This is a genomic window from Flavobacterium anhuiense (assembly GCF_004151235.1).
Lineage (GTDB): Bacteria > Bacteroidota > Bacteroidia > Flavobacteriales > Flavobacteriaceae > Flavobacterium > Flavobacterium anhuiense_A.
Window position 1 is genome coordinate 346,029 of record NZ_JUIV01000001.1, and the last position, 115,343, is coordinate 461,371.

A 115,343-nucleotide genomic window follows, 5' to 3' on the forward strand; every position below is an offset into this window, starting at 1 on the left:
CTTCTAAATTTGAGATTATAAAGCAAATTAACCTAGGAAGTTCAAGCGTAAATGGTTTTACAATTGATGATAAAGGACAAGTCTGGGCATCACTTATAGAAGGCGGAATTTATTTATTAGAATAATATAGAGGCATTTATCCTAACAGGTTTTCAAAACCTGTTAGGTATTATATTAGAATGGAGCTCAAGTTCTAATTCTAACTTTGTATAAATATCAATTAGAAACCTAACAGGTTTTTAAACCTGTTAGGATGATCAACCAAAAAATACAACCTTATGAAAAGTCTAAAATTACTAATCTTAATATTGCTGATTCATTCCCAAATTTTCAGTCAGCAGTCTCCAAAAAGAGAAATGCGCGCTGCTTGGATTTCTACTGTAGAAAATATCGACTGGCCTTCTAAATCTGGTTTATCAGACAAAGAAATGAAGAACGAAATGATTGCCATTTTGGATAATTTACGTTCTTATAATTTGAATACTGTCATTTTTCAAATTCGTCCAACTGCCGATGCGTATTACAAATCGACAAAAGAACCAGCATCGCATTGGATAACAGGAACTCAAGGTGTTGCTCCAGGTTTTGATCCGTTGCAGATGATGATTGATGAAGCAGGAAAACGTGGTATGAACGTGCACGTTTGGTTAAATCCGTATCGCGTTCAGAAAGATACAGCAAGAGATGTGCTTTCAAAAAATCACTTATATTTTAAGAGACCAGACCTTTTTCTGACGTACGGGAAAACCAGATATTTTAATCCAGGATTGCAGGAAACAAGAAATTTTGTTGCTTCTGTAGTGGGCGAAATCGTTAGAAATTATGATATTCAGGCCGTTCATATGGACGATTATTTTTATCCGTATAAAATTGAAGGTCAAGAATTTCCTGATGATAAAGCTTTCGCTAAAGAACCGCGCCAGTTTAAAGACAAAGACGATTGGAGAAGAGACAATGTCGATTTAATTATCAAACAAATAAGAGATACTATAATAGCCAATAAACCTGAAGTAGAATTCGGAATTTCGCCTTTTGGAGTATGGCGAAATATTGCCAAAGACTCGCAAGGTTCTAATACAAGAGCAGGTGCAACCAATTATGATGATTTATATGCGAATATTTTAAAATGGCAAAAAGAAAACTGGATTGATTATGTAACGCCTCAATTGTACTGGCACATTGGTTTTGACCGAGCCAATTTTGAAGTTTTGGCAAAATGGTGGGCAGAACATAAATATGGAGCAAATGTTTACGTTGGTCACGGCGATTACAAAATTTCTAATGCAGCTAAAGAACCAGAATGGAGAAGTCCCAATCAAATCGTGAAACAGATTGAAATGATTCGTAAAATGCCTCAAATAGATGGTTCTATGCATTTTACTGCTTCTACTTTTCTGAAAAAAGGAGATACACTTAGAAATCCTCTTCTTCAAAAAGAATACAAATACATTGCTTTAACTCCAGAAGCAAACAGAATTACGAGATTAAAACCAGAACCGCCAACAAATGCTGTGATTGCCAAAAAAGGCGATAAAGCGGTTTTAACATGGAAAGCGGCATTAAATGACAAGAAATATGTGATTTACAGATTTCCAAAAGGAAAAATAACCGATTTTTCAAATCCTCTGAATATTTATTATGTGACAACGGCTCTAAAACTAGAAGTGCCAAATGCCGGTTTGGAAAACTTCATTTATGCGCTTACCGCTTTGAGTCAAACCCAAACAGAAAGCAGTCCGATTGAATTTTCAATAAAATAAAATATAAAAAAGATGAAAAAAAGTATTCTTCTATTAGCCATATTTCTAAGTTCGCTTAGTATTGTACAAGCCCAAAAATTAGACATAATTCCAAAACCTGTATCAGTTCAGCAAAGTGCAGGGCAATTTGTTTTTCCTTCGCCATTAAAAGTTATTGTAGACAAAAAGCTAAAAAATAGCACCAGTTACATCACGGCAAGCATTTCAAAAAATACAGGAATTAACCCAATTGTTTCGATTGGAAAAAAACACGGAAAAAATAACATTTCATTTCTAGTCGATAAGAAATTAGATCTTCCGAACGAAGGTTATCAATTGGAAATAAACCAAAGCGGAATTTTCGTAAAAGGAAAAACAGAGAAAGGAGTTTTAAACGGCTTCCAAACTTTGCTTCAAATCTGTTCTGCAAAAGAAGTTAAAAAAGGAACTCTTCCGTTTGTGAAAATAGAAGATTATCCTCGTTTTGACTGGCGCGGAATGATGCTCGATTGTTCAAGACAATTTTTCGACAAACAAACTGTAAAAAATTATATCGATTGGTTGGCTGCTCATAAAATGAATGTTTTTCATTGGCATTTAACGGATGATAACGGCTGGAGAATCGAAATTAAATCGTTGCCAGATTTAACTTTAAAAGGCGCTTGGAGAGGTCCTGGCGAAGTTTTGCTTCCATCTTATGGTTCAGGAGATAAACGTTACGGAGGTTTTTATACACAAGAAGACATTAAAGAAGTGGTAGCTTATGCTGCGGATCGCGGTATTTCGGTTATGCCAGAAATTGAAATTCCGGGACATTCGCGTGCTGTAACGGCTTCGTATCCGGAAGTGGGGTGTGTGATAACGCAGGAACTTAAAAGTGTTCAAGGCGAAGTGAAAAATGTTTGGTGTGTAGGACGTGAGGAAAATTATGATCTTCTGGATTCGATTATTAGAGAAGTTTCGGGCCTTTTTCCTTTTGAATACATTCATGTGGCAGGAGACGAAGTCAATCGTGCCAATTGGGAACATTGCCCAAAATGTCAAGCTTTGATGGCAAAAGAAGGATTTACAGATAGTTTTCAGCTTCAGAATTATTTCTTTAAAAGGGTTCAAAAAATTGTAGATAAATACCATAAAAAAACAGATGGTTGGAACGAAATTCTGAAAGGCGGAGAAATTAATCCAAATACACTTATTTCTGCTTGGCAAGGAATCAGTTACGGAATTGAGTCGGCTAAAAAAGGATATAAAACCATCATGATGCCGGGACAATTTACGTATTATGATATGGCACAATCTGAAACAGAACGTGGTCATCGTTGGGCGGCAATTACGGATACAAAAAGAGCGTATTCGTTTGAACCAATTCCTGATGCAGACTTAACGCCAGAAGAACAAAAAAATATAATTGGAGTTCAAGGCGCTTTGTGGAGCGAATATTTGGATCGTCCTGCAAGAATTATGGAATACCAAAGTTATCCGAGAATCAGCGCTTTGTCTGAAATTGGCTGGTCTAAAAAAGAAGATAAAAACTGGGATGATTTTTATGGAAGATTAACCAACAGCCATTTGAAAAGATTGGCCGATATGGGAATCGCTTTCAGAGATTTTCCTCCAACAGCCATTTATAAAAACGGAACAATCACTGTAACTCCACCTTATGAAGGTGCTGTTGTACGTTTTGACAAAGATGGAAATGAGCCAACAAGACAATCGCCTTTCTATACTGGACCAATTCAGACAAAAGATTACGAAAATTATATGTTCAGAGTTTTTTATAATGAATATTCAGCAAGTCCAGCAGTAAAAGCTGAAAAACTGCCAGTTGCCAATTGGGATACATCTAAAGCTGAAGTTCTTACTATTTCTGAAAACATCTCGGAACATGTAGATAAAAAAGGAATCTGGTATTTGACTTTCAATCCAACAGATGATGGAGCAAATGGAACAATCAAAAATGTTTCACTGTTTGAAAATGATAAATTAGTGCAGGCTTACGCAGATGAAAAAGCATTAAAATCAAAACCTCGTTTGAGATTTTTGATTGATAATTACAGTGAAAAAAATACGTACAGATTAGATTTTACAGTTGAAAATAAAGAAGATAAAAAGTCTGCAGCAAACGTAAAATTCACTTGTTCGCCTTATCAGGAACCAGAAGTGAAAGTAACTTCGTCGATGGCAGAAAATCCGAAGTTTCCAATTGCGAATCTGCAAGATTACAATGAAGAATCCTATTTGCGTACCGATGTTGCCTGCAAAGACGGGGATTGGATTCTGTATACTTTTACGAATCCTGTAACTTCTTCTAAAATTGATGTTTTAACTGGAATTCCGCATCATCCGAGATTTATAATAAATAACGGTTTTGTAGAGTTTTCATATAATGGAACTGATTTTATAAAAGGCGATAATTTTGATTATGGAAACGCATCAATTTATCCGAAACAGCCTGTAAAAGCTGTTAGAATACAAATTACAGGAACCAATAATGAGCCTTTAATGGCAGGGCAAGACTTAAAAATTAATCCATAGTACTATGAAAAATATTGGTGTAAAAATTATAATGGTTTCATTGATTTTTTTGGGAGCGAAAGGTTATTCTCAGAAAAAAGCAAAACAATCTTTTGATCTAAAAAGAACTGAAGTTTACATCGATTCGATGATGACAAATGCACTTGAAAAAGGCTTTTTTCCTGGTGCCCAGATTATTGTTGGAACAGGAGCTTCTAACTTGATAACTAAAAATTATGGTTATCATGATTATACCAAAAAGCAATTAGTAAAATCAGATGACGTTTTCGATTTGGCTTCAATGTCTAAAGTTTTAGGCGCGACACTTGTAATAATGCGCTTGGTTGGCAATGGAGAATTGAAACTTACTGATCAAGTCGGCGAAATTGTTCCGATGTATAAAAACACAGCTATTTCAGATTTAACGCTTTTTGAATTGCTAACGCATACTTCTGGATTAACGCCAAGTATTACTTTTTATCAGGTATTGCTTTCTACGTCAGATAATTCGCCTTTTTTGAGTAATCAAAAATCGGAGCAATATGTTGAGCCTTTTGATAATATGTTTGTCAACAAAAACATTGTTTACGATTCGAAATATCTTTCTTTTGAACCAAAGGAAAATTGGGTTCAGATTTATAAAAACATGTGGCTGAATCCTGAATTTTATCCATCGGTTTATGAAAGGATTGCGAAGGCAAATACAAATCCAAGAGGAAAATATCTGTACAGCGATTTAAACTTGCTTTTGGTGAAGCAAATGATTGAAACCAAAACAGGAAAAAAACTCGATCAGTTTACCAATGAAATTTATACTGAATTAGGCATTTCAAAAATTGGATATAATCCGTTAAAATGGACTTCGATAGATAATGTAATGCCAACGGAAGTGGATAATTTTTTCAGAAAAGATACTGTAAAAGGTTATGTGCATGATGAAGCAGCAGCGATTTTCGGTGGCGTTTCTGGAAATGCAGGTCTGTTTGCCAATGCTGAATCGATAGCTATAATCTGTAAAATGCTTATGAATAATGGTAATTATAAAGGAAAACAGATTCTAAAAGCGAATGTCGTAAAAGAGTTTACTGATTCTCCGCTTGCAAAAGAAGGCATTTACAGAGGTTTAGGTTTTGATAAAAGAAAACCAGACGAGTTTTTTACAAAAGACGATTTTGGACATACAGGTTTTACAGGAACTTTTTTCTTTATGAATAGAAATACAAATCGATTTTTAATTATTCTGACCAATCGTGTAAATCCAACGAGAACGAACAGATTAATGTACAAGGATGATTTTAGTGCTAAAGTCTGGAGGCAAATTAATAAATAAAGTTTGCCACGAATTACACGAATTTCCACGAATTAATTTTCTCAATCTGTAAGGAAAGTTTAGCCACAGATTAAAAGGATTAAAAAGATTTTTTTTTACATAAAATATGTAAAAAAAAAAAGAATTAGTGAAAATTCGTGCAATTAGTGGCAAAATAAAAAAGAAATCTGTGATAATCCTTTTAATCTGTAGCAAAAAGTAAGCGTGGTCAAAAAAACTAATAATCAGATTGAGGCTGGAATTTCAGAAGAAGAAATCAGAAATAATGGGAAAGAAAGTGTTGCATTAAAAAAATGCATGCTAAATATCTGATTTATAAGTAATATCTCTCAGTTTTGCTTGATTTTTGATCAAATCGAGCATAAATTCATCCGGACTAGGTGTAATTATAAAACTGGTATGCTTTGTTGGTACGGTAAGAGATTACTTTTGCCAAAAAAATAGTAAACCAAAATGAAAAAAATCTATTTTGCTGCCTTTGCAGTAATTTGTACCAATTTTTACGCACAGACAAAAAAGGATTCCATTAACCAAATGGATGAAGTTATTATTAATGAAGGCCGTTTTAACACGCCAATTTCTAAGCAAAACAGAAATGTATATGTTATTTCGAGCGAAACCATAAAAAAACTGCCAGGAAGAACATTACAGGAAGTACTACAATATGCCAACGGAGTCGATATCAGACAAAGAGGACCTTTTGGAACTCAAGCGGATATTAGTGTTGATGGAGGAAGTTTTGAGCAGACTGTTGTTCTGTTAAACGGAGCAAAAGTAATCGACTCGCAAACGGCTCATAATATGCTGAATCTTCCTCTTCCGGTTGAAGCAATCGAAAGAATCGAAGTAGTTCGCGGTCCGGCAGCAAGAATTTACGGAATCAACAGTTTAACAGGAGCGATTAACATTATTACAAAAAAGCCAACTGATTCTGGATTTTTAGTAAGCACTTATGCAGGTTCTAACTTCGAAAAAGACACTCAGGATACAGGTGATACTTTTTACGGAACAGGAGTTCAAGCGGGAGCTGTTTTAGGAAAAGAAAAACAACAGCATTTGCTTTTTGCTTCGCATGATAAAAGCAACGGTTACCGTTACAATACAGCTTTCGAAAACAATAAAATTTTCTATCAGGGAAATGTGCAGATCAATGATAAAAATGAAATCTTAGGTTCTGCAGGTTATATCAAAAACGGATTTGGAGCAAACGGATTTTACGCTGCACCAGGAGATAAAAATTCTACAGAAATTGTTCAGACTACATTCGCCAATCTTCAGTCTAATCATCAAATTACGGACAGTTGGAAAATCATGCCGAGAATAACATATCGTTACAATTATGATGATTATCGTTATTTAGGAAATTCAAATTTGGCTGTTGGAAGAAGTCAGCATTATACTAATTCTATCGCAGGAGAATTGAACTCTACGGTTAAATTGTCTAAAGGGGAAATTGGTTTTGGAGCTGAATTTAGAAATGAAAACATTCATTCTTCAAACATTGGAGATCACGATCGCGAGAATGTTGGACTTTATGCAGAATACAGAAGAAGCTTTACTGAAAAATTAGACGTAAATATCGGAACGTATTTGAACTACAATTCAGATTATAAATGGCAGATTTATCCAGGAATCGATGCAAGTTATGCTATTACCGATGCCTTTAAAATTATTGGAAATGTGGGAACAAGCCAAAGAATTCCATCATTTACAGATTTGTATTTGAAACAAACAGGAAATATTGGAAATCCAGATTTAGATTCAGAAAATGCTTTTCAGAGCGAAATTGGATTTAAATACAACAAAAGAGCTTTAAGCTTGAATGCCAATTATTTCTACAGAAAAATTGACAATTACATTGATTGGATGCGCAATCTTACTACCCAACCTTGGCAGAGTCAGAATACGGGAGATTTAAATACAAACGGAATGAATTTACGTGGAAATTACAGATTTGATTTCTCTAAAGATTCAAGATTAAGCATTCTTTTGGCTTACACCTATTTAGATTCTGAGTTCAAAAGTGCACGTACAGAAACGTATTCAAAATATGCAATTTCGTCATTAAAACACCAAATTACCAATACAATAGATTATCAGTTTAAAAACTTATCTGTAATGTTTGCAACTCGTTTTAACGAAAGAATTACAGGACCATCTTATTGGGTAAATGATTTTAGAGTAAGTCAGGCGATTAACAAGTTTACTATTTTCTTAGATGGACAGAATATTTTTAATGCCACTTATTATGAAGTAGGAGCAGTGCCATTGCCTTCACGCTGGTTTACTTTAGGAGTTAAATTGGTAACTTTTTAAGGATAATTTTTTTTCAGAACTTTAGATTGTTAGAAACAGCCTGTAAGCCTTGTGTTTGCGGGCTGTTTTGTTTCTAAATGAATTTAAAAGCAGATTTTTTCAAAAATGTTAATTTTTTTGTAATTGGGAAATCATATAAGCTTTTTTAAAAATGATATAATAATTTTATGGTTTAATTTGTTGAATTTTACTGAATTACGAATGAAATGATAATCAAGCTTTCAATTTTAAGAAAGTGTAAAACAGAAAAAAAATGGATACAAAAAACGAACAAAACGATTTATTCCAAGAAGGAATTGATCGTACTCAGGAATCAAATTGGGATCCAATTTTAGGATATCATATGTATTTTCCGCATGAGGAAAGCATAGATGGAGATTTACAGGAAAGAAACGATGCTGTTCAAAAACCGAATACCGGAGATTGGGGAGATGATAGCGATTATGAAGAATTAAGGCATAAAAAGAGTTCTGACATGAATATTAGCACTTTTGGAAATGAAGGCACAAAAACAGATTGATTTTAAAGAATAAAGGCTAACTTGAATATAAGTTAGCCTTTACTTTTTTGGAACAGTTTAGATGAAATGAATGTTTAATTTGGCAGCATATAAAAAAAACATCTGCAGAATTTTGTACAGATGTTTTCAAGCTAAAAAGAAAATGAAAAAGTGGAGGTATTATTTTATATGAAGATTGCTTAAATTGCTTTCAGCGGGACCATTCAATACCGTGCCGTCGGTGGCAAATCTTGAACCATGACATGGACAGTCAAAAGATTTTTCGTCTGAATTCCATTGTACAATGCAGCCTAAATGCGGACAAACAGCAGAAAAAGCATGGAGTGTTTTGTCGTAATCTCGGTAAACTGCTACTTTTCTTAATCCGAAAGAAAGAATACCGCCATCTCCAGGTTCTAAATCGGCAGTATTGTCAAGATCAGATCCTGAAATCCAGTCAAGATATTGTGAGGCCATATTTCCAGCCTCTTTTATATAATCGCTAATTGCTTTAAATGTAATTCGCGACGGACTATACAAATCCTGCCATTTATTGTCGATTCCCTGAATCATATCAGAAATAAGCATAGCGCCAATGGTAGCGTGCGTCATTCCGTTTCCAGAATCTCCAGTAATTATAAATACATTTTGATCGCCAGGATTTCGACCAAGAAAACCCAGAGAATCAAAAGGTTCCATAACTTGTCCGGACCATTTATAACTGATTTCATCTAATAGAGGGAAATATCTTTTAGCCCAAATTTCCAATCGTTCATAACGTGAAAATGCAGAAATTCCTTCCTCATCAGCTTGTCCTGTTTTATGATCTTCACCGCCAACAATTAGCAGATCATATTCATCATCAAAATTTTGCAGTCGTACATAATGATAAGGCTGTGCTACCCATTTGGATTCTGGATCACCTGTATCCCACCATAAGGCATGCGGTAAACTGTCCTTTGGAATTTTTCCTCCAATAACATATGTTCTGTAAGCATGCTGTTTGGTATGCATAGTCAAAACATCATTAATTGGCGTATTGGTCGCCACAACAATATATTCAGCAGAAAAATTAAAACCATTTACGGTTGCGCCTTTTTCGGTTATATTTTCGGCATGAGCTTCGGTATAAATGATTCCTCCAAGTTCGATTATGGCTTTTGAAAGTCCTTTTAAATACTGCAAAACATGAAATTGCGCCTGATTTTTAAATGCGAGACATCTCTGATCTTCTGCTTCTGCCAAGGAAGGAGTATGATTTAAAAGAACTGTTTCTAATCCTGCATTTTGAGTAGCTTCAGACTCTTTATCGAGATTTTTTTCCTTATCATTCGGATGCAGAAACAAATAACCGTTAACTCTTTCAAAATCACAGTCAATGTTTAAATCAGTTACTATTTTTTCAATTTCATCAATAGCTGCAGAATGGCTTTCGGCGGCAAGTTTTGCATTTTCTTTCCCAAAAGTACTCTCAAGATAATAATATCGGTCATCTAATGCGCAAGTTAAATGCGCTGTAGTTCGTCCTGTTTCTCCGCTTCCTATGAAACCGTCTTCTGCCAAAACCACTTTTTTTCCTGCTTTCAAAAGTTTATATGCAGTTGTAAGTCCGGCAATACCTCCTCCTATAATTAGAACTTCTGTTTTGATATTCTGAGTAGGTTTTTCAAAAGCAATTATATCGGTAGAATCAATCCAGAATGAAACATTATCGCCAGAAGTGATGCTGCCTTCATTTATATTTTGATTTGAATTTTCCATTTTTATTGGTTCTTTTATGTAATACATTCATATCAAAGCTACTAAGTAAAAATCAGAGGTCAATTACAGTTTTATTTCTAAAATTTTATAGGATTTCCAGTGTGATTTTATATAAGAATTATAGTGAATGTTGTAAGTGTAAATGTTTGAATATTAGTTTATTGCTTAAAATTTAAAATGTATGATCATGAAAAAACTAAAAATTTTGATTCTTATCTGTTTAATAGGAATGTTAAGTTCGTGTAAAAACAATAACGATGGTTATAGTGATGAAATAGAAACCAGTACAACACCTCTTGATACTGGAACCTCAATAAAAGATACCGCAAAGAGTATGGAAGCAAAACAGAGTACTGCCGGAACAGGAACTGGACCCAGTGCGAGTGCAGAAGATGGAGCAACTTACACGAGTGAATCGGGCGTTCAGAAAGATAGCGTGAGAATAAAAAATGACAGTGTTAAAAAGAAAAAGAAATAGCTGCATTATGTAACAAGTGCTAAAAATTGTGTAAAGAATACATTTCTAGAAAGAAGTATTTTTATAAAAATTAAAATTTGATAATATTCATTAAAAAAATATAATTATGAAAACGCAAATAATAACTAAAACGGCTTTCTTGATTCTTCTGGCAGGATTAGCATTTTCTTGTAAAAAGAATGAAAGCACTACAATTGATTCGCATGAAAATGATAGCATTCAAAATACTATGGATACTGTAGGGCCAGAAGTTGATACTATCGGCATAGATACAACAGCTACAGTTAAAACCGATTCTATCAAGCAATGATTGTTGTCATACATGGAAAAAAAAGCTGAACCTTACGGATTCGGCTTTTTTTGATGTTATGCCAAGGAAATAAAGACGATTTTTTACTTAAAAATCATTTTAAAGAATGTTTAAAGTAAATGCGTTTTTATTTATATTTGAGAAAGAATTTAACAAATTTGACTTTATTTTGTAAGTTAAGCAGCATTAGAAATTATTTTCACTCAGCAAGATAATGGAGTTAATAAATAATTTAGACCTTTTTAAAACTGTTTTTAATGCTGCGCCAAATGGTATTGCAGTTTTAAAATCTTTGTATGATATCAAAAATAGGATCGAAGATTTTTCTGTAGTGTTGCTTAACAATTACCTTATAAACTGGACTAATAATGAAGACTACAAAGGAAAAAGGTTCAGTGAAGTTTTTTCCAAAATAGAAGGAAAAACGATTCTCGAAAATTTTATTGAAACTTTGGAGACAGGCATTCCTGCTAATTTTGAACATTGGTATCGTAATGAAACCGTAAAACATTGTTTTAGATTTACGGCCGTGAACCAAGCCGAATTGTTGGTGATTACGATGGAAGATATCACCGAAAAGAAACAAGCAGAAACAGCTTTGAACGAGGCATTGGTCGATGCAGAAAAACAAAAAAGACTTTACGATTCCATAATAAACAGCACACCCGATCTTGTGTATGTATTTGATCTCGATTATAAATTTACTTATGCAAACAAAGCCTTGCTCAACATGTGGGGCAAATCGGCAGAAGAAGCTATTGGACGCGGATTAAGAGAAAATGGTTATGAAGATTGGCATGCCGAAATGCACGAACATGAAATCGATACTGTAGTTGCAGAAAAAAAATCTATTAGAGGAACTGTTTCTTTTCCGCATGCGGAACTGGGAAGAAGAATTTACGACTATATTTTTGTTCCTGTTTTTAATGAAAACAGAGAAGTGGAACTTGTTGTTGGAACGACAAGAGATATTACAGAAAGCAAACAGGCAGAAGAAAAACTGCAGCAAAGCGAAAGCCGTTTTCGTAAAATGATTCATCAGACGCCAGCTCCAACTTTAGTGCTAAAAGGCGATGATCTCATTATTGAGCAGATAAATAAGCATATGCTGCAAATGATTGGACGTGGTGAGGAAATTATTGGTATGAGATTGATTGATGTGCTGCCAGAACTTGAAGGCCAATATGTGTGGGAACAGGTTTTAAAGGTTTATAATGAAGGAATCCCTTTTGACCAAAGCGAGGTGCTTGTGCCACACAATAGAACTGGAGAAGTAAAAAACTATTATTATAACTTAACGTACCGCCCGTTAATTGAAGAAGATCAGATAACGGGAATGATACAGGTGGCAGTCGATGTTACGGAACAAGTTGAGGCTCGTCAGAAAATGGAAAAAAGCGAAAATCGTTTTAGAGCTTTGGTCAATGCTTCATCTGATTTGGTTTACCGAATGGATTCTGATTGGATGGTTATGCATAGCCTTGAAGGTGGAGGAAGACTTTCTGGGACTGGAGGACATAGCATTAATTGGCTGGATAAATTTGTGCATCCTAGCGATTTGAATCAGGCAGTTCATCTTATTTCTAAATCTATAGTAGAAAAAAGCATTTTTGAAATGGAGCATAGGATTATAAAAGAAGATGATTCTGTAAGATGGGTATTTTCAAGAGTGGTTCCTATATTAGATGAAAACGAAAAGATTGTAGAGTGGTTTGGCGCCGCGAGTGATATTACTTCACAAAAAGAACTTCAAAATGTTATAGCAGAAAGTGAAGAGAAATTTAGGCAGCTTGCAGATCTTGTGCCTCAAATTATTTGGACTGCTCAGCCAGATGGGTTTATAGATTATTATAATAGCCGTTGGTATGAATATACGGGGTTTAGCGAACACGAATTTGGAGATTCCAGTTGGGTTCCAGCGCTCCATCAGGACGATGTTTACGATGTTTTGCGAACTTGGTACCAAAGTGTTCATGCGGGATCTTCCTATCAGATAGAATTTCGTTTAAAAAATGGAAGTACAGGAGAATACCGCTGGTTTTTAAGTAAAGCACTTCCCATTAGAGATAAAGAAGGAATAATCACCAATTGGTTTGGTACCTGCACCGATATTCATGAGCAAAAATCGATTACAGAAAAGTTAGAAATTCTGGTGGCAGATCGAACCAAAGAATTGCAACGTTCCAATGATGATTTACAGCAATTTGCTCATGTCGCTTCTCACGATTTAAAAGAGCCTGTTAGAAAAATAAAGACATTTGTAAGTCGATTAGAAGATCATCTTGAAAATCAGTTAGACGAATCGGCGACTAGATATATAGAAAGAATTCATGTAGCGGCAGATCGGATGTTTACTATGATTGACGGCGTACTTGCGTATTCAAAAATCAATGCCGACTCGCAAAAAGCAACAATTGTTAATCTCAATGAAGTGATTAGAAATATAGAAGCCGATCTTGAAATTTCGCTTCAAACAACAGGCGGAAGTATTTACTATCAAGAACTTCCTGTTATTGAAGGAGCTTCTGTGCTGCTTTATCAATTATTTTATAACCTGATAAACAATTCTATTAAATTTGCTAAAGAAAACATTCCGCCACAGATTACCATTAATGCAAAAGAGCAATTTGAAGACGGTAAAAGAATAGCTGTAATTAGGGTAGAAGACAACGGAATTGGATTTGACCTCGATCAGACAGGACGCATTTTTGAAACTTTTACCCGATTAAATTCTAAAGATCGTTATGAAGGAACAGGTTTAGGATTGTCTCTTTGCAAAAAAATAGCAGAACGTCACGGAGGAAATATTACCGCCACTGGAATTGCTGATAAAGGAGCTGTTTTTATTATAACACTTCCATTTGAACAGAAAGAAAAAGACATTTGATTATGAGTAAGAAGATAATTTTATTAGCCGATGATGATAGGGATGATGCAGAAATGTTTTGCGAAGCGTTGGCTGATATAAATGAAAGTATTATTTGTCATTGTGCAGAAAATGGAGATCAAGCATTGAAAATGCTAAAAAGTCAAGACAAAACTCCTGAAATTGTCTTCTTAGATTTAAATATGCCTATTATGAATGGCTGGGAATGTTTAAAACAATTAAAATCAGAGGAACGTTACAAAAATATTCCCGTGATTATGATTTCTACTTCTTCACATAAAAATGATATGGAAGCAGCCGGAAACCTTGGGGCATTCTGTTATTTTGTGAAACCAAATAATTTTAACGATTTAAAGCAAGTGCTCGGATTAATTGCTTCTAACCTCGAAAACGGATTTAAAAAACCGCTTTCAGATCTGGAAAAGAATAAATATCTGCATATATTCCATTAGAATTTTAAAATGCATTCTGGCTTTTGAATTAAAAAACGTATGAATTTATTTTATAAATATATTTTGAAAAAGAATAAAAATATGTTTTGTAATTATTTGATTATAAGTGTTTTACTGGTTTCTGAAAGTGGGTTTAAAAAATAAATTTAAAAAAAACAATTTCAAACTTGACTAATTCGGTAGAATTAATATATATTTGTATCGAAGAAAATTTATAACATGATACTTATCCAGAAAGACTGAGGGAATAGGCCCAATGAAGTCTTAGCAACCTGTTGCCGAATAAGGTGCTAAATCCTTCCGCTAAATGCGGGCAGATAAGAAAGATTTCTCCGTAAATCTGTTTAAGATCATCCAATTAAATCTTAATTAAAATGAAAGCAGAATCTATTTTATACGCAGGTTATGAACTCTTGAATTCCATTTTTGAAGAAAACGCTTTTGCTTTTTTCTGAATGCGAAAACAATAGTTTACACCAGATTCTCCTTGTAAAATAAAATACTGCCAATGACTTCTGACATTGGCCTGAAATTCTTTTGTCTAATCTTAAAACTAAAAATAAAATGAAAAAAATACTATTAGGTTTTGCTTTATATCTTGGGGCTCTTCAAACTCAGGCTCAGGAAAATAATTTACAATTGAAAGGAACGGTTGCAGATACCGTAGCACAATACGTTTACTTGCAGAAGTTTCACAATAAGATGTTTACCACGATTGATTCGGCAAAAGTAAAAGACGGAAATTTTAGTTTTAAAACGAAAGTAAAAACACCAGATTTATACGGATTAAGCGTAAATACAGAAAGCTCGCCATTGTATATTTTTCTAGAAAAAAATCCGATTACAGTAAAACTAAGTCCGAAGAAATATTACACAACATCTGTGGTAGAAGGTTCTGCTTCTCAGGATTTGTTTGAAGCCTACAAAAAGAGCAAAGATGTAGAAATCAGTAAATTCATAATAGAAAATCCAAAATCTATTGTTTCTGCTTATGTATTGTACAGAAACTGGTCTTATAGATTAACACCTGAACAGATTACACAAAATATTGCTTTGCTAGATAAAAGTCTTCAAAGTACCACTTACGTGAAAGAATTAAAAGAACTGGCTATTGTTTTAGACGGATTAGCGGTAGGTAAAAAAGCCCCTGATTTTACCGCCAATGATCCAGACGGAAAGCCAGTTCGACTTTATGACAATTTGAAAGGCTATACTTTGGTAGATTTTTGGGCTTCATGGTGCGGGCCTTGCCGAAAAGAGAATCCGAATATTGTTGCGGCTTACAAAGAGTTTCACGACAAGGGATTCAATATTGTCGCAATTTCTTTAGATAAAAAGAAAGAAAACTGGATTAAAGGAATTAAAGATGATAATTTAACCTGGACACATGTTTCTGATTTGCTTTTCTGGAACAGCGCTGTTGCAAAATTATACGGTGTAAGAGCCATTCCTGGAAATTATTTAGTGGATTCAAAAGGAGTAATCGTTGCGAAAAACTTGTATGGAGAAGAATTGCAATCTACATTGAAAAGACTTTTAGAAAATAAAATTTAAAAAAGAAAAGCACAATCTTGTTTTTCAGATGAATGATAAGATTGATAAGAAATACAAATAATACAATATTAGTTAATTTTAAAATGACAAGGATATGAATGCTATTGAGTCAACAACAAAACCAACAGAACCTGAGTGTTACTTTTCTAAATTTAGAGAAAATACAGTAGGAATTGATCATACTTTCGAATCGGTTTACGGAGAACAAAATCTAGTTTATGCAGACTGGGTTGCCAGCGGAAGGTTATACGCCCCAATCGAAGAGATAATGCTCAATAAAATTGGTCCAATGATTGCCAATACGCATTCACTTTCAAGTCAGACAGGAAAAACTTCTACTTATGCTTATCAGCATGCGAGAGATATTATTAAAAAATCGGTTAATGCCAACGAATCGGATGTTTTGGTAACTACCGGAAGCGGTATGACAGCAGCTTTGTCAAAATTGCAGCGTATCATGGCGCTTCGAACAAAAGCTGAAGAAGATAGACCAGTGGTTTTCATCACACACATGGAGCATCATTCCAATCAGGTTTCTTGGTATGAAACCAATGCAGAAGTGGTTATTCTGCCACCTGATGAAAATAATTTGGTTGACCCAAAAGCTCTTTCGTCAGCAATAAAAAAATATGCTGAAAGAAGCTTAAAAATAGGTTCATTTACAGCTTGTTCAAATGTTACGGGAATTATTACGCCTTATCACGAATTGGCCAAAATCATGCATCAAAACGGCGGACTTTGTTTTGTTGATTTTGCAGCTTCGGCGCCGTATGTTAAAATTGATATGCATCCAGAAGACCCAGAAGAACAATTGGATGCGATTTTCTTTTCTCCGCATAAATTTTTAGGAGGTCCGGGAACTTGCGGTATTCTGGTTTTTAATGAAAAATTATACCAATCTGATTTTCCTGATAATCCAGGTGGAGGAAATGTAAAATGGACCAATCCGTTAGGGAAATATTGTTACAGCGATGTGATAGAAGTTAGAGAAGATGGCGGAACTCCAGGATTTCTGCAGGTTATTAGAACGGCATTGGCTTTAGAATTGAAAGAACAAATGGGAGTGGAGAACATTAAAAACAGAGAAAAAGAACTGCTTGATCTTTGTTTTTCAAGACTTCAAAAAATACAAGGATTATCTATTTTAGGGGATTTAAAATCAGAGCGAATTGGTTGTGTGTCTTTCATTATTGAAGATATTCATTATAATTTGATTGTTAGGTTGCTAAATGACCGTTTCGGAATTCAAGTTCGTGGTGGATGGTCATGCGCGAGCACTTATGCGCATTATCTCTTCAATATTAATGAAAAGAAATCGGCAGAAATTACAAATGAATTATTGCAGCGAAATCAGACCAATAAACCGGGTTGGGTTCGTTTGTCATTGCATCCAATTATGAGTAATGAAGAGCTTTTGTATATCTGTGATGCCATTGAAAAAGTGGCTCTGAATTATAAAAAGTGGAAAAAAGATTACGTATATAATTCGGTTTCGAATGAATTTGAAAATCCCGAAATTAAAGATACCATCGCAAGAGAAGTAAATGAATGGTTTAAGTTAGATTAGTTAGTAGTAAACCTAACAGGTTTTGAGAATCTGTTAGGTTTTTAGTATAAAGTCCAGATTCTGTTTTAGAAAGATTTTGAAATGATAGTCCTAAAAAGATAGCCAAACTGATTAATGCACTAAACTCATACTTTGTAATACATCATTATTATTTCTGGCAAAATTAGTTTTGTTCTAATGATAAATACACTTTCGCCATGCATTCAATGGTCTATTTTAATGGATGCTGTAAAATTGAAATAAATTATACGCCGATAACTATATTTTGATTTCTTTCAAAAATTGCAATGATCTATCTGATTGTTGCAATTTTTTTTGCTTTAAAATAAGCCTTAAAGCCTTGAAAATTGTTCCATTTTATAAATTGGAACAATTTTGAGTGTTTATACTCTAAAGTGTTGAATAATAATTGTTTAAATTTATATCAAAATAATTATTGCAAAGAACAATTTCAGAGTTTACGCCGTGACTTTTTTATAGAAAGATTTCAAGTTTTACCGAAAGGTTTGTTGAAGAATATTGATTACAAATTCCCAAAAATGAAAAATCAAATCAATATAATCGGATGTGTTATTGGCAATTTAGAGTTTTAAATTTAAAACATTTGACTCTTGTCTTATTGTGCTGCTGTAACTTCATTTTTGCGCAGCAGGATACCAGCAGTCTTGCATCTGCAAAAAAAATAAGACTCGACGAAGCAATTTTATTAGGCATTAAAAATAACCGGCAATTAAAACTGGCAAATGCTGATTTGGCTATTGCTAACGAAAATGTCGGTCAGGCAAAAATTGCAAAAGCACCAAGAATAAGCTTAAATGGCGGATACAATTATATTGGAGATCCTAAACTCTATGAAGGATTCTATGCTAGAAATGTTACTGTAGATTATTACGATCATCAGGCTTTTGCCAATATTATTTCTTCACTTCCAATTTACGCAGGAAATGCCATTAATACCAGAATTAATCAGCAGGAATTAATTAGCGAGATGCAGGAATCGGCGGTAAAAATGACTGAAGCCGACGTCAAAAATGCCATTACAGAACAATATTTCACACTCGAGAAGTTATACCGCCAGATTGAGGTTACGAAACAGAATATTATTAATACCGATATTCGAATAAATCAGCTGAAATCTCGTGTAAAGAATGGTCAGAATCTGACAAGTGATCTTTTGAGAACCGAGTTGCAACAGTCTAATTTTAAGGTTTCGGTTTTTAGAAGCACCAATACCATTCAGCTCATCAGCAATTATTTGGATATATTAATCGGTTTTCCAACCAATACGATTCTGAAACCTGAAGTGACAGAAAGTATGATTCCGACAGAAAATATGAACCTGCAGGAAAGTTTAGATGAAGCTTTTCAAAACAGAGAAGAAATAAAGCGGGCAGGAATAAGAATCAAATTATCTGAATCTTCGCTGAGTTTGACCAAAAGCGGATTTAAGCCCAATTTAAACGCAAATCTTATTCTGAATACAGAATATCCGGCGCAATGGCCCAATTATGTAAACATTCTCAATTATTGGGCGGCGGGACTTTCTTTAAACTGGGATATTTCGAGTTTTTATAATTTGAAACATCGTATAAGTGGTGACAAACTGGAAATTGATAAAAGCAATATAGCTCTGGAAGTCACCAAAGATCAGATTACTACAGAAGTAAAAAATGCATTTGTCAGATATGCTGAAAGCAAAGAAAACATCAAAACCTACAAAAAAGATGTCGAGCTTTCGATGAGCAATTATAAAATTGTAAAAAGCCGATATGATAACGATTTTGCATTAATCAGCGAAATTGTAGATGCAGAATTACAGCTAAATAACTCCAGAATTTCACTTGTAAACGCCAATTTAGATTTAATCATTCAATATTACTCACTTCAATATGCAATGGGCAAACTTTAAAATTTCTTGTTATGAGCGAAGCAGATACACAAAATGGAGCAGTTCAGAAAAGTGAAAAAAAGAGAAACAGCATTCTCACTGTCCTTTCTTTTGTTTTTTTAATTGCAGGAGGATTGTGGATTTTAAGTTTATTCTTTGATTTCAGTTCTTATGAAACTACAAATAATGCTCAGGTAGAAGCTTACATCAATAATGTTGCTGCACGTGCAACAGGACATATAAAAGAAATACGTTTTGAAGCTAATCAGCAGGTGCATAAAGGCGACACATTGGTTGTTTTAGACGATTCAGAATATATCATTAAAGTCAAACAAGCAGAAGCAGATTTGGCTATAGCCGAAGGAAATCTGCATTCGTTGCAGCAAAATATAACCACTTCGGTTTCTAATCAGGCTTCGGGAAAAGAAAAGCTGGCTGGTGATTTGGCAAGTTTAGAAAAAGCGCAAAAAGATTACCAGCGTTTCAAGAATATGTATGCCGATTCGGCTGTGACGCGAAACCAATACGATCAGGTTATTTCTAAATTAAAATCGGAAGAAGCGTATGTTAAGGCAGGAAGAAAAGGTCTCGAAGCAAGCAGTTCGATTACCAAACAGAGTTCGATTAATCTCGAAGCAGCTATGGCAACCGTTGCCAGAAAAAGAGCCGATCTCGATGCGGCAAAATTGCAGTTGTCTTATACGGTTGTATTGGCTCCAGCAGATGGGTTTGTTGGCGAACGAAATTTGTCTATTGGCGAATTAATCAATGCCAATCAAACCATTGCAACAATTGTACTCACAGAAAAATTATGGATTTCAGCGAATTTTAAAGAAACTCAAATCGAGAAAATAAAGCAAGGACAAGAAGTAACCATAACGATTGATGCCTTGGACGGAAAAGAATTTAAAGGAAAAGTGGCTGGTTTTTCTCCTGCTACGGGAGCCAAATTTTCGATGGTTGAACCCGATAATTCGACTGGAAATTTTGTAAAAATCACACAGCGCATCCCCGTTAAAATTGAATTTGAAACTCCTGCCAGAGACTTGCAGGAAGTAAGACCAGGAATGAATGTAACAGTTGATGTAAAAAAATAGGACATGTTTGCAGGAAAAAAAAGGAGCGTTTTTACATTGGCAGGATTGTATATCCTGACGATTCCTTTTTTTAACGGACTCAATGTTACAACTTATGACAATTCGCAGATATTAGGACATTTTGGACCTTCTACAACGGCTTTTAGTTATGCGGTTTACATTCCCATTTTTGCAATGTTGGCTTTTCTGCCTTTAGGCTTGAAATTAGGAAAACAAATTAAAGTTCGCACCATGATTTTATCCGTTTCATTTTTGTCACTGCTTTTCAATACTGCATCCTTGTTTGCGCCTACTATTGCTTGGTTTGTTTTATGCCGTTCGCTTTTGGCAATGGTTTCCATTATCGGAATATTTGCTTCGATGGTGCCAATTTTACTAAAGTACAATCCTGCACTAAATATGGCTTTGATGTATGGCATTTTTCAGTTTATTCAAAAAGGAAGCCAGCATTTGTATCAATATTTAGGAGCGCATTTTGTGAGTTTTCATAATTGGACGTTTGGAATTTATTTCCTGAATGTCAACTTTTTAATCTGTATTATTCTGGCTTGGTATTTTTATAGAGCCGATGTTGCGCCTCTTAAGACCAAATTTCAATTTGATTGGCGAGGCTGGATTATTCTGATTCTATTTTTTACGATTGTCCTTTTTTTATGTGTCGAAGGACAGACTAGACATTGGTTTAGCGACCCTAAAATAATGCTTGCTTCAGCAGCTTTATTGATTACAATTGGCATTTATCTGCTGCATGTTCGTTTTACGGCAGAACCTTTAATTAATCCTGATGTTTACAAATTTAAGAATGTGATTCCAGGTGCATTTTTGATGTTTTATATCGGAATAATGAACGGAACAGGAAGTGTCGTAACAGGTTATATGACCAACATTTTAGGTTTTGATCCTGTTTTGGGAGCAGTAACGCACCTGTCGCTTTTGATTGGGTTATGCATCTCGATTCCGCTTTCGACTTATCTTTTATACAAACGCATTTATCTGGCTACCATTTGGGTAATTGGTTTTGCCTGCTACGGAATGTATCATATTATTCTTTTTTTCAGATTCTATCCAGGAATCGACGCGTCCGATTTTTATCTGCCATTAATTTTTAAAGGGTTAGGAATGGGATTTCTTTTTCCTGTTTCACTACTTTACATTTCTGAGGGAATTCCGCCGTTTCTGAGCACATCGCGCATGATGACTGGAATTATTGCTCAGGCTGTTTTTGCTTCTTTGCTGGGAAGCGCAGTTTTGGGAACTTTTATTTCTAATATGAATATACAGCATAAAACAGGTTTAAGTCAGCAGCTTAGTCCGATAAACAAACAAGCTGAACAGCAACTGGAAGATTCGAAAAGGCAATTTTTATATATGGGTTTATCAGATGCGGAAGCACAGAAAAAAGCCGAAAAAAGCCTTTCTAATCAAACCTCGCAAGCCTCAATATTATTAGCCTATAAAGATATTTATCTCGTCATGTCGGCAGTCTGTTTTCTGCCCATTTTTATTATAATGATTTTCAAACTTTGGCGTAGACCTATTGGAAGAGTAGAAGTGGAGCCGATACCGATTTGAGAGTGAGGAAGATAAAAGAAGCAAGAGTAAAGACTGGAGAAGAAAGAAGCAAGAGTAAAGACTTGAGAAGAAAGAAGTAAGAGTAAAGAAGTAAGAGTAAAGAAGTAAGAGTAAAGAAGCAAGAGTAAAGAAGTAAGAACATAGAAAATAGAACATAGAATTTTTTCCGAGGTTTTGGAATTGGAATTCGGAATTTAGCTTTTGGAATTTGCCTTTAGGTTTTGGAATTGGAATTTGGAATTTAGTAATTGGAATTTATATTATGATAGTAAAAAAAGATCGTTTTTTATATCGCTTTTGGACTCAAGAAAAAGGGCTCAGCGGCATGCTGATATTACTGTTTATCATGCATTTTATTGTTATTCCTTTTTTTGGCAGTTACACGCGTTTTGTGGTTGCTGTCAATATATTTTGGATGCTGTTTCTTTTTGCAGGAATTGTGGCATTATCAAAACATAAAAAACAAGCGATTAGTCTTTCAATAATTCCTATTCTGTTTCTTATCATTCAATGGATTAATTATTTGAATCACAATGTCTTTATCCTATTTGCCGACCTGATTTTCTCAATCGCGCTCATGCTTCTTCTTATTGCTTTGGTTTTGATAAAAGTTTTAGAACCTGGTCCAGTGACTACTTACCGCATTATAGGATCTATTGTTGTATATATGCTATTAGTTCATTTTTGGTCAACGCTTTATTTATTTCTTTTTGAGCATATTGAAGGTTCTTTTCAGATAGCTGAGTCTCAATTTGAGAGTAATAGTGATCAGGCTAGTTTTATGTATTTCAGTTATATCTGCATTACTTCAACAGGTTTTGGAGAAATCGTCCCTCTTCATCCTTTGGCTCGTTCTTTAGTTCAGATTGAGGTACTTGTAGGTGTTTTGTACCCCGTCATCTTAATTGGAAGGCTGGTTTCAGATGCCAAGTTTGCTTTTCCTAATAGAGGTAAGAAACAAGAATAATTATCAATTAACAATTTGCTATTAAAAATAACCAATCATATAAAAAGCTATAATCATGAAAACAACTTATTCAAATAAAAAGAAAGAACTCTTTGATACTATTTTGCAGTTATTTTTCATATTCCTCCTTGTTGGGTTTTGTCTTAAATTGCTGTTGCCTTTTTTTATGCCTATTCTTTGGGCTGTAATATTGTCTGTTGTATTTTACCCATTTTTTAATTCGCTGCAGCGAATACTAAAAGGACGCAAAGCATTGGCATCGGTTGTTATTACTGTTTTGATTATTGCCATTATGGTGTTGCCATTAATTTATTTTTTGAAAGCGGCGACGGGAAATTTTTTAGAGCTGAAAGACAGCTTTGAAGCGGGAACACTAAAAATTACTCCACCGGGAGCTTCTATAAAAGAATGGCCCATAATTGGGAAACCTCTTTATGAGTTTTTATTGTCTTTGTCAACAGATCTCGAGCAAAGTGTCATAAAATATCAAGATCAGATAAGGGAATTATCATCTAAAATTATGGCCAGTATTTTGAGTTCTGGTGCTGCATTTCTTCAGTTTATTTTATCGGTTATTATTGCTGGTGTTTTATTAGTGTCTCCAGGCGGTAAAGCTTTCTTTATGAAATTCCTTAAAAAAATAGCAGGAAATGAGGCCGAAGAAATTATGAAAATTTCCGTTTCCACTATTTATCAAGTAGTAAAAGGTATTTTGGGAGTTGCCGTTATTCAGACTATTATTCAGGCCGTTGGATTGTTTATGGCAGATATTCCATATGCAGGAATCCTGACTTTGATCTGTCTGATATTTTCTATTTTGCAGATTGGACCCATTATAATTAATATTGGGGTTATCATTTATCTTTTTTCGACTGGAGATTCTGGTTATGCGATTTTCTGGACAGTGTATTTTATCATTAGCGGACTTTCGGATAATGTTTTGAAACCGCTGTTATTAGGAAAAGGTGCGCTTGTGCCAATGCTTGTCATTTTTCTAGGTGTAATTGGCGGTTTCATAATGTCGGGTTTCATCGGATTATTTGTCGGACCAATTGTGTTTTCAATAGGATATAAATTGTTTGTGGCATGGCTAGATGATAATCCCGAACCTGTTGAAGAACCAGCAGATGATATTGAGATTGTCTAAATTGTGAATTGTAAGATGTAATATGGTAGTATCATTTCATTTCTCATATTTTACATCCCAAACTTTTTACATTTGAATTAACAATTCACAATTTATAATTCACAATTAAATAAAGTATTTTTGCAGGATTATAATTCCAGCAAATGAAACGTTCCGGCACGGCAGATCTTCCTTTACATTATGGACATGTTCCATTATGGCTTGCTGAGCGAATGTCTAAGCTAGGTTTAGCCATTGTGGAAACGATTGCTATGGAATTTTCTACTGCTGAAGTTATAAGCAAATTAAGCAATCCGTTTTGGTTTCAAAGTTTTGGAGCTGTTATGGGAATGGATTGGCATTCGTCTGGAATTACAACTTCTGTGCTTGGAGCTTTAAAAAAGTCAGTTAATCCGCATTCAAAAGAACTCGGAATTTACATCTGCGGAGGAAAAGGCAAACATTCTATGGCAACCCCGCAGGAACTTTTATTCGTTGGCGAAAAAACAGGTCTCGACGGAATTAATCTTGCCAGCTGCAGCAGACTAACGGCAAAAGTAGACAATACTGCAATTCAGGATGGATTTCAATTGTATCAGCATAATTTTATTGTAGATAATAAAGGGCAGTGGGCTGTTATTCAGCAGGGAATGAATCCGAATTCTCGAACAGCCAGAAGATATCATTGGCATTCGCAAGATTTAAAGTCTTTTATCAACGAACCGCACACTTTTATTTATGGCGAAAATCAAGGCGCAATTTTAAATCTTACAGCCAATGCAGCCACAAAATCTCGAGAAGGTATTTTAGAATTGGTAAAAGAATCTCCAGTTAAAATCATAAAAGAAATGCAGCATCTTTCTATGCCCGCGCATCACGATGTGAGAATGGAAGATGTGAATATGAAAAGATTGGGCGCCATGCTTTGGGCTACTCACGAAAATAAGCCAGAAGATTTTGAAGAATTACTCCTTTTAAAAGGAATGGGACCAAGAGCTTTACAATCTTTAGCTTTGGTAAGCGAAATCATTTATGGAACTCCAACAAGATTTGAAGATCCAGCTCGTTTTTCATTTGCTCATGGCGGAAAAGATGGACATCCGTTTCCTGTTCCCGTTAAAATCTACGATGAAACTATTGATACTTTGCAAAGAGCGATTAATCGTGCCAAAATCGGCAATAGCGATAAACTGAGTGCCATTCAGAAACTATCTGAGATTTCGCGGAAAGCAGAAGAAAGTTTTACTCCAAATTCTAATTTTGATGCTCTTATCCAGAGAGAAAGAGAGGAATCTTATAAATATGGCGGAAAAACCGTTTTTGGCGATGCTAAACCTCCTAAAAAGAAACCTGTAAACCCAAACAATCAGCTGGAATTATTTTAAAAATCATAATTTCTATCAGCCTTTAGTTATATAAAAATCCAATAATGACACAAAACGAAAAATCAATTTATACCTTACAATTCATTTTACTTTGCTTGAGTTCTCTATTATTTTCATCAAGTTTTAATATGATGATACCTGAACTTCCTAATTATTTAAGCAGTCTTGGAGGAGCAGAATACAAAGGACTTATTATCTCATTGTTTACATTGACGGCAGCAATTTCGCGTCCTTTCAGCGGTAAGCTTACCGATAAATGGGGACGTGTTCCTGTTATGGCTATTGGTTCTTCGGTATGTGTGGTATGCGGATTTTTGTATCCAATTTTGAGTTCTGTTTCAGGGTTTTTATTACTTCGTTTGGTTCATGGTTTTTCAACGGGATTTAAACCAACCTCGACATCGGCTTATGTGGCAGATATTATTCCGCAACACAGATGGGGAGAGGCGCTCGGAATGCATGGATTATGTTTTAGTATTGGAGGTGCACTAGGACCTGCGCTAGGAAGTATGATTGTTAATAATTATGGAATGAACGTAATGTTTTACTGTTCATCTTTTCTAGCTTTCTTTTCAATTATTATCGTAATGAATATGAAAGAAACCCTTGCCACAAAAGAAAAATTGAATAGATCCATGTTTATTATTGGCCGAAATGATATTGTAGATAAAAATGTTTTTCCGGCAGGAATTATTACTTTTCTTTCGTACACTGCTTTCGGAATTATTCTGACCTTAATTCCAGACTGGAGTGAGCATGTTGGAGCAACAAATAAAGGGATATTTTTTACTGCTTTTACAGTCGCTTCGGTTATGGTTCGTTTTGCAGCAGGAAAAGTTTCAGATAGACACGGACGACCAAAGGTTATTATGGCTGGATTGATCATCACTTCGATTGCTCTTTTTATAATAAGCGTGGGAAGAGATATCAATATGTTATTAGTCGGAGCCGGAATTTACGGAGTCGGTACTGGTATTTTGTCGCCAGCAATTAGTGCTTGGACTATTGACATGAGCAATCCTGAACATAGAGGAAAAGCGGTTGCCACAATGTATATTTCAATGGAACTCGGAATTGGTTCTGGGGCTCTTTTAGGAGGAACTTATTATAACGATAAAATCAATCGTATACCACAAATCATTAGATTTGATATCTTGGTGCTAATTCTTGGGATTGTATATCTTACATATTGGGCAAGAAATAAAAAGAGAATTAAAGCATAATTTTATAAAGCATTATTCTTTCCGAATATTTAGTTGCACTTTAAAATTGCCATAATAAGAATTGTCGGCCATCAAAGAATGTCCGATTACTAAAATATGAGTTCCTTTTTGTTTGAGCGGAATTTTCAAGTCCATTCCAAAAGGGCCATCTGAGGTTTTATCAGGAAAAATAATTTGATTAAATCGGATGTTTCCTTTTCCTGTATCTGGAATAATTTGAGCGTTTAATTCGCCCAAATCTTCATTTTTAAATTGAACATATACTTTTGAATTTAAAGAATCTAAATGGCCTTCAGCTGAAAATATATTTTCATCATTCTTATAACTCATAGCGATAGTGTCGCCTATTTGTTTATTTTCCTGTTTTTCTTCTTTTTGAACAACTGGATTTGGTGATTCAGCAGAAGCTTTTTTGTTTTCCTTTTGCTGACATGAAAAAAAGAAAATTGAAAGTAGAAGTATATACAAATTTTTCATCGCAGTATTTTTAGCTTAACATTTCAAAACTTCCAGGTGTTTCTTCATTCTCATCATATTCGCCTGCGGGTTTTTCAGTCAAATCTTCTTCTTCCTCCCAATCATTTTCATCATACTCTGAATGGAAATCATATTCAAGATTATCTTCCAATTCTCCCAGTTCTAAATTATAATGATTTGAAGCTGCCAGCCTGCTGCTATAATCGCCTTCCAGATAATCGTCATAATTCAATAATAGCTGTTCCTCATAAGAATTCATTTCAAATGCAAATTCTTCAGATGTGTAATTTTCAGATCTCATATTAATCGGTTTTAAAGGATGAATAATAATTATCTCTAATTCTTCAATTAGATTATTCTAAAATTACAGTCAAAGACCGCTAGCTGTTTTATATAATTTTTTTAGAGTGTTGTCAAATTTTCATTTACCCTTAAATTTAACTATAAAAAAGCAAAAGTTAGAAAACACGAATTACTTTTTTCAACTATAATGCTGCCGTTCAATATTATTAGGATTAATCATATTGATATTTAAAAAATTGCTTTACGAAATCCTTTGCGCTTTTTTTAACTGAATCATCTTTTGGTTTTTAACACTAAAAATGTTTAATATTGTGTTTTTGATCCTCACTTTTTATTATTAATGTCTGTTTACCGCAAATATGCTGATCATATTTTATTAAATCTTCTTAAGGAAGATGATCAATTAGCGTATACAGAAATTTTTGAGAGATATTCCAGACTTTTAGTAAATCACGCTTTCAAAATGATCGGAAATCAAGATGAATCAAATGATGTTGTTCAAGAAGTATTTTTATTTATATGGAACAAACGTCATGAGTTAGAAATTACGGGTTCTCTATCTTCTTATTTGTACAAAGCAACAAAAAACAAAATCCTTAATCATATTGCTCACGAAAAAGTAGTTTCGCGTTATGCCGACTCTATTTCGAATTTTATTGAAAGCGATTATGTTTCTGCAGATTCTAAACTCAGAGAAAAAGAATTAGAAGCAATTATTGAAAGCGAAATTGCTTTACTTCCTGAAAAAATGCGTGAAGTTTTTCTTTTGAGAAAAGTAGAAGAACTTTCATATGATGAAATTGCCTTACAATTAAATATAACAGACAAAACAGCTAAACAGCAAGTTTATAATTCGCTGAAAATTCTTCGCGGAAAACTAAAATCGGCTCTAAATGTTTTCATTTGGTAATTTTTTATTTCCCTTTTTGTTAAAATTTGCAATAAAATTTACTTCTAATAGCCTCATTAATAAAGAGAAACTAACGTTTCGATGAATTTATTAATGATAAATTAATATTTTTTTGATTTTCATCTATGACAAAACCTATTTCTAACTGTCTTACTATAAAACAAGACAAAATTTCGTGTTGTAATTATGAATGAAACTGAATTTCTAGAACTGCTTAAAAAATATCAAAATGGCACTTTATCTCATGAAGATAAGGATAAACTTGATGCGTGGTATTTACATAAAGCGTCGAATAGCAAGAGACAGCTTAGTGAGTACGAACTGGCAGATAGTTACGAACATTTGAAATCGAGGCTTCCGTTGGCTCAAAAAACAAAAGTGATTAATATTTGGCCGCGTGTTGCCGCTGCAGCATCAATTATTGTGCTGTTAGGTGCTGGAATATTCTATTTTGCAAAATCGGAAACGGCAGCAAAACAAGAAAATATTCAGATTGTCGAAAAGGCAAAAGAAATTGCTCCAGGCGGAAACAGAGGAATTTTGACGCTTTCTAACGGAAAACAGATTATACTTTCTGATATTTCTTCGAAAGATATTATTGCTAAAGAAGATCAGGATGAGGTAACTATAAAAATGGATGCCAATGGGGTTATTACTTATGTTATAAATCCAGATGCAGATATTTCAAAAGAAAATGGCAATTCATTCAACACACTTTCAACACCAACTGGAGGACAATATAATATTGTTTTAGCAGACGGGACAAAAGTATTTCTGAATGCCGTTTCGTCCATCAAATATCCAACTCAGTTTAACGGAGATCAAAGAGTCGTAGAATTGGAAGGAGAAGCTTATTTTGAAGTTGCGAAAAATAAAAATAAACCTTTTATAGTAAAATCGGATAAACAAAGCATTGAGGTTTTAGGAACACATTTTAATGTGCATGCCTATAATAATGAAGCGACTGTAAAAACTACTTTAGTGGAAGGAAGTGTTGCGGTTTCTTCTAAAAATCAGAGAGCAATTTTAAAACCAGGCCAGCAGTCTAATATAAGCGATAATGCTGCTAAAATTACAATTAGAGAAGTTGATACAGAAGCAGCAATAGCTTGGAAAAATGGTCGATTTAAATTTGATAATGCTGATTTGAAATCGGTAATGAAACAGCTTGAACGCTGGTACGGAATTAAAGTAGAATATCGCGGCGATGTCTCTGATGTGAGATTTAACGGAGGTACATTTAGAAATAAAAATTTATCTGAAGTATTAAAAGTACTTGAGTTGAGTAATATAAAATTTAAGGTTGAAGGAAAGACGATTATTGTTTATCCCTAACCTTTAAGTTTAACCGATTATATTGAGCCTATAAACTAAAAAACCAGAGGCAGTTGCGATGCTTCTGGTTGTTATAAAAGTTTATAGCCAATATAAGTTGTCCACCTATTGTTTAACTATAACCAAATGTAAATGTATGAAATTAAATTTACAACCAAAAAAACCTTACAAAAAACTTAAAAAAAAGATTCCGAACGTTAGTTTTCTTGCTTTGTTAAGTGTGCTGTTTACTTTGTTCAGCAGTTATAAGAGCCAAGCCCAGACTATTACAATCAATTTTAAAGACGCTTCTCTTGAGACAGTTTTGAAAGAAGTGGCCAAACAGACTAACTATGAAGTTTTCTACACTCAGAAATTGCTGAAAGATGCTAAACCGGTTACGATTAATGTTAAAAATTCTTCTTTAAATGAAACTTTAAATCAAGTTTTTAGAAATCAGAATTTAAAGTTCAATCTTGCGAACCAAACCATTGTTGTTAGTGCAGGAAAAGAAAAGACGGAGAGCTTGGGAAACGAACTAATTCGCGTAAGCGGAAAAATTACCAACAATAAAAATGAGCCATTTCCAGGCGTTACAGTAACCCTTTCTGGCACAAATAGAACTAGTATTACCGATTTTGATGGTGGTTTTGTCTTTGAAAATGTACCTGCGAGCGGAATTTTAGAATGTTCTGGATTAACTATTGAAACAAAGTCGATTGCTATTAATGGCCGAAATGTACTAACTATTATCGTTGAAGACAAAGTGGCTGCCATGAAAGAAGTTGTGGTAACGGGTTTTCAGACTATTGCCAGAAGCAATTTTACTGGTGCTATTGGTAAAGTTGATGAAAAGGTGTTAAACGAAAATATTAATGGCAATTTATCGAGTGCGCTTGAAGGCCGTGTCGCTGGTTTGATGTTTCAAAAAAATCCAAACGGACTTGGATCTGATCAGCCTATATTAAGAGGTATCGGTACTTTTTCTGCAGATGTTGGGTATAGTCCGCTTGTAGTAATAGATGGTTTGCCAACTGAATTGACATTGGATGAAATCAATCCGTATGATATTGAAAGTGTTGATGTTCTTAAAGATGCGGCTGCAGCTTCTATCTATGGTTCAAGAGCGGCAAATGGTATTATTGTATTAACTACCAAAAAAGGAAATGGTAAGTTGAAAGTGACGGTAAACTCAGATTTCTTTATTTCAGATAAACCAAATTTGAGAGATATGAACTATGCCTCGACAAGTGATCTAATTGATTTTGAGCAGGCGGTTTACAATAGAGAAAGAGCAAGATTTGCTGATACTGCAACCATGTTTAGCAGTTACGGAGATATTGGAAACAGCAGTACAAAATATTACAGTCCTCTTTATCAATTAAACAGAAATCTGGAAGAGGGAAAAATCGATAATGCTACTTATAACAGTACTCTTGCACAATGGAGAAAGAATGATTACAATAAAGATTATCGCGATAATGTTTGGCAAAATGAATTTAGACAGCGTTACAATATCGCATTTTCGGGAAGCACAAGCAAACAGAATACGTATGTGTCTCTTAATTATGATGAATCTAAAAATCGTATAAAATATAATACTGGACGTGCATTCAATCTTTACGCAAAAAGTAGTTTCCAGATAAACAATTGGTTAAATGCAACATTTGGAGTAAATGGAACCTACAGTAATGATGATGTTACAGAATATGATCTTGGCAATTACGACATTCAAAAGCGATACGAACGTATTACAGATGATAATGGAAATTTAGTGCAATCTTCATTTGCATCAATTAAAGATGGATTTACCTCTAGTGGTGCTCTTAATCCGGCTATGGTTGAAAAACTAGCAGGTTTAAGCGGTTTTAAATCTTTTAATTTTAATGTTTTAGATGCGCTTAAAGAAGGTATTGAGGAGCAAAATTCATTAAGCCTAAGGACTTTCGCTAACGTAAAAGCTAAGTTATGGAAAGGTCTAAGTTTTAATACACAATTTCAATATGAGGTAAGAAAAAATGATAGAGAACAATATCATGATGTCAATTCTTATAGAATGCGTTATGCTATCAATGCATTAACGGGTTATAATCCAACTACAAATGCATACACTTACGTTGATGGCTTTTCTACAGGAGGAAGATACAAACAGGCAAGCAGTCAGGCAAGTAATTATTCTTTTAGAAATCAATTAGATTTTAATCAAGAGTTTGCAGAAGGCAAGCACTCAGTTAATGCATTAGTTGGTACAGAAATGCGTGAAACTTTTGTTCCAAGAAGCATAGAACAACTTCGATATGGATATGATCCTGTTACGCTTACTTCTGCAGTATTAAACAATCTTGCACTTAGCCAAACGGGAGTTTCTAGTTATATTTTTGGGAATAACAGAACACTTTCAGCGTTAGGCAGAACACAGCAAGAAATCCTTCATCGTTACTTTTCTATTTTTAGTACTGCGAGTTATACTTATTTATCAAAATACAACCTTACGGGAAGTTACCGAGTAGATAGAGCAGATTTGTTTGGAGTTGATCCAAAGTATAAAAACCGTCCATTATGGTCTGTAGGTTTAGGTTGGAATGTCAGCAATGAAGATTTTATGAAAGAGGTTAAGTGGGTAAGTATGTTAAAATTGAGATCAACTTATGGTATAAACGGAAATGTTGATCAAAATACAACACCTTATATTACTGCTACAAGAAGAAACGATAACCTGTATCAATCTTTACAATATACAAATATTACGGCTCAACCAAATCCGATGTTAAGATGGGAAAAAACACAAAGTACCAATATTGGTGTAGATTATAGCTTATTTAGAGCTAAATTAAATGGTACGATTGATGTTTATCACAAATACAGTAGCGATTTATTGGCGACTACAGATCTTGATCCTACTGTTGGTGCTTTGTCAAGAAAAATCAATGCAGGAGCTCTATTAAATAAAGGTATAGAATTTAGTATTGGTTCTGAATGGTATAATAACGGTAATTTCCGCATTAATTCTAATTTAGTTTTTGCCCACAACAAGACAACCGTTAAAAAAGTAACAAGAGCTGAATCGACAGCATCGGTATATGTTTCTTCGCCAACCAATTTTTTTCTAGAAAATGAATTATTTAATAGCATGTATGCTTACCAATACGGAGGAACAGTAAATGGTTATCCTTACGTTTTGGATGAAAACGGAAATCCTTCTATAACTTTTGATGAAAATGGAAATCCAATTTCAACAAGCATCAAAACAATTACAAATGCTGATGCCTTGGTAAATGTGGGAACTTTAATGCCAACTTACACAGGTTCATTGTCACAGCGTTTTTCTTATAAACAATTCGATTTAAATTTCTTGTTTGTTTTCTCAGGAGGAAATGTAATGCGTAAAGAAACCTTAGATATGAGTTCTGATGCCGTAAATCTTTCTGGTATCACAGATCGTTATACTGACACGAATAGAAATGACAATACTCGTTTATATGTTGATTTCGCCGAAAATATTAGAAATTATGCGGGAACAATAAGCAGCCAATGGAGAAACTCAACAGCAAATGTTGTAGATGGCGATTATATTAAATTGAGAAATATTTCTTTGGCCTATAATCTTCCTAAAGCTTTTGCGACTAAAATAAAGATGGCGTCTGCAAAATTTACTTTTCAAATGAATAATATTTGGTATTGGAGTGCAGCTGGTAATCGTATTGATCCAGAGGTTTATAGTCTAAATTCCGGTACACGTAATTTACCATTGCCAAAAACGTATTTACTAGGTCTTAATCTTACTCTTTAAAAATGAAACAGGTTTATATAATATTATTGTCTTTGATGATGTTAACGATTTCATCATGCGAAGAATACACTGAAATAACACCCAAAGGCGCTTTGGTGATCGAAACTCCTCAACAATTTCTTGAATTAGTTTCGCTGCCAAATAGAGGTTATCCAATCAATAACTTTCAATATTTGTCAGATGACCAATGGATGAGAGAAGCCAATGTAATAGGAAGAACTCCAAACATTGACATCATTAATTTTACTTTTGATGAAACTATAGACAGGGTTTCTTTATTCACAGCTTCAAGTTTTTATAATCAAGCTTATACTTATATTAATAGATGGAATACTGTTATTTCGTTGGTTGATGATAGTAAAGGAGATGAGAGCATAAAGCAATTAGCAAAAGCCGAAGCTAAAATTTATAGAGCGTACGATCATTTCTTATTAGTAAACACGTATGCTAAAGCATATGATCCGCAAACCGCTGCGACTGATGGAGGAATTTGTATCATGGATAAATTTGATCTGGAAGCGCAGCCTTCAAAATCTACTGTTGCCCAGGTTTACGATTTCATACAAAAAGATATAGAAGATGCTTTGCCATATCTGAAGGAAAAACCAATGGATGTTTATCACCCATCACTCGCATTTGCCTACGCATTTAAAGCTAAAGTACATTTGTTTAAACGAGAAATTGCGGCGGCACAGGCTGCAGCAGAAAAGTCATTGAGTTACAACAATCAGATATTTGATATGGTTGCTTACAATGCGAAAGGAGGGCCAACATCAGTGGCTGTTCCGGCAGCAGATAATATCGAGGTGTTAAGTTATATGTACATGACAGGTTATAACGAAATGAATTTTGCGCAGAGCTATATTATTAGCCCTGAATTGAGAACTTTATTTGGAACAAATGATGCTCGTTTTAATTTGTTTTTCAATTCTACTAGTACAACCAATTTAGATCAGGGTTCGAATACTGCTTATTGGGGAGTTCAATATACAAGGTTTTTTTATCCAACAGTTGGTATGAAGACAACTGAAGTATATTTAATGCTAGCAGAATGTTATGCCAGAGACAATAAATTAAACGAAGCAGTGGGAGTTTTAAATACTTTAAGAGCAAAACGTATTCTATCTGGCACAGTAAATTTAACGGTACCTGCTACTAGAAAAGAAACTATGGAACTTGTGGTGAACGAACGCAGAAAAGAACTGCTTTTAGGATTTAATAGATTTTTTGATTTAAAGCGATTAAATACAGAAGCAGAATATGCAAAAACAATAACGAGAGTATTTCCAATCGTAAACAAAACAGTTCCTCAAAAAACTTATACATTACAGCCTAACTCAAGATTGTACATTATTCCGTTTCCTTTATCGGCACTGACAAAAAATCCAAAACTTACTTTAAATACAGACGAGAAAGTTCCGTTTTAGTTTCAATGAAAAAGTTAATTATACTACTAACCGTGCTGTCCGTTTGGCAGCATGGTTTTGCTCAAACCCCAGAAAAAAAAGCCGATAGTACCAGTACACAGCCCAAAGGCATGCAGGCTTATAATAAAATAATCACTGATAAAGCAAAAAACAAATTAGGACTCTTTACCGTAAGTCAGGTCGATAGTAAATATTATTTTCAGATTCCAGATAGTTTGTTTAACCGATACATGCTGGTAGTAACAAGATATTTATCTACTCCAGAAGGAATGGGAGCTTTTGGAGGAGAAAAAGCCAACGAACAGACCATTTACTTTGAAAAAGGGGCAAATAATACTGTTTATATGAGATCACTTCAATATAAACAAGATGTGCGTTCGGCTGACTCAATGTTGGCAAAAGCATTGGCTGGAAGTAATGAAAATCCAATTGTAGGTGCTTTTCCGATCAAAACCACTAATCCAGATAACGGAAATACTGTTATTGATGTAACAGATGCATTCAAAAAAGATAATCCGATGTTTTCTTTGGAAAGCAAAGAGAAAACAGAAAAAAAACTGACTTCTCTTGCTGATGATAAATCTTTTATAGAAGCTATTGATACATATGCAATCAATATTGAAGTAAAAACCACAAAAACCTATACAAGCAGCACAGCAAGCAGCGGAAGCATAACTATTAGATTAAATACATCAATTGTATTATTGCCTAAAACACCAATGCGTAAACGTTTTTTTGATGAAAGAGTAGGTTTTTTTGCCAACAAATATGTTTTGTTTGATGATGATGAACAGCGTGCACAAAAGAAATTCATTATTCAGCGTTACCGTTTAGAGCCGAAAGAAAAAGACATTAAAAAGTATTTGAGAGGAGAACTTGTAGAACCAAAAAAACAGATTGTCTACTATATCGATCCAGCAACACCAAAAAAATGGAGACCATATTTAATTGCTGGAATCAACGACTGGCAAAAAGCTTTTGAGGCCGCTGGTTTTAAAAATGCAATTGTAGGGAAAGAATGGCCAGAAGACGATAAAACGATGAGTCTGGAAGATGCAAGGTATTCTGTAGTAAGGTATTACGCTTCTGAAACGCCAAATGCGTATGGGCCTCGTGTGAGCGATCCAAGAAGCGGTGAAATTATAGAAAGCCATGTTGGGTGGTATCATAATGTGATGAAATTAGTCCAGCGCTGGTATATGATTCAGGCTGGGCCTCTTGACGCAAGAGCAAGAAAAATGCATCTGGATGATGAATTAATGGGGCAATTAATCCGTTTCGTCTCTTCGCATGAAATAGGTCACACTATTGGTTTACGCCATAATATGGGAGCAAGCAATGCTACTCCTGTTGAAAAACTTCGCGATAAAAAATGGGTAGAAGCCAATGGACATACAGTTTCTATTATGGATTACGCCCGCTTTAATTATGTGGCGCAGCCAGAAGATAACATTAGTCCAAAAGGAATTTATCCGCGCATCGGAAGTTACGACAAGTGGGCAGTTCAATGGGGGTATGGTTATTATCCAAATGCTAAAGACGAATTTGAAGAAGAAAAACTGTTAGCAAAACTGACTACAGATAGTTTGACAGCTAATCCTAAATTATGGTTTGGGGGAGAAGGTAAGGATGAAGATCCGCGCAGCCAAAGAGAAGATATCGGTGACGACGCAGTAAAGGCAAGTGATTACGGCATAAAAAATTTAAAACGTGTTGTGCCTAATCTTATAGAATGGACTTATCAGCCAAACGATGCTTATGATAATTTATCAGATATGCATAAAGCGGTGGTATCGCAATATAGTATCTATTTGTATCACGTATTGAAATACATTGGCAATAATTACGTAACCAAAAGAACAGTTGATGAAAAAGGTGTTGTATATCAGCAGATACCAAAAGCTAAAGTAAAAGCTGCTATTGACTACGTGGGAAGACAATTGTTTGTTGCTCCGCTTTGGATGTATCCGCAGGAAATTGACCAGCTGATTTCTTTAAAAACAGCAGATCAAATTTCAGATCAGCAGAATCAGGTTTTAAATATGCTTTTAAGTTCTGGAATGTTGTATAATATCAGTCTTAAATCGATCCAATTTGAAAATGCTTATACAGTTCCTGAATTTCTAAATGATTTACAGCAAACAGTTTGGGTGAAATTTACAGGCGATGAAAAACAAGATTTTTACAGGAGAAGTTTACAGCGTGGTTATATTGAAAAACTAGGCATGTTGCTTTTGCCGAAAGAAACAGAACCAGGTAAAGCTCTAAATGCAGCGCAAAGAAGTGATGTGAGACTATACGGGAAACAGCATCTTATTAAATTAAGAACCGATGTTACAAAGCTTATGGATGCTTCAACAGGATTTAATAAAGATCATTTCGAAAACATTTTAATCGAAATCGATAAAATCGTTAATAAATTAGATAAAACCGCAATATGAAAAAAATATTAGTTATAGCATTTATTTGCTTAAGTACTTTGGCTCAAGCACAATTAACATCAAAAGAAGAAGTGACTCCAGAATTGGTACAAAAAAGAGAAGAGAAAAAGAAAGAAATTACAAAGAGTTATTTGGCTTTAAAAAATAGCTTAATACTTTCGGATAGCCTTGTTGCCGTTAAAAGTGCTGTAGCTTTGACGAATTCTTTAAAAAACTTCAAGTTTAAAAAGTTAACGTTGGAACAAATGAACATTGCTACAATTTCAAGAAAAGAAATTATAGAATTGGCTAATCAGATTGCCACGACAAAAAACATTAATAAACAGCGCAAGATTTTTGAGACTCTTTCAGTAAAATATTGGAATCAAGCTTCAAAGTTTAAAGCAGCAGATGAAACATTATATTTACAAGTCTGCCCAATGACTGGTGCAGTTTGGACAAGCGATAGTAAAGAAATCAAAAATCCGTACTATCCAAAAAATATGCTTACCTGTGGTGAAGTAAAAGCAAGCTTATAGTTTTTTTAATTTGAATTAGTTTGATAAATGCGGTTTTCTAAAGAGACCGTATTTGTCGTTTAAAATAATGAATGCCATTGTTATAGTTAAAACTATTGTAGAAACAATTGAAAAAAAGAAAGCCTGTAAACATTTAGTTTACAGGCTTTTTTGTGGAGTCGCCGGGAATCGAACCCGGGTCCAAACAAGCAACTAAAGAGCTTTCTACACGCTTATTTCCTGATTGAATTTTCGATGTTGAGCTAGGCCAGAAACAACCACCCAACACTTATCTTCTTAAATTTCGAAATCCACCCGAAGCTCATGGAAATCTAGGTTTATTTTTACGGTTCCCCTGAACGGAACGCCACAAACCAAGGCTTTCCAGGAGAATCCAGCTTCTCTACCTTGTAGAGACGTGGCGTAATCTTACTATGATTCGGATTATGCAGCTAAAGCGTAATTATTTTCGCCGTGTAAAAGTTCGAGATCTTATATTTACGAGCAAGGTCTCAATGCTCGACGTGCTTACTGTTCAATTCGACTTGCTGTCAAAACCAGTCGACCCCAAAAAATAAGTCTGCAAATTTAGAGTATTTGAAATTACTTTCTGCTAAAATTTTCAAAAAAATATTAGTCCAAAGTTCAAAGTCGGAAAGTCTAAAGCTGGACATCGAAACTTGAAAGTTATAAAGTTTTTAAAATCAAAAGCTTACTTTCTTTTGCTCCTTTTTATTGCACCTCAATTAGTATATTAAAAGACAAAGTCAAAATAGACAACAACTTTAAGACTTTGGACTTTCGACTTTGGGCTTTGGACTTTATGACTTTACAACTATTTTTACTCTTCGTCTTTAAAATTAAAAGGGTAATCTCCAAAAATCGGAGCTAGTTTGCGAACAGCATAAGTGTTTCTTGTCATCTTATTAGACAAGGCAATAATCGTTACGCCTTCTTTCATCAAAGTAATGTAAGATGAGGTATTTCCGTGCCACCAGCCATTATGAAAATAAAAATTCTGTCCTGTTTCCCAATTAATCATTCGAATTCCAAGACCGTAATTTTTAGTTCCTTTACGTTCGTTGCTGTAACCGGTATAAACTTGTTTCAACAATTCAGGCTTTAAGAAATCTGGCGATTGTCTTGCGCGATCAAATTTTAAAAGATCTCTAGCTGTAGAAAAAACATTTTTATCGCCATAGACATTATCCAAATAATCAAAACCGATTTCTACACCATTGCCTTTATAAGAAGGAACAATTTTCTTTCTGTCTTTATCGTCATCAAAAACATAAGTATGAGTCATTCCAAGAGGTTTAAAAATCATTTCAGACATGGCTTCTTTGTAGCTTAAACCTGTAATTTTTTCGATAATCAGAGCCAGCATCGCATAATTAGTATTGCAGTAGCTAAAACGTGTTCCAGTTCTAGATTCTAATCCAATATCTTTTGTAGCCAGAATATTTAAAATATCTTTATTGGTTAATTGATTATGTCTGTCCCAAATCGATTTGTCGCGATCTGTGAAATAGGCATAATTACGCATTCCTGTGCGATGATCCAATAACATTCTGATGGTGCATTCCTCGTAAGGGAAGGTTTTTAAAATTGTATTTACTTTTTGATCTAAGTCAATTTTGCCTGCGTTTACCAGTTTTAAAACCGCTGTAGCAGTTAACACTTTACTCACAGAAGCAATTTGTACAGGTGTCTCAGGAGTTATTTTGGTCCCTTCATTTTTATTGGCAAAACCATTATATTTTTCAAATAAAATCTGTCCATTTTTGGCGACTAAGAAGCTTCCATTCATGGTATTATTTGGCCAATTTTTGTTGTAAAAGTGATTTATTCTGCCGACAACCGAGTTTTTATAAGCCTGTGAAACTTGCGGTTCAGCTCCTAACGGCTTCATTTTAGGTAAAGTATCTTCGACTGTCTGAGTTGTATCTGTTGCTGTTGTTTTGTTTTGACCACAAGAACTTAAAACAAGCATTGAAAAAAGTAATTGTGGTATCTTTGTCTTTTTAAGGAAAATCATTTGCATCGTTCTTTAAAAACAAATATATCGAATTCAATTTTGTTGTATTCTTGGTTCTGAGGCTTTATTTTGTGTTTTTTAACATTTCATTAAGAAAAGTAAATTTTAGTCGGTTGTTTTTCAGCTTTTAACGGTTTTAAAACATTCTAAATAGAATTTTTGAAACAAAATTTTAACTAAATTTGTTATATTTGAAACAAATATGTTTTAAAAAGTTATATTATTAAAAACTAAAAAACCACATTAAATGAAATTTGGAATCATAAAAGAGAGAAAAAACCCGCCAGATAGAAGAGTTGTTTTTTCTCCAAATGAATTGGCAAGGATGAAACAACTTTATCATGATGCATCTGTAAAAGTTGAAAGTTCAGATATCAGAATATTTTCTGATGATGATTATAAAAATATGGGAATTACCGTTACTGATGACGTATCTGATTGTGATGTTTTATTCGGTGTAAAAGAAGTTCCTGTAGACGATTTGATTCCAAACAAGTCTTATTTCTTTTTTTCTCATACAATTAAAAAACAGCCTCATAATAGAAAATTACTTCAGGCGATTTTAGAAAAAAATATCGATTTATACGATCATGAAACGATTGTAAACGAACACGATCATCGTTTAATTGGTTTTGGAAAATATGCCGGAATGGTTGGCGTTTATAACGGAATTCGGGCATTTGGAATTAAATTTGAATTGTTTAAACTTCCAAAAGCAGAATCGCTTTCTGGAAAAGAAGATTTGATAAAGCATTTAAAACGCATTACAATGCCAGCTTTAAAATTTGTAGTTACGGGAACTGGAAAGGTTGGGAGCGGAGCAAAAGAAATTTTGGATGCCATAAAAGTGAAAGAAATTACGATTGATAATTATTTGACAAAAAAATATGCTCAGGCAGTTTATGTGCAGCTGGATGTTTTAGAATATAACAAAAGAAAAGACGGACAAGTTTTAGATTTTGTAGATTTTGTTAAGCATCCGGAAGAGTATGAATCTGATTTTGAGAGATTCACAAAAGTTTCTGATATTTATTTTGCAGGGCATTTTCATGCCAATAATGCGCCGATGATTTTAACGAAAGAAATGCTGAATGCAAGCGACTGCAAATTGAAAGTTGTGGCCGATATTTCTTGTGATGTTAATGGGCCAATTGCCTGTACAGTTCGCTCATCAACGATCGAAGATCCTTTGTATGGATATTTTCCATTAGAAGATCGTGAAGTTGATCTTTTTCATCCAGCAGCTGTTGCAGTAATGGCTGTAGATAATTTGCCATGCGAAATTCCAAAAGATGCTAGCGAAGGTTTCGGTGAACAATTTATGGAGCATGTAATTCCAGCTTTTTTCAACGGGGATAAAGATGGAATCTTAAAACGCTCCAAAATCACTGAAAATGGAAAACTAACAGAAAGATTTAGTTATTTGCAGGATTATGTAGATGGTAAATAAGTTATGAGTTTTGAGTTATGAATTATGAGTTAGCCGACTTTGTACATAAAATAAAAGGAGAAACATTTATGTTTCTCCTTTTATTATTTACGTTAGAGTAAAAACTCATAATTCATAATTCATAACTCAAACCATATCCTCAGGTTTCACCCAAGCATCAAAATCTTCTGGAGTTACATAACCAAGTCGAACAGCTTCTTCTTTTAAAGTAGTTCCGTTTTTGTGAGCGGTTTGAGCTATTTCTGCGGCTTTGTAATAGCCTATTTTAGTGTTTAACGCCGTAACGAGCATTAACGAATTATCAACTAATTCTTTGATGCGTTTGTGATTTGGTTCGATTCCTTGAGCACAATGTTCGTCAAAAGAAACACAAGCATCGCCCAGCAATTGTGCTGATTGTAAAAAGTTTGCAGCCATTACAGGTTTGAAAACATTCAGTTCATAATGTCCTTGCATACCGCCAACAGCAATTGCCATATCATTTCCTATAACTTGTGCGCAAACCATGGTTAAAGCTTCACATTGTGTTGGGTTTACTTTTCCTGGCATGATAGAAGAACCTGGCTCATTTTCCGGAATATGGATTTCGCCAATTCCAGATCTTGGCCCCGAAGCTAGCATTCTAACATCATTAGCAATTTTGTTTAATGAAACAGCCAATTGTTTTAAAGCTCCATGTGTTTCTACGATGGCATCATGTGCTGCAAGTGCCTCAAACTTATTTTCTGCCGTTACAAAGGGATGGTTTGTAAATTTTGCGATATATTCTGCGACTTTTACATCGTACCCTTTTGGAGTGTTTAATCCAGTTCCCACAGCTGTTCCGCCAAGGGCGATTTCAGACAAGTGGGCTAAAGTATTTTTTAAAGCTTTTAATCCGAAGGCTAATTGTGCTGCGTAACCTGAAATTTCCTGACCAAGAGTTAATGGTGTCGCATCCATTAAGTGTGTGCGCCCGATTTTAACAACATCTTTAAATTCGGTTGCTTTTTTTGCTAAAGTAGCATGAAGTTTTTCTACTCCAGGAATGGTAGTTTCAACAACCATTTTGTAAGCCGCAATATGCATTCCAGTTGGGAAAGTGTCATTTGACGATTGCGATTTATTGACATCGTCATTTGCTTTGATAAATTGTTCGCCTTCACCGATTTCAAAACCTTTTAGAACTTGAGCGCGGTTAGCAATTACTTCGTTTACATTCATATTGCTTTGCGTTCCAGAACCCGTCTGCCAGATTACAAGCGGAAATTGATCGTCTAGTTTACCTTCAAGGATTTCATCGCAGACAGCAGCAATTGCATCTCTTTTTTCTATTGGTAGAACGCCTAAATCGTAATTGGCGTATGCCGCAGCCTTTTTTAGATAGGCAAAACCTTCTATGATTTCTTTTGGCATAGATGCCGCTGGTCCGATTTTGAAATTGTTTCTAGATCGTTCTGTTTGTGCACCCCAATATTTATCGGCTGGGACTTGAACTTCGCCCATGGTGTCTTTTTCTATTCTGTATTTCATTATGTTGTATGTAAAAATGTTATTCGTAAAATGTGAAATGTTTAGATGAAATTCATCTGAGCTCTTTTAGAGAAAGGGATTGTATGTTCTAAAAAAGCTTATTTAAAATGAGTATAAATATACGGATAAATGTTATTTAACGAAAATTGATTTAGTTTTTATTGCTGAGAAAAAATATATACGCTACATTTGTCGTAACATTCAAAAATTCCGGAAAACATGTTTGAATTTTCACAGTACTTAGGTTTTTTACTTTTCTTAACCATACTAACTATAGGGTTTTGGTTAATGTTTTTCTTGGTAGGTTTCTTATCTTATTGGGTAACAGGAGCTAGCTGGGAAATGATCAAAGAGAAAAGAGCCAGAAAAAGACAAGAAGAACAATCTATTTAATTTTAGATTGATGTCATAAAAAAAGAACCTTTGGGTTCTTTTTTTTTGTGCCAAAAAAAAGGAAATTCCAATATCAAAAAATCTAAATTCCAATTTAATAAGTTTATTTAAGCCCGATTGGTTTTTAAAACCTGTCGGGTTTCCTTATAAATAGAAAATTCCAAATCCCAATGATAAAATTGGAATTTGGAATTTTTTATCCACATTGGAATTTAAAAGATTTTATCCAGGAAAATCTCCGCCGCCGTCTCCACCGCCGTCATTTCTTGGCTGTGCATTTTTATCTCTCTCACTCTTTGGTTTATTGAAACGATAAGTGAATGATAAATTGAACTGACGTTTACGGAATTGAAATTCGCTATATGAATTTACATCATCTAAATACGTATACGATCTCATTTTTCGTGAATTGAATACGTCGCTAATGTTGAAAGCAATAGTTCCTTTATCTTTCATAACATCTTTACTGAAAGCGGTATTCATTCCGAATTGGCCTAAGTTTTTACCTTGAGCTGTTTTTTGTTCTCCGTTATACATTGCTGTCAACTGCCAGTCAATTTTGTACGGAAGTGTAACTTTAGAGTTTACTCTTGCAAACCAAGAATTAGCCTGATTGTCTAAATTTTGAACAATCTCATTTCCTTGCGTATCTGTATAACTATGTTCTCCTGTTGTTTTTACATTAAAGAAGTTGAAGTTACTGTTTAATTTCCACCATTTGTATGGAGTGTAATTAAATGTAAATTCAAAACCAAATTTTTGCTCTTTTCCTAAGTTGATAGGCTGGCTTTTAATTACAGGAATTCCGTTAACTTGATCACCTGTAGGAGATCGCACAAAGCTGAAAACGTCTTTTGTGTCTTCAAAATATGCAGATGTATTAAAGGTTACCTTATCCCATTTTTTGATATAGCCAATGTCGTATTTGTCTGTTAAAGAAGGGTCTAGATCTGGGTTTCCTTGAAAGATATTGACGTTGCTAGCGTAGTTTACCGCTGGGTTCATGAAACGTCCTCTAGGTCTAGTTAGACGTTTGCTATAACTCGCAGTGAAGTTGCTTTGATCTGAGATTTCATAACTAATAAATGCACTCGGAAATAAGTTGTTGTATTTTTTAGTGTTGAAATCGCTGTTGTCTAATAAGTTAACGTGAATATCTGTATCTTCCCATCTTAAACCAAGTAAATAAGAGAATTTATTTACTTTGAAACCATACTGCGTGTAAAGCGCATTGATGTTTTCTTTATATTCTAAAGTATTTGATAAATTAGGATCTTTTGCTCCTCCATTTTCAGTTACATAATATTCGTTGTTAAGATCGCCAAAACTTCCTTTATATCCTGCTTCAAACTGGCTTCCTTTTCCTAATGGAAGAACATAATCTGCTTGAAATAATACTTGCTTTTGAACTTGATCGTTTAATGTATTATTGAAATTTGGTGAAGCTGTAATTTCACTAAAGCTGTCATCTGTATTTCTTGAAATCGAAAGGTCTGCAGTAAGTTTGTGTCCCTTATCGTTGAAATTTTTAATCAAATTAGAAGTATATTCAAAGTTTTCGCTTCCAGTATCTGCATTATTTAAACGATATGTTGTTCCAGTGTAATTATGGGCAGCATCGTAGTTGTAATAATTGATCAGATCTCTATCATCACCGCTATTTTTTTGGTAATTGATGGCGTTTGTCCAGAATGTAGATGGCGTTATAGTCCATTCAACACCAGCTCTTCCATTAAAACCTTTTCTAAGACGTTTTGTATCGCGATCTTCATCTAAGAAACTTTTTGTTGTACCATCTGGATTTAAATATTCAGAATTTGTCTGGCCAGCTCCTTCTGTAGTTCTGTAGTTATAACCAGCAGTTGTAAAATAGTTTAACTTTTCAGTTTTATAATTTAAGTTGGCACTTAAACCATAAGTTTCTGGTAAACCTGTTGAAGCAATAAAAGTTCCGTTAAAGCCTTGGTTTTTTCCTTTTTTAAGAATGATATTAATGATTCCAGAACCACCTTCTGCATCATAACGTGCTGAAGGATTTGTTATTACTTCAACTTTGTCGATTGCATCAGCAGGAAGCTGTCTTAAAGCTTCAGCCATGTTTATGGCTTGAGAAGGTCTTCCGTCAATTAAAATACGAATGTTGTCGCTTCCTCTTAAACTTACATTTCCTTCTGTATCAACAGAAACGGAGGGTACATTGTCTAAAACATCGCTTACGCTTCCGCCTTTTACAATCATATCTTGGCCAACGTTGTAAACTTTCTTGTCCAGTTTAATTTCAACTGTCGATTTTTCAGCACGTACGACAACTTCGTTTAATTGTGCAGCATCTTCAGATAGGTTTACAACGCCTAAATTGGTGTCGTCTTGAATGCTTTTTTGTTTAATTTCAGTTGATTTGAACGAAATAAACTCCACTTTTATATCATAAGTTCCGGGTGCAACCGCAACTTCAAATTCTCCTTTCGGGTTCGTAATACCTCCAGCAACAACTTTTGTGTCATTTGGAGCAGTAAGTGAAATTGTAGCATACTCTAAAGGTTGTTTGCTTACTTTCTCGAAAACTTTTCCGGTGACTTTTACTTTGGGTCTGCCTCCGGAACCTTGTTGAGAGTAATTGTAAAAACTTGTAAACAAGAATACAAGTAATACGGCAAATTTGATTTTTTTCATTTTCTGGTTTTCTTTTTCTCTTTAGACGCCAAATGTAGTTTTTGGTTTAAAGAGAAAAATCACAAAAAAATGTTAATAGGGTATTTTAGAATCAATCTAAAAAAGAAGCAACCAATTCTGGGTCTCGGCCAATTATAGCTTTTCCGTCTTTTACAACAATCGGGCGTTCGATTAAAATTGGATTTTCTACCATGGCATTTATAATCTCGTCATCGCTCAGAGCTTTTCCTTTAAAATTTTCAATCCAAATTTTTTCCTTAGTTCTAACGAGTTGGATTGGCTCTAAATTTAGTTGGCCTAATAATGTTTTTAATTGGTCAAAAGATGGAGTTTCAGTTAAGTAAGGTATGATTTCAAAATCTTGTTTTGATTTTTCAATAAAAGCAAGGCAATTTCTTGATTTTCCGCATCTCGGATTATGGTAAATTTGTATCATTTTCTTATATTTAAACGTTGCAATATTCGTACAATAAAATGGGATATTTTAGCAATGTCAAAAGTAAGATTAACTTATCGAATTTAAATTCTCATTTTTTAAAATTTTAAATTTATGTTTTTAGAACAAGGCATTAAACCTGAAAATAAGTTTTGGAAATATCTTTTAGGATCAGTCTTTATTATTTCAGCATCTTTTATAGGGCAAATTCCAATTACGGCAGCTGTATTTTATAAAACATTTACCGAACATAAAGTTTTTCCGACGACAAACGAAGGGATTATGAAAATGTTTGAATCTAATACAACTCTTTTTCTGGTAATGGTTTCTTTTGTTTTTGCTTTTGCAGGAATTTATTTTGTAGTAAAATACATTCACCATCAAACTCTTTTGTCGGTGACAACTTCAAGAGCTAAAGTAGATTGGAAGAGAATTTGGTTTTCTTTCTTTTTATGGGCTTTTTTTTCGCTGTTGAGCTTTTTATTTGTTTATCTAAGATCACCAGAGCAATTTATGTTACAGTTTAAATTGGTTCCTTTTTTAATATTAGCGCTTTTAGGATGCATTTTAATTCCAATTCAGACCAGCACAGAAGAGTATGTTTTTAGAGGATATTTAATGCAAGGATTTGCCAATTTATCTCAAAACAGATGGTTTCCGCTTCTGATGACTTCTGTAATATTTGGCTCCATGCACTGGGCAAATCCGGAAGTTGTTAAAATGGGAAATATTATTATGATTTATTATATAGGAACGGGATTGTTTCTAGGTGTAATAACGCTAATGGATGAGGGAATGGAATTGGCACTTGGATTTCATGCTGCAAACAATCTTGTTGGAGCATTATTGGTGACCTCAGATTGGACCGTTTTTCAAACAAATTCTATTTTTAAAGATCTTTCAGAACCCTCAGCGGGAATAGATGTAATTCTTCCAGTTTTTGTCATTTATCCTATTTTACTTTTTATTTTTAGTAAAAAATATGGCTGGACAAATTGGAAAGATAAGCTAACAGGAAAAATTAGTAATGTCGAATTAAATGCTTAAGAATATGCAAAACTTAACTCAAAATAACGTTCACAATTATTTCAAACTAAACGGATACCATTTAAACGCAAAAGATTTGTGCCGTGTGGCTTATAGTTACATAAAAGAAGGCGATGCGTACGAACAGTCAATAGGAGAGTTTTTCTTGGATTGGTTTGATAAAAAAGACTATATCGAAATGACAACTTCTGGAACAACAGGTCTTCCAAAATTAGTCAGATTAAAAAAACAGGCTATGATTCAATCAGCATTGGCAACTGGCGATTTTTTTGATTTGGAACCTGGGAATAAAGCTTTATTATGTCTTCCAACACAATTTATTGCTGGAAAAATGATGCTGGTAAGAAGTTTAATTTTAGGTCTAGAATTGGATGTGGTTTCGCCAAGTCTTCATCCGCTCGAATTAAATACGACTACGTACGATTTTGTTGCGATGGTGCCACTTCAAGTTCAAAATTCTATAGAAGGACTTTCAAAAGTTCGTAAATTAATTATTGGAGGAGCAAAATTAGATTCGGCTCTTGAAGAAAAGCTTTTGCCACTAAAAACAGAAATCTATGAAACATATGGAATGACCGAAACGATTACGCATATTGCAGCAAAACGTTTGGGAGATTCTGTTTTTTCGATTCTTCCAAATGTAAAAATTTCTCAAGATGATCGCCAATGCTTGGTTATTAATGTCGCTTCTATTTCAGATGAGCCAATTGTAACCAATGATTTGGTAGAATTAGTCAATGAACAGCAATTTAAATTTTTAGGACGAATTGATAACGTAATCAATAGTGGAGGAGTAAAGCTGATTCCTGAACAGATTGAAGCGAAATTGATCGGAAAAATTGCTAATAGATTTTTTGTAACGGGACTTCCAGATACTACTTTAGGAGAAAAATTAGTTTTGGTTATCGAAGGCGAAAAACAAGAATTTGAACCTAATTTTTTTGATGTTTTAGGAAAGTATGAAAAGCCAAAAGAAATAGTTTTCGTTTCAAAATTTAAAGAAAATGAAAATGGAAAGTTGTTGCGAAAACCTACCCTTCAGGATTAAAATTCCAATATTTAAAATTGCTTCGCCTGTTCGCTAACGCTCGGGTGCAAATTCCAATGCTGTGCGTTTAGAACTTTGTCAAAGTTTTAAACTTTGACAAAGTTGACAAGTGGAGTTCCAAGCTGGAACGCAAAAATAAATTTCAAGTTTTCGCAATCTTGTCATTTCGACGTAAGGAGAAATCTTCACAAGTAGCTCCGCTCCAATAGGCAAATCTTTGTGGAGTTTCTAACGAAGATTTCTCCTTACGTCGAAATGACAAAACAGTGAGAATAATTGTTTGAAGAGTAGAAAAAAAATAAAAAATCCCAAATTTCAATAACTCAGATTGAAATTTGGGATTTTAAATATTAAGCAATTCCAAGGCTGGAATTTGGAATTTCCTATTTTTTACGTTCCATAAGTGCCATATAGAATCCATCAAAACCAGATTCTGAAGCTAACATTTTACGATCTTCAATAAAAGTAAATTGTTTTCCGATTTCTGTTTTTAAGAATTTCTCTACCTGCTCTTGGTTTTCTGATGGAAGAACTGAACAAGTTGCATAAACTAATTTTCCGCCTGGTTTTACAATTTTAGAATAGCTTTCTAAAACCTCGCTCTGAACTTTACGAATGTTGTCGATAAATTCAGGTTGTAATTTCCATTTTGAATCAGGGTTTCTTTTCAAAACTCCTAATCCGCTGCAAGGCGCATCAATTAAAACACGATCAGCTTTTTCGTGTAATTTTTTAATCACTTTTGTACTGTCGATAATGCGGTATTCGATATTAAAAGCGCCATTTCTTTTAGCTCTTAATTTCAATTGCTTCAATTTACTTTCGTATAAGTCCATTGCAATCAATTGTCCTTTATTTTCCATTAAAGAAGCCATGTGCAATGTTTTTCCTCCGGCTCCCGCGCAAGTATCCACGACACGCATTCCAGGTTTTACGTCCAAAAATCCTGCAACTAACTGAGAGTTCGCATCTTGAACTTCAAAAAGTCCTTGTTTAAAAGCGTCTGTCAAAAATACGTTTGCTCTTTCTTTTAAAACAAGAGCATCTGGCTGGTCTTTTAAATATTCAGTTTCAATATTTAAATCCATTAAAGTATTTCTAAGACTTTCTTTAGTTCCTTTTAAAGTATTGGTTCTAAGAATAACTTTTGCTGGCTGATTTTGTGCAGCAATTTCTTTTGCCCAAACTTTTTCTCCAAGTTCTTTTACGCCCAATTCATCCATCCAATCTGGAATAGATTCTTTGATAGCTCTAGTTTTAGATAATTCGTCAAAACGTCCTTTTATTTTTCTTTCAGGAGTTCCTTCCAATTGTCTCCAATCTGGAATTGGATAACCGCGTAAAACAGCCCAAACCGCAAACATTCTCCATAGATTGTCTCTGTCATAAGGTTCTTTTACTTCGGCAATTTCAGCGTATAATCGTTTCCAGCGAACAATTTCGTATATGGTTTCAGCAACAAACTTCCTGTCAGAACTTCCCCAACGTTTGTCTTTTTTTAATGCTCTGGCTACCACTTTATCAGCATATTCTCCTTCGTTGAAAATTGCATTCAAAGAGTCAATGGTAGTATAAACTAAATTTCTGTGTAATCTCATTTCTATAATTTGAGTTGCAAAGGTACTATTAATTGATTGAAAGTTAAATTTTTAATACTGAATCTTAGTCTAACTCGTATTAAAAGAAAAAAACACTCCAAATTAGAGTGTTTTTTTGAATTATTTAAAAGCCTATTATTTTGTAATACGCGTTAATCCAATATTTTCTGGAGCGTGAAGCACCATCGGAAATTTTTCTATTTTAACAGAGCTGCTGTCCAGACCGAAAGCTCTTTCTTCAGACAAACTCAGTTTTTTAATGAAGAAATAAGAGTTCATGATAATATTTTCATGCCATCTTAAATCGTTATCATTTGATAGGAATTTCTCAGACAATACAAATTTGAAATCTCCAATAATATTATTTTTATTTAAGGATTCGTAACGGCTCGTAATATCTACTTCGCCTCGTTTTACCATATCTTTGATAACTTCTCTAAACATCAAATTGATTTTGGTTGGCTCTCTAAAACCTAAGTTGAAATCAATTCTATAAATATCGTCTTTAGCAATTTCAGTTACTTTATATTGCGTTTTGTAAGGTTCAGTCAAAATATTTACGTGAACAAACCAATAAATATCGGCTCTTTTCGGGCGTTTTTGAAGGATAGAATAGATGATTTTTTCCTCCAATTCGTCAACGCGATTTGCATTGGTCATATAAACCAAATGCGTAGCATATTTCGGAATAGATAGATCTTGGCTTAATTCTACTAAAACTTGTTTGTAATCGTCAACTTTAACCACTTTAGTGTAGTTTTTGTTGATTTTCTTAGCCAAATACCAGATTGTCATTACAGAAATGAGCAAACTCGCGATGATTAAGGTTACATAACCGCCTTCTGCAAATTTGGTGATATTGGCAAAAAGGAAACTGAACTCAATCAATAAATAAATAGTGATCAACGGCACCATAAAGTACAGTTTTACACGTTTCATGATTAAGTAGTAATTCAATAATATGGTAGTCATGATCATACACAAAATAATGGCAAGACCATACGCATGTTCCATATTTCCTGATTTCTCGAAATGTAAAACAATTCCAACACAGCCAAAAAACAATAGCCAGTTGATTGACGGAATGTATAATTGACCTTTTACTTCTGTTGGATATTTGATTTTTACTTTTGGCCAGAAGTTCAGACGCATTGCCTCGTTAATCAATGTAAACGAACCCGAGATAAGTGCTTGTGAAGCAATTACGGCAGCAAGAGTTGCAACTACAATTCCGAATGGTAAAAACCAATGTGGCATGATTAAGTAAAACGGATTTCCGTTTTCGCCTCCTAATTGTTGTAGAGTGCTTCCTTCGTGGTGAATTAAGTAAGCTGCTTGTCCAAAATAGTTTAAGACTAAAGTGGTTTTTACAAAAATCCAACTGATTCTGATGTTTTTTCTTCCACAATGCCCCATGTCAGAATATAAAGCCTCAGCTCCAGTTGTACATAAGAATACGAAACCAAGAACAAAGAAACCATCAGGATGTATCGATAATAAATGATAAGCGTAATAAGGATTAATTGCTTTAATTACTTCAGGATAATTCAATACTTGAATGGCTCCTAAAGTACCAAGCATTGCGAACCAGATTAACATCATTGGAGCAAAGAATTTGCCGACCAATTTAGTTCCGAACTGCTGAATGGTGAATAAAACGAATAAAATTGTAATTACGATATACACAATAGTTTGTGTCTGCATAGTAGGGTAGAATGCCCTAATTCCTTCTACGGCAGAAGAAATCGAAATAGGCGGGGTAATAATTCCATCTGCGAGCAGTGCACTACCACCAATAATCGCGGGCACAATAAGCCATTGAATTTTTGTTTTCTTGACTAATGCATATAAGGCAAAAATTCCTCCTTCGCCGTGGTTGTCTGCACTTAAAGTAATAAGTACATATTTAATTGTAGTTTGTAATGTCAGTGTCCAAAACACACAAGAAATACCTCCTAAAACAATATCAGCATTTATCGTGTGATCGCCCAAAATAGCCTTCATTACATACAATGGAGAAGTACCAATATCTCCATAAATAATCCCTAAAGTAATTAATAAACCCCCAATAGACAACTTACTATGTAAGTTTTTATGCGATGCGCTCATGTATAATTTTATAAAAAGACGGTTGCAAATTTACTGTTTTAAAACAAATTAGTGGCAATTATAATTAAAAAGATAAAAAAAAGCACAATCGTAAAATTGTGCTTACTTTTTTGATTATTATTTATTTCAAAAATTAACCTCGTCTTCCATTTCCTCTAGAACTTGAACCATTGTCTCTTTGGCTTTGTCCACCTCTAGATTCTTGGTTTCCTCTAGAAGATTCTTGGCTCATTCGTGGAGATTCTGAACGCTGGCTTTGCTGTGGTCTAGCAGAGTAATCTCTATTTGAATTGCTAGATTGGTTTTCAGAATAGCTTCTTGAACTTCTCTCTGTTCTTGGAGCAGATGCTTCACGATTAGAATATCCTCTTGATGTATTAGAAGTATTTTCGTTTCCGTAATCCCTTCTTTGAGTGTTTTGCACTCTAACACTGTTTTCAACTCTTTGAGAATTATAGCCGTTATTTGAATAACCGCCACGATTTGTGTTTCTTTCTGTGTTTACACTTTCAGTACTTCTGCCTGTAGAATTATAATCTCTATTAGTATTGTTGCTTCTGTCAACAGATGATCTGTTTGTAGCATTTCTGTTTTCAGCATATGTTCTGTTAGAAATACCATTGTCAGATGTTGTTCTTCCTGTATAATTTCTGTTTGTGTTGTATGTATTTCTATTAGCTTCTCTGCTCGCTACACGTCTTTGGTCTAATTCATATCTATTAGATGTGTTGGCATGTCTTTCAGCAAAGCTGTAGTTTGGACGCATTCTTTCGTAACCATAAGTACGTCTTGTTTCATAGATTGCTGGAGCTCTGTAACTTCTTCTTACATTCACATAGTTGTATGTATTGTGTACATTGATGCAAACATTAATGTTGTTTCTGTATCTGTAAACAGGATAAGGTCTCCATGCGCTATAATATGTTGGGTAATAACCCCAATACCAAGTTGAATAATAAGGTCTATAATTGGTTACCCAAAATGAAGTATAAATAACAGGAACAACACTATAGACAGGCTCGTAAATATAATTTGCTCCATACAAGTATGAGTTTCCAACAATTTGAACACTTACTTTATTGTAATTGTCTCTTTCTACGTCTATTGTAGCAACGTCTTGGTAAACATCACGATCTAAAACCGCTTGGATAATAACAACATGAGTTCTGTTTTCAACACTTTCGATTACACGAAGATAGTCTACTTCGTCATCACCGTTAAGGTCAAGATTTGATATTTGATATTTTGGATCATTTAAACGTCTTTCAAAATCTTGGAGGTTAGCTGATTCTCCAAACATCGAAGCAACAGCTCTTAAGTCTAAGTTATCGCTTATATCTGAGTTTTTTGCATAAACTGTAGCTCCAGCTTGGGCTTGGCAAGAACTAATTCCTAATGCAAATAGGGCTAGTAAAAGTATTTTCGCTTTCATGATAAAATCATATTGAAGATTAATATTCTGAGATATCCAATTACTGTGCCATAAAATACATGTAACATGATTTTGACGTTTAGTCTTTGATTATCAAATTGTTTTTTTGTTATCGTCTATGAAGAAATACATCTAAAACTGTAAAGACAAAAGGAATAATAATATCTTTTGCTCGAATTCCGGAATCATTACTGTAGCCAGTATTTCTTGAATTCATTATGATATTAATGGTCGCCACGTCTTCGAATATATTTGGTTTTATTTCCGATTGAATAATTATGATTTTTATATTGTTTTGAATTTTTTCTGAAACTCTTAAATAGTCAACTTTTCCATCATGGTTTAAATCTAAGTTGGAGATTCTCTCATCTGGATAGTTTAATCTTGTTTCGAAATCTGCAGCGTCTATAGATTGAGAAAATATCAAGGAAACGGCGTTTAAATCTAAATTTTCTTCTACATAAGAGTTTTTAGGATATACATTAACTTTTTGAGCAATGAGGGAATTTACTAAGAGTATAAATATTCCTGTAAATAGTATGTTTTTCATATTTTACTTGTTAAATATTTTATTTGTAAGAAAACAACTATCGTGCCAGAAAAGAATGCAGAATGATTTTGATATTTTATAAATAATCGTATTTTAGCGTTAACCAAATTTTAAATTTCCTATGAAAAAACTCTCTTTATTTTGTGTTATTTTTATTTTATTGATGTCTTTTAAGGCATTTAATTATAAAACCGACGTTGTTTATAATAATGGTTTTACATCAATGACAATAGATACATTGTTTAAGGACAGAATTAGTATTAGAGCAATTCTTATTGATAAAAATAAAGTTTGGTACGGAGCTGATAATTCTCGTTTTGGGTATTATGATTTGGATAAAAAAGAAAAATTTGAAGAGCATATTTATCGTGATACACTTAAATTAGAATTTAGAAGTATTGCGCAAACTTCAAAAGATATTTTTTTATTGAGTGTGGCAAATCCTGCACTTCTTTATTCAGTTTCTAAAAAAGACCGCAAAGTTAAATTGGTCTATAAAGAAGTTAATCCGAAGGTTTTTTACGATAGCATGCAGTTTTGGAATGATAAGGAAGGAATTGCAATTGGTGATCCAACAGAAGATACATTCTCAATTATTGTTACTCGTGACGGTGGAGAAACGTGGACAAAACTGCTTTCTGATAAATTACCAACAAATAGCACAGGAGAAGCGGCCTTTGCAGCTAGTAACACTAATATTGTTATAAAAGGAAATGATACATGGTTAGTATCAGGCGGAAAAAAAGCGCGTGTTTTTTATTCTCCAGATAAAGCAAAAACATGGAAAGTTGTAGAAACTCCTATCGTACAGGGAAAACAAATGACAGGAATTTTTACTGCCGATTTTTACGATTCTAAGCAAGGTTTCATTGCAGGAGGAGATTACGATCTGCCTAATAATAAAGCCAATAATAAAGCTTTCACAAAAGATGGCGGTAAGACTTGGCAATTAATTGGTCAGAATATGGGATTTGGTTATGCATCATGTGTGCAATATGTTCCAGGAGGTAATGGGAGAGAAATTGTTTGTGTAGGTTCTGAAGGAATTCAATATTCTCAAAATGGAGGAGAAAACTGGATGCAGCTTTCTACAGATAACAGATTTTTTACTATTCGATTTGTGAATAGAAATACTGCAATCGCAGCTGGACATAATAAAGTAGTTCGATTGAATTTTAAATAAAAAATAAGAACCCTAAATAATAAAGTAAGTATTATTATATAGGGTTCTTATCGCTGTTGTTTTGTTAAGCTTAATCTTTATTGGCTTTGTCTCGGTATTGTTGCAATAATTTTCGGTTAAAATCGTCTTCAGATTTTTTAAGTAGGAGTATTTTCTTTGCAGGAAGTACTTTCTTTAGACTATTCATATACTTTTCGCGAAGCTGATATATTTCCTTATCCGTGCTTTCAATTTGAGATAATAGTGTTGCTGCTTCTTTATCTGAAAGATTTTTAAGATTGTCATCTTTTAGCTGTCTCAGATAAGTTTTCATTTTTAAATACTTCAATTCATATTGCTTATCGTCATAAGCGTTGTAAATTGGCCAGAATTTTTCGGCTTCGGTAGAAGTTAGTTCTAATTCTGTCGTTAAAAATGACACTTTAAAAGCTTTAATTTTTTCTCGCTTTTCATCAATTTTTCCATTTTGTGCAAAAAATGAAAAACTTATCAGAAATAGCAATAGCGGTAAAATGTTCTTTATTTTCATTGTTAAGCTAAGTTGTTGAGTTAAGTTTGATTTAATTTTGTTCTGAAATTAAGTGTTCTAGGTTTGGACTCGTTGCCAAAATGTCTTCTAAGGTTTCGTCTTCCAAAGTAACGTCGTTGCCTAATTTTTCTATATCACTGTCGTCTAATTTTTGAATCAAATCGTATTGGCTTATGTTGGAGTGATACGATAAATAATTTTCTAATGTAGCTTCGTCAAGTTCGTTTGAATTTGCTCTATAATTATTTATGATAGGAATTAATAATGCAAAGCCAACCACTGCAGCGGCCACTGTCCAAATTGTTTTTTTACGTTTGTAAAAAGGAATTACTTTAACTTCTTTTTCATTTAATTTCTGTAAAACCTTTTCTGAAAAATCATCAAAATAGTTTTCCGGAGTTTTAAATCCAGATTTTATTTTGGGTTCGTTTTCTAATTTAAATGTTTTCATAATATTTATAAGACAGTTTTTGTTACAAAAGGTTTAATTTGATGTAACATATAATTCGATTTTTTTTACTGCGTGATGATAAGATGCTTTAAGAGCACCGACAGATGTTCCTAAAATATCTGCAATTTCTTCATATTTTAACTCTTCAAAATATTTCATTTTGAAAACTAATTGCTGTTTCTCCGGAAGCGTTACAATCGCTTTTTGAAGTTTGATTTGAATTTCGTCTCCATCAAAATAAAGATCGGCTTTTAATCCATCAATAGTTTTATTTTGCAGATCTTCAGACGAAATGCCGCTCAGTTTTGCTTTTTGCGATAACAAAGTCAAAGCTTCGTTAGTAGCAATACGATACATCCAGGAAAACAGTTTACTTTCTCCTTTAAAGTTTTTAAGATTTTGAAAGACTTTTACAAAAGTGTTCTGTAAAACATCGTCGGCATCATCATGATTCAAAACAATGTTTCGAATATGAGAATACAAAGGTTTCTGATAATCAGACAAGAGTTTTTGAAACGCAGTATTTTGCGTTTCAGGGGTTAATAGTTGTTTTATAAATTCTTTCTCGCCTATCAAACTTTTTGTTTTGTAAACTTACTTTAATAGAAGTTAGACAGAATTTAAAACAAAAGGTTTAATAGACCTTTGAAATTATTTAAAATTCTGAGTCTTCTTCTTGTGCAGGTGTTTGCGCAGGAGCAGGAGCTGGCGCAGCTGGTTTGCGTTTTACAGGCTCTGTACGTGGCTGTTCAGTACGTGGCTCACCTGGAGTTTCGCCAGTATTTTCTGGAGCATAAACAGGATCGGTTACAACAGCAGCAGGAACTACTTTTGGTTTTATTGGGAAATAAATCTCGGTTACCAATTTTGAAGAAGCTTTTACATCCAATTTGCTTAATGTCAAGATTTCAAGATGTGACCAGCTTAAATCTGGAATAATCTTTTGATTGTTGATATAAGCTGTTGTTTTTGCAATGGCTTCATTTCTATGAGAATAATCTCCATTAAGCGTTGTTTTTACGGCATCAAAACCATTTAATTTTCCTGCTAAAATATCGCTTCCAGAACTAGTTGAAATCTCTTTATTAATAGGCAGACAGATTGAGATCTTTGCTAAACCAGTTTTAGTGTCGTAAGTATGATAAATAATAAACGGTTTTCCCACCGCAGACAAGCCATTTGTTTCGCTAAATTGAATAAGCTTCGGAATTACAATTCTAGCATTTTTGCTTACTTTGGCAATTTCGCTAGTAAAAGTCTGTTTGATATAAGGAGTTTCAGTTTTCTTAACCACTCCGTCTACTTTAATGGCAAAAGTTTTGGTTTCGTAATCTAAGTTTTTGTCAATATTGGCTAAGCTTTTTTCGTAGATAGTTCCAATAACTCTATCTGAACCTCCATGAAGAGCGGTGTATATTTTAAATAGAAAACTCATAGTTCCTTTTCCTTTCCAAGTAACTTTTGTTTTTCCTTTCAAAGTGTCTTTTAAAGTCCAATTTACATCAGCTTCGGTGCCATCAAATTGCATTTTTTGATCAATACTTTCGCCGTCTTTTGTTTTAAGAATAATAGAATTTCCTTGTCCATCAGCACCATCCCAATAAAATGTAGCGCCATTTCCGCTAGTTTTATTAGCATAAGTCATTTTGATAGAAGGATCTTCAACTGACCATGATTCAAAATCTTCGTAATTTCTAAAGTCGTTTAAGTAATTATAAACCGTTGCACGAGGCGAATTGATAACTTTACTTCTTTCTACATAAAAATCTCCTTTCTGAGTAGCAACAAAAACAGTAAGAGCAACAAAGCTTAAAAGTGCAAAAAGAAATAAATACTTTAGAATTTTCATGGCAGATTAATTGGTTTCGGTAAAGTTATAAATTTTATTATGAGTCTTACTAATAACCCAGAATTATTAGGTTTTATTTTATTGCGACCAGAATAATTTATCTTTTTAGAAAGATTTTAATTACGAACAAAAGGACAATAAAAAGCAGAAAGGCAAGGAGTACTTTGTAATTTCCTTTATAAAAGACTTTGTGTAATTTCAAATCTTTTCGATAAGCAAATATCATAATGATTACAAAAGCGATAAAAAAACATACTCCAAATAGTATTTGTCCTTGACTAAACATAATTATAAAAATTTTTAGCAAATTTAGAGATTTGTAAACGATTTGCTGCTAAATTGCCTTTTCATTTCGTTCAATAAATTTTCAGATTTATTAGAAAGTGACTTAAATTAGCCAAAAAAAAGAAAACTACTATATGAAAAAACAACTTGACGCCGTAACCGAATTTCATACTGCTTTTAAAATTGGCCACAGCACAACTCCAATTGCCGATGTAGGAGCAGAGAAGAAATTACTTCGTTACAATTTGATGAAGGAAGAAAATGAAGAATATTACGAAGCGGTTCAAAATAATGATTTGGTTGAAATTGCTGATGCACTTGGAGATATGATGTATATCTTGTGCGGCACAATTATCGAGCACGGACTTCAAGATAAGATTGAAGCCGTTTTTGATGAAATCCAACGCAGTAATATGAGTAAATTGGGAGAAGACGGAAAGCCAATTTACCGCGAAGACGGAAAAGTGATGAAAGGTCCAAATTATTTTAAACCTGATTTTTCTAAATTATTTTAAAAAACAAAACCCGATAAACTTTAATTTATCGGGTTTCTTTTGTAATATGGTTTTGGATTATTGAACTTTAACTGTCCATCCGTAAGTATCTTCAGAAAGTTTATTTTGAAGACTTGTTAATTTCTCTTTTAAGAAAGAAGCATACGAATTCTCGATTGGAGCCATTTCAAAATACTCATCTTTATAAGAGAATCCTTTGATAACGCTAATTACAGCAGCAGTTCCAGCTCCGAAGATTTCTTTCAAAGATCCGTTTTTAGCAGCCTCTACCAATTCAGAAACGATTACTGGGCGAACTTCTACTTTTAATCCTTCTTTTTCAGCCATTGCAATCAAACTTTTTCTAGTAACACCATCTAAAATTCTTTCGCTTGTTGGAGCTGTCAATAAAGTATCATTGATTCTGAAGAAAACGTTCATTGTTCCAGCTTCTTCCAGTTTTGTATGCGTTGCATCATCAGTCCAAATAACTTGTTGGAAACCATCTTTGTTTGCCAAGTTAGTTGGGTAAAACTGAGCAGCGTAGTTTCCGGCAGCTTTTGCAGCTCCGATTCCGCCATTTGCAGCTCTACTGAAATGTTCAGCAATAATAACTTTTACTTCACCTCCGTAATATGCTTTTGCAGGAGAAAGCAAAATCATAAATTTATATTCGTCAGAAGGATTTGCGATAACTCCAGGACCTGTAGCAATCATAAAAGGACGAATGTACATACTAGCTCCGTTTCCTCTCTGAATCCATTCTTGATCAATTTTCAATAATTCATTTAAACCATCCATAAAAATAGATTCTGGAATTTCTGGCATTGCCATACGAACAGCAGAATTATTGAAACGTTTGTAATTTTCATCTGGTCTAAATAGCCAAATGTCATTATTTTCGTCTTTATAAGCTTTCATTCCTTCAAAAATAGCTTGTCCGTAGTGGAAGACTTTTGAAGATGGATCCATCAAAATAGGAGCATAAGGCTTAATGACAGGATTTTGCCATTGCCCGTTTTTAAAATCGCATTCGAATAAATGGTCTGTAAATACAGCACCAAAACTTAAGTTGTCAAAATCTACTTCGTTTATTTTTGTAGAAGTAGCTTTAATGATTTCAATTTTGCTCGTTTGAGTTGTACTCATAATTATGTAAGTTTTTTGTGAGATATTTTTCACTATCAGAAATTCTAAAGTGATGATATCGTGTAAAATGGAATTTATTGAATGCAAAATTACGTAAAAATCTGTAAAATGCTTGGCGAAAATTCATTATTTGCTCGTTTTGACTGAGATTTATTTATCCTATAATAAACTCAAATATTTAATTGATTTTTATAAAGATTTTATGAAAAAAGTATCGTTTTTTAAGGCTTTACGCATTTGTTTTGACTAATTTTGAATATTAAAATGGCTTGAAAATCAATAAAAAGCCATTACTAAATTCTTAAAAAGGTGAAAAGAGAAATAATTAAAACGCTAGATGGTTCAACTACAATTCGTTTGCCAGAATGGGACGAATGCTATCATTCTAAACACGGTGCAATTCAGGAAGCGAAGCATGTTTTTATTAAAAATGGACTTTCATTATTTGATAATCCTATAAGTATATTAGAAATAGGTTTTGGGACTGGTTTGAATGCTTTTATCACGTATTTGGAAGCTATTAGAAAAAATCAGAAAATAGATTATGTCGGAGTAGAAGCGTATCCTGTTGATGCAGATGAAATCTTGCAGATGAATTATGCCGCTGAACTTGAGGCATTGGAATTTGAGAACATTTTTGAGAAAATGCATAAAAGCGAATGGAATGAAAAAGCAGAAATTTGCGATGTGTTCTCGTTAACCAAAAGGAAACAATTTTTTCACGAAATAAACGATTTTGAAATTTTTGATTTGATTTACTTTGACGCCTTCGGGTATAGAGTGCAGCCGGAGCTTTGGAGTACTGAGATCTTTCAGAAAATGTACAATAGTCTAAAACCAAACGGCGTTTTGGTTACATACGCAGCTCGAGGAGTTGTTAAAAGAAGTATGATCGAAGTCGGATTTACAGTAGAAAAATTAACAGGACCTCCAGGAAAAAGAGAAATGTTTCGAGCTTTTAAAAAGGTTTAAATGAATAATTTAGAATAATTCTACATTGATTTATTTGTTTTAAGAAAACGTATTCGTTGCTAAAGTTTTTAAAAAAATAAGTTAAAAGTAATATTTATGTTGGTTATTTGTTTAAATTTGGTTCGAGTTTAAAAAAATAGATAACCCCCGAAAATCTTATTTTATTATGTCAAAAATGATGTTTGATTACACGAAATCAATACTTGAAAGAGTTAGTTTCGATCCGGTACTTTTCTGCAAAGAGTTAGAAAAAGCTATCAAAACACTGTTGCCTTACGAAATGGAACAATTGCAAGAGTGGTTACTGAATTTCGTTGTCGGAAAACCAGAATTAAAACAAAGTCTACAACTAATTAAAGTATAAAAAGAAAAGGAGCCAAATTGGCTCCTTTTTTATTGCGCTTTCTTTTGTAATGGACTGATGATTTGAACATTCTGAAAAACAATTGCGCCTTTTACAACGCCTGCAATTGTAGATCTTAATGCATCAATGATTTGCATCTTTAATTCGCTCTTTGGGTAAATCAAACTTACCTCTCGAGCTGGTTTAGGTTCCTTAAAATTACGAAGTTTCAGTTTATCGGATTCTTTTAAGTCTAAGGTGTGCAAGTACGGAAGTAACGTTGTACCAAGGCCTTCGTCTGCCAATTTAATTAAAGTTTCAAAACTTCCGCTTTGAATCTGGAAATTATTTTGATCGACGTCTGAGACACTTTTACATAAATTCAAAATACCGTCTCTAAAGCAGTGGCCGTCTTGCAAAAGAAGAATTTCATTCAAGTTTAAGTCGGCAACTTCAATCTCTTCTTTCTGAAAACTGGCATGATGCTCAGGAATATAGGCTACAAATGGCTCAAAGTACAATACAATTTCTTTTATTTTTTCGTCTTCAAGCGGAGTTGCCGCAATTGCAGCGTCTAGATGTCCGTTTTTAAGTTTCAAAATAATTTCTTCTGTATTAAGCTCTTCAATTAAGAGTTTTACTTTTGGATATTTTTTAATGAAATTATTTAAGAACATTGGTAGAAGTGTAGGCATAATCGTTGGAATAATTCCTAAACGAAATTCTCCGCCAATAAAACCTTTTTGCTGTTCTACAATATCTTTTATACGATCAGCTTCATTTACGATGTTTTTTGCCTGACTTACAATTTTCTGTCCTATATCAGTAAGCTGAATCGGTTTTTTGCTTCTGTCGAAAATTAAAATATTAAGTTCTTCTTCAATTTTTTGTATTTGCATACTTAAAGTTGGCTGTGTTACGAAGCATTTTTCAGCAGCAAGAGTGAAGTTTTTATGCTCAGCAACCGCTAACACATATTGCAATTGAGTTATAGTCATGTTGATAGTAATTTGTGATGCAAAAATAAGAAAATATAATTTTTATTTATGTTTATTTTAATAAAGTTACTCTAATTTTGTAGTAAATTAGTGTAAAAAATTAAATTATGAAGACAAATATTTTAGGATTACCTGTAAAAGAATCAGAATTGTTAGTAAAAGAACTGAATGTTTTATTGTCAAACTTTCAAGTGTATTACCAAAACTTGAGAGGAATTCACTGGAATATTCGCGGAAAGCGCTTCTTTGATTTACATGTAAAATTTGAAGAGTTATATACAGATGCACAATTAAAAATAGATATGATCGCAGAAAGAGTACTAACAATAGGAGGAACGCCTTTGCATACTTTTGAAGATTATATTAAAAACAATAAATTGACGGTTGGGAAAAACATTTCTAACGATGAAAAAGCAGTTCAATTGATTGTTCACTCTTTATCAGATTTGTTAAAAATTGAAAGAGAAATATTGAACAAATCTGGTGAAATTAATGATGAAGGTACCAATTCTATGATGAGTGACTTCATTGCTGAGCAGGAAAAAACAATTTGGATGATGAATGCTTGGTTAGAAGAATCATTATAAAACATTGGTTTTTAATAAAATAGAAGCAGAATGGAATGAAAATTGCATTCTGCTTTTTTGTTTATGTTAAATTTCTATAAAAATCTCTTTGATTTTATTTGTTTAACGCTATTTTTGCTTTGATGAAATTTATAGCTCGCATATTATTATTCATATTCATTGCCTTCTTATCGACCCCAACAATTGTTCAGGCGTTAAAGAAAGGGAATAATACGGCTATATCTTTTAGCATTACTGAAGAAGAAGTGCATAAAGAACTTAAAAATATAGTTCATCCTACTATTCTTGAGCATGAAGTTTTGATTCCGGTTTACATCGAGAAAAAAACTATTATTTCTGAAAACATTGTCAAACTTGACAATATCTCTCCGAGCATATTTGCTCCACCGCCAAACGTAGCATAATACTTCCGATTATTTTGATCTTTATCCGCATTTCTATTGAGATGTGGTAAATCTTTAATGAATAATTTTTTTAGTATTATATTATGACAAAAAAAATCAATCTTTTTGCCAACCTTAAATCTGATTTTGCTTCAGGTTTAGTGGTTTTCTTGGTGGCTCTTCCGTTGTGTTTAGGTATTGCAATGGCTTCTGGAGCGCCATTATTTTCTGGAATTATCGCTGGTGTTGTGGGTGGTATCGTTGTAGGATATTTAAGCCAGTCACATTTTAGTGTATCAGGTCCAGCTGCTGGGTTAACAGCTATCATTTTAACCGCTATTACCGATTTAGGTGCGTTCAATGTATTTTTAATGTCTGTTTTTATTGCTGGATTAATTCAATTAGCATTAGGATTTTTAAAAGCTGGAAGTATATCGAACTATTTCCCGACAAACGTAATTGAGGGAATGTTAGCGGGTATCGGAATTATTATCATCTTAAAGCAAATACCACACGCTTTTGGTTATGACGCAGATTTCGAAGGAGATCAAGCTTTTGTTCAAAATGATGGAAGTAATTCATTTTCATTTTTGTTTGATGTTTTAAATCATATTCACTTAGGAGCTGTTGTGGTTTCAGCAGTTTCATTGGTAATTTTATTGGCTTGGGATAAAGTTCCTTTCTTAAAAAGAATCAAACTTGTTCCAGGAGCTTTGGTTGCTGTTATTGCTGGAGTAGTTTTAAACGAAATATTTGTATCTACAGGAAGCACTTTGGCAATTGCGAAAGAACATTTGGTTTCTTTGCCAGTTCCAAAATCTTTTGAAGACTTTAAATCAATTATAATTACGCCAGACTTCACTGCTGTTACAAATCCGCAAGTTTGGGTGGTTGCTATTACAATTGCCATTGTCGCTTCTATTGAAACTCTTTTATGTATAGAGGCTTCAGATAGAATGGATGTGCAAAAACGTTATACTGATACCAATGTTGAACTTAAAGCTCAGGGAATCGGAAACGTAGTTAGCGCACTTTTAGGAGGACTTCCTATGACATCTGTTGTGGTGCGTTCGTCTGCGAACAACAATGCAGGCGCAAAATCTAAAATGTCAACTATTATTCACGGTATACTTTTATTAATAAGTGTATTATCTATACCGGCAATTCTAAACAAAATTCCATTGGCAACATTGGCTACCGTTTTGATTTTGGTCGGATATAAATTAGCAAAACCAGCAACCTTTATGCATTTCTGGGAAAAGGGGAAATACCAGTTTGTACCTTTCATCGCAACTTTGGTCTTTGTTGTTGCAACAGATTTGCTAAAAGGTGTTGCGTTGGGAATTATCATAAGTATCATTTTTGTTTTGAGAGGAAATTTAAAAAGAGCTTATATCTTTAAGAAAGAAGAATATGAGGATGGAGATATCATTCATATCGATTTAGCTCAGGAAGTTTCGTTCTTGAATAAAGCTGCCATTAAGCAAACTTTAAATGAAATTCCAGAAAACTCAAAAGTAATTATCAATGCTCATGATACCGAGTATATTGCTCATGATGTATTAGATTTGATTCGTGAGTTTAAAGAAACCAGAGCAGTTGATGAAAACATCAAAGTGAAGCTTAAAGGGTTTAAAGAAGCGTACGAATTGGAAAATACGCCAGAAAACAGTAATCACGTTACGATTGAACATTATTATGATGTGGCAAAAAGAGAACTAGTTAAAAGAGAAGTTGTTAGAGAAGAATAATTAAATTTAGGTGTTTTTAAGACCAGAGAAATGTCAAAATTTAGGTAACTTTACATCAAGTTCATTTTTTGAGGCTATAAAAACTTAGAAATTACCACACAAAAAAATAAAAAAATGAGAAAATTTTATGAGCAGTTATTAGAAAATAATAAGAAGTGGGTTGAAACTTCATTGGCAAAAGACCCTAACTATTTTGCTGATTTGGCAAAAGGACAGCAGCCACCATTATTATGGATTGGATGTTCTGACAGCCGTGTTCCTGCAAACGAAATTGTTGGTGCAAAACCAGGTGAAGTTTTTGTACACAGAAACATTGCCAATATGGTTGTACACTCTGATATGAATATGCTAAGTGTATTAGATTATGCAGTTAACGTTTTGAAAATTAAGCATATTATCGTGTGCGGACATTATGGATGCGGTGGTGTAAAGGCAGCAATGGGACATCAGTCTGTTGGTATTATCGATAACTGGTTACGTCATATTAAAGATGAATACCGTCTTCATGATAAATATTTAAACTCAATTGAGAACGAAGAAGAGCGTTTTAATGCTTTTGTTGAAATCAATGCAAAAGAGCAGGTTTATAACTTAGCAAAAACATCAATTGTTCAAAATGCTTGGAAAAACGGACAAGATTTAATGGTTCACGGATGGGTTTACGGTTTAAATTCAGGTTTTGTAACCGATTTGAATGTAACTATTAGCTCAAACGAAGAACTAGATTCAGTTTATCAATTAGATCTTTAATAGATAAGATAGAAATAAAAAATCGCCCTCAAAAAGGGCGATTTTTTTTATTCGTTTTCGTCTAAATTCTCATTAAATGCTGATGGAAGCATTGTTGGAATAAACTTGATTAATATCGGTAATAGTAAACTTCCTCCTGGAAGTAAGAATATTGTCAGCGAGGGAATGGTTTTACAAATGTCCAAAAGCTGTTTTTTTACTTTTTTCTTTTCCTTTGCATCCAAATCTCTTGTTGTAGAATAGGCAAGTAGAACCATTAATTCTTTGCTTTGAACAATTTCCTTAATTAATCTGTTTTTATTTCTAATAATAAGTTTAACAACGCTGTGCGTCATTTGGTCATAAAAATGCTTAACAGGATTTGAATAGTTGAAGTACGGAATCTTCTTTTTATGCGTAGTGATAAAAGTATTGGTTGTGTCCATGCTTTTAGTCACAAAATCATCTGGAACTCCCATTGTTGATCCTAAAGCATATAAGAAATACGATTCTTCATTTTCTACCACACCATCACTCCACAATGCCATTCCAGCCATGTCAATTAGGTAATATTGCTCCAATCTGTTTTTAAAGTATTCAAGATTCAAAGTTTCTAAAGTTTCAACCGTAACTTTTGAAAATTTTGAATAACGGATTGAAGCTTCAAAAAGTTTGATCAACAAATCGTCGTGTTGTGATTTTACTGTTTTGGTTTTCAAAGCCAAACCAACAATTCCAAGAACCGTTTCTTCAATTCTTTTTAAATATTTTTCAGGAATTTCTCCGTGCTCTAAATATTGTCTGAAAGCCAAAACATCGATAAACAAAAGCGCATTGGTTACTAAATGCGAAAAGTTTTTACTGATAATACTGTCATTGGTTTGAACTCTCTGATCAATAATATTTTCCAGAGATAGAGAAGGAGTATCTTTAGGCAATAAAATTTTAAACAAATTAAATCCCTCCGGATTCATTTGTTTGTAAAACGTTAAAACTTCAGAAATAAAATTTTTAGGTTCCGAATTTCTTTTCTCTAAACAAAAAACATGATAGAGCGTATTAAGTAAAGCTACTTTTGAAATTTCGGTTTTAAACCAGCCTTTTATCGGAATTGGAACTTGTGAATCTATAGCAATAATATGGCCATAAATAAACCCTGTTTCTCTTACTTTATAGTAAAACGAATCTACAGTTTCAAAAGGAATAGCTTCTGAAAACTTCTGTTCACTAAAAAACTTATCGATCCAGCCTGGTGCAGATGGGTTAATCATTGACTTTATTTTGCTGATGCAAAGCTATGTCTTTTTCTTGTTTTAGGATTCATTTTAAAATGAAATAACCGCTAGATTTTGTTAAAAATAGCGGTTATTGAAGTTTTTCTTATTTAATGATTCCTGCGCAAGCAACTCTTCCTCCTGCATTTCCAGTTGGCTGAGTCGTAAAGTCGTCTGTTCCTGCATGTACGATTAAGCCTTTTCCAAGAACATCTTTGTTAGAATCTCCACATCCAACGCACCATTCGTCAGTAGTTAAAGTGATAGATCCGTTACCTTTTGCATCAGCGGTAAAGTTTCCGATATCACCTGCATGGTATTCTCCAAGTCCCCATTTTCCGTGTTTTTTGAACTTTGGATTCCAGTGTCCTCCAGCAGAACTTCCGTCTGCAGAACTGCAATCTGCTTTTTCATGAATGTGAATTGCGTGAACTCCTGGCTCTAATCCTGTGATTTTTGCTGTAAAAGTTACTTTGCCATTTTTTTCAACAAAAGTAGCAGTTCCAGCTACTTTACTATTGCTTTTAGGCTCTAATGCAACAGTCAGAGTTTTAGCATCATTTGATTTATTATTTGTTTTACAGCCAATGATTAAGGCTGTAATTATAGCGAAAGAAACAATTAGTTTTTTCATATCTACGGGCATTTTTAATTAAAGATTAAGTAAATTTAACATAAAATAACGGAATTGATTAACTCTAAAAGTTAAAAAAAAGTCAAACTATACGTTATAATTTGATATTGATTGAGTTAAAAACCGAAAATATTGTTTAAATTCGTATAGGTTTTTAACGAATAATTTCTGAAAACCATTTATCTAATTCGCTCACATTTAATCCTTAATGTTATGATGAAAAAGATTTTTACCCTCGTTTTTTTTAGTTCGTTTTTAATTTCTTGTAAATGCGCAAAAACAGATGCAGTTTCAAAACTTGATGGAACATGGGAATTGAATTATATTTCTGGTCCGCGAATTGCTTTTGAAGGATTGTATCCAAATAAGAAGCCATCCATAAATTTTGATACCAAAGCAAATCAGGTTTCTGGTAATGCGAGCTGTAATACATATTCAGGAAAATTGGCTATTGATGGCAACAAAATCGATTTTACTCAGCCAATGGCAGTAACCAAAATGATGTGTTTGGACGGATTGCAAGGTGAACAAACTTATTTGAGTACGCTTCAAAAAATAACTTCTTATGATATAACAGATGATGGTAAGACTTTAAACTTTATTTCTGGGGATATTGGCATGATGCGCTTCACTAAAAAATGATGTTATGAAAACTACAATGTCTATTTTGATGTTTTTGCTGAGTATTGCAAGTTTTTCGGTTTCTGCGCAAGAAAAAACAAAAAAAGAACTGAAACAAGAAAGAGAGCTAAAGAAACAAAACGAAATTAAAGCACTTATAGATAGTCAAAATTTTGTTTTTGAAGCTCAGAAAGCAACGCCTCAAGGCGGGAGATTAATTCAGCTGGACTATAATACTTATTTTTTAAAATTTAAAACTGACAGTACAACTTGTGATCTGCCTTTTTTCGGACGTGGGTATAATGTTGGATATAATGGCGATGGCGGAATTAAATTTGAAGGCAAACCTGAGAATGTCAAAGTTGAAACTAAAAAAAATAATACTATTCTAAAAGCGACTGTAAGAGGAAAGAGTGATGTTTATGACTTAATGTTCTCTATCTTTTATAACGGAAGCACAACACTTTCTGTGAGTAGTAATAATAGAGGTCCGATTAGTTATGATGGAATAATATATGCTCCTAAGACAGCAGAGAAACAATGATATAATTCAATACAAAACTTGTCACAAATTCGTCTGAATATATGGTAAGAATCTCTTTTTGGTTATTAAAGTGGCAGTTTTCGGTTTTGGTTTTCTTTTTTGGTCTGTTCACCTCATTTGGTCAGGATTTGGAACCTCGAGCGTATGCAAATGTTCCTAAAGGCTTAAATGTTATCGCTGCAGGTTATGTTTTTATGAATGGAAATGTGCTTACAGATCCTTCTTTACCCATAAAAGATTTTACACTTCAAAGCCACAATGTGGCTGTAAATTATATCAAAACTTTTGGATTGGCAGATAAATTGGCTCGTATACAGGTTGGACTGCCTTTTACTTTTATGGATGGATCTGCGGTAATCAGTGATCAGCTGGTTACTGGCTCAAGAACTGGTTTTGCAGATATGAAAGTTCGTTTTGGGATTAATTTGCTAGGTTCTCCTGCATTGGATAAATCTGAATTTAGAAGTTTTGAGCAAAAAACAATTCTTGGGGTCAGTTTGGTTACTTCAATCCCAACAGGAAGATATTATGGCGATAAACAAGTAAACATTGGAACAAACCGCTGGGCTTTTAAGCCAGAAATAGGGGTGTCGAAACGATTTGCTCATGTTTATGCAGAGGCCTATGGCGGTGTGTGGTTTTATACGGATAATAATGATTATCTAGGAAGAAAATTAGAGCAAAAACCAACCTACAGTCTTCAGGGACATGCAAGCTATTATTTTAAAAACCAAATGTGGGTTGGCTTCAATACGACTTGGTTTTTTGGAGGTCGAACTATTACTGATGGAGTTTCAGATGATAGCCAGATTGATAACTGGCGTGTAGGAGGAACTTTTTCTACTCCAATTGCAAAAGGACAGTCCATCAGATTTCAATATCATGTAGGGGCCTATACTAACAACGGACTAAATTATTATGCGCTTTCAGCAGTTTATCAATATTCATTTTTTTAGAAATTGAATTGAGTTTAACGTGTTTAAAATCAGTATATTTGAGTATGCATATATTTTTAAAAACAAATTTAAAATTAAAATTATGAAAAAATTAGGACTTATTCTTATCATGGCGGCGGCCTCGTTTTCATCTTATGCGCAGTCTTCTTATAAAGAAGATTTAGAAGTTGTACAAAGTGTTTATGGAAAATCTAAAGCCGATCTGGTAAAGCAGTACATGAATTTGTCAGATGCGCAAGCGGCAGCTTTCACTAAAGTTTATGATGACTATGAAACTTCGCGCAAAGCTTTAGGACAGACAAAATTTCAATTGATAAATGATTATGCGGCAAATTATGAAACTCTAACAGATGCAAAAGCGGATCAATTGGCCAAAGCTACATTGAAAAATCATATTGATTACGAGAAATTGTATTCTAAAACTTATAACCAGGCAAAAAAAGCAATTGGTTCTATAAATGCAGCAAAATTTATTCAGCTTGAAGTTTATCTTCAGACTATAATTAGAAGCGAAATTTTAGAAGCAATTCCGTTTATTGGTGAAATGGATAAAAATAAGACTAAAACGATGTAAAATATTCGTCTAAAAAAAAACGGGAATCAATTTGATTCCCGTTTTTTTTTATTTTTCAGTTTTAACTTTGTAAATCTCGTTTACCATTCCGTCACGGAAACTATCAAGAGTAAGTTCCCAGAACATAATTCCACCTAATTTTTTTGCTTTTGCATATTCAGCTTTAGCTTTGATAGATTTTAAATCATCTGATGTAGCAAAAGTTTTGGTTGATGCATTGTACCAATATGGTGCTTGAGCTTTTTCATCATAAAAATATTTCCAGCCGTTTGCTTCTGTGTATGTTGTAGCATAGTTTTTAAAGTCAACACCTTGAAAATGTTCTCCAGCTTGGTACAATCCGTTATTGATGTTTTCCACGTTTTTCCATTGTCTGGTATAAAATGCACCTCCAATTACCAATTTTTCAGCAGGAACACCTGCTTTTAATAAAAACTCAACAGCTCTGTCTGTAGATTCTTCTTTCGGATTTGTGCTATATAATGGCGTATGGTGCCCTGTAACTTTTGAATATCCATTTACTAAATCGTAACTCATGATATTAATGCGGTTTACAAATGGAGCAACAGCTTTCCAATCTATAGATTCATCCAAGCATTTCTGGAAACCTCCTGCGGCAAAGCTTAATTCATATTTTTTACCTAAAGTGGAACGTAGTATTTTGATTAGTTCTGTAAAATTAGGTTTGTCGGCAGCTTGGTATAAATGCCCTGGAAGTCCTTCAATTGATGGATATTCCCAATCTAAGTCTAGACCGTCAATTTTAAAATAATCGCTAACTTCTTTTACAGATTTTGCAAATTTTAAGCGCCCTTCAGCAGTTGAGAATGCTTCTGAACAAGGTTCGCAGCCTCCCCATCCTCCAAGAGATACAATAATTTTCAATTGTGGATTTTTCGCTTTAAGCGAAACTAAATGCTTAATTGTAATGGAATCTTTAGCAGAATCAACACTTAGTTTACCATCTTTTAAATGGCAAAAACTAAAAATAATTTGGTTTAGTTTTTCAACTTCATATTTATCAATAAGTTGAGAATCGCCCGTATAATAGGCAATAATGTCCATTTTCTTATTTTTCTGTGCAAAGGCAGCAGTAAAGCAAAAGCACAATAAAAATGATGCAATTAGGTTAATTTGTTTCATTATTTTGTTTTTTATAGTTTTTAGAACGTTAAATATACTGTAATACATTTGATGTTTAACTATTCTGTATAAGTCTTAAAGCTAATTTTAACAAATATTTTGCAAATAACTGCAAAAATATTGCGTCGTGTAAGAAATATCTTTTGCTGAGAGTATAACAAAAAATAAACCCGCGCAGTTTCGGACTTGCGCGGGTTTATAACAAATTAAAAGCTAAAAACTATTTTGAAATTAGAAGCAGTATGTGTTTTCTGCTACTAATTTTGTTGCAATTTTTTCTCTAAGTGCCACAACATTTGGCAGGTTAGTATATTTAGTGAAACGTTTAAGTCCCATTAACATCATACGTTGTTCGTCACCTTCAGCAAAAGAAGCAATTCCTTCTTTTCCTCTTAAGTTTACAATATCAACCGCTTTGTATAAGTATAATTTTGCCATAGCAATTTGCTCCTGAACTTTGTCTTCGCCTTGAGCTTTTGCTAATTTTTCAGTTCTCAAAATAGTACTTTCAGCCATGTAGATTTCGATTAAGATATCAGCAGCAGCCATTAATAACTGTTGATGAGAATCTAATTCTGGTCCGTATTTTTGAACAGCGCTTCCAGCAACCATTAAGAAAACCTTTTTCAAGTTAGCTACGATTACTTTTTCTTCAGAGAATAATTCAGAGTAGTCTGGAGTATCAAAAGATGGAATTCCCATTAATTCTTCCTGAACTTTCATTGCTGGTCCAAGTAAATCAACGTGTCCTTTCATTGCTTTTTTGATTAGCATCCCTACAGAAAGCATTCTGTTGATTTCGTTTGTACCTTCATAGATACGAGCGATACGAGCATCTCTCCAAGCACTTTCCATCGGAGTATCTTCAGAGAATCCCATTCCACCAAAAACCTGAATACCTTCGTCAGAACAGTTTTGAACGTCTTCAGAAACCGCTACTTTCAAGATAGAACACTCGATTGCATATTCTTCAACACCTTTCAACTCTGCTTCTTGATGAGAAGTTCCTTCTGCTTCACGAGCAGCGATTCTGTCTTCGATATCTTTTGCAGCACGGTAAGAAGCACTTTCTCCAGCGTAAGCATTAGTTGCCATTTCAGCTAATTTAGAACGGATAGCTCCAAAAGATGAAATAGAAGTGTTGAACTGAATTCTTTCGTTAGCATATTTTACAGCTCCAGAAGTAACTCTTCTTTGAGCATCTAAACAAGCAGCAGCCAATTTAATACGACCAACGTTCAAAGCGTTCATTGCGATCTTGAAACCGTTTCCTCTTTCAGACAACATGTTTTCAACTGGAACTTTTGTTTCGTTGAAGAAAACCTGACGAGTAGAAGAAGCACGGATTCCTAATTTATGCTCTTCTTCATTCATAGAAATTCCGTTTGAAGGATCATTTTCTACAATGAAACCTGTAATGTTTTTATCATCTCCAATACGAGCAAAAACGATGAATAAGCTGCAGAAACCTGCATTCGAAATCCACATTTTTTGCCCTGTAATTAGATAATGAGTTCCGTCTTCAGATAAAACAGCTTTTGTTTTTCCTGAGTTTGCATCAGATCCTGCACCTGGCTCAGTTAAGCAATAAGCTCCAAACCATTCTCCAGAAGCCAATTTCGGAACGTATTTTTTCTTTTGTTCTTCAGTACCATAAAGTGTAATTGGCATAGTTCCAATTCCAGTATGAGCACCAAAAGCAGTTGAGAAAGAACCTGTTGCTCCAGAAATGTAGTCGCAAACTAACATTGTAGAAACAAATCCCATTCCTAATCCGCCGTATTCTTCTGGAACTGCAACTCCAAGAAGTCCAAGTTCTCCAGCCTTACGCATAGAAGCTTCTGTATAAGCGTAATCTTTTTTCTCAAAACGATCTTTATGCGCCCATAATTCTTTGTCAACGAACTCTTTTACAGAGTCACGCATCATTAACTGCTCTTCAGAGAAATCTTCTGGTGTGAAGATATCCTCGCATTTTGTTTCTTTTACTAGGAATTGACCTCCTCTTGTTTTGTCGCTCATGACTTTTTTGTTTTTTAGATTGATAAGATGAAAAGAGGCAAGAAGCAAGAAGAAAGATTAATTTAACTTGCTTATAAAGCCTGAAGTCATCCTTTGAAATTCAATTATTTTGTTTTCTAATTTTTCTGTTTTTTCTTTTGTTAAATAGTCGTTTTGACAAGCTATCAACAATTGTGTCTGTAATTCAAATGACGAGCCTAAACTAATATTCAAATAATGTTGAAAGTGTTTATTCCCTCTGTTAGAGCCTTCAGCAATATTAGAAGGCATTGAAACAGAACATCGATTCATTTGATTTGACAAACTATAGGTTTCTGATTTTGGAAAAGTAGATGTTAGTTTATAGATATCATTTGTAATTTCCATAGCTAAAATCCAAATTTTCAAATTCTTGAAATTGTGTTTCATGTTTTTTGAGGCAAGATAAGAAGAAAAATTAAATGTAGGTTTTTTACTACTTTTTAAAAATCCATTTCAGACTAACTTTTCATCCCAAACAGAAAGTCTTTCCTCTTGCTTCTTTCCTCTAAAAAGTCTTATAAAACCTCGTAGATCCCAGCGCTTCCTTGCCCAGTTCCCACACACATAGAAACGATTCCGTATTTGTTACCTCTGCGTTTCATCTCATCAAATAACTGAACAGAAAGTTTAGCTCCTGTACATCCTAGAGGGTGTCCTAAAGAGATTGCTCCACCGTTTACGTTTACGATTTCTGGGTTAATGTTTAATTCGCGAGTAACGGCTAAAGCTTGTGAAGCAAAAGCCTCGTTTAACTCAATTAATTCGATATCGTTTAATGTTAGTCCAGCTTGTTTTAATGCTTTCGGAATTGCTTTTACAGGACCAATACCCATGATTCTTGGTTCAACACCAGAAGAAGCAAAGTTTACTAGACGTGCGATCGGCTCAAGGTTTAACTCTTTTACCATTTCTTCGCTCATGATTAAAACGAAAGCAGCACCGTCGCTCATTTGAGAGGAGTTTCCAGCTGTTACACTTCCGTCAGCAGCAAAAACGGGTCTTAAACCTGCTAAAGCTTCTTTAGAAGTTCCTGCTCTTGGTCCTTCGTCTTTATTTACAACGTATGATTTTGTTTCTTTTTTACCATTTTCATTGATGAAAGTCTGCTCAACAGTAATAGGAACGATTTGTTTGTCAAATTTTCCTTCTGCTTGCGCTTTCAATGCTTTCATGTGAGAGTTGTATGCAAACTCATCCTGATCTTCTCTTGAGATTTTATATTGGTTCGCCACCGCTTCAGCAGTTAAACCCATTCCCCAGTAATAATCTTCGTGACCAGCAGCAGCAACTTTATAATCTGGGGTTGGTTTGTAACCTCCCATTGGAATATAACTCATACTTTCTGCACCACCGGCAATGATACAATCTGCCATTCCTGATTGGATTTTAGCAGTAGCCATTCCGATAGTTTCTAATCCAGATGCGCAATAACGGTTTACTGTAACCCCAGGAACATCTTCCACTTTTAATCCCATTAAAGAGATCAAACGTCCAACGTTAAGACCTTGTTCTGCTTCCGGCATGGCATTTCCTACCATAACGTCGTCGATACGTTTTTTGTCGAAATTTGGCAGCTCTTCCATCATAAACTGAATGGTTTCTGCAGCTAATTCATCAGGTCTTTTGAATCTAAAAACACCTTTTGGAGCTTTTCCAACTGCTGTTCTATATGCTTTTACTATATATGCTGTTTTCATTTGTTTTTGTTTTTTAAGATTGGTAGAAGAAAGATGCAAGAAGCAAGATTTCAAAACAGAGTTTTGTCTTTTCTCTTGCTTCTTTCTTCTTTTATCTATTTTTCTAGTTACGAAGCGGTTTTCCTTTAGTCAACATGTATTGAATTCTCTCTAAAGTCTTACGCTCTGTACATAAACTCAAGAAAGCTTCACGTTCGATATCTAATAAATATTGTTCAGATACTAAAGTTGCTTCAGATAAATCACCACCAGCCATTACATAAGCCAGTTTGTTGGCGATTTTCTTATCGTGCTCAGAAATGTATTTTCCAGCTTGCATTTGATCTGTTCCAACTAAGAACATACCTAAAGCTTGTTTTCCTAGAACTTTAATATCATTTCTTCTGATTGGTTGTGTATAACCAGCTTCAGCCATTAACAACGCATGTTTTTTAGCTTCAGCGATCTGACGATCTTTGTTTACTACGATAATGTCTTTTCCATGTTGAAGAAGTCCAGTATCAAAAGCTTCATAACCAGAAGTCGAAACTTTAGCCATTGCGATTGTCAAGAAATACTCTTGAAGAACATTTAATTCCACATCATTTTTACGGAATAAATCAGATGCTCTTAAAGTCATTTCTTTAGATCCACCACCACCAGGGATAACTCCAACACCGAATTCAACTAATCCCATGTAAGTTTCGGCAGCAGCAACTACTTTATCAGCGTGTAAGCTCATTTCGCATCCACCGCCAAAAGTCATTCCGTGAGGCGCTACTACAACTGGAATTGAAGAATAACGAACACGCATCATCGTATCTTGAAACAATTTAATTGCCATATTCAATTCGTCGTATTCTTGCTCAACTGCCATCATGAAAATCATTCCGATATTAGCTCCAACAGAGAAATTCGCTGCTTGATTTCCAATAACTAAACCTTGGTGTTCTTTTTCTGCTAATTCAATTGCTTTATTGATTGCCGAAAGAACGTCACCGCCAATAGTATTCATTTTAGATTGGAATTCTAAATTCAAAATTCCGTCTCCTAAATCCTGAATAATTGCGCCACTGTTGCTCCAAACTTTTTTGCTTTCGCGAATGTTGTTTAGAATAATGAATGAATCTTGTCCAGGAACTTTTTCTTGTGATTTTGTTGGAATGTTGTAGAAATAAGTAGCGCCTTCTTTTACAGTATAAAAACTTTTGCTTCCAGAAGCCAACATTTCGTTTACCCATGCAGCAGGCTCTAAACCTTCTGCTTTCATGATTTCAATTCCTTTTTCAACACCAATAGCATCCCAGATTTCGAATGGACCATTTTCCCATCCAAAACCAGCTTTCATGGCGTCGTCAATTTTGTAGAATTCGTCTGTGATTTCAGGAACTCTGTTAGAAACGTAAGCAAACATTCCAGCGAAACTCTTACGGTAGAATTCTCCCGCTTTGTCTGTTCCTTTCACTAAAACTTTAAAACGATTGATCGGTTTATCGATAGTTTTAGTTAATTCTAAAGTTGCAAAATTTGCTTTTTTTGCAGCTCTATATTCTAATGTATCTAAGTCTAAAGAAAGAATATCTTTATCGACTTTTTTGTAGAAACCTTGTCCAGTTTTACTTCCTAACCAATTGTTCTCCATCATTTTGTTGATGAAATCCGGAAGTTTAAACAATTCGTGTTGTTCGTCGTTCGGGCAGTTTTCGTAAATACCATTGGCAACGTGTACCAAAGTATCCAAACCAACAACGTCAACTGTACGGAAAGTAGCCGATTTTGGACGACCGATTACCGGACCAGTCAATTTATCAACTTCTTCAATCGTTAATCCCATTTCTTTTACTAAATGGAATAAACTTTGGATTCCGTAAATCCCAATTCTGTTTCCAATAAACGCCGGAGTATCTTTAGCAACAACCGAAGTTTTTCCTAAGAATTTAGATCCGTAATCGTTTAAGAAATCCAATACTTCAGTAGAAGTTTTTGGACCAGGAATAATTTCAAATAATTTTAAGTAACGCGCAGGGTTAAAAAAGTGAGTTCCGCAGAAATGCTGTTGAAAATCTTCGCTTCTTCCTTCACTCATAAAGTGAATTGGAATACCCGAAGTGTTTGAAGTAACTAAAGTTCCCGGTTTACGGAATTTGTCGATTTGTTCAAAAACTAATTTCTTAATGTCTAAACGCTCAACAACAACCTCGATAATCCAGTCAACATTAGCAATTTTTGCCATATCATCTGTAGTATTTCCAGTAGTGATTCGGCTTGCGAATTTCTGACTGTAAATAGGAGATGGTTTCGATTTTAATGAATTCGCCAAATGTTCGTTTACCACACGGTTGCGAACGGCTTTACTTTCAAGTGTTAATCCTTTTTTAGCTTCAGCTTCGGTCAGTTCACGCGGTACAATGTCCAGAAGTAAAACTTCGACACCAATGTTAGCAAAATGACAAGCTATACCTGAACCCATAATTCCGGATCCAATTACAGCAACTTTTTTAATTGTGCGTTTCATACTTGTTATTATTTGTTTGTAGGAGGAAAAGAATATTATTCTTTTTCTGTGTTTTCTGTTTGATTAAATATGTTTTTATCATGAATCAGTTCGTTGATGATTTCAGAAACTTCGATAAAATGATTCAGTTTTTCTTCTGAGACATGCTTTCTAACGGTTTCATTAAACTTTAGAACTGTATTTTTAGATAAATCTCTTTTTTCTTTGCCAAACTCGGTCAGATAGATCAAAACGCCTCTTCCGTCGCTTGGATTTTTTTTGCGAACAATCAAACCTTTTTCTTCCATAGATTTTAAGGTTCTTGTTAAGCTGGTGGCTTCCATTCCCATTCTTGGGCCAAGAGCCGTTGACGGAGTTCCTTCTTCCTTGTCCATACTTAAAAGAGCAAATCCTGTTGCCATTGTTGCATCGTATTTAGCAGCTTCTTCATTATACATTCTTGAAACAGCTTGCCATGTTGCTCTCAAAATATAATCTATCGTTTTGTCTTTCATAGGTAACTATATCGATTTCAAATATAATTAAAAAATACTATGCATGCATATAATTTTTTAATAATTTTTTGGTTAGTTATAAAATATCCCTGATTTAGAGGGTTTTGGTTGTTTATTTTAAGTGTAATATACTATTCTTTTTTTAGATTTTAACATTTTTAATGGTGTAAAAATCCTTTTTTAGTTTTTAAAACGCATTTAATTCTGTATTCTGTAAAAAATTATGCATTTATTTCAGTTGGTTTTTCTGAATCGTAGCGTGAAATAGCATCCTGAAGTATCTTTTTCATGCGATTTCTCAGACCTTCTGGCCTTAAAATTTCAAGACAGCTTCCAAAACCTAATAAAAGCCTTTCCATTTCGTAATTTGGTATTACATATATATGTATAATAACACTTCCGTCTTCATTTTCTTTAATTAGGCGTTGAGAAGTATGCAAAGGTTTGGTAATCACATAAGGCGCATTCGAAGCATCGACCCATAATTCAATTCGTCTTGCATTCAATCCGGAATTTACTGTAACACCAATTACATCCTTATAATATAGGTCAGCATCAAAATCTTCTTCTAAATAAGGATGATTAAAATCGTAATCAATAGAAATGATTCTGTCCAAAGCTAAATTGGTAATAGGTTGTGACGCTTTTTTCTTTCCAATCAAAAACCAACGGTTATTGAATTCCTTCAATATAAAAGGATGAAAATGGAATTTTGTTTCTTCGGCAGATTTAAAAGATTTATAAGTAATAATGAGCACCATTTTTTTGATAATTGCCTGATATATTTCGTCCAGATAATGCAGTCCTTTTAGTTTTTCATTTTTATCCAGATAAATTACAGGTTTGGTATGCGATTTCTCAGCATAGATTTTATCTTCCAAACGTTGTAAAATATCTGATACATCATTAAATAGAGAGAAATCTTTAAATTGTTTCAGCATCGAAACCGTTTCTGTCAAAACATTCATATCAGTTTCCGTAAGTGGAATATCGGTTATCGAAAAATCGTCGTCTTCATATTTATAATACTTTTTGTCGTAAACCACGATTGGTGCATTATAACCGAGTTTTTCACTTCGCATTAATTGAATATCCATCTGAATGGTTCGTTTGCTGATTGGGTTCTGGCGACCTTCGTATTCAAATAAAGCTTCAGAACATTCTTCGATTAAATCTTCGAGTGTCCATTGCCTGTATTTATTTTGAAGGCATTTATCGATTGTTTTGTACCGAATTAAGGCGTTTTTGTTTTGTGACATTGGTTGCGTTGTTTAAACGTAGAGACGCAATTCATTGCGTCTAAACATTGTGGATATTCGTTTTGGATATTCGTTTTGGATATTCGTTTTGGATATTCTTTGTAGATATTCTTTGTAGATATTCGTTTTGGAAAATCATTGGCTGTGCGTTCTAACACATTGTGGATATATTCGTTGTGTAGACGCAATGAATTGCGTCTCTACGTTAATAATGAAATCTCTTTTTCTATATTAATTCTTGCTTTTTCTTCATATAAATTCCTAAATTCATTGGTTTGAAAAATAAATTCATTCTCCAAAAAATGCTTCAACGCTTTCGCGCGTCCGGGTTTGTAGAGAAAATCAGGATAAATGCGATACTCTTTTCTAATTTGGTCAAAATAGATTTGATAATCTTCCCAATCTTTAGCGAGGATTTTCAAATCAAAATCGATTAACCAGTTAATGTCTTCAATTGCATTTTGCTGATGTTGCTGTGTGGCGCAGATCGCATCAAAAACTAATTGTTTATTTAGGGTGCTATTTTCAGGTAAAATTGACAAAGCATATTCGGAGCTTTTGAGTTCGTTATCTTTCTTGGAAGCAGAATACACAAAATCATGATAGAAAATCGAAAATAATATTTCGTCAGGATTTTGAAGTTTGTCTTTATAAATTTCAAAGCTCTCAATCATTTCTTTTAAATGTGTGAGATTATGATAATGCCTTGATTTTTTGGAATATGCCTTTTCTAAATCCAGCCAGTTCTGCTGAATTTCATTTGCTGAAAAGCCAATATTCGAAAGTAATTCAGAATAAATTTCTTTTAAATTCATCTTGTTTTTTACTCAAATTTAAAATTCTTTTTTTACTGCGCAAAATAATTGCGTAGTGGTTTTGAAATCTTTGCTCAAGAAATAAAACAAATAGTATTTTTTAAAAACGGAACAAAAATTCCACTGCGCAAAATAATTGCGCACTAGTTTTAAAATCTTTGTTCAGAAATAAAAACAAACGTTCATAGAAATAAAAAAAAGAATAAAACAGGTCAAGTTTGAGTTACTTCGAAACACTTTCCACGTACACACTTACACCATTACCTTTTTATTTTTCAATCATAATTGGGGCAGTAGCTCAGTGGTAGAGCAGGTAGTTTTGAAATTATCAATCAAAGGTCAATCAAAATTTACTTCTTACACTTTTAATGTCCGTGTCGTGGGTTCGAATCCCACCTGCTCCACAATTAATGGTCAATTAAAACTTACTTCTTTAGGTTCGACTCCTAACTTCCGAAAGGAGGTTGCTGGTTATTAAGTTTTAAAATTATCATTAATAAAAACCGAGGGTCAAGATTAACTTACTTCTTTCGCGGTAGCCCGCTCCATTTTAGCTTAGTTAATCAATTATCGTCAAATTTCAGGTCAAGTGTTTCTTACTTCAAATCTTTTGGGTAGAACTAGAAGCACAATTATCTAAATTTTAAAAATTAAAAAAAATGAAAACAAAAGAATTATTAAAAATCAGTTTACGTCAAAATGCTATTTTCATTCCGTCAGAAATGATTGCGAATGACGTTAAAAATTTATCAGGAACAACTTCAGTTTTGTTAGCCAATGTTTCTAAACTTGGATTTACATTTTCTGAGTCATTGCTTCACGCTTTAAACAACGTAAATCCAAAATATAAAATTGAGGTTTTAGAAGTTTTGAGAGAAGTTCTAGGGATAGATAAAAACTGGACACCATTGGTAAAAGAATGGAATGTACCAACAAATGAATCTGTTGTAGATCATATTATCACTCTTTTCGGAAATATTTTCCAGAATAAAAACGGAACAACTTTACAATGCGGTCATATTATCCCAGATAATACTTTTCCATTAGAAAGATACAATGGTTGTCCGTTCTGCGGAACTCCATTTGAATTTGGTAAACTGGAAAATATCGGACAAGGAAGCAAATTAAAAATATTGGAATTATGGTCAGAAAAAGATTTAAATGATTTCTATATATCGTTATTGCAATCAAAAACCGCTTTAGACGCTACTCAGGTAGATAGTTTAAAAATGGCGATGCAATATTTGCCTTTACCAAAAACCGAAGTGGCAATGAAGGAAACTTTAATGTTGGTTATTGATCTTTTGATCGAAAATGGTAAAGAAGCCGAAGCGTCTCAGTTTTTGAAAACGCCTACAGATATCTTACGATACTTGTGGTATAAAAACACAGGAATGCTTCAGATTATTGAGCCAAAAACGATTATTAAAAGAACATCAAAAAATGCACAGCATTTCTACAATGTTTTAGATACAAGCGTTCAGGCGAGAATTGCATCTCAAAAAGATTTGAAACTAAAATATTCCCGAAAAGAGTGTTTAATGGTCGCAAACTGGTTGAACAATATGAACATGGATGTTGAAGCTATGTGCGAAACGATGCATCCAAAAAGAGGAATGTGGGTTCGTTTTATCCGAGCGTTGCGTTTGGCAGAATACAGCAAAAGAAAAGGGTTTGAGAAATTGAACTTTTTAATGGATGTATTCTACAACCAAGTCTATGATGTTTGGCAAAGCAAAGTAGATTCGTCAAGATTGAAATTTGATGCAGATAAAACATTTGCATTGTTGAAACAGCGTCCAGGATTATTTGCCCGTTCGTTATTTTCGAATATGCTTTGGTTTGGAGCAGAGGAAACTATTGCTCATTTTGAGGAAATCATCGATAAAGTTCCGGCTCGATTGGTGTTTACATTAAATATGTATGCTCAAAATTATTTTGATAAAAACATGCAGAGAAGTGTGAAACCTTTGGGTGGAACAAACAAACGAATTGAAGCAAATGCTTTATTGAAGTTATACGAAGATTTTCAGTTGGAGGCGATGAAAAATCAAATCGAAGAATTGTGTCTTTTGGCCATGAAAAAACGATTTGCGAAAATTGTGAACACCAACAAAACAATCTATATCGATCCGCAATTGTTTAATATTCCGGTTTCTATAGGAGATCGAAGCGAAACTGTTCAGGATTTGCCAGTTGCTTTAATGGGAACACGTTTCCCAGTTAAAGGTAACGAAGTGCGATTGTTTATGCAATGGGGTAAAGATCTTCCTGCACAACATTTGGATATGGATTTGAGCTGTCATATTGCCTATGAAGATCGTTCAGATATTTGTTCTTTCAGCCGATTGACGACTACAGGTTGTCAGCATAGCGGTGATATCCGAAGCATTCCGAATAAAATTGGAACAGCCGAATATATCAACATCAACATCGACGAATTGGCGAAAGCCAAAGCCAAATTTGTAACTTTTACTTGCAACGCGTACAGCAACGGAAGTATTACGCCAAATCTGGTTGTAGGTTGGATGAACAGCAAACACCCGATGAAAATTTCGGAGAAAACTGGTGTAGCATACGATCCGTCGTGTGTAGATCATCAGGTTCGTGTGACGCAGAATGTTGCCAAAGGTTTGGTTTTTGGAGTGTTGGATGTAGCCAAAAGAGAAATCGTTTGGTTGGAAATGACTTTCGGAGGTCAGGTGGTAGGTGGTTTGGATTTCAAAGGAGTTCAGGCGTTGTTGTCAAAACTAAACAGCAAATTGAATATAGGAAGTTTGTTACAGCTTAAAGCAGGAGCTCAAGGTTTAACAATCACCGAAAATGAAATCGCTGATGAGGTTTATACAGCGCAATGGGCGATGAACCCAGCGGTTGTGACGCAATTGTTGGTGGATTAAGTTGCAAAGGTTCATAGTAACAAAGTGACAAAGGTTTTAATATTTCACGCAGATTTAAAAAGATTTTAGCAGATTAGCGCAGATTATTTATCAAAAAAAAACTTTTAGATCTGCTTAAATCTGCAAAATCTGCGTGAAACAAAATCTACGCAAAATAACTGCGTACTAATATTAAACCTTTGCACCTATGAACCTCTGTCCCGATAGCTATCGGGATTGCCCTTAAAAAAGAAAAAAAATGAAAACACAAATAAACGGTACAGATATATTAGAATTAGGATTCCCAGAAGGAAAAATAATCGGGATTGCCTTAAAAATAAACAGCAAAAGAAACGGATTCACAAGAGACGAAATGATTGCTAATTTCAAAAACGTCATAGAAACTCCGGAAAATTATATAGACGATAAAATCTTTAGCAAATTGGCTGTGGCTTTAATCGAAAAATCGAATGAAAAACCAGAAGATTTCATTGCTTTAAATGAAAATCCAAATGCGTATTCCGCTTACGGATTAGATCATATTGAAGACGGAGCCAGAAAACAAATGGAAGTTGCCATGAAACTGCCTGTGACGGTTGCCGGAGCTTTAATGCCAGACGCGCACCAAGGTTACGGATTACCGATTGGCGGCGTTTTAGCGACTAAAAACGCCATTATTCCGTATGGAGTTGGTGTTGATATTGGATGTAGAATGGCGTTGTCGGTTTACGATATACCAGAAGATTTTTATTTTGAAAACGAAGCCAAATTCAAAAAAGAATTAATCGCAAATTCTATTTTTGGAGCAGGTCACGGATTTCACGGTCAGTACAAATCAGATCATGCGGTTTTGGAAAATGAAACTTTCAATATGAATCCGTTTGTGAAGAACTTGAAAGATAAAGCTTGGTCGCAATTAGGATCTTCGGGTGGTGGAAATCACTTTGTGGAATTCGGAATCATGGAATTTGCACAAGACGATGCGGTTTTGAATATCCCAAGAGGAAAATACGTCGCTTTGTTAACGCATTCTGGTTCACGCGGAATGGGAGCAACCATTGCTGGACATTATACTAAAATTGCCAAAGACGAATGCAGACTTCCAGAAGTAGCCAAAAACTTAGCGTATTTAGATATGAATTCACAATTAGGTCAAGAATATTGGCTGGCGATGAATTTGGCGGGAGATTACGCTTCGGCTTGTCACGAGATTATCCATAACAAAATGGAACGCGCTTTGGGTGCGACGATTTTAGCCAAAGTCGAAAACCACCATAATTTTGCCTGGAAAGAAACCTGGAACGGCGAAGAAGTGATCGTGCATAGAAAAGGAGCAACCCCAGCAGGAAAAGGCGTTATGGGAATCATTCCGGGAAGTATGACCGCACCAGGATTTTTGGTGAGAGGAAAAGGCGAGGAGAACGCCATAAATTCGGCTTCGCATGGAGCAGGAAGACAAATGAGCAGAACCCAAGCTATAAAAAACATTACGCAAACTGAAATGAAATCGATCTTGAGAGATCATGGCGTTACGCTTATCGGAGCAGGTCTAGACGAAGCCCCAATGGCGTATAAAGATATCAATCAGGTGATGGAAGCGCAGAAAGATTTAGTGGATGTTGTGGCGAAGTTTACACCGAAATTGGTTAGAATGGCTGATGATGGAAGCAAGGAGGACTAGTGGTCAGTGGTCAGTTTTTTAGTGTTCAGTGTAGAGACGCATTTTTAGTGTTCAGTCGCGGTCACAGTATTCAGTGTAGAGATGCAATGCAGTGCGTCTAACGCTTTGTGGTGATTTTAACCGCAAAGTTCGCTAAGATTTACGCAAGGTTCGCAAAGGTTTTTCCTCATTTTATGTCATTTCGACGAAGGAGAAATCTCCACAAGTAGCTCCACAACGTGACTCTAATCTTTGTGGAGTTTCTCGCGAAGATTTCTCCTAACGTCGAAATGACAAACTTTGTGGTTACTTTGACTGTAAATAATTTTTCACGCAGATTTAAAAAGATTTAAGCAGATGCTCGCAGATTATTTATAAAATTATTTTAAATCTGCTAGAATCTGCAAAATCTGCGTGAAACAAAAAACTTAGCGACTCTGCGCCTTTGCGAGATTAATAAAATAATAACCAACACAAAGAATAAAAAAAACTTTGTGTCTTAGTGCCTTCGTGGCAAAAACAGAAAACATGAAAACATATATAGACATAGGAATCAACCTAACCAACAAACAATTCCAAAACGACATAGACGATGTCGTACAAGACGCGCTCGACGCCGACGTATCGCAAATGATACTCACGGGCACCAGCGTACGAAATAGCGAAGAATCGGCAAAGATTGCGAGGCAGTATCCGGGCGTGTTGTACGCTACGGCGGGCATACATCCGCATGATGCGAAGAGTTTCGATGCGCAGAGTATTTCGAAACTCAGGAAATTATTAGAACTGAAACACGTGGTTTCCGTTGGCGAATGCGGACTCGATTTTGATCGTGACTTTTCGCCCCGAAACAAACAGGAAGAATGTTACAAAGCCCAGCTCGAATTGGCGATTGAAGTACAGAAACCGTTGTTTTTGCACGAAAGAAGCGCTTTTAATTCTTTTATGAATATTACCAAAGATTATTTACCGCAATTGCCAAAAGCCGTTGTGCATTGTTTTACAGGAACGTTGCAAGAAGCCAAAACTTATCTCGATAACGGATTTTATCTGGGTTTTACGGGAGCGATTTCAGATGCCAAACGTTTCAGTCCTTTAAAAGAAGTTATTCAGTACGTACCGCTCGACCGAATGATGATTGAAACCGATGCGCCGTTTATGCTTCCTAAAAATGTCCCGAACAGCCTTTTGAAGAAATATCACGAACGCCGTTGCGAACCTGCTTTTCTGCCGTATGTTGCCGGAACAATTGCACAGTTTAAAGGAATTACTTTGGATAAAATAGCAGAGGAAACGACTAGGAATTCTAAAAGCTTTTTTGGGATTTAAAATTTAATTGTAAGGATTATTTGTTGGCTTTTAAATCAGGTGTTTGTACTTGGTTTGAGGGTTTTTTGTTTATATATATTTGGATGAAATGTAGATTTGAAATTTTATGGAAAACCGTAATGTTTTCTTTGATGTGCAATCTATATTTACATCCTAACTTGGACTTGTAATTGTAAAAAAAAATATATGAAAAGAATAAAATCTTTAGAGGTTAAAAATTCTCCTTTTTATGAGGATTTTAAAATTTATTTTGATGAAAAAATGAATTGTATAATGGGAGGAAGAGGAACTGGTAAATCAACAATACTTTATTTTCTAAAATCAGCTTTAAGTTTAGACTTTTCTAAAAATAAAACTATCGAGATTTTAAAAAGTAATTTAGGAAATGGTGAAATAATTGTAGAAATGGAATCAATCGATGGTTCTTTATATAGGATTATTAAAACTCTTAATGAAGAGCCACAGCCATTTAAGCTTCCAAACCAAGATTTTATTTCTTTGGCAAGAATATTTGATGAAATCGAATGTGATTTTTACGAAACAAACCAAATTGAAAAAATAGGTAGGTCACCAGAGGATAGATTATCATTAATTGATAAAAAGGTAAGTAGCGATTTATATGAATTAAAAAAAGCAATTACTAAGTCACAAATTGATTTGGATGCAAATGCACAAGATTTAAAAATATTTACTTATAGAATCAATCAAATTATAGATTCTATTTCTCAATACAATAATTTGGAGCAAGAAATTGAAGAATTAAAAAAGAATGAACCTATAGGTATTGCGCCAGAAGAAAAAATTGAATTTGAGAACGCAGATATTAATGAGAAAAAAAGAACTGATGAAAAAAGATTTTTTCATAAAGCAACACATGTATTTAGTGATTTGCAAAATCAAATTCTATTATTTACTAAGGATTTAGATGAAAATTTTGCAAATGCGTTACTTAATCAAGAAAATTTTTTTAATAGAGATTTGATAAATGATAAAGTAAAAGAAATTGAAGGTAATAATAATCAAATATATAATAAGCTTGAAGAAATTAATGCTTTATTGATGCAAAACGCTAAAGTTTTAAATTCTAATTACAATGAAGTAATCCAAATTCATGAAAGGCAACAAGCAGAGTTTGTTACATTAAAGCAAAAGTTTGATAAAAATAGAGATTATTTTAATAGATATAATGTTCTTACTAATAGACTTAAAGAAAGAGAAACTTTAGAACAAGAAATCAAAGAAAGACAAGTAAGAAAAAACAGACTTGTCGTGGAAAGAAAACAATTAGTTGATAAGTTTAATGCAATTAAAAATGACATTTTTAGACTAAGATTATCAGCAATTAAAGAAATTAATGAAATGCTTAAAGGAGATGTAATGATAACTTTAAAATTTTCAGGAATAATGGATGTGTTTGAAGAAAGTTTAAGAGAAGCTTTAAGAGGTTCTGGACTAAAATACAATGAATTAGTAAATCGAATAGTAGAAACATTTAAGCCAGATCAATTTGCAAAGATTATTCACGATAAAGATGTTGAAAATTTAAAGATAATCACTGGTATTGATGAAAGTAGATCTATAGCTTTAATACAGGCTCTACATGATACAGATGAAATTTATATAATTGAAAGTCTTTATTGCAATGATTTGCCCGACTTTAAATTAAAAATTGAAGGAGATATTTTAAAAGAGAATTACAAAAATTCCGATGAATTGTCGATGGGACAAAGATGTACAACAGTCTTGCCAATAATATTTACTGTTTCCGATAATCCATTAATCATTGATCAACCTGAAGATAATCTCGATAATAAATATATCAGTGAAAAAATACATAGTATTATAAAAGATCAAAAGGAAAACAGACAATTACTTTTTATCACTCATAACCCTAACATACCTGTCCTATCTGATTCAGAGTATAATTTATTTTTAAACTATGAAAATAAAATGTCTAAAAAATTGAAAGAAGGAAATGTTGACGATGTTAAAGATGATATTTTAAAAATATTAGAAGGGGGAGAAAATGCATTTAAAAAACGAAAAGAAAAATATAATTTAGATTATGGAGTATAATGAAGCTAGTAAAAAGGAATTATTAGCTTCATTGTTAACTGATGCTTTTTCAAATGGTTCAGTTGATACATCTAAAACAGAAGCAATATCTTTTCAGTTAAGAACAATTCCGGAACATGATAAAATTAAATTTCATGATTTTGTAAAGGATTATTTAAATCTATGCTTTATCAATCAAATTGAACAAGAAAATATTAAGATTGAAGATTTTCAAGTAAATGAAGAGGGAGCAATAAATGATATATCTGAAGCTGAGTTAATAACAGAAAAAATCGAAACGTCGAAATCTTTGGTTTCATTTACAGATTTGTTTGAAAAAATTAAAACTGAATTGAAAGATTATTTTATTAACTACAAAGGTTATTTCATAACTGAATTAATAAATGACAGAGCTTTTAGCTATAATTTAGTTTTCTTTTTTGAAGATAATTATCATGTTTCTCCTTTAAAAACGAGAGTCAAAAATAAATTTGTAGATTATGAGTGCGAATTTATAAAGATTGACATTTCAAAAAAGATGGATTTAAATCCGGATAGTAATTACATATGTATCTTTTTATTAATGTCGAAGATGAATAATAAAGAGGACTTGAGATTACTTAATGAAAACATAAAAGAATTTGTTGAAAGTTTTCAAGAATTTTTTTATCATTCTATAACTGGAAAAGATCAGGTATTATTATGTCAAAATACTAATCGTCGAGATGATTTTGTCGATGAAATTGATATAGTATTGTCTACATACATATCAAATGGAAAAATTAATTTTGAGGAAGAAAAAATTATAAAAAAATTATGTGCAAACTTTAAGTCTCCCTTAATATTTTATAAAATTTTAAGTGGGGGATTTAGTGGCTCTAAAGTATTAGAAATAAGACCGAAGAAAAACAACAATTTTGACAATGATAAAATTTATATAATTAAGTATGGATATCTAAGTGATGGAAAAATTAAGGAAGAAAAGGCAAATTTTAGTGAATTTATAAAAGGTAGTAAAGGATTCTTAAACTACACTGATGCGAGTTACGAAAAAACTTTGCATTATGAAGGTATATTATACAATTATGCGATTTCAGAAAATAGCAAAACCTCATATTCATTTAATGATATATTGAATAAAACTGACTTACCATATAATGATTTATTATTTAAAAGAGCTATTTTAGACAAACTATTCAATGAAAATGAAGCTTTTATTAATTGGAGAGAAGATTATAATGAAACTAAAAGTAGTCGAACAGGAGATTTATATATAACATTTGTTAGTAGAGATAAAATTGAAAAATCTTTAAGTTATATTCTTAATGATGATATAAAAAGCAAAGAAATGTTAGATGATTTTGATAAGATTTCAAATTTTCAAATGACATATAATGAAACGGTTTGTCATGGAGATTTACACACTGATAATTTTTTTATAGATGATGAGCAGAATGTCTATCTTATTGATTTTGGATTTACAAATAGAAGACATTCGATTTTAGATTATACATCATTAGAATGTTCTCTAAAATTTAAGCATTTTCCATTTTATCTAGAAAGCAGAGAATTAATTGAAATAGAAAGCGAATTACTTTTGGAAAGAACATTTGAAAGAACACATCAATTTGTTAGTACAAAAAGAACAGATGTAGTAGAATATTTAAATATGATCAGTACAATCAGAAATAACTCAATAAAAGATTTATATAATAAGGCTGAAACAATTGAGTATTATATTTCTTTATATTTGATGACTATTAGACAAATTAGATATCCAAATATGAATCAGCTATACGCTTGTCATTCTGCTAAGATTTTAGGAGATTATATTGTAAAATCTCTTTCATTATGATTTTTGGAATTATTTTTCTGTAAGTAAAAACTTATTTTTGAAAAGAAAACCATATCTTTGTTATCGACAAAACATTTTATCGGTAACAGAGAACTTTGAAACTTTATAAGTTAACATAAGCGAAGCCCTCATTCACGTTGCTGGAGCTAGTGATAGCCCTAATCTCATTCGATAAGAATGTTTTGTCACAACCGAAGATGAGGGTTTCGTGCGTTTAATATTTTCAGAAAAATGACAAAAGAAAATCAAAAACCAACACATCGTGATGTAGTGCCATCCGTAATTAATTTCCTTTCAGACGAATTGTTTGAGGGAGATTACAAAGAACAGCCCCTGTATTTGCAGGAAATCTTCGAGCTATTAATGCATACAGAGTTTGGCGACGATATCAATTTAAGGCAAAAAATACTGAGCTGTTTAAGAACCAGCAGAAATCTGGCAGAAACGTTATCGCCATTTTCAGAGAAACAGATTTATAAAGCTTGTGCTAGTAATAGATAAAGTCTTTCAATAAAAAGTTAAATCCCGACAATTGGTATTGTCGGGATTTTGTTATAAAAAATATATTTTCAGTATGTTTTGTTAAATTAATCTAAAATATACTACATTTGTATCTGTAATTAATAATAGAAAAAAATACATATGAAATTTTCATCAAGCCAATTTTTTGAACCTTTAGCGGGAAATTTTCCAGCTAATAGCTCAGGATGCGTATGTATTTTTATGAAATTATGATCTAGAATTTAGAGTCAAACTCATCATAGAATAGAAAAGCGTCCTCATTTTAGGACGCTTTTTTTGTTTTAAAGCTTTTCGATTTCGCTTAAAAAGCACTTCGATTTTGCTCAGTGTGACAAAAGTGAACAACAAAATGATAAAGAAAACAAACCAGAACTAAAAAAACTAAAAAAATATTTAACCAAAATGTTTAATGATTAATAAAAATAGAGAGATATAGTCTTGGAAAGTAATCTGATGAGTAACAGTCATTTGATACAAAAGTGAGATCTGCACCAGTTTGCGGACAGGAATTTCTTTACTTTTATTTTGGGTTTAACTAATTGATAATCAGAAAATTATTCTTAAAAAATATTTGGAAATATGAATTTTTCCATCATATCTTTGCCAAACAAATTTGAAACAAAGCGTTTCAGAAAACAACAACAACAACAATTAAAAAATAAATAAAATGAGTTTTAAATTATACATACACAACCCAGGATTAGTAGCCGCGGCTTCGGACCGTGAATGCTTTTACATGTCGGTGCATCAATATAGGCAATAGGATAGTTATATCGTATTTGTTATGAAGCACCTTTAATCGGGTGCTTTTTTTGTGACTATTTGTTAGCCACGAAGGCACAAAGGCGCTAAGATTTAAGAAAAGATAAAAAAGAAAAACTTTGTGTCTTAGCGCCTTAGCGGCAAGAGAAAGAAATACGCAAAATAACTGCGCAGAACAATTGTAATATTTGTTCATGAAAGAATAAAAATGAAGTAAAAAAATAGGAACCGTTAGTAGTAAGTACTAACAGTTTAAGTTTAACAATAAAAAATTTAAGGATGAATCAAGAAATAGGATTTACGTCGGACCATAGTGGTCAAACAGATAAACTAGAGACAAGTGAACTGTCGTTTGCCTCAATTAAAAAGAAAGATTTGGAACTGATTAACCTATGGAAGGAGAGGGTGAATTTTAGGGAAATTATATATATCATTTAGAGATATTTCTCTCTGGTAAAGCAAGGGTGCTTTTTAACTTTTGTGATATTGGATTTCCCAGAAAACCTTCGATTTCCTGAGATTCCCATGAATTGCAAAAAAAAAAATGCCATGCAAAACAATACACTAGAAAAATACAAAAAAGCAATTAGAAAAAAATACGAGATAGAAAAAGAAGGTAAATACTTTGATTATTTGTACAAGCCTTCTCGTGGAAAACTTCGTGATTTGTGCTGGTTGATTTTCGAAAACAACCCAACAAAGGATGACTTGAACGTCTTCAGCAACCTATTGGGCTTAGATTTCGATCATAGCAAAAAGAATAAGTTTAAGGAGAAAAAGGATAAGTTCAGACCTATCGAAACTTTCTTCAAAGGAGAGACAGATCCGTCAAACATTGATGCTATAAACATGGCAGCTATTTTGGTCGATTTTGAACCACGTCCTTTTAAAAAGTTCTACGAAATGTCTAAAACTGAAGAAATAAAACCAGTTAAACGGATGGAGAAAGCTAAAGCAGTTTTTGAAAAAAAGAAATCTGCTAAAAAGGAGAAGCCTGAAAAAAAGTCTAAGAAAAGAAGTTTCTTTCTAGATTTAAAAAGCATGTTTTTCTAAGGGTTTTGCCACGAAGGCGCTAGGACACAAAGTTTTTAGCCATAGATTAAAGGATTAAAAAGATTAAAAAAAATCTCCGAGATCTGCTGAATCTGCGAGAAACAAATCTTAGCGTTGCTTTGCGTAAACCTTAGCGCTTCTTGCGGTTAAAAAATCTAGCAAAGTCGCAAAGTTTTTAGCCACAGATTATAAGGATTAAAAAGATTATTTAAAAAAATCTGCTTCAATCTGTTAGATCTGCGTGAAACAAATCTGAGCGCTCTTTGTAGTTAAAAAAAGCAATTATTAAAAAATTAAAAAAATGAAAACAACAGATAAAATTATTATTATCGATTTAGAAGCCACATGTTGGCAAGGCGCAGTCCCGAGGGGACAGCAGAATGAAATTATTGAAATAGGTTTGGCGGTCTTAGATATTGAGACGGGAGAAATTTCGAAGAACAAAGGAATTTTAATTAAACCACAACGTTCTCATGTTAGTCCGTTTTGTACTGAACTGACGACTATTACCCAAGATTTACTCGATAAAAACGGAGTGAGTTTTGAAGAGGCTGTTGGTTTGCTAATCGACGAATACAATCCAGATTTGTACACTTGGGCAAGTTACGGACAGTACGATTTGAATATGCTGACAAAACAATGTAAATCTTTTGGTATTCCGTATCCGATGGGAGAGGAGCATATCAATGTAAAAGAGCATTTTGCCGAAAAGTTTGGCTTGGTTAAACCAACAGGAATGAACGGCGCGCTTGCATTGCTGAATATTCCGCTAGAAGGAACACATCATCGCGGAATTGATGATGCTAAAAACATCGCTAAAATCTTGCATTGGTGCTTGAAAAACTAGAATGGTTTAAATCCACTCTCCAGCTGCATTATAATCATCTGGAAGATAAGTGAGATATTGAACCATTCGCGGTTTTTCACCTTTATTTGGTGTCGCACAATGCGGAAGCGCTTGATGCCAAATGATAAAATCTCCTGCTTCTCCTATAATTGGCTTTGCTTGCAATGTCTGCAATGCTTTCTCTCTTGGTTTTTCATGAGGTTCGAGTTCGTCGAGCCATTGATCGATTTGATTATGAAAACCTGCAACGCAATTAAAAGCGCCATCATCTGGTCCGCAATCGGTTAAATAAAGCAAACCCTGAAGGCCAAAAGGCATAGGTTTTTTCAAACTCATATCCCAATGAAGTGGACTTCCCAGAAAATTAAAATTCTCTGTTTCAGGCGGATTAAAACTTACCTTATCTATCGTTTTGTAAATTTTAGTGGTTTTATAAAGCTGTTCGTATGCTTTTTTAATTCTTGGAGAAAGGCGGTTTCGGTTTAAGGTTTCGTGATCAGAAAAATTAAGCATTAATCCTTTTTGATTTTCATGACGATCATACCAGCTTTCTTTGTTATTAGGATCCATTTTTAGATATTCCCAAATGGCTTTTTGAGTATCTTCGCAGTCTTCTTTTGAGATAGCATTTTTAACGATTACATAACCATTTTGGTTCCAAAATTCTAAATCTTGTTCAGATAACACGTTTTCAATTAAATCTTCAGTTTCAATAGCAATACTTCGTTTTCTGTTATTGACCCATGTTTTAAAAGAATCAAAATCTGGTTTTTCTGAATATAAAAATTGTAAAGTATCCTCCATACCGATGCCTAATTGGTACAAGGTTTTAATTTCGTTGTTCCAGTTTGAATTGCTTAAATCTGCATTTTGTGGTTCAACAGCACGTTTCCATAATGATTCAAGAATATTCCAAGGCATAGTTCTCTGTTTAGGATAAATCAAAAATACAGGTTTTAGGGTTCTGTATTCAAAGTAGAAATACTTGTTTTTTCTAGAGGAGCAATAACTTTTAGAAAAAAGAAATTCGTGTAAATTAGTGCAATTCGTGGCAAAAAAAATATGTCTAGCTTAGACTGTTGATGATTAACAAAAAAAAACGGCTGTCATTTGACAGCCGCTTTCGTTTGGTTATATTATTCTGATTTATTAATTGTTTCCGTAGATTTTAGCGTAAAGATCTTTATAAATCTCTTTAATAATTTTACGTTTTAGTTTTAAAGTCGGAGTAAGCTGTCCGCCATCAATAGACCAAACATCTGGAGTAAGTTCAAAACGTTTTACTTGTTCCCAGTGTCCAAATTTTTTGTTGATGCCTTCCACTTCTTCATCGATGCGCTTAATTACATCTGGATTGGCACTAATTTCGGCATCGCTGCTTCCTAAAGTAATTTTATGGATTTTTGCCCATTCTTTTACAAATTCAAAGTTTGGCTGAATAAAAGCTCCAGGCATTTTCTCGCCTTCGCCAATAACCATAATCTGCTCAATAAAACGAGATTGTTTCATAGCATTTTCGATCATTTGCGGAGCAATGTATTTACCGCCAGAAGTTTTGAACATTTCTTTTTTACGATCTGTAATTTTTAAGAAACCTTCACTGTCAATCTCTCCAATATCTCCTGTATGGAAATAATCATCTTGTAAAGCTTCTGCTGTTTTTTCAGGATCTTTGTAATAACCTAACATCACATTAGGACCTTTTATTAAAATTTCTCCGTCTTCGGCAATTTTAACTTCTACATTACGAATTGGTTTTCCAACGGTTCCAATTTTAAAGCCTTTATTTCTTTGGTCGTTTACGGCAATTACTGGAGAAGTTTCAGTTAAACCGTAACCTTCCATAACCGGAATTTCTGCAGCAGCAAAAACTCTCGTCAAACGTGGCTGTAAAGCGGCACTTCCAGAAACCATCAAATCTAAATTTCCGCCCAAACCTTCTTTCCATTTGCTGAAAATCAATTTGCGGGCAATTTTTAACTGAAATTCATACCAAGCGCCATTTGCTCCGTATGGTTCATATTTTAAACCTAAATCGATAGCCCAGAAAAACAGTTTTTTCTTGATGCCTGTCAATTCTGCTCCTTTAGCATAAATTTTATCGTAAACTTTTTCTAAAAGTCTTGGAACAGCTGTAATTACAGTTGGACGAACTTCTTTTAAGTTATCACTGATTTTGTCAATAGATTCTCCAAAATAAACCGAAACGCCATAATATTGATAGATGTACAAAATCATTCTTTCAAAAATATGGCAGATAGGCAAGAAGCTCAATGCAGTACTTTTTCCTGGATCAAACGGAATTCTTGGTGAACTGTCTAAAACATTTGATACAATATTTTTGTGCGAAAGCATAACTCCTTTTGGTCTTCCTGTTGTTCCAGAAGTATAAATGATTGTGGCTAAATCATCAGTTTTGATGCTGTCTTTTCTAGCTTCAACTTCATTTTGATTGCTATCATCTTCACCTAAAACCAATAAATCTGACCAATGTTTGCATCCTGGAATTTCATTAAAAGAATACACTTCTTTCAACGTAGGCACATTGGCTTTAATAGCATTTACTTTCTGCAAAACTTCTTCATCAGAAACAAAGCAATAAATACTGCCGCTGTGGTTTAAAATATATTCGTAATCTTCTTCTGCAATTGTTGGATAAATAGGAACATTCTGCGCACCAGTCTGCAAAATGCCAATATCCATTATATTCCACTCGGTACGATTATTTGAACTAATTAAAGCAATTTTATCATCTTTCTGAACGCCCATACGCAATAATGCTCTCGAAATAGCATTTGCTTTTGCAATATATTCCTCGCTAGATGTTTTTTCCCAGACTCCATTTTTTTTGGTTGCAAGAGCAACTGGAAGGTTGTAAGTTTCTTGTTGATAATAGGGAAAATCAAAAAGGCGTGTGATTGAAACCATGTTTAATATATTGAATTTGATTGCAAATTAAATAAAATTTAGGTATGATTTTTTATTTAATGAAATTTTATGGGAAAATTTATAGAGACTATTAAAAATCAACGAAAACGTTTTCTTTTTGATAGGAATTTTTATCAAAAATGAAGAAATATTTAATGGCTAAGCAAATTTGTATAGGCTATTGAACGTTATAATCCACGTATTCTTTTACTCTTTCTCCCATTAAAAACATTTTTTTCTTGGCAAAATGAATAGAAAATTGAGAATAATACCATTCTTCACTGTCGTTTGGTCTATACCAGAAGGTGTAAGATGCGCTATTGAATCCTTCTTTGAATACAGGAACGCCTTCTTCTGTGCATTCTATTCCCCAATTGATTTTTTGTTTGCTTAAATCTTCAGCCTGAATAAAACCTGTTCCGTCTGGATTTAAAACTGTAATAGGCTGTTTTTGGTTTAGCGGAGCATAAGTTCCAGGAACTGGATAACCGATTGTAGTAGTAATGTATCGTTCCTTAGAATTGTGAGTAATTTGATCTACGTGAACTTGCGAATGTGATGTTGTAACAGCAAAGAATAAGCTGAAAATAAAAAGTAATTTTAAAAATTTCATTCTATGTAGGTTTAAGTGTTTTTGGGCTGAAAAAAATCTGTCGAGCTGATTTCTTTCGGCGAATATAATCCAATTTTTTAATAGAATTATAGCTTAAAAATACAAGAATGAAATTTTTATATTTTATTTGTTTTAGGTAAGTTTTTACTCCGTAGAAAACTGATTTTCGAGTAATTTTTCTTTAAAATCAGATCTGAAAGTGTAGGCAAAAGTAACCATCAGCGCACGCGTGTCTGATTTGTTGGTTCTGTGATTGCTAAACAATAGGGTATTGTTTTTATAACCGCTTTCTAAAGTGTTGAACATATCGGTGACAACCAAACCTAATCTAGCATTTCCTTTTCCTAATTTCTGTTGAAATCCCATATCAACATTATAAATCGGAATTCTTTTTCCTTGCGGAGTGGCAACAGCCGAATTATAATTTCCAATAATCTGAAGTTTTCCGCCTTTCCACGGAACAAAATTATTGATTACTTTTCCGTACCAGCTGAAAGCGCTGCTTACAACATCTTGTGCCTGCGGTAAATTGTCTGCATTGATGTTTTGCTGAAAAGCGGTCAAACTGATATTTGCGTCATAAAAGCCTACTGGTTTGAGAGTGAAAATGGTTTCTAAACCATACGTGACAGTGCTTCCAATGTTTTGTGGCTGAAGTAAAACCACTCCATTATCTAAAAGCTGTGCATATTGTCTAATGGCATCAGTTGCATTTCTGTAAAAGGCATTGGTGGAGAAAGAATAATTTTTCCAGTTTTTATTATAGCTCATTTCTGCAATATGAATGATCTCCGGTTTTAAGTACGGATTTCCTCCATGCGGATTCAATGCATCGGTAATATCAATAAACGGATTTAAATCATCGAGATCAGGACGATTAATTCGTTTGCTGTATCCTAATTTGATAAATTCATCAGATTTTAAATTCAACTGTAAAGAAGCCGACGGAAAGAATTTCAAGTAGTCATTGCTGAATCGGTCACTATTATTTTGTGTTGCTCCAGTATTGGAAACATTTTCTGCACGCAAACCTAAATTGTATTTCCATTTTGGGTTTTCGCTATCGCCAATATAAGAATTCATCAAACCGTAAACGGCATTTATCTGTTCGTTAAATTTAAAAGTATTACTCGCCAACGGATTTACGACATATTCTCCATTGATCATATCGGCGCTTTCAAAATCTGAATTAAAAAACCTGAAAGTTCCTTTGTAGCCCGTTTCTATAATCGATTTTTCTGAAACTGGAAAAGTATAATTTACAATTGCATTAGAAATATTTTGATTTTCGTAATTGTGCGTTCGCTGTAATTGAGCGTCGCCAATCTGCTGCTGATATTCATCGTAATTGTAAGTGTCAATATCGGTATTTTCTCTATGTTTCCCGAAAGAAGAAGTGATAGAGGTATTTAAATTTTTACGGTCATCATCAAATTTACGGTCATAAGTAAAAGCAAGTTCACCGACTTTTGAGCGTTCCAACTCTAAAGAATGTCTTCTATTATTTGAGAAAAACGCATTGGAACTTGTGTTAACCTGAGTATATAAAGTTTCATCATTGTCTTGAGTTTCAATATTTCCTAATGCTTCAAAAGAAAAGCTGTTTTTTTCATTTGGAGAAAAATCAATATTTAATTTCAAATTCTGCAGACCTTCAGTTCGTTCATCATTTCTATTTTGATGAATATAATGCTCATCATCAATGAAATAGTTTGTTCGGTCAGCATTTATTTTCTTCGTTCTTCCAGCAAAACGATTATCATATCCTAAACCAAAATTCCATTTTTCAGTTTTGTGATTGAAAAGAACAGAGCTATTGATTCTCCCTTTTGCTCCAAAACCTGCACCTAAAGCGACAGCGCCATTTGTACCGCTTAGATTGTTCTTTTTAAGTTTTATATTAATAATACCGCTTTCGGCATTGGCATCATATTTTGCTGTCGGACTTGTAATGACTTCAATGCTTTCAATACTGCTCGCCGCAATTTGATCCATGTTGGTAATGGCAGAATTTTTCCCGTTTATTAAAATCATGGGCGATTTCCCTCTTAAGGTAATTCCGCCTTCTGCATCAACTGCAACAGTCGGAATACTTTTTAGCATATCTGTAGCGGTTCCGCCAGTTTGCGAAATATTCGATGAAGCATTAAAAACAAAACCTTCATTGGTTTTCTGAATCTGTTTTTTCTGTGAGTTTACAACAACGGTATTAAGTTGGTTTGCATCTTCTTGCAAAGTAATTGTGCCAAGTGGAATTAGAGTGCCTGTATATTTTATTTTTTTGGTATTCGTTTTAAAGCCTATTAATTTAAACTGAAGCATATAATCTCCTGGAGTTATATTTTCTAAAGAGAAATTCCCTGAAACATCTGTTACGGCATAATTAGCAGTTTTTGTTGAGTCGGCAACATTTTTTAATATAACATCAACAAACTCTATTGGAGCTTTTCCGTCTGTGACTGTTCCTTGCAGCGAAGGGTTTTTTTGACCAAATGAGACATGGCTTATAATGAATAAAAGAATCGGAAGGTAAATTTTTTGTATCATTTTTTTCATGAGACAAAGATATTTACCAATATGTTTATGCTTGCTTAAGCTGTCTTAAGATACTATTAAATTAATCTTAGAATAGTTTTAAATAGTTTTTTTACACAAAGTTTGTCATTCCGAGGAACGAGGAATCTCCGTAAGTAGCTCCATACAGAAAAGTTGCCAATCTTTGTGGAGTTTCTTGTGGAGATTCCTCGTTCCTCGGAATGACAAGATTGAGGGGAAGCTATAAAAAAAAGCGCCCGATAAATTCGGGCGCTTTTGGTAAAAATATATTTCTTAGTTTTTCTCAATCCATTTTCTGGCATTAACAAAAGCTTCGTGCCAAGGCGTAACCTCGTCGTTTCTGTCTTTTGGATAATGTGCCCAGTTCCATTGGAAAGTTGAACGCTCAATGTGAGGCATCATTACCAAATGTCTTCCTGTTTTGTCACACATCATAGCAGTGTTGTAATCTGAACCGTTAGGGTTTGCAGGATAACCTTCGTAAGCATATTTAGAAACAATGTTATAGTTTTCTTCTGCTAAAGGCAATTTGAATTTGCCTTCTCCGTGAGAAACCCAAACTCCTAAAGTACTTCCAGCAAGAGTTGACAACATAACTGAATTGTTTTCTTGAACAGTTACAGAAGTAAAGATACTTTCGTGTTTCTGGCTCTCGTTATGAAGCATTTTTCCGTGAACTTCGTGCTCTGGATTAATTACTTCCAATTCCATAAACAATTGGCATCCGTTACAGATTCCGACAGAAAGCGTATCTTCTCTTTTGAAGAAATTATCTAAAGCTGTTTTTGCTTTTTCGTTGTATAAGAAAGCTCCAGCCCAACCTTTAGCAGAACCTAAAACGTCAGAGTTAGAGAATCCACCAACAGCTCCAATAAACTGAATATCTTCAAGCGTTTCACGACCAGAAATTAAGTCTGTCATGTGAACGTCTTTTACATCAAAACCTGCCAAGTACATAGCATTTGCCATTTCACGCTCAGAATTGCTTCCTTTTTCACGAATAATAGCCGCTTTTGGTCTTGGTTTAGAATTGTCGATTTCTGGTTTTTTTCCTGTAAAGTGTGCTGGGAAAGTATAATTTAAAACCTGATTTTTATAGTTTTCAAAACGTGCTTGAGCTCTTCCGTTTTTAGATTGTTTTTGATCCAATAAATAAGAAGTTTCAAACCAAACGTCTCTATAAGTTGGGATGTCCAATTTCCAATTTCCAACTTCTAAAGTAGCTGTAGAAGTTACAGAACCGATTTTGAAGAATTCGATGTTGTTTGCTTTTAATTTAGCTTCAACAGCAGAATCTGATTTAGCTTGGAATACAATTCCGATGTTTTCTGCGAAAAGGATTTTCAATAAGTCTTTTTCCGCGAAAGCACTGAAATCAATTTTAGCTCCAAGATTTACATCTGCAAAACACAATTCTAATAAAGTAGTGATTAAACCACCGCTTCCGATATCGTGACCTGCTAAAATTTGGTTTTCACCAATTAATTCTTGAATCGTATTAAATGCATTTTTGAAGAAAGAAGCGTCTTTAATTGTAGATGTTTCGTTTCCGATTGTATTTCTGATTTGTGCAAAAGATGAACCTCCAAGTTTGAAATCATCCTGAGACAAATTGATATAATAGATTGAATCTCCGTTCTTCTGTAAAACAGGCTCCACTACTTTTCTAATATCGGTACAGTTTCCAGCAGCCGAAATAATAACTGTTCCAGGAGCAATTACTTCGTCGTTTGGATATTTTTGTTTCATCGAAAGTGAATCTTTTCCTGTCGGAATATTGATTCCCAATTCGATTGCAAATTCTGAACAACCTTCAACAGCAGCATATAAACGAGCGTCTTCACCTTCGTTTTTACAAGCCCACATCCAGTTTGCAGATAATGAAATTCCTTTTAACTGGTCTTTAATTGGAGCCCAGATAATGTTTGATAATGATTCTGCAATAGCATTTCTAGATCCAGCAACCGGATCAATCAAAGCTGCAATAGGAGCGTGCCCGATAGAAGTTGCAATTCCTTCTTTTCCTAAATAATCCAAGGCCATAACGCCGACATTATTCAAAGGCAATTGTAACGGACCTGCATTTTGTTGTTTCGCCACTTTTCCTCCAACACAACGGTCAACTTTGTTTGTTAACCAGTCTTTTGAAGCAACAGCCTCTAAACGTAAAACGTCTTTTAAATAGTTTTCGAAATCTGCAGCGTTGTAAGCAACTTCAGCATATTTTCTATCAACTGTATTATCAGTCATAACCGTTTTTGGAGAACTTCCGAAGAAATCTTCTAAAGCATAATCCATCGGTTTTGAACCGTTAGTTTTTGATTGGAAAGTAAAACGATGATCTCCCGTTACATCCCCAACTTCATACATTGGAGAACGCTCTCTGTCAGCAATTCTTTGTAAGGTATCGATATCTTTTTGACCAATAACCAATCCCATTCTTTCTTGAGATTCGTTACCGATAATTTCTTTTGCAGAAAGTGTTGGATCTCCAATAGGCAATTTGTCTAAATCGATCAAACCTCCAGTTTCTTCAACTAACTCAGAAAGACAGTTTAAGTGTCCTCCGGCTCCATGATCGTGAATAGAAACAATTGGGTTATTGTCGCTTTCTACTAAACCACGAATCGCGTTTGCAGCACGTTTTTGCATTTCTGGATTTGAACGCTGAATCGCATTTAATTCGATTCCTGAACCGAAAGCTCCTGTATCTGCAGAAGAAACCGCAGCACCACCCATTCCGATTCTATAGTTTTCACCTCCAAGAATTACGATTTTATCGCCTTCTTTTGGTTTGTGTTTGATAGATTGATCTAATTTTCCGTAACCAATTCCACCTGCTTGCATGATTACTTTATCGTAACCAATTTTACGGTTTTCTTCTTCGTGTTCGAAAGTTAAAACAGAACCTGTAATAAGCGGCTGACCGAATTTATTTCCGAAATCAGAAGCTCCGTTTGAAGCTTTGATCAAAATATCCATTGGCGTTTGGTACAACCATTTTCTTTCTTCAACTGCATTTTCCCATTTTCTATCATCGTTCAAACGAGAATATGAAGTCATATAAACTGCTGTTCCAGCTAATGGCAACGATCCTTGACCTCCAGCCAAACGGTCACGAATTTCTCCTCCAGATCCTGTTGCAGCACCGTTGAAAGGCTCCACTGTTGTTGGGAAATTGTGTGTTTCTGCTTTTAATGAGATTACAGAATCGAATTCTTTTATTTCGTAAAAATCAGGTTTATCAGCCGATTTTGGTGCAAATTGCTGCACTTTTGGTCCTTTTACAAAAGCAACGTTGTCTTTATAAGCAGAAACAATATCGTTAGGATTTTCCTGAGATGTTTTTTTGATTAATTTGAAAAGAGAAGTTTCTTTTTCTTCTCCGTCGATTACAAATGTTCCGTTGAAAATTTTGTGACGGCAGTGCTCTGAGTTTGCTTGTGAGAAAGCAAAAATCTCTGAGTCAGTTAATTTTCTTCCTAGTTTAGTTGAAAGATTGTTTAAGTATTCTACTTCTTCTTCGCTTAAAGCTAAACCTTCCACTTTGTTGTAAGCAGCAATATCATCAATTTCTAGAATTGGTTCTGGCTGAATGTTGATAGTGAAGATTTCTTGATCTAATTCGTTGAATTTTTGAGAAAGCATTGGGTCAAAATCCGTGAAATCTTCCGTTGCAGGATGAAATTCTTCGATTCTGATAATGCCAGAAATTCCCATGTTTTGAGTAATTTCTACAGCATTTGTACTCCAAGGTGTGATCATAGTGGCGCGTGGACCAACAAAAAATCCTGTCAATGCAGATTTTTCGATCTTGTTTGCGTCGGCAAAAAGCCAGTTTAATTTTGAAATGTCTTGAGCTGAAATTTCGTTTTGCGTTTGTACGGCAAAAACAGTTTTGCTTTGGTTTTCAAAGAAATGGATCATTTGTGTAGTTTGTTGTATTGAGCTGCAAATTTAATGTAAATAAATAGTAAGCGCAAATTTGAAAACCATCTCTTTTCAAAAAAAATGAAATTGCTTTTTTCTTGCATTTTTTCTACCAAAAAGACGCAATATCAAGAGGTTTCGGTCTTTCGAGAAATTTAATGTTTTATTAAAATTTCTTTTTTGATATGTTCTGTAATATTAAACTTTTAGAAAGGAAAAAATCAAAAATAAAACGGCATAATTTCAATGCTTAAACTTCAGCAGATTTGCAAAATTTACGAAATGTAGAAAGTGATTAAAAATACGTTTCTAAAGAAAAATCTTTCACGAATTATGAAAAAAGCGGCAATTTGCCGCTTTTTTAGTTGATGAAAATCTAATTTTTAATTAATAATGACCTTTTTAAAAGCTATTTTTTCTCCTTTTATAATTTTAATAATATAGATTCCAGTTGGAAGATTACGTACAGAAACTTCTGGGAAAGTTGTGTTTTGTTTTTCGAATACTTTCTGACCAGAAAATGAAAAAATTTCAACTGAATAAGGATTATCTACATTGCCTGGATTAATATCGAAATTTCCATTCGAAGGGTTTGGGTAAATTGCAATTTCGTCGGTAATAACTTTTTCTTCGATTTCAGTAGTCTGAACCATTTTGCTGGCTAAATTGTTGCAAGTGTCTTGTGAATAGGAATCCCATTGTGCGCTTAAATTGAATGTCGTGCTAGGAGAAGTCACAGTAGATTTTCTTCTTAACGTAACATCTATGGCAAAATTGGCTGTTCCGCCATTGAAAGTTCCAATGATATCAATTAAAACACCGTTTTTGAATAAACCTACAGCATCATTTCCGTTAAAAGTAAGTTCGGTTGCAGTTGTTGAAATATTAGCAGCACTTGTAGAAAAACAGCTTGATGACATAGAACTGTTTACAATTACAAATTTACTTCCAGTTGCTAAAGTGCCGCTTAAAGCTAATCCTGTGCTCCAAGAGCCCGCTCCGTTTGTTTGTTTTTTAATTGTATAAGCCGATAAATTAACAGAAGCTCCTGTATTGTTTGCAATTTCTAAAGCTTTATTGTTTCCAGAACCTTCAATGTATTCAGAGAAAAGTAGGTCGGTTGCTGTTCCTGTTCCGCCGCTGTTGGTTGTAACTGAAATGGTATTGCTTGATGCAGAAGCATTTCCAGCAGCATCTTTTGCTTTCACATAAATAGAATAAACCGTCGAAGCCGTCAAACCTGTAATTGTTGCGGTTGTACTAGAAACCGTTGTTTTTAAAACACTATTGGCATAAATATCATAACCTGTAACGGCTACATTGTCTGTAGAAGCTGTCCACGAAAGTGAAATTGAAGTTGCTGTTGTAGATGTCGAAGCCAAGCTTGTTGGTGCGGTCGGAGCTTGTGTATCTCCAGAAGGTGTTCCGCCCCAAATTTGATTGACATATTCTGGATGATCAATAAACGGATTTCTATTATTTTGTCTTGCATAAACGGCATTGTTTCTAGCAATTTCTCTTGCGCTCACAGGATCTTGCGCGTGCCAAGCCAAAAGCATATTCAAAAAAGCTGTTGTGAAAACTTGGTTGCTTGTACCATTAAACATAGCATAAGAATAACCCGCAACAGTATTTTCGTATCGTGTTGCAAAGTAGAAATACATTCTAGCAATATCACCTTTAAAATCATTGATTGGTTCGAAAACTGTTCCTGAATATCCAGAAACGGCACTTGATCCTAATTTGCTTCCGTTTTGTGAAGTGTAGGTTGCAGAGCTTACATTTCCGTGCGGATAATTAGAACGAATTCCATTTACTTTTCCATCTGTTGGAGTTATGAAATGAGCATCGGCAACCATTGGCGACTGTTCATTAAAAACCGATTGCGGAATAATGTGTTCTCTATTGTAGCAATCGCCTTCAACAGAATAACTTCCGCATCTTTGAGTGGTTCCCGTTGTGTAAGTGTATGGATCTGTTCCTGATGGATTTTCAGAATACATATCTAATATGGTTCCGTCGTTTTCATAGAAATTATCAACATCAGAAGTTTGATAAGTGGTGTACAATCCAGCATAACCGTTATCGGTATGGCCTTTTATAATATTATACAATTGAGTTTTTAAAGTGTAGCCCGTTCCCGTTGCAGTGCTGTAATATCCTGACGGAATTTGGGCAAAACCAATTGCAGTAAATATCAATAACAGTAAAAAGTAGTTTTTTTTCATAATTAATAGTTTTAAGATTTGGTTGAGAAAACTATTTTAAAAACTTGATTATTAAGTTTTTAAAAATATGTTGTAGCAAATCTACTACTTTTATGAATGCGTTGCGTTAAGTGATGTTTAATTTTGGATATATTTTCTTACGAGGTGTTTTTTGCCACGAAGGCACTAAGGCGCAAAGTTTTTTTTAAGGCAATCATTGATTGCATCCTGTTTGTCATTTCGACGAAGGAGAAATCTTCGCAAGTAACTCCGTAACGAAAATCCAATCTTTGTCGAGCTTCTAGTGGAGATTTCTCCTTCGTCGAAATGACAAAAATGAGAAAATATCTTTGCGACTTCGCGACTTTGCGAGATTAAAAACTTTGTGTCTTAGTGCCTTCGTGGCAAAACCATTATTTAGGGAAATCCTGACTCTGATAAGCACCCAAATCTGGAGGAGAAGTTCTCGTAATTCCTAAAATGTCTGTCGGAATTATATAGGCCTGATTCCCTTTCGCGAAAGCGGAAGATGTTTTATCGATATTGAATTTATTCTGAGAAACATTATAAAACTTCGGATTTTCATTCAGAATAATGTTGTTATAATGTTGAGTATCGGTTTTGAATTGATAATCAGGATTTGTTGTCGAACTGCTGAATTTTAAAAGACAATTGTTTAATTGGTAAACAAATGGCACATTGGTATTTTTACTCAAATTAAATTCGTTGGTATTTGAACCGTAAATAATGCAATTGTTAAAAGTTGCCTGAGTAAGCGGATTTGTTTCTGGAGTTGCTCCAGCCAAAGAATTGCTTAAGCTCACAGAAAATTGTGAAGGTGTAGGCCAGCTGTTGTTGAAAGTGCAATGTGTAAATTTATAATTTCCGCCATAAACGCATGATAGACTGGATAATCCAGCATAATTAATCACTAGATTTTCTCCAATAATTTGTGCGTTTTGAGCTAAAATTCCGTACTCGGCGCAATTGTAAATTTGTGAATTTTTGATTTCGATAGTATTAGATGAACTTCTAAAATCTAAACCAATAATAGCATTTTTTAATGTCAAATGATTAATTGAATGATTGGCGCTTCCTTTTTCAAAAATAACCGATTTCCATTGTCCAGGAATATCAGAGTAAAGCGATTCTAAACGATTGCCTTCAAAAACAACTTCGTTTTCTAGTTTGTCTGTTGTAGAAGTTGTTCCATTGATTTCGAGAGAAGCGTTCTTGCCAACATACAGACCAGAATTAGCGTGAAAATGAACTCTTGCGCCAGCTTCAAAAATCACGGTTTTATCTTCAGGAACTCCTGCATAACCATAAATTACATACGGTTTGTCATTTGTAAAAAGAAGCTCATTTCCGTTTGTAGGATCACTTTCGTTTAAATAAAATCCGTCAACATCTTTGCCGTCAATTTTAATTTTTTCTTTCGTTCCATCAGCATTTTGATTTGGATATAAAAAAACAGCATCTTGAATTAAAGTTACCAGCGCCACTTCTTGCAAATTAGCACCGCTGTCAAATTGGATTTCGTCAGTATATAAAAAATCTGAAGGATTTGCATCTGTAATATCAGCTGTGGTTTCTATAAAAATGTATAAACTGTCTTTTGCTAAAAGCGTAACATTTTGAAAAACTTTCCCGTTGTTGCCCGTCATTCCGTCAACAGTCATTCTGTATTTAGAATTCAATCCTTTTTTGAATTGCACAATCGGAATCGAAATGTCATTTTTACTCTGGTTGTACACTTTTAATTGATAGGTACTTGAGCCTATATTTTTAAAAACAGTATCTAAATAAACGGTGTCTTTTGAAAATTTCAAATCTCCAGAACTGGCAACAGTATCAAAATCAGTTCGGCAGGAACTAAAAGTTATAATTATTCCGAAAATGAAGAGTGCAAAGTATTGACGCATTTAAATAGTTTTTTTGCCACAGATTAAGAGGATTAAAATGATTTTGCACAATGCAGAAAAAATAATCTGTGTAAATCTGTGTAATCTGTGGCAAAAGAAAAAATATTCTGAAGCCAAAGATTGGTTTTGATTGTTTCTGTAAAAATAACAAAAAACCTACAGGTTTGAAGTTGATTTTTAATTTTAGAATCCGATTTTTCGATTTGTGTCTTATCTTTCTTTAATTTTACGTTTTTAAAGTTTATTTTAATGAATTATACAAAAGAGCAGATTTTAGCGCGCTGTAATGAGTTTTCTAAAAACACATTAATGGAAACGCTGAAAATTGAATATATCGACGCCGGAGAAGATTTTTTAACCGCAAAAATGCCTGTAAATCCAAGCGTTCATCAACCAATGGGATTATTGCACGGAGGCGCTTCTGTAGCTTTAGCAGAAAGTGTTGGAAGTGCAGCTTCTTTCTTTTTTATCAATCCGAAAGAACAGGAGGTAAGAGGCATTGAAATCTCGGCAAATCATCTAAAAAGTATTCGTGAAGGTTATGTTTTTGGCACTGCCAGAATTATTCACAAAGGAAGAAGCCTTCATCTTTGGGAAATTAAAATTACAGATGAAGAAGGTAATTTGGTTTCGCTTTGCAAATTGACGAATATGGTTTTGGATAGAAAGAAAATTTAATTCTATGGAATTAAAAGAAACAATAAAAATTGAGACCTCTGAGATTTCTAAAGACTTTAGAAATCATTTAAGTTTTGAACATAATAAACGAATACTTTTTTCAGGGCCATTTGGAACGGGTAAATCTACTTTTTTAAATGAGTTTTCTACTGAGCAAAATGATGATTTTTTTTACTTAAAAATATTTCCGGTTAATTATTCAGTTTCTTCAAATGAAGATGTTTTTGAATTGATAAAATTTGATTTGTTATTTCAATTAATAGGGAGATATTATGAAGAAATTAAATTAGAAAAGGAAGATTTTACTTTATTGCTAAAAAGTCAAATGTTTATTATGGAGCGTATGAAGGTCATGCCTCTTTTATATGCAATATTGGGTTTTAGTGAAAAAATTGGAACTCCGATAGTTGATTTTATTAAGGCTTTGGAAAAAACATTTGGTGATTTTGAAAAGTTTAATGAAGAAATTAGTCGTAATGAAGAAGATGAGATTTATACATTTTTAAAATCAATTGAAAATAGAAAAGGAAATCAGCATGAAATGGACGCGATTTCTGAATTAATATTTGATTTAATTGAAAGAGTCAGAAATGAAAATGAAAAGTCTGCGGTACTAATTATAGATGATTTGGATCGCTTAGATCCGGATCATGTTTTTAGGATATTCAATATTTTCAGCGCTCATCATGAAGAAATAAATGATAGAAACAAATTTGGTTTTGAGAAAGTAATTTTTGTTTGTGATATAGAAAATATTCGAAAAATATTCCATCACAAATATGGATTTGATGTGGATTTTTCGGGTTATATAGATAAATTTTATTCTATTTCTCCATTTGATTTCGATAATCGTACTTATGTCAAAGAAAAAATCGAAAATTTATTATATACTTTTCAATTTAGTTCTACATTAAATTATTATGAATTTAGTAAAAATGAAAATTTTCTTAATTGTACAAAGGCAATAGTGCAATCGTTAATCGATTCAAAACAACTTAATCTGCGTATGATATTGAATTATCCTATTTTGTTTATTCCTAATTTTCATTTTGCAAATAGACAGAGACTTTCAGATACTCCAATCATTGTTTTGTTTTATCTTCTTAGAAATTTTTATGGATCATTTGAAATTTTGTCCCTCAAGCTTAAAAACTTATCAGAATTGTTTGATTCAGATAGTTTTAGGTCTGATCACAGATATAAATACGCAGTTAGAGATGATTATGATATAGCAGCATTGTTTTCATACTGTTTGACTTTTTTAGTTCCAGAAAATTCTGTCAATAAGGATACAGAAGATATTCAAACATTCTATTCTGAAACATATAATTGCACATTTCATTACAATTATTCTAGATTTTCAAGAGTTAAAAATTTCATTCAAGCAACGAAAGGGCAAGTTTTAATATCGGATGAAAAGTTAGAATTAAATCCATACAAGATCTTTTTTGATATTTTTAATATTTGTAAAAATAAAGGCCTTTTGATATAGATTATGATGGAACAAAGCAACAAGTAAAACTAATAATGAACAATTTTTTCTTAAAAATTAAAAATCATAAAGAACAAAATCTACCTTTTGTACTTTACTCAAAACCCAATTCAGAAAATTATGTTGGGATTTTACAGCAAAATAATAATTTAAATACGGTTTCTGATTACAGTGAAAAAGGATTTGTTTTTGCTTCTTTTGATGAAAAACAAATAATCCTGATTCCAGAAAACGAATCTGAAATTATTACTGCCAAAAAAGAATCAACTTCATTTGAACCAATCGAAATTGATGATTTGAGTTTTGATCAAGAAGCCAAATTTCAATATGAATATTTAGTTGCACAGGGAATTCAAGCTATTAAAAATGAAGAATTCAAAAAAGTGGTTTTATCACGAAGTGAAGAAGTGCCTTTATCTGAATTTGATTTTATTGAAATTTTTCAGCACTTGGTTCAGCTATATCCTGCAACTTTCTGTTATTGTTTTTTTCACCCGAAAATCGGACTTTGGATGGGAGCAACGCCAGAAAAACTGCTAAAAGCTAACGGAAATGTTTTTGAAACGATGGCTTTAGCAGGAACGCAAAAAGATAATCAGGAAACCGAAATTGTTTGGCAGCAAAAAGAAAAAGACGAGCAGCAATTTGTGACTGATTTTATTGTGAAAAGGCTTCGAGAATTTACCGCTTCGGTTGTAGTTTCTGAACCTTACAGTTTAAAGGCGGGATCGATTTGGCATATTAAAACGGATATTTCAGGTGTTTTAAAAGATAATTCAACTTTAGAAGAAGTAATTGATACTTTGCATCCTACTCCAGCCGTTTGCGGACTTCCGAAAAAGAAATCGAAAGCCTTTATTTTGGAAAATGAAAATTACGATAGAACTTTTTACACAGGTTTTTTAGGTGAATTAAACAGCACATTTGCAGGAAATAATTCAAGTTCTGATTTATTTGTAAATTTACGATGCATGCAGATTCAGGAAAATAAAGCCATTCTGTATATGGGCTGCGGTATTACAAAAGAAAGCATTCCCGAAAAAGAATGGGAAGAAAGCGTGAATAAATCAATGACGATGAAAAGAGTCTTGAGAGTTATGAGTTATGAGTTATGAGTTTTCAGCTGTGTGTCTCCTCTGAGCGAAGTGGGAATTCACATGTCACCCTGAGCGGAGTCGAAGGGCACAAAGAGCTTCGACTCCGCTCAGCCTGACAACTTGAAAACAGTCTAAAACCTGAAACCTGAAACAAAACAAACAAAAACAAAAATGAAATTAGACATATTAGCCTTTGGCGCACATCCAGACGACGTAGAATTAGGTTGTGCTGGAACAATTTTAAAAGAAGTATCACTTGGTAAAAAAGTGGGTATTGTAGATTTAACTCGTGGTGAGTTGGGAACTCGTGGAACTGCGGAAATTAGAGATCAGGAAGCAAAAGATGCTGCTAAGATTTTAGGAGTTCTAGTGCGAGAAAATTTATGCATGCGTGATGGTTTTTTTGTAAATGACGAAAAGCATCAATTAGAAGTCATTAAAATGATTCGTAAATATAAACCTGAGATTGTTTTATGCAATGCAATTGACGATCGCCACATTGATCACGGAAGAGGAAGCAAACTCGTTTCTGATGCTTGTTTTCTTTCGGGTTTAATGAAAATCGAAACTTCATTAGATGGAAAGGCACAAGAAGCTTGGAGGCCAAAAGTAGTGTATCATTATATTCAATGGAAAAACATTACGCCAGACTTCGTTGTGGATATAACAGGATTCGAAGAAAAAAAGGTAGAAGCAATTATGGCTTACAAAACTCAATTTTATGATCCAAATTCGAATGAACCAGCAACGCCAATTACAAGTAAAAACTTTTTTGAAAGCCTAAATTATCGTGCGCAAGACTTAGGAAGACTAGTTGGGAAAGATTTTGCAGAAGGTTTTACAGTTGAAAGATGTTTGGCTGTCAATAGCTTAGAAAATTTGATGTAATTTTTATAAAAATTTTTCATTTTTTTCTTTGCAGAACTCAACCTTTGTTCTATATTTGCACTCGCTAAGCAGAAAAATGGTGGTTGTAGCTCAGCTGGTTAGAGTAGCGGTTTGTGGTGCCGCGGGTCGCCGGTTCGAACCCGGTCAGCCACCCAGATAGAAAGCCTTGAAGAAATTCAAGGCTTTTTTTGTGCGTTTAATTTTGTGAACCATATAAGGTATGTAAGATCATTTTAGAGCAAGACTGGAAATTTTAAGTTTAAAAAGAGGAAGGCTTCAAAATTTTTTAATATCTAAAATTACGATACATTTTAATTCCAAAATCTAAATTTCAAATATAGTCTGTGGTTTCAACCACGGGAACGTTCGCATATGTAATGGTATGGATTGCGCAATCGTTGCGTTCCAGCGGTTGAAACCGCTGGCTATATTTTCATATGCTGGTGGATAATTTAAAGGAAAGGAATATGAAATCACTTTTGTGATTTCTGGTTCTTAATGTGATGAGAGATTGGAATTTGGAATTTGGAATTTTAGAATATTGGAAATTAAAAAAGCACAACTGTTAAGTTGTGCTTTTCTTGTGGTTATTATATTTGGTTTATGTATTATCGAATTTCTTCAAATGTAGTACCTTGACTAATATCTCCAGTTTTAAAGCCTTTTTTGAACCAGTACATTCTTTGTTCTGATGTTCCGTGTGTAAAAGAATCAGGAACAACATGTCCTTGCATCTTGCTTTGAATGGCATCATCTCCAACAGCATTTGCTGCGCTTAAAGCTTCTTCAATATCTCCAACATCAAGATTTTTCTGGTTATCATGTGCCCAAACGCCAGCATAAAAATCAGCTTGTAATTCTAAGGCTACAGATAATTTATTGGCTTCGGCGTCGCTTTTTCCCTGCTGCATTTGACGCATTTTAGAAGACGTTCCTAATAAGGTTTGAATATGATGACCAATTTCATGCGCGATAACGTATGCAATCGCAAAATCGCCTCCTTTTGCACCAAATTTGGTTTTTAGTTCTTCAAAAAAAGCCAAGTCCATATATACTTTGCGATCAGCGGGACAGTAAAAAGGTCCAGAGGCAGATGATGCGCCTCCACATGCAGTTTGCGTGGAGTTTTTAAATAAGACTAATTTTGGTTTTTCGTAAGTCATTCCATGTTCTGCGAAAATTTTAGTCCATGTGTCTTCATTATAAGCCAGCATAGTCTTTACAAATGCTCCCATTTCTTCATCTTCCTTACTTAAAGGAGCAGCAGCTTCTGTCTGTTGACCTTGACCGCCTTGCATTTGTTCTAAAATAGGCGCTATTTGCTGACCAGTTTCACCGCCAAAAAGATTAAGCAGTAAAACGATGATTCCGATAACTCCACCGCCAATTATTGCTTTACCTCCGCCGGAAATTGATCTTCTGTCTTCGACATTATCACTTTGTCTTCTGCCTTGCCATTTCATATTGAATTGTTTTTTAACGTTGTACGAATTTATAGATTTTTTATGATAAATTTTAGAGTTAAGACATTTATGTTTAGTTTTCGGACTCAGTTTCACTCTCCGCAAATAGGTGTGGCTGAAAACTGCGACTCCGGCTAAAAACTAAAAATTACCTAGCCATTTAATTAAAGCTTCTTCTACACTTCCTTTCATAATTGGTTTAGAAATGTAATCGTCCATTCCGGCAGAAATACATTTGTTGCGTTCTTCTTTTTCTGCACCTGCGGTAACGGCAATTATTGGAACATCTCGTCCTTTTTTAGTATTTCTGATAGCTTTGGCAGTTTCATAACCATTCATAATGGGCATCTGAATATCCATAAAAATTATGGTTGGATTAATTTGTTCAAATTGCTGAATAGCTTCGTATCCATTTTCGCATTCATAGATATAAGCATTATTGTAAAGGTTTTTTATGATGGTTTTTAGAAGGAGCATATTTACCTTGTTATCTTCAACAATTAAAAAGGTAATATTGTTGCCATTTGTTTCAATTTCCTGGTCATCTAAATCAATGTTTAAACTTTTGAGTTCAGCATTATATTTATCATTAATGCTTTGATTGCTTGTTTTTAAATTTAAATCAAAGAAAAAAGTACTTCCTTCATCAATTTTGCTTTCAAGCTGTAAACGACTTTCCATTAAAGCTAGAAGCTGATTGGATATGGTTAATCCAAGTCCAGTTCCTCCAAATTTCCTTGTAGTAGAACTGTCTTCCTGCGAAAAGGCTTTGAAAATTTTCTGCTGATTTTTTTCTAAAATACCAATTCCGGTGTCAATTACAGCAAAGCGAATTACACAGTTATTGTTATGTTTTTTTTCCAAAACAGAAACATTTAGTTTTATAGAACCTTCAATTGTAAATTTGACCGCATTAGAAAGCAGATTAATTAAAATCTGTTTAAGGCGGACAATATCTGTCCAGATATATTTAGGGACTTCAGGATCTATATTTAACTCGAGTTCGAGATTTTTTTTGTTGGATTCGTAAATAATTAAATCAAAAACTTGTCCTAAGATTTTTTTGAGATCGTATAAATCAATAAAGAGCTCCAATTTTCCAGCCTCAATTTTTGAGAAATCTAAAATGTCATTTATAATTTCAAGAAGAGAATGAGCCGATTGATTAATTGTGGTCATGTATTTTTCTTGAATTTCCTCTAAATCTGTTTTCATTAATAAATGTGTAAAACCAATAATTCCATTTAGAGGAGTTCTGATTTCGTGCGACATATTGGCTAAAAAGTCAGATTTTGATTTGTTTGCTGCTTCGGCCAGCTGTTTGGCTTTTATGGCGTCTTCGATTTCTTTTTTGCTTGTAATGTCAAAATAAATTCCGCCGACAAATTCAATTTCATCATCTCGCTTAATTACATCTCCAAATTCTTCTATCCAAATATATTCTCCGCTTTTGCGCTTAATGCGATACACATTATGCAATGGCATTCCGTTTTGGAGATTATCGATCTGATTGTTAATTACTTCTTCTTTATCTTCAGGATGAATTAACGATAGAAAAGATAAATTATTTTCTATAAATTCAGATTTTGAATATCCTGTAAGGTTTAAAACTTCGTCGTTTAAGAATATTTTGGTCGAAAAAGCATCAAATTTTGATAAATAAACTGTTCCTGGAATGTTATTGGCAATCAGCTTGAATTTTTCTTCGCTTTCAATGATTTTAGTCTCGTTTCGGTTTCTTTCTAATGCAGATGAAATATTATTTGCTAACACCTGAAAAATATTAATTTCGTCTTCAGACCATTTTCTTTCTCTAGTACAGTCGTCAAATCCAATAAAACCGGTAAAAATATCATTAATATAAAGTGGTAAAATTAAGATAGATTGAATTTCATTATCGATTAGAAGTTTTTTGAAAAAGCCTTCATTAAGATTTCGGGTTAACGTATTTAAAATTTTTCTCTGCGCCGCAACATCATAAATCTCTTTTAAATTTTCTTCGGTCATATGGCGTAGAGGCGTTATCTGATGTGTTACACCTTCGCGTGACCACTTGTATTTTTGGCTAACAGTATTGTAAATTGCATCTTTTTCGTAATAATACATATGATCTACTTTGGCCGCTTTTCCAATAATATTATACGTTTCCTCAAACATTTGATGAGTAGTTTTGCTAAGCAGGAATTTTTCTGTGCATAGAGAAAGCGCAGATAAAAGCTGGCTTTTAAGTTCTAACTTTCTTT

Annotated in this window: 89 protein-coding genes, 2 tRNA genes, 1 other RNA gene and 1 riboswitch (2 of these 93 cut by a window edge); of the genes, 55 read left to right on the forward strand and 37 right to left on the reverse strand. The window is 33.8% G+C overall.

The annotated features are described in order from the left end of the window. The 6 genes from NU08_RS01480 to NU08_RS01505 form a co-directional block, all read left to right on the forward strand. Positions 1-125, forward strand: the 3' end of a protein-coding gene (locus NU08_RS01480; protein ID WP_129745456.1) for a PQQ-binding-like beta-propeller repeat protein. The gene continues 1,711 nt to the left of window position 1, outside the view; 125 of the gene's 1,836 nt are visible here — the last part of the coding sequence; its start codon lies beyond the left edge, outside the window; its stop codon occupies positions 123-125. A 153-nt stretch (positions 126-278) separates the two neighbouring features. After that, the gene (locus NU08_RS01485; RefSeq protein WP_129745458.1) at positions 279-1,760 is read left to right on the forward strand and encodes a glycoside hydrolase family 10 protein; all 1,482 of its coding nucleotides are present in this window, start codon (positions 279-281) and stop codon (positions 1,758-1,760) included. 12 nt (positions 1,761-1,772) lie between these two features. Beyond that, positions 1,773-4,274, forward strand: coding sequence for a beta-N-acetylhexosaminidase (locus NU08_RS01490; protein WP_129745460.1), 2,502 nt, complete (start codon positions 1,773-1,775; stop codon positions 4,272-4,274). 4 nt (positions 4,275-4,278) lie between these two features. Then, complete coding sequence (locus tag NU08_RS01495) at positions 4,279-5,583, forward strand: serine hydrolase domain-containing protein (RefSeq protein ID WP_129745462.1); 1,305 nt, start codon at positions 4,279-4,281, stop codon at positions 5,581-5,583. Positions 5,584-6,036: 453 nt separating this feature from the next. Continuing rightward, positions 6,037-7,899, forward strand: coding sequence for a TonB-dependent receptor plug domain-containing protein (locus NU08_RS01500; protein ID WP_129745464.1), 1,863 nt, complete (start codon positions 6,037-6,039; stop codon positions 7,897-7,899). 253 nt (positions 7,900-8,152) lie between these two features. Then, positions 8,153-8,419 carry a hypothetical protein gene (locus NU08_RS01505; protein ID WP_129745466.1) on the forward strand — a complete coding sequence of 89 codons (267 nt, stop codon included), beginning with the start codon at positions 8,153-8,155 and terminating at the stop codon, positions 8,417-8,419. A gap of 159 nt (positions 8,420-8,578) precedes the next feature. Here NU08_RS01505 and NU08_RS01510 read toward each other — a convergent pair whose 3' ends face one another. Beyond that, positions 8,579-10,159 (reverse strand): FAD-dependent oxidoreductase, encoded by a 1,581-nt coding sequence (locus tag NU08_RS01510; RefSeq protein WP_129745468.1) that lies wholly within the window; start codon positions 10,157-10,159, stop codon positions 8,579-8,581. Positions 10,160-10,346: 187 nt separating this feature from the next. On the opposite strand from NU08_RS01510, the gene NU08_RS01515 reads away from it, so the two are divergent. The 13 genes from NU08_RS01515 (at position 10,347) to NU08_RS01575 (ending at position 26,665) form a co-directional block, all read left to right on the forward strand. Continuing rightward, positions 10,347-10,637, forward strand: coding sequence for a hypothetical protein (locus NU08_RS01515; protein ID WP_129745470.1), 291 nt, complete (start codon positions 10,347-10,349; stop codon positions 10,635-10,637). Positions 10,638-10,743: 106 nt separating this feature from the next. Continuing rightward, complete coding sequence (locus NU08_RS01520) at positions 10,744-10,947, forward strand: hypothetical protein (protein WP_129745472.1); 204 nt, start codon at positions 10,744-10,746, stop codon at positions 10,945-10,947. A gap of 214 nt (positions 10,948-11,161) precedes the next feature. Further along, a complete protein-coding gene (locus NU08_RS01525) occupies positions 11,162-13,834 on the forward strand; it encodes a PAS domain S-box protein (protein WP_129745474.1) in 2,673 nt (890 codons plus the stop codon). A gap of 2 nt (positions 13,835-13,836) precedes the next feature. Then, on the forward strand, positions 13,837-14,286 hold the full coding sequence (locus tag NU08_RS01530) for a response regulator (protein WP_129745476.1): 450 nt from the start codon (positions 13,837-13,839) through the stop codon (positions 14,284-14,286). 223 nt (positions 14,287-14,509) lie between these two features. Next, a riboswitch (SAM riboswitch) is annotated at positions 14,510-14,610 on the forward strand. 240 nt (positions 14,611-14,850) lie between these two features. Beyond that, a complete protein-coding gene (locus NU08_RS01535; protein WP_129745478.1) occupies positions 14,851-15,840 on the forward strand; it encodes a TlpA disulfide reductase family protein in 990 nt (329 codons plus the stop codon). 94 nt (positions 15,841-15,934) lie between these two features. Then, positions 15,935-17,407: an aminotransferase class V-fold PLP-dependent enzyme gene (locus NU08_RS01540; protein ID WP_129745479.1), complete on the forward strand. Its 1,473-nt coding sequence runs from the start codon at positions 15,935-15,937 to the stop codon at positions 17,405-17,407. Positions 17,408-18,011: 604 nt separating this feature from the next. Next, entirely contained in the window at positions 18,012-19,316 is a 1,305-nt protein-coding gene (locus NU08_RS01545; RefSeq protein ID WP_165352389.1) for a TolC family protein, read from the forward strand. Positions 19,317-19,327: 11 nt separating this feature from the next. Beyond that, the gene (locus NU08_RS01550; RefSeq protein ID WP_129745483.1) at positions 19,328-20,392 is read left to right on the forward strand and encodes an HlyD family secretion protein; all 1,065 of its coding nucleotides are present in this window, start codon (positions 19,328-19,330) and stop codon (positions 20,390-20,392) included. Between the two features lie 3 nt (positions 20,393-20,395). Continuing rightward, the gene (locus tag NU08_RS01555) at positions 20,396-21,964 is read left to right on the forward strand and encodes an MFS transporter (RefSeq protein WP_129745485.1); all 1,569 of its coding nucleotides are present in this window, start codon (positions 20,396-20,398) and stop codon (positions 21,962-21,964) included. 262 nt (positions 21,965-22,226) lie between these two features. Further along, positions 22,227-22,931, forward strand: a complete 705-nt coding sequence (locus NU08_RS01560) for an ion channel (RefSeq protein WP_129745487.1) — start codon at positions 22,227-22,229, stop codon at positions 22,929-22,931. Positions 22,932-22,986: 55 nt separating this feature from the next. Next, the gene (locus NU08_RS01565) at positions 22,987-24,078 is read left to right on the forward strand and encodes an AI-2E family transporter (RefSeq protein WP_129745489.1); all 1,092 of its coding nucleotides are present in this window, start codon (positions 22,987-22,989) and stop codon (positions 24,076-24,078) included. Positions 24,079-24,221: 143 nt separating this feature from the next. Then, positions 24,222-25,442 (forward strand): DUF763 domain-containing protein, encoded by a 1,221-nt coding sequence (locus tag NU08_RS01570; RefSeq protein WP_129745491.1) that lies wholly within the window; start codon positions 24,222-24,224, stop codon positions 25,440-25,442. Between the two features lie 44 nt (positions 25,443-25,486). Further along, positions 25,487-26,665 carry an MFS transporter gene (locus tag NU08_RS01575; RefSeq protein ID WP_129745493.1) on the forward strand — a complete coding sequence of 393 codons (1,179 nt, stop codon included), beginning with the start codon at positions 25,487-25,489 and terminating at the stop codon, positions 26,663-26,665. 12 nt (positions 26,666-26,677) lie between these two features. Here NU08_RS01575 and NU08_RS01580 read toward each other — a convergent pair whose 3' ends face one another. Then, positions 26,678-27,142 carry a hypothetical protein gene (locus NU08_RS01580; RefSeq protein WP_129745495.1) on the reverse strand — a complete coding sequence of 155 codons (465 nt, stop codon included), beginning with the start codon at positions 27,140-27,142 and terminating at the stop codon, positions 26,678-26,680. Between the two features lie 10 nt (positions 27,143-27,152). Beyond that, positions 27,153-27,443, reverse strand: coding sequence for a hypothetical protein (locus tag NU08_RS01585; protein WP_129745497.1), 291 nt, complete (start codon positions 27,441-27,443; stop codon positions 27,153-27,155). A 342-nt stretch (positions 27,444-27,785) separates the two neighbouring features. Here NU08_RS01585 and NU08_RS01590 point away from each other — a divergent pair, with 342 nt between their 5' ends. The 6 genes from NU08_RS01590 (at position 27,786) to NU08_RS01615 (ending at position 37,845) form a co-directional block, all read left to right on the forward strand. After that, positions 27,786-28,355, forward strand: coding sequence for an RNA polymerase sigma factor (locus tag NU08_RS01590; protein ID WP_129745499.1), 570 nt, complete (start codon positions 27,786-27,788; stop codon positions 28,353-28,355). Positions 28,356-28,541: 186 nt separating this feature from the next. Beyond that, entirely contained in the window at positions 28,542-29,690 is a 1,149-nt protein-coding gene (locus tag NU08_RS01595; protein ID WP_129745501.1) for a FecR family protein, read from the forward strand. Positions 29,691-29,826: 136 nt separating this feature from the next. Continuing rightward, positions 29,827-33,459: a SusC/RagA family TonB-linked outer membrane protein gene (locus NU08_RS01600; RefSeq protein WP_129745503.1), complete on the forward strand. Its 3,633-nt coding sequence runs from the start codon at positions 29,827-29,829 to the stop codon at positions 33,457-33,459. Positions 33,460-33,461: 2 nt separating this feature from the next. Beyond that, positions 33,462-34,886 carry a RagB/SusD family nutrient uptake outer membrane protein gene (locus tag NU08_RS01605; RefSeq protein WP_119792282.1) on the forward strand — a complete coding sequence of 475 codons (1,425 nt, stop codon included), beginning with the start codon at positions 33,462-33,464 and terminating at the stop codon, positions 34,884-34,886. Positions 34,887-34,891: 5 nt separating this feature from the next. Continuing rightward, positions 34,892-37,327 carry a zinc-dependent metalloprotease gene (locus NU08_RS01610; RefSeq protein WP_129745505.1) on the forward strand — a complete coding sequence of 812 codons (2,436 nt, stop codon included), beginning with the start codon at positions 34,892-34,894 and terminating at the stop codon, positions 37,325-37,327. Next, entirely contained in the window at positions 37,324-37,845 is a 522-nt protein-coding gene (locus tag NU08_RS01615) for a DUF3347 domain-containing protein (protein ID WP_129745507.1), read from the forward strand. The genes NU08_RS01610 and NU08_RS01615 overlap by 4 nt, the downstream gene beginning before the upstream one ends. 150 nt (positions 37,846-37,995) lie before the next feature. On the opposite strand, the gene ssrA is transcribed toward NU08_RS01615, so the two are convergent. After that, positions 37,996-38,393: a transfer-messenger RNA gene (gene ssrA / locus NU08_RS01620) on the reverse strand. A 272-nt stretch (positions 38,394-38,665) separates the two neighbouring features. Continuing rightward, complete coding sequence (locus NU08_RS01625; protein WP_129745509.1) at positions 38,666-39,868, reverse strand: serine hydrolase domain-containing protein; 1,203 nt, start codon at positions 39,866-39,868, stop codon at positions 38,666-38,668. Positions 39,869-40,109: 241 nt separating this feature from the next. Between NU08_RS01625 and NU08_RS01630 the strand changes: the two genes are divergently transcribed. Continuing rightward, positions 40,110-41,312 (forward strand): NAD(P)-dependent oxidoreductase, encoded by a 1,203-nt coding sequence (locus NU08_RS01630; protein WP_129745511.1) that lies wholly within the window; start codon positions 40,110-40,112, stop codon positions 41,310-41,312. A 126-nt stretch (positions 41,313-41,438) separates the two neighbouring features. Here the strand turns inward: NU08_RS01630 and fumC are convergent, their stop codons facing one another. Continuing rightward, positions 41,439-42,824, reverse strand: coding sequence for a class II fumarate hydratase (gene fumC, locus NU08_RS01635; protein ID WP_129745513.1), 1,386 nt, complete (start codon positions 42,822-42,824; stop codon positions 41,439-41,441). Between the two features lie 219 nt (positions 42,825-43,043). Between fumC and NU08_RS22195 the strand changes: the two genes are divergently transcribed. Next, complete coding sequence (locus tag NU08_RS22195) at positions 43,044-43,217, forward strand: hypothetical protein (RefSeq protein WP_008468464.1); 174 nt, start codon at positions 43,044-43,046, stop codon at positions 43,215-43,217. Between the two features lie 222 nt (positions 43,218-43,439). On the opposite strand, the gene NU08_RS01640 is transcribed toward NU08_RS22195, so the two are convergent. Both NU08_RS01640 and arsC read right to left on the reverse strand, forming a co-directional pair. Further along, positions 43,440-45,890 (reverse strand): outer membrane beta-barrel family protein, encoded by a 2,451-nt coding sequence (locus NU08_RS01640; RefSeq protein ID WP_129745515.1) that lies wholly within the window; start codon positions 45,888-45,890, stop codon positions 43,440-43,442. A 91-nt stretch (positions 45,891-45,981) separates the two neighbouring features. Further along, the gene (gene arsC / locus NU08_RS01645) at positions 45,982-46,326 is read right to left on the reverse strand and encodes an arsenate reductase (glutaredoxin) (RefSeq protein WP_129745517.1); all 345 of its coding nucleotides are present in this window, start codon (positions 46,324-46,326) and stop codon (positions 45,982-45,984) included. Between the two features lie 114 nt (positions 46,327-46,440). Here arsC and NU08_RS01650 point away from each other — a divergent pair, with 114 nt between their 5' ends. Together NU08_RS01650 and NU08_RS01655 are read left to right on the forward strand one after the other, a co-directional pair. After that, the gene (locus tag NU08_RS01650; RefSeq protein WP_129745519.1) at positions 46,441-47,373 is read left to right on the forward strand and encodes a CPBP family intramembrane glutamic endopeptidase; all 933 of its coding nucleotides are present in this window, start codon (positions 46,441-46,443) and stop codon (positions 47,371-47,373) included. Positions 47,374-47,377: 4 nt separating this feature from the next. Then, on the forward strand, positions 47,378-48,421 hold the full coding sequence (locus NU08_RS01655) for an AMP-binding protein (protein ID WP_129745521.1): 1,044 nt from the start codon (positions 47,378-47,380) through the stop codon (positions 48,419-48,421). Between the two features lie 383 nt (positions 48,422-48,804). On the opposite strand, the gene NU08_RS01660 is transcribed toward NU08_RS01655, so the two are convergent. The 4 genes from NU08_RS01660 to NU08_RS01675 all read right to left on the reverse strand — a co-directional run bounded on the left by NU08_RS01660 (position 48,805) and on the right by NU08_RS01675 (position 54,110). Next, positions 48,805-50,019 (reverse strand): RsmB/NOP family class I SAM-dependent RNA methyltransferase, encoded by a 1,215-nt coding sequence (locus NU08_RS01660; protein WP_129745523.1) that lies wholly within the window; start codon positions 50,017-50,019, stop codon positions 48,805-48,807. Between the two features lie 135 nt (positions 50,020-50,154). Beyond that, positions 50,155-52,128: a KUP/HAK/KT family potassium transporter gene (locus NU08_RS01665; RefSeq protein ID WP_129745525.1), complete on the reverse strand. Its 1,974-nt coding sequence runs from the start codon at positions 52,126-52,128 to the stop codon at positions 50,155-50,157. A 133-nt stretch (positions 52,129-52,261) separates the two neighbouring features. Then, positions 52,262-53,560: a hypothetical protein gene (locus tag NU08_RS01670; protein WP_129745527.1), complete on the reverse strand. Its 1,299-nt coding sequence runs from the start codon at positions 53,558-53,560 to the stop codon at positions 52,262-52,264. A gap of 109 nt (positions 53,561-53,669) precedes the next feature. After that, on the reverse strand, positions 53,670-54,110 hold the full coding sequence (locus tag NU08_RS01675; RefSeq protein ID WP_129745529.1) for a hypothetical protein: 441 nt from the start codon (positions 54,108-54,110) through the stop codon (positions 53,670-53,672). Positions 54,111-54,231: 121 nt separating this feature from the next. Here NU08_RS01675 and NU08_RS01680 point away from each other — a divergent pair, with 121 nt between their 5' ends. Continuing rightward, the gene (locus tag NU08_RS01680; protein WP_129745531.1) at positions 54,232-55,293 is read left to right on the forward strand and encodes an oxidoreductase; all 1,062 of its coding nucleotides are present in this window, start codon (positions 54,232-54,234) and stop codon (positions 55,291-55,293) included. A gap of 70 nt (positions 55,294-55,363) precedes the next feature. On the opposite strand, the gene NU08_RS01685 is transcribed toward NU08_RS01680, so the two are convergent. The 4 genes from NU08_RS01685 to NU08_RS01700 form a co-directional block, all read right to left on the reverse strand. Beyond that, a complete protein-coding gene (locus NU08_RS01685) occupies positions 55,364-55,822 on the reverse strand; it encodes a sensor of ECF-type sigma factor (protein WP_129745533.1) in 459 nt (152 codons plus the stop codon). A gap of 31 nt (positions 55,823-55,853) precedes the next feature. Beyond that, positions 55,854-56,273: a hypothetical protein gene (locus NU08_RS01690; RefSeq protein ID WP_129745535.1), complete on the reverse strand. Its 420-nt coding sequence runs from the start codon at positions 56,271-56,273 to the stop codon at positions 55,854-55,856. A gap of 33 nt (positions 56,274-56,306) precedes the next feature. After that, the gene (locus NU08_RS01695; RefSeq protein WP_129745537.1) at positions 56,307-56,849 is read right to left on the reverse strand and encodes an RNA polymerase sigma factor; all 543 of its coding nucleotides are present in this window, start codon (positions 56,847-56,849) and stop codon (positions 56,307-56,309) included. 79 nt (positions 56,850-56,928) lie between these two features. Further along, entirely contained in the window at positions 56,929-58,122 is a 1,194-nt protein-coding gene (locus NU08_RS01700) for an SRPBCC family protein (protein WP_129745539.1), read from the reverse strand. A gap of 419 nt (positions 58,123-58,541) precedes the next feature. On the opposite strand from NU08_RS01700, the gene NU08_RS01710 reads away from it, so the two are divergent. Then, positions 58,542-58,922 carry a nucleoside triphosphate pyrophosphohydrolase family protein gene (locus NU08_RS01710; RefSeq protein ID WP_129745541.1) on the forward strand — a complete coding sequence of 127 codons (381 nt, stop codon included), beginning with the start codon at positions 58,542-58,544 and terminating at the stop codon, positions 58,920-58,922. A 57-nt stretch (positions 58,923-58,979) separates the two neighbouring features. Here the strand turns inward: NU08_RS01710 and NU08_RS01715 are convergent, their stop codons facing one another. After that, positions 58,980-60,050: a branched-chain amino acid aminotransferase gene (locus tag NU08_RS01715; RefSeq protein ID WP_111426438.1), complete on the reverse strand. Its 1,071-nt coding sequence runs from the start codon at positions 60,048-60,050 to the stop codon at positions 58,980-58,982. A gap of 309 nt (positions 60,051-60,359) precedes the next feature. Here NU08_RS01715 and mnmD point away from each other — a divergent pair, with 309 nt between their 5' ends. Both mnmD and NU08_RS01725 read left to right on the forward strand, forming a co-directional pair. Continuing rightward, positions 60,360-61,022, forward strand: coding sequence for a tRNA (5-methylaminomethyl-2-thiouridine)(34)-methyltransferase MnmD (gene mnmD / locus NU08_RS01720; RefSeq protein ID WP_129745543.1), 663 nt, complete (start codon positions 60,360-60,362; stop codon positions 61,020-61,022). Between the two features lie 166 nt (positions 61,023-61,188). After that, on the forward strand, positions 61,189-61,386 hold the full coding sequence (locus NU08_RS01725; RefSeq protein WP_008468486.1) for a hypothetical protein: 198 nt from the start codon (positions 61,189-61,191) through the stop codon (positions 61,384-61,386). Between the two features lie 29 nt (positions 61,387-61,415). Here NU08_RS01725 and NU08_RS01730 read toward each other — a convergent pair whose 3' ends face one another. Next, entirely contained in the window at positions 61,416-62,363 is a 948-nt protein-coding gene (locus NU08_RS01730; protein WP_129745545.1) for a LysR substrate-binding domain-containing protein, read from the reverse strand. 107 nt (positions 62,364-62,470) lie between these two features. Here NU08_RS01730 and NU08_RS01735 point away from each other — a divergent pair, with 107 nt between their 5' ends. The 4 genes from NU08_RS01735 to can all read left to right on the forward strand — a co-directional run bounded on the left by NU08_RS01735 (position 62,471) and on the right by can (position 65,834). After that, the gene (locus NU08_RS01735) at positions 62,471-62,950 is read left to right on the forward strand and encodes a Dps family protein (RefSeq protein ID WP_129745547.1); all 480 of its coding nucleotides are present in this window, start codon (positions 62,471-62,473) and stop codon (positions 62,948-62,950) included. Positions 62,951-63,072: 122 nt separating this feature from the next. Next, on the forward strand, positions 63,073-63,354 hold the full coding sequence (locus NU08_RS01740) for a hypothetical protein (protein WP_242502472.1): 282 nt from the start codon (positions 63,073-63,075) through the stop codon (positions 63,352-63,354). A gap of 83 nt (positions 63,355-63,437) precedes the next feature. Further along, positions 63,438-65,084 (forward strand): SulP family inorganic anion transporter, encoded by a 1,647-nt coding sequence (locus tag NU08_RS01745; RefSeq protein ID WP_129745553.1) that lies wholly within the window; start codon positions 63,438-63,440, stop codon positions 65,082-65,084. Between the two features lie 114 nt (positions 65,085-65,198). After that, complete coding sequence (gene can / locus NU08_RS01750) at positions 65,199-65,834, forward strand: carbonate dehydratase (RefSeq protein WP_109194404.1); 636 nt, start codon at positions 65,199-65,201, stop codon at positions 65,832-65,834. Between the two features lie 47 nt (positions 65,835-65,881). Here can and NU08_RS01755 read toward each other — a convergent pair whose 3' ends face one another. Together NU08_RS01755 and NU08_RS01760 are read right to left on the reverse strand one after the other, a co-directional pair. After that, on the reverse strand, positions 65,882-67,084 hold the full coding sequence (locus tag NU08_RS01755) for an LETM1-related biofilm-associated protein (protein WP_129745555.1): 1,203 nt from the start codon (positions 67,082-67,084) through the stop codon (positions 65,882-65,884). 109 nt (positions 67,085-67,193) lie between these two features. After that, positions 67,194-67,721: a superoxide dismutase family protein gene (locus tag NU08_RS01760; RefSeq protein WP_129745557.1), complete on the reverse strand. Its 528-nt coding sequence runs from the start codon at positions 67,719-67,721 to the stop codon at positions 67,194-67,196. Positions 67,722-67,934: 213 nt separating this feature from the next. Between NU08_RS01760 and NU08_RS01765 the strand changes: the two genes are divergently transcribed. From NU08_RS01765 to NU08_RS01780, 4 genes are all read left to right on the forward strand, one after another. After that, complete coding sequence (locus tag NU08_RS01765; RefSeq protein ID WP_129745559.1) at positions 67,935-68,363, forward strand: META domain-containing protein; 429 nt, start codon at positions 67,935-67,937, stop codon at positions 68,361-68,363. Positions 68,364-68,367: 4 nt separating this feature from the next. Next, positions 68,368-68,886, forward strand: a complete 519-nt coding sequence (locus NU08_RS01770; RefSeq protein ID WP_129745561.1) for a DUF4251 domain-containing protein — start codon at positions 68,368-68,370, stop codon at positions 68,884-68,886. Between the two features lie 41 nt (positions 68,887-68,927). Beyond that, positions 68,928-69,842 (forward strand): transporter, encoded by a 915-nt coding sequence (locus NU08_RS01775; RefSeq protein ID WP_129745563.1) that lies wholly within the window; start codon positions 68,928-68,930, stop codon positions 69,840-69,842. 82 nt (positions 69,843-69,924) lie between these two features. Then, the gene (locus NU08_RS01780) at positions 69,925-70,416 is read left to right on the forward strand and encodes a hypothetical protein (protein ID WP_129745565.1); all 492 of its coding nucleotides are present in this window, start codon (positions 69,925-69,927) and stop codon (positions 70,414-70,416) included. A gap of 48 nt (positions 70,417-70,464) precedes the next feature. Here NU08_RS01780 and NU08_RS01785 read toward each other — a convergent pair whose 3' ends face one another. The 8 genes from NU08_RS01785 to NU08_RS01820 all read right to left on the reverse strand — a co-directional run bounded on the left by NU08_RS01785 (position 70,465) and on the right by NU08_RS01820 (position 80,361). After that, positions 70,465-71,559 (reverse strand): glycoside hydrolase family 18 protein, encoded by a 1,095-nt coding sequence (locus NU08_RS01785; RefSeq protein ID WP_129745567.1) that lies wholly within the window; start codon positions 71,557-71,559, stop codon positions 70,465-70,467. Between the two features lie 231 nt (positions 71,560-71,790). Next, a complete protein-coding gene (locus NU08_RS01790; RefSeq protein ID WP_129745569.1) occupies positions 71,791-73,581 on the reverse strand; it encodes an acyl-CoA dehydrogenase family protein in 1,791 nt (596 codons plus the stop codon). 57 nt (positions 73,582-73,638) lie between these two features. Beyond that, the gene (locus NU08_RS01795) at positions 73,639-73,989 is read right to left on the reverse strand and encodes a four helix bundle protein (protein ID WP_129745571.1); all 351 of its coding nucleotides are present in this window, start codon (positions 73,987-73,989) and stop codon (positions 73,639-73,641) included. A gap of 128 nt (positions 73,990-74,117) precedes the next feature. Beyond that, on the reverse strand, positions 74,118-75,299 hold the full coding sequence (locus NU08_RS01800; protein ID WP_129745573.1) for a thiolase family protein: 1,182 nt from the start codon (positions 75,297-75,299) through the stop codon (positions 74,118-74,120). Between the two features lie 103 nt (positions 75,300-75,402). Beyond that, positions 75,403-77,793 (reverse strand): 3-hydroxyacyl-CoA dehydrogenase/enoyl-CoA hydratase family protein, encoded by a 2,391-nt coding sequence (locus NU08_RS01805; RefSeq protein WP_129745575.1) that lies wholly within the window; start codon positions 77,791-77,793, stop codon positions 75,403-75,405. Positions 77,794-77,828: 35 nt separating this feature from the next. Then, entirely contained in the window at positions 77,829-78,287 is a 459-nt protein-coding gene (locus NU08_RS01810) for a MarR family winged helix-turn-helix transcriptional regulator (protein ID WP_073416662.1), read from the reverse strand. Positions 78,288-78,508: 221 nt separating this feature from the next. After that, positions 78,509-79,546, reverse strand: a complete 1,038-nt coding sequence (locus NU08_RS01815; RefSeq protein ID WP_129745577.1) for a helix-turn-helix transcriptional regulator — start codon at positions 79,544-79,546, stop codon at positions 78,509-78,511. Between the two features lie 200 nt (positions 79,547-79,746). Next, positions 79,747-80,361, reverse strand: a complete 615-nt coding sequence (locus NU08_RS01820; RefSeq protein ID WP_129745579.1) for a hypothetical protein — start codon at positions 80,359-80,361, stop codon at positions 79,747-79,749. Between the two features lie 287 nt (positions 80,362-80,648). On the opposite strand from NU08_RS01820, the gene NU08_RS22200 reads away from it, so the two are divergent. The 9 genes from NU08_RS22200 to NU08_RS01860 all read left to right on the forward strand — a co-directional run bounded on the left by NU08_RS22200 (position 80,649) and on the right by NU08_RS01860 (position 93,323). Then, a tRNA-OTHER gene (locus NU08_RS22200) sits at positions 80,649-80,765 on the forward strand. Positions 80,766-81,020: 255 nt separating this feature from the next. After that, positions 81,021-83,261 (forward strand): hypothetical protein, encoded by a 2,241-nt coding sequence (locus tag NU08_RS01825; RefSeq protein WP_129745581.1) that lies wholly within the window; start codon positions 81,021-81,023, stop codon positions 83,259-83,261. A gap of 238 nt (positions 83,262-83,499) precedes the next feature. Then, complete coding sequence (locus tag NU08_RS01830) at positions 83,500-84,921, forward strand: RtcB family protein (RefSeq protein WP_129745583.1); 1,422 nt, start codon at positions 83,500-83,502, stop codon at positions 84,919-84,921. A 507-nt stretch (positions 84,922-85,428) separates the two neighbouring features. Further along, positions 85,429-86,229, forward strand: a complete 801-nt coding sequence (locus NU08_RS01835) for a TatD family hydrolase (protein ID WP_129745766.1) — start codon at positions 85,429-85,431, stop codon at positions 86,227-86,229. A gap of 186 nt (positions 86,230-86,415) precedes the next feature. After that, a complete protein-coding gene (locus tag NU08_RS01840; protein ID WP_129745585.1) occupies positions 86,416-88,305 on the forward strand; it encodes an AAA family ATPase in 1,890 nt (629 codons plus the stop codon). Further along, a complete protein-coding gene (locus NU08_RS01845) occupies positions 88,295-90,139 on the forward strand; it encodes a phosphotransferase (protein ID WP_129745587.1) in 1,845 nt (614 codons plus the stop codon). Before NU08_RS01840 ends, NU08_RS01845 begins: the two co-directional genes overlap by 11 nt. Before the next feature lie 231 nt (positions 90,140-90,370). Continuing rightward, complete coding sequence (locus tag NU08_RS01850; protein ID WP_129745589.1) at positions 90,371-90,640, forward strand: hypothetical protein; 270 nt, start codon at positions 90,371-90,373, stop codon at positions 90,638-90,640. A gap of 1,332 nt (positions 90,641-91,972) precedes the next feature. Then, on the forward strand, positions 91,973-92,476 hold the full coding sequence (locus tag NU08_RS01855) for a hypothetical protein (RefSeq protein ID WP_129745591.1): 504 nt from the start codon (positions 91,973-91,975) through the stop codon (positions 92,474-92,476). Positions 92,477-92,777: 301 nt separating this feature from the next. Next, positions 92,778-93,323: a 3'-5' exonuclease gene (locus tag NU08_RS01860; RefSeq protein ID WP_129745593.1), complete on the forward strand. Its 546-nt coding sequence runs from the start codon at positions 92,778-92,780 to the stop codon at positions 93,321-93,323. A 6-nt stretch (positions 93,324-93,329) separates the two neighbouring features. Here NU08_RS01860 and NU08_RS01865 read toward each other — a convergent pair whose 3' ends face one another. From NU08_RS01865 to NU08_RS01895, 7 genes are all read right to left on the reverse strand, one after another. Next, positions 93,330-94,244, reverse strand: coding sequence for a phytanoyl-CoA dioxygenase family protein (locus tag NU08_RS01865; RefSeq protein ID WP_129745595.1), 915 nt, complete (start codon positions 94,242-94,244; stop codon positions 93,330-93,332). A 228-nt stretch (positions 94,245-94,472) separates the two neighbouring features. Further along, positions 94,473-96,251, reverse strand: coding sequence for an AMP-dependent synthetase/ligase (locus tag NU08_RS01870; protein ID WP_129745596.1), 1,779 nt, complete (start codon positions 96,249-96,251; stop codon positions 94,473-94,475). Between the two features lie 178 nt (positions 96,252-96,429). Beyond that, positions 96,430-96,864 (reverse strand): hypothetical protein, encoded by a 435-nt coding sequence (locus NU08_RS01875; protein WP_129745597.1) that lies wholly within the window; start codon positions 96,862-96,864, stop codon positions 96,430-96,432. 144 nt (positions 96,865-97,008) lie between these two features. Continuing rightward, positions 97,009-99,420, reverse strand: a complete 2,412-nt coding sequence (locus NU08_RS01880) for a TonB-dependent receptor domain-containing protein (protein ID WP_129745598.1) — start codon at positions 99,418-99,420, stop codon at positions 97,009-97,011. Between the two features lie 273 nt (positions 99,421-99,693). Beyond that, positions 99,694-103,347 carry a phosphoribosylformylglycinamidine synthase gene (purL, locus tag NU08_RS01885; RefSeq protein ID WP_129745599.1) on the reverse strand — a complete coding sequence of 1,218 codons (3,654 nt, stop codon included), beginning with the start codon at positions 103,345-103,347 and terminating at the stop codon, positions 99,694-99,696. 386 nt (positions 103,348-103,733) lie between these two features. Then, on the reverse strand, positions 103,734-105,578 hold the full coding sequence (locus NU08_RS01890; RefSeq protein WP_129745600.1) for an endonuclease: 1,845 nt from the start codon (positions 105,576-105,578) through the stop codon (positions 103,734-103,736). A 392-nt stretch (positions 105,579-105,970) separates the two neighbouring features. After that, positions 105,971-107,482, reverse strand: coding sequence for a hypothetical protein (locus NU08_RS01895; protein WP_129745601.1), 1,512 nt, complete (start codon positions 107,480-107,482; stop codon positions 105,971-105,973). 249 nt (positions 107,483-107,731) lie between these two features. On the opposite strand from NU08_RS01895, the gene NU08_RS01900 reads away from it, so the two are divergent. From NU08_RS01900 to NU08_RS01920, 5 genes are all read left to right on the forward strand, one after another. Next, entirely contained in the window at positions 107,732-108,160 is a 429-nt protein-coding gene (locus tag NU08_RS01900) for a PaaI family thioesterase (protein ID WP_115888671.1), read from the forward strand. A gap of 4 nt (positions 108,161-108,164) precedes the next feature. Then, a complete protein-coding gene (locus NU08_RS01905) occupies positions 108,165-109,652 on the forward strand; it encodes a P-loop NTPase fold protein (RefSeq protein WP_129745602.1) in 1,488 nt (495 codons plus the stop codon). Between the two features lie 35 nt (positions 109,653-109,687). Then, entirely contained in the window at positions 109,688-110,767 is a 1,080-nt protein-coding gene (locus NU08_RS01910; protein WP_129745603.1) for a chorismate-binding protein, read from the forward strand. Between the two features lie 153 nt (positions 110,768-110,920). Next, positions 110,921-111,637 carry a bacillithiol biosynthesis deacetylase BshB1 gene (bshB1, locus tag NU08_RS01915; protein ID WP_129745604.1) on the forward strand — a complete coding sequence of 239 codons (717 nt, stop codon included), beginning with the start codon at positions 110,921-110,923 and terminating at the stop codon, positions 111,635-111,637. Positions 111,638-111,716: 79 nt separating this feature from the next. After that, positions 111,717-111,790: transfer RNA gene (locus NU08_RS01920), tRNA-His, on the forward strand. Between the two features lie 455 nt (positions 111,791-112,245). Here the strand turns inward: NU08_RS01920 and NU08_RS01925 are convergent. Both NU08_RS01925 and NU08_RS01930 read right to left on the reverse strand, forming a co-directional pair. Then, entirely contained in the window at positions 112,246-113,100 is an 855-nt protein-coding gene (locus tag NU08_RS01925; protein WP_129745605.1) for a neutral zinc metallopeptidase, read from the reverse strand. Between the two features lie 141 nt (positions 113,101-113,241). Then, positions 113,242-115,343 carry the 3' portion of a PAS domain S-box protein gene (locus NU08_RS01930; RefSeq protein ID WP_129745606.1) on the reverse strand. 1,957 nt of this gene lie beyond the right edge of the window, so only the last 2,102 of its 4,059 coding nucleotides appear in the window; its start codon lies beyond the right edge, outside the window; the stop codon is at positions 113,242-113,244.

Coding starts and splice junctions, on each gene's coding strand:
- NU08_RS01680 (WP_129745531.1), top strand. CDS start 54,232: ATGAAAAAACTCTCTTTATTTTGTGTTATTTTTATTTTATTGATGTCT.
- NU08_RS01905 (WP_129745602.1), top strand. CDS start 108,165: ATGGAATTAAAAGAAACAATAAAAATTGAGACCTCTGAGATTTCTAAA.
- NU08_RS01795 (WP_129745571.1), bottom strand. CDS start 73,989: ATGAAACACAATTTCAAGAATTTGAAAATTTGGATTTTAGCTATGGAA.
- NU08_RS01530 (WP_129745476.1), top strand. CDS start 13,837: ATGAGTAAGAAGATAATTTTATTAGCCGATGATGATAGGGATGATGCA.
- NU08_RS01805 (WP_129745575.1), bottom strand. CDS start 77,793: ATGAAACGCACAATTAAAAAAGTTGCTGTAATTGGATCCGGAATTATG.
- NU08_RS01910 (WP_129745603.1), top strand. CDS start 109,688: ATGAACAATTTTTTCTTAAAAATTAAAAATCATAAAGAACAAAATCTA.
- NU08_RS01745 (WP_129745553.1), top strand. CDS start 63,438: ATGACAAAAAAAATCAATCTTTTTGCCAACCTTAAATCTGATTTTGCT.
- NU08_RS01725 (WP_008468486.1), top strand. CDS start 61,189: ATGTCAAAAATGATGTTTGATTACACGAAATCAATACTTGAAAGAGTT.
- NU08_RS01640 (WP_129745515.1), bottom strand. CDS start 45,890: ATGAAAAAAATCAAATTTGCCGTATTACTTGTATTCTTGTTTACAAGT.
- NU08_RS01660 (WP_129745523.1), bottom strand. CDS start 50,019: ATGAGATTACACAGAAATTTAGTTTATACTACCATTGACTCTTTGAAT.
- NU08_RS01755 (WP_129745555.1), bottom strand. CDS start 67,084: ATGATTAACCCATCTGCACCAGGCTGGATCGATAAGTTTTTTAGTGAA.
- NU08_RS01510 (WP_129745468.1), bottom strand. CDS start 10,159: ATGGAAAATTCAAATCAAAATATAAATGAAGGCAGCATCACTTCTGGC.
- NU08_RS01875 (WP_129745597.1), bottom strand. CDS start 96,864: ATGAAATTTTTAAAATTACTTTTTATTTTCAGCTTATTCTTTGCTGTT.
- arsC (WP_129745517.1), bottom strand. CDS start 46,326: ATGATACAAATTTACCATAATCCGAGATGCGGAAAATCAAGAAATTGC.
- NU08_RS01760 (WP_129745557.1), bottom strand. CDS start 67,721: ATGAAAAAACTAATTGTTTCTTTCGCTATAATTACAGCCTTAATCATT.
- NU08_RS01605 (WP_119792282.1), top strand. CDS start 33,462: ATGAAACAGGTTTATATAATATTATTGTCTTTGATGATGTTAACGATT.
- purL (WP_129745599.1), bottom strand. CDS start 103,347: ATGATCCATTTCTTTGAAAACCAAAGCAAAACTGTTTTTGCCGTACAA.
- NU08_RS01775 (WP_129745563.1), top strand. CDS start 68,928: ATGGTAAGAATCTCTTTTTGGTTATTAAAGTGGCAGTTTTCGGTTTTG.
- NU08_RS01790 (WP_129745569.1), bottom strand. CDS start 73,581: ATGAGCGACAAAACAAGAGGAGGTCAATTCCTAGTAAAAGAAACAAAA.
- NU08_RS01765 (WP_129745559.1), top strand. CDS start 67,935: ATGATGAAAAAGATTTTTACCCTCGTTTTTTTTAGTTCGTTTTTAATT.
- NU08_RS01595 (WP_129745501.1), top strand. CDS start 28,542: ATGAATGAAACTGAATTTCTAGAACTGCTTAAAAAATATCAAAATGGC.
- NU08_RS01540 (WP_129745479.1), top strand. CDS start 15,935: ATGAATGCTATTGAGTCAACAACAAAACCAACAGAACCTGAGTGTTAC.
- NU08_RS01710 (WP_129745541.1), top strand. CDS start 58,542: ATGAAAAAACAACTTGACGCCGTAACCGAATTTCATACTGCTTTTAAA.
- NU08_RS01575 (WP_129745493.1), top strand. CDS start 25,487: ATGACACAAAACGAAAAATCAATTTATACCTTACAATTCATTTTACTT.
- NU08_RS01610 (WP_129745505.1), top strand. CDS start 34,892: ATGAAAAAGTTAATTATACTACTAACCGTGCTGTCCGTTTGGCAGCAT.
- NU08_RS01600 (WP_129745503.1), top strand. CDS start 29,827: ATGAAATTAAATTTACAACCAAAAAAACCTTACAAAAAACTTAAAAAA.
- fumC (WP_129745513.1), bottom strand. CDS start 42,824: ATGAAATACAGAATAGAAAAAGACACCATGGGCGAAGTTCAAGTCCCA.
- NU08_RS01825 (WP_129745581.1), top strand. CDS start 81,021: ATGAAAACAAAAGAATTATTAAAAATCAGTTTACGTCAAAATGCTATT.
- NU08_RS01615 (WP_129745507.1), top strand. CDS start 37,324: ATGAAAAAAATATTAGTTATAGCATTTATTTGCTTAAGTACTTTGGCT.
- NU08_RS01685 (WP_129745533.1), bottom strand. CDS start 55,822: ATGAAAATAAAGAACATTTTACCGCTATTGCTATTTCTGATAAGTTTT.
- NU08_RS01860 (WP_129745593.1), top strand. CDS start 92,778: ATGAAAACAACAGATAAAATTATTATTATCGATTTAGAAGCCACATGT.
- NU08_RS01700 (WP_129745539.1), bottom strand. CDS start 58,122: ATGAAAATTCTAAAGTATTTATTTCTTTTTGCACTTTTAAGCTTTGTT.
- NU08_RS01730 (WP_129745545.1), bottom strand. CDS start 62,363: ATGACTATAACTCAATTGCAATATGTGTTAGCGGTTGCTGAGCATAAA.
- NU08_RS01810 (WP_073416662.1), bottom strand. CDS start 78,287: ATGAAAGACAAAACGATAGATTATATTTTGAGAGCAACATGGCAAGCT.
- NU08_RS01560 (WP_129745487.1), top strand. CDS start 22,227: ATGATAGTAAAAAAAGATCGTTTTTTATATCGCTTTTGGACTCAAGAA.
- NU08_RS22195 (WP_008468464.1), top strand. CDS start 43,044: ATGTTTGAATTTTCACAGTACTTAGGTTTTTTACTTTTCTTAACCATA.
- NU08_RS01820 (WP_129745579.1), bottom strand. CDS start 80,361: ATGAATTTAAAAGAAATTTATTCTGAATTACTTTCGAATATTGGCTTT.
- NU08_RS01570 (WP_129745491.1), top strand. CDS start 24,222: ATGAAACGTTCCGGCACGGCAGATCTTCCTTTACATTATGGACATGTT.
- NU08_RS01590 (WP_129745499.1), top strand. CDS start 27,786: ATGTCTGTTTACCGCAAATATGCTGATCATATTTTATTAAATCTTCTT.
- NU08_RS01855 (WP_129745591.1), top strand. CDS start 91,973: ATGCAAAACAATACACTAGAAAAATACAAAAAAGCAATTAGAAAAAAA.
- NU08_RS01535 (WP_129745478.1), top strand. CDS start 14,851: ATGAAAAAAATACTATTAGGTTTTGCTTTATATCTTGGGGCTCTTCAA.
- NU08_RS01895 (WP_129745601.1), bottom strand. CDS start 107,482: ATGCGTCAATACTTTGCACTCTTCATTTTCGGAATAATTATAACTTTT.
- NU08_RS01675 (WP_129745529.1), bottom strand. CDS start 54,110: ATGAAAAACATACTATTTACAGGAATATTTATACTCTTAGTAAATTCC.
- NU08_RS01585 (WP_129745497.1), bottom strand. CDS start 27,443: ATGAGATCTGAAAATTACACATCTGAAGAATTTGCATTTGAAATGAAT.
- NU08_RS01520 (WP_129745472.1), top strand. CDS start 10,744: ATGAAAACGCAAATAATAACTAAAACGGCTTTCTTGATTCTTCTGGCA.
- NU08_RS01735 (WP_129745547.1), top strand. CDS start 62,471: ATGAAGACAAATATTTTAGGATTACCTGTAAAAGAATCAGAATTGTTA.
- NU08_RS01815 (WP_129745577.1), bottom strand. CDS start 79,546: ATGTCACAAAACAAAAACGCCTTAATTCGGTACAAAACAATCGATAAA.
- NU08_RS01495 (WP_129745462.1), top strand. CDS start 4,279: ATGAAAAATATTGGTGTAAAAATTATAATGGTTTCATTGATTTTTTTG.
- NU08_RS01665 (WP_129745525.1), bottom strand. CDS start 52,128: ATGAGCGCATCGCATAAAAACTTACATAGTAAGTTGTCTATTGGGGGT.
- NU08_RS01840 (WP_129745585.1), top strand. CDS start 86,416: ATGAAAAGAATAAAATCTTTAGAGGTTAAAAATTCTCCTTTTTATGAG.
- NU08_RS01525 (WP_129745474.1), top strand. CDS start 11,162: ATGGAGTTAATAAATAATTTAGACCTTTTTAAAACTGTTTTTAATGCT.
- NU08_RS01925 (WP_129745605.1), bottom strand. CDS start 113,100: ATGAAATGGCAAGGCAGAAGACAAAGTGATAATGTCGAAGACAGAAGA.
- NU08_RS01800 (WP_129745573.1), bottom strand. CDS start 75,299: ATGAAAACAGCATATATAGTAAAAGCATATAGAACAGCAGTTGGAAAA.
- NU08_RS01865 (WP_129745595.1), bottom strand. CDS start 94,244: ATGCCTTGGAATATTCTTGAATCATTATGGAAACGTGCTGTTGAACCA.
- NU08_RS01485 (WP_129745458.1), top strand. CDS start 279: ATGAAAAGTCTAAAATTACTAATCTTAATATTGCTGATTCATTCCCAA.
- NU08_RS01890 (WP_129745600.1), bottom strand. CDS start 105,578: ATGAAAAAAAACTACTTTTTACTGTTATTGATATTTACTGCAATTGGT.
- NU08_RS01845 (WP_129745587.1), top strand. CDS start 88,295: ATGGAGTATAATGAAGCTAGTAAAAAGGAATTATTAGCTTCATTGTTA.
- NU08_RS01550 (WP_129745483.1), top strand. CDS start 19,328: ATGAGCGAAGCAGATACACAAAATGGAGCAGTTCAGAAAAGTGAAAAA.
- NU08_RS01650 (WP_129745519.1), top strand. CDS start 46,441: ATGTTTTTAGAACAAGGCATTAAACCTGAAAATAAGTTTTGGAAATAT.
- NU08_RS01690 (WP_129745535.1), bottom strand. CDS start 56,273: ATGAAAACATTTAAATTAGAAAACGAACCCAAAATAAAATCTGGATTT.
- can (WP_109194404.1), top strand. CDS start 65,199: ATGAGAAAATTTTATGAGCAGTTATTAGAAAATAATAAGAAGTGGGTT.
- NU08_RS01900 (WP_115888671.1), top strand. CDS start 107,732: ATGAATTATACAAAAGAGCAGATTTTAGCGCGCTGTAATGAGTTTTCT.
- NU08_RS01500 (WP_129745464.1), top strand. CDS start 6,037: ATGAAAAAAATCTATTTTGCTGCCTTTGCAGTAATTTGTACCAATTTT.
- NU08_RS01490 (WP_129745460.1), top strand. CDS start 1,773: ATGAAAAAAAGTATTCTTCTATTAGCCATATTTCTAAGTTCGCTTAGT.
- NU08_RS01785 (WP_129745567.1), bottom strand. CDS start 71,559: ATGAAACAAATTAACCTAATTGCATCATTTTTATTGTGCTTTTGCTTT.
- NU08_RS01740 (WP_242502472.1), top strand. CDS start 63,073: ATGAAATTTATAGCTCGCATATTATTATTCATATTCATTGCCTTCTTA.
- NU08_RS01565 (WP_129745489.1), top strand. CDS start 22,987: ATGAAAACAACTTATTCAAATAAAAAGAAAGAACTCTTTGATACTATT.
- NU08_RS01850 (WP_129745589.1), top strand. CDS start 90,371: ATGACAAAAGAAAATCAAAAACCAACACATCGTGATGTAGTGCCATCC.
- NU08_RS01870 (WP_129745596.1), bottom strand. CDS start 96,251: ATGGTTTCAATCACACGCCTTTTTGATTTTCCCTATTATCAACAAGAA.
- NU08_RS01515 (WP_129745470.1), top strand. CDS start 10,347: ATGAAAAAACTAAAAATTTTGATTCTTATCTGTTTAATAGGAATGTTA.
- NU08_RS01555 (WP_129745485.1), top strand. CDS start 20,396: ATGTTTGCAGGAAAAAAAAGGAGCGTTTTTACATTGGCAGGATTGTAT.
- NU08_RS01580 (WP_129745495.1), bottom strand. CDS start 27,142: ATGAAAAATTTGTATATACTTCTACTTTCAATTTTCTTTTTTTCATGT.
- NU08_RS01625 (WP_129745509.1), bottom strand. CDS start 39,868: ATGCAAATGATTTTCCTTAAAAAGACAAAGATACCACAATTACTTTTT.
- bshB1 (WP_129745604.1), top strand. CDS start 110,921: ATGAAATTAGACATATTAGCCTTTGGCGCACATCCAGACGACGTAGAA.
- NU08_RS01715 (WP_111426438.1), bottom strand. CDS start 60,050: ATGAGTACAACTCAAACGAGCAAAATTGAAATCATTAAAGCTACTTCT.
- NU08_RS01780 (WP_129745565.1), top strand. CDS start 69,925: ATGAAAAAATTAGGACTTATTCTTATCATGGCGGCGGCCTCGTTTTCA.
- NU08_RS01830 (WP_129745583.1), top strand. CDS start 83,500: ATGAAAACACAAATAAACGGTACAGATATATTAGAATTAGGATTCCCA.
- NU08_RS01770 (WP_129745561.1), top strand. CDS start 68,368: ATGAAAACTACAATGTCTATTTTGATGTTTTTGCTGAGTATTGCAAGT.
- NU08_RS01655 (WP_129745521.1), top strand. CDS start 47,378: ATGCAAAACTTAACTCAAAATAACGTTCACAATTATTTCAAACTAAAC.
- NU08_RS01880 (WP_129745598.1), bottom strand. CDS start 99,420: ATGAAAAAAATGATACAAAAAATTTACCTTCCGATTCTTTTATTCATT.
- NU08_RS01670 (WP_129745527.1), bottom strand. CDS start 53,560: ATGAAAGCGAAAATACTTTTACTAGCCCTATTTGCATTAGGAATTAGT.
- NU08_RS01835 (WP_129745766.1), top strand. CDS start 85,429: ATGAAAACATATATAGACATAGGAATCAACCTAACCAACAAACAATTC.
- NU08_RS01505 (WP_129745466.1), top strand. CDS start 8,153: ATGGATACAAAAAACGAACAAAACGATTTATTCCAAGAAGGAATTGAT.
- NU08_RS01630 (WP_129745511.1), top strand. CDS start 40,110: ATGAAATTTGGAATCATAAAAGAGAGAAAAAACCCGCCAGATAGAAGA.